At 71.4% G+C, this 113775-nt stretch carries 100 protein-coding genes, 2 pseudogenes and 1 riboswitch (2 of these 103 cut by a window edge); of the genes and pseudogenes, 28 read left to right on the top strand and 74 right to left on the bottom strand.

Translation table 11 applies throughout. The annotated features are described in order from the left end of the window. The 8 genes from ACFWWU_RS05920 to rimP form a co-directional block, all read right to left on the bottom strand. A protein-coding gene (locus tag ACFWWU_RS05920; RefSeq protein WP_384139476.1) for a serine protease crosses the window boundary here: on the bottom strand, window positions 1–2951 show its 5' portion. It extends 1432 nt beyond the left edge of the window; 2951 of the gene's 4383 nt are visible here — the first part of the coding sequence; the start codon lies at window positions 2949–2951; the stop codon falls past the left edge of the window. Between the two features lie 184 nt (window positions 2952–3135). Next, entirely contained in the window at window positions 3136–4035 is a 900-nt protein-coding gene (truB, locus tag ACFWWU_RS05915; protein ID WP_384139473.1) for a tRNA pseudouridine(55) synthase TruB, read from the bottom strand. Further along, window positions 4032–4472 (bottom strand): 30S ribosome-binding factor RbfA, encoded by a 441-nt coding sequence (gene rbfA, locus ACFWWU_RS05910; RefSeq protein ID WP_384139470.1) that lies wholly within the window; start codon window positions 4470–4472, stop codon window positions 4032–4034. The genes truB and rbfA overlap by 4 nt, the downstream gene beginning before the upstream one ends. A gap of 29 nt (window positions 4473–4501) precedes the next feature. After that, on the bottom strand, window positions 4502–4795 hold the full coding sequence (locus ACFWWU_RS05905) for a DUF503 domain-containing protein (RefSeq protein ID WP_019889861.1): 294 nt from the start codon (window positions 4793–4795) through the stop codon (window positions 4502–4504). 150 nt (window positions 4796–4945) lie between these two features. Then, on the bottom strand, window positions 4946–8062 hold the full coding sequence (gene infB, locus ACFWWU_RS05900; protein WP_384139466.1) for a translation initiation factor IF-2: 3117 nt from the start codon (window positions 8060–8062) through the stop codon (window positions 4946–4948). A 145-nt stretch (window positions 8063–8207) separates the two neighbouring features. Continuing rightward, complete coding sequence (locus ACFWWU_RS05895) at window positions 8208–8489, bottom strand: YlxR family protein (RefSeq protein WP_317599664.1); 282 nt, start codon at window positions 8487–8489, stop codon at window positions 8208–8210. 75 nt (window positions 8490–8564) lie between these two features. Next, complete coding sequence (nusA, locus tag ACFWWU_RS05890) at window positions 8565–9560, bottom strand: transcription termination factor NusA (protein ID WP_384139463.1); 996 nt, start codon at window positions 9558–9560, stop codon at window positions 8565–8567. Window positions 9561–9562: 2 nt separating this feature from the next. Then, window positions 9563–10060, bottom strand: a complete 498-nt coding sequence (gene rimP, locus ACFWWU_RS05885; RefSeq protein WP_384139460.1) for a ribosome maturation factor RimP — start codon at window positions 10058–10060, stop codon at window positions 9563–9565. Window positions 10061–10238: 178 nt separating this feature from the next. On the opposite strand from rimP, the gene ACFWWU_RS05880 reads away from it, so the two are divergent. The 4 genes from ACFWWU_RS05880 to ACFWWU_RS05865 all read left to right on the top strand — a co-directional run bounded on the left by ACFWWU_RS05880 (window position 10239) and on the right by ACFWWU_RS05865 (window position 13142). Then, window positions 10239–10796, top strand: a complete 558-nt coding sequence (locus tag ACFWWU_RS05880) for a hypothetical protein (protein ID WP_384139457.1) — start codon at window positions 10239–10241, stop codon at window positions 10794–10796. Then, window positions 10793–11209 carry a ferritin-like domain-containing protein gene (locus ACFWWU_RS05875; RefSeq protein WP_384139454.1) on the top strand — a complete coding sequence of 139 codons (417 nt, stop codon included), beginning with the start codon at window positions 10793–10795 and terminating at the stop codon, window positions 11207–11209. Before ACFWWU_RS05880 ends, ACFWWU_RS05875 begins: the two co-directional genes overlap by 4 nt. Window positions 11210–11255: 46 nt before the next feature. Further along, a complete protein-coding gene (locus tag ACFWWU_RS05870) occupies window positions 11256–12155 on the top strand; it encodes an aminoglycoside phosphotransferase family protein (RefSeq protein WP_384139451.1) in 900 nt (299 codons plus the stop codon). A 66-nt stretch (window positions 12156–12221) separates the two neighbouring features. After that, window positions 12222–13142 carry a slipin family protein gene (locus ACFWWU_RS05865; RefSeq protein ID WP_384139448.1) on the top strand — a complete coding sequence of 307 codons (921 nt, stop codon included), beginning with the start codon at window positions 12222–12224 and terminating at the stop codon, window positions 13140–13142. 68 nt (window positions 13143–13210) lie between these two features. Here the strand turns inward: ACFWWU_RS05865 and ACFWWU_RS05860 are convergent, their stop codons facing one another. The 8 genes from ACFWWU_RS05860 to ACFWWU_RS05825 form a co-directional block, all read right to left on the bottom strand. Continuing rightward, on the bottom strand, window positions 13211–14911 hold the full coding sequence (locus ACFWWU_RS05860; RefSeq protein WP_384139445.1) for a proline--tRNA ligase: 1701 nt from the start codon (window positions 14909–14911) through the stop codon (window positions 13211–13213). A 68-nt stretch (window positions 14912–14979) separates the two neighbouring features. Continuing rightward, window positions 14980–15525: a GNAT family N-acetyltransferase gene (locus ACFWWU_RS05855; protein ID WP_384139442.1), complete on the bottom strand. Its 546-nt coding sequence runs from the start codon at window positions 15523–15525 to the stop codon at window positions 14980–14982. A gap of 28 nt (window positions 15526–15553) precedes the next feature. Continuing rightward, complete coding sequence (locus tag ACFWWU_RS05850; protein ID WP_384139440.1) at window positions 15554–16399, bottom strand: GNAT family N-acetyltransferase; 846 nt, start codon at window positions 16397–16399, stop codon at window positions 15554–15556. Between the two features lie 698 nt (window positions 16400–17097). Beyond that, complete coding sequence (ispG, locus tag ACFWWU_RS05845; protein WP_384139437.1) at window positions 17098–18255, bottom strand: flavodoxin-dependent (E)-4-hydroxy-3-methylbut-2-enyl-diphosphate synthase; 1158 nt, start codon at window positions 18253–18255, stop codon at window positions 17098–17100. Window positions 18256–18358: 103 nt separating this feature from the next. Then, on the bottom strand, window positions 18359–19666 hold the full coding sequence (locus ACFWWU_RS05840; protein WP_384139434.1) for a M50 family metallopeptidase: 1308 nt from the start codon (window positions 19664–19666) through the stop codon (window positions 18359–18361). Beyond that, complete coding sequence (gene dxr / locus ACFWWU_RS05835; protein ID WP_384139431.1) at window positions 19663–20922, bottom strand: 1-deoxy-D-xylulose-5-phosphate reductoisomerase; 1260 nt, start codon at window positions 20920–20922, stop codon at window positions 19663–19665. The genes ACFWWU_RS05840 and dxr overlap by 4 nt, the downstream gene beginning before the upstream one ends. Before the next feature lie 34 nt (window positions 20923–20956). Beyond that, window positions 20957–22192 carry a 3-phosphoshikimate 1-carboxyvinyltransferase gene (aroA, locus tag ACFWWU_RS05830; protein ID WP_384139428.1) on the bottom strand — a complete coding sequence of 412 codons (1236 nt, stop codon included), beginning with the start codon at window positions 22190–22192 and terminating at the stop codon, window positions 20957–20959. Window positions 22193–22273: 81 nt separating this feature from the next. Continuing rightward, the gene (locus ACFWWU_RS05825; RefSeq protein ID WP_384139425.1) at window positions 22274–24220 is read right to left on the bottom strand and encodes an acyl-CoA dehydrogenase family protein; all 1947 of its coding nucleotides are present in this window, start codon (window positions 24218–24220) and stop codon (window positions 22274–22276) included. Between the two features lie 134 nt (window positions 24221–24354). Between ACFWWU_RS05825 and ACFWWU_RS05820 the strand changes: the two genes are divergently transcribed. Then, on the top strand, window positions 24355–24657 hold the full coding sequence (locus tag ACFWWU_RS05820) for a putative quinol monooxygenase (protein WP_384139422.1): 303 nt from the start codon (window positions 24355–24357) through the stop codon (window positions 24655–24657). A 117-nt stretch (window positions 24658–24774) separates the two neighbouring features. Here the strand turns inward: ACFWWU_RS05820 and ACFWWU_RS05815 are convergent, their stop codons facing one another. Then, a complete protein-coding gene (locus ACFWWU_RS05815; protein WP_384139420.1) occupies window positions 24775–26220 on the bottom strand; it encodes an aldehyde dehydrogenase family protein in 1446 nt (481 codons plus the stop codon). A 241-nt stretch (window positions 26221–26461) separates the two neighbouring features. Beyond that, entirely contained in the window at window positions 26462–27448 is a 987-nt protein-coding gene (locus ACFWWU_RS05810; protein WP_384139417.1) for an EamA family transporter, read from the bottom strand. A 142-nt stretch (window positions 27449–27590) separates the two neighbouring features. On the opposite strand from ACFWWU_RS05810, the gene ACFWWU_RS05805 reads away from it, so the two are divergent. Beyond that, entirely contained in the window at window positions 27591–27806 is a 216-nt protein-coding gene (locus tag ACFWWU_RS05805; RefSeq protein WP_384139414.1) for a hypothetical protein, read from the top strand. 22 nt (window positions 27807–27828) lie between these two features. Here the strand turns inward: ACFWWU_RS05805 and ACFWWU_RS05800 are convergent, their stop codons facing one another. Together ACFWWU_RS05800 and ACFWWU_RS05795 are read right to left on the bottom strand one after the other, a co-directional pair. Then, a complete protein-coding gene (locus ACFWWU_RS05800; RefSeq protein ID WP_384139411.1) occupies window positions 27829–29382 on the bottom strand; it encodes a PucR family transcriptional regulator in 1554 nt (517 codons plus the stop codon). Between the two features lie 84 nt (window positions 29383–29466). Continuing rightward, window positions 29467–32001: an ATP/GTP-binding protein gene (locus ACFWWU_RS05795; protein WP_384139408.1), complete on the bottom strand. Its 2535-nt coding sequence runs from the start codon at window positions 31999–32001 to the stop codon at window positions 29467–29469. Between the two features lie 278 nt (window positions 32002–32279). On the opposite strand from ACFWWU_RS05795, the gene gabT reads away from it, so the two are divergent. Further along, complete coding sequence (gabT, locus tag ACFWWU_RS05790) at window positions 32280–33614, top strand: 4-aminobutyrate--2-oxoglutarate transaminase (protein ID WP_384139406.1); 1335 nt, start codon at window positions 32280–32282, stop codon at window positions 33612–33614. Window positions 33615–33732: 118 nt separating this feature from the next. Continuing rightward, a complete protein-coding gene (locus ACFWWU_RS05785; protein WP_384139403.1) occupies window positions 33733–34497 on the top strand; it encodes a phosphatase PAP2 family protein in 765 nt (254 codons plus the stop codon). Here ACFWWU_RS05785 and ACFWWU_RS05780 read toward each other — a convergent pair. From ACFWWU_RS05780 to ACFWWU_RS05745, 8 genes are all read right to left on the bottom strand, one after another. Further along, window positions 34433–36178: a chitinase gene (locus ACFWWU_RS05780; RefSeq protein ID WP_384139594.1), complete on the bottom strand. Its 1746-nt coding sequence runs from the start codon at window positions 36176–36178 to the stop codon at window positions 34433–34435. The genes ACFWWU_RS05785 and ACFWWU_RS05780 overlap by 65 nt on opposite strands. Before the next feature lie 168 nt (window positions 36179–36346). After that, window positions 36347–36826, bottom strand: coding sequence for a hypothetical protein (locus ACFWWU_RS05775; protein WP_384139400.1), 480 nt, complete (start codon window positions 36824–36826; stop codon window positions 36347–36349). Between the two features lie 220 nt (window positions 36827–37046). Continuing rightward, a complete protein-coding gene (locus tag ACFWWU_RS05770) occupies window positions 37047–38465 on the bottom strand; it encodes an NAD(P)/FAD-dependent oxidoreductase (RefSeq protein ID WP_384139398.1) in 1419 nt (472 codons plus the stop codon). A 51-nt stretch (window positions 38466–38516) separates the two neighbouring features. Then, window positions 38517–39311 carry an ABC transporter permease gene (locus tag ACFWWU_RS05765; RefSeq protein ID WP_384139395.1) on the bottom strand — a complete coding sequence of 265 codons (795 nt, stop codon included), beginning with the start codon at window positions 39309–39311 and terminating at the stop codon, window positions 38517–38519. Continuing rightward, window positions 39311–40246 carry an ABC transporter permease gene (locus ACFWWU_RS05760; protein WP_384139393.1) on the bottom strand — a complete coding sequence of 312 codons (936 nt, stop codon included), beginning with the start codon at window positions 40244–40246 and terminating at the stop codon, window positions 39311–39313. The genes ACFWWU_RS05765 and ACFWWU_RS05760 overlap by 1 nt, the downstream gene beginning before the upstream one ends. Further along, entirely contained in the window at window positions 40243–41400 is a 1158-nt protein-coding gene (locus ACFWWU_RS05755) for an ABC transporter ATP-binding protein (protein WP_384139391.1), read from the bottom strand. Before ACFWWU_RS05755 ends, ACFWWU_RS05760 begins: the two co-directional genes overlap by 4 nt. A gap of 43 nt (window positions 41401–41443) precedes the next feature. Then, window positions 41444–42691: a PotD/PotF family extracellular solute-binding protein gene (locus tag ACFWWU_RS05750; RefSeq protein WP_384139388.1), complete on the bottom strand. Its 1248-nt coding sequence runs from the start codon at window positions 42689–42691 to the stop codon at window positions 41444–41446. Between the two features lie 49 nt (window positions 42692–42740). Continuing rightward, window positions 42741–44255: a gamma-aminobutyraldehyde dehydrogenase gene (locus ACFWWU_RS05745; protein WP_329620929.1), complete on the bottom strand. Its 1515-nt coding sequence runs from the start codon at window positions 44253–44255 to the stop codon at window positions 42741–42743. Window positions 44256–44430: 175 nt separating this feature from the next. Here ACFWWU_RS05745 and ACFWWU_RS05740 point away from each other — a divergent pair, with 175 nt between their 5' ends. Next, window positions 44431–44979 (top strand): NADAR family protein, encoded by a 549-nt coding sequence (locus ACFWWU_RS05740; protein ID WP_384139385.1) that lies wholly within the window; start codon window positions 44431–44433, stop codon window positions 44977–44979. An 87-nt stretch (window positions 44980–45066) separates the two neighbouring features. On the opposite strand, the gene ACFWWU_RS05735 is transcribed toward ACFWWU_RS05740, so the two are convergent. Further along, on the bottom strand, window positions 45067–45753 hold the full coding sequence (locus ACFWWU_RS05735; RefSeq protein ID WP_384139382.1) for a DUF4190 domain-containing protein: 687 nt from the start codon (window positions 45751–45753) through the stop codon (window positions 45067–45069). 75 nt (window positions 45754–45828) lie between these two features. On the opposite strand from ACFWWU_RS05735, the gene ACFWWU_RS05730 reads away from it, so the two are divergent. The 6 genes from ACFWWU_RS05730 (at window position 45829) to ACFWWU_RS05705 (ending at window position 51535) form a co-directional block, all read left to right on the top strand. Then, window positions 45829–46860, top strand: a complete 1032-nt coding sequence (locus ACFWWU_RS05730; protein ID WP_384139380.1) for an adenosine deaminase — start codon at window positions 45829–45831, stop codon at window positions 46858–46860. Window positions 46861–46879: 19 nt separating this feature from the next. Further along, entirely contained in the window at window positions 46880–47569 is a 690-nt protein-coding gene (locus tag ACFWWU_RS05725) for a glycerophosphodiester phosphodiesterase (protein WP_384139377.1), read from the top strand. Further along, entirely contained in the window at window positions 47566–48345 is a 780-nt protein-coding gene (locus ACFWWU_RS05720; protein ID WP_384139374.1) for an SAM-dependent methyltransferase, read from the top strand. The genes ACFWWU_RS05725 and ACFWWU_RS05720 overlap by 4 nt, the downstream gene beginning before the upstream one ends. Beyond that, window positions 48345–49520 (top strand): sensor histidine kinase, encoded by a 1176-nt coding sequence (locus ACFWWU_RS05715; protein WP_384139371.1) that lies wholly within the window; start codon window positions 48345–48347, stop codon window positions 49518–49520. The genes ACFWWU_RS05720 and ACFWWU_RS05715 overlap by 1 nt, the downstream gene beginning before the upstream one ends. After that, window positions 49517–50242 carry a response regulator gene (locus ACFWWU_RS05710; RefSeq protein WP_384139367.1) on the top strand — a complete coding sequence of 242 codons (726 nt, stop codon included), beginning with the start codon at window positions 49517–49519 and terminating at the stop codon, window positions 50240–50242. Before ACFWWU_RS05715 ends, ACFWWU_RS05710 begins: the two co-directional genes overlap by 4 nt. A gap of 87 nt (window positions 50243–50329) precedes the next feature. Then, window positions 50330–51535 (top strand): serine hydrolase domain-containing protein, encoded by a 1206-nt coding sequence (locus tag ACFWWU_RS05705; protein ID WP_384139364.1) that lies wholly within the window; start codon window positions 50330–50332, stop codon window positions 51533–51535. A 162-nt stretch (window positions 51536–51697) separates the two neighbouring features. On the opposite strand, the gene ACFWWU_RS05700 is transcribed toward ACFWWU_RS05705, so the two are convergent. Continuing rightward, window positions 51698–52861 carry a spermidine/putrescine ABC transporter substrate-binding protein gene (locus tag ACFWWU_RS05700; RefSeq protein ID WP_384139361.1) on the bottom strand — a complete coding sequence of 388 codons (1164 nt, stop codon included), beginning with the start codon at window positions 52859–52861 and terminating at the stop codon, window positions 51698–51700. A 145-nt stretch (window positions 52862–53006) separates the two neighbouring features. Further along, the gene (locus ACFWWU_RS05695) at window positions 53007–54443 is read right to left on the bottom strand and encodes a gamma-aminobutyraldehyde dehydrogenase (protein WP_384139358.1); all 1437 of its coding nucleotides are present in this window, start codon (window positions 54441–54443) and stop codon (window positions 53007–53009) included. Window positions 54444–54633: 190 nt separating this feature from the next. Here ACFWWU_RS05695 and ACFWWU_RS05690 point away from each other — a divergent pair, with 190 nt between their 5' ends. From ACFWWU_RS05690 to ACFWWU_RS05675, 4 genes are all read left to right on the top strand, one after another. Continuing rightward, entirely contained in the window at window positions 54634–55140 is a 507-nt protein-coding gene (locus tag ACFWWU_RS05690) for an Lrp/AsnC family transcriptional regulator (protein WP_055641097.1), read from the top strand. Continuing rightward, window positions 55125–56504 carry an aspartate aminotransferase family protein gene (locus tag ACFWWU_RS05685; protein ID WP_317599592.1) on the top strand — a complete coding sequence of 460 codons (1380 nt, stop codon included), beginning with the start codon at window positions 55125–55127 and terminating at the stop codon, window positions 56502–56504. Before ACFWWU_RS05690 ends, ACFWWU_RS05685 begins: the two co-directional genes overlap by 16 nt. A gap of 246 nt (window positions 56505–56750) precedes the next feature. Further along, window positions 56751–57479: an ABC transporter ATP-binding protein gene (locus tag ACFWWU_RS05680; RefSeq protein ID WP_384139355.1), complete on the top strand. Its 729-nt coding sequence runs from the start codon at window positions 56751–56753 to the stop codon at window positions 57477–57479. Continuing rightward, window positions 57461–58612, top strand: coding sequence for a hypothetical protein (locus ACFWWU_RS05675; protein WP_384139352.1), 1152 nt, complete (start codon window positions 57461–57463; stop codon window positions 58610–58612). The genes ACFWWU_RS05680 and ACFWWU_RS05675 overlap by 19 nt, the downstream gene beginning before the upstream one ends. Before the next feature lie 325 nt (window positions 58613–58937). Here ACFWWU_RS05675 and ACFWWU_RS05670 read toward each other — a convergent pair whose 3' ends face one another. The 9 genes from ACFWWU_RS05670 to rpsB all read right to left on the bottom strand — a co-directional run bounded on the left by ACFWWU_RS05670 (window position 58938) and on the right by rpsB (window position 68858). Beyond that, window positions 58938–59957: an ABC transporter ATP-binding protein gene (locus ACFWWU_RS05670; protein WP_384139349.1), complete on the bottom strand. Its 1020-nt coding sequence runs from the start codon at window positions 59955–59957 to the stop codon at window positions 58938–58940. Continuing rightward, on the bottom strand, window positions 59957–61606 hold the full coding sequence (locus ACFWWU_RS05665; protein ID WP_384139347.1) for an ABC transporter permease: 1650 nt from the start codon (window positions 61604–61606) through the stop codon (window positions 59957–59959). Before ACFWWU_RS05665 ends, ACFWWU_RS05670 begins: the two co-directional genes overlap by 1 nt. A gap of 38 nt (window positions 61607–61644) precedes the next feature. Beyond that, on the bottom strand, window positions 61645–62727 hold the full coding sequence (locus ACFWWU_RS05660) for a thiamine ABC transporter substrate binding subunit (RefSeq protein WP_384139591.1): 1083 nt from the start codon (window positions 62725–62727) through the stop codon (window positions 61645–61647). Between the two features lie 99 nt (window positions 62728–62826). Beyond that, window positions 62827–62937, bottom strand: a riboswitch (TPP riboswitch). A 29-nt stretch (window positions 62938–62966) separates the two neighbouring features. Further along, window positions 62967–64079, bottom strand: a complete 1113-nt coding sequence (rlmN, locus tag ACFWWU_RS05655) for a 23S rRNA (adenine(2503)-C(2))-methyltransferase RlmN (protein WP_384139345.1) — start codon at window positions 64077–64079, stop codon at window positions 62967–62969. A 209-nt stretch (window positions 64080–64288) separates the two neighbouring features. Further along, the gene (locus tag ACFWWU_RS05650; protein WP_384139342.1) at window positions 64289–65392 is read right to left on the bottom strand and encodes a phosphatidate cytidylyltransferase; all 1104 of its coding nucleotides are present in this window, start codon (window positions 65390–65392) and stop codon (window positions 64289–64291) included. Then, window positions 65392–65949, bottom strand: coding sequence for a ribosome recycling factor (gene frr / locus ACFWWU_RS05645; protein ID WP_384139339.1), 558 nt, complete (start codon window positions 65947–65949; stop codon window positions 65392–65394). The genes ACFWWU_RS05650 and frr overlap by 1 nt, the downstream gene beginning before the upstream one ends. 97 nt (window positions 65950–66046) lie before the next feature. After that, window positions 66047–66811, bottom strand: a complete 765-nt coding sequence (pyrH, locus tag ACFWWU_RS05640; RefSeq protein WP_384139336.1) for a UMP kinase — start codon at window positions 66809–66811, stop codon at window positions 66047–66049. 163 nt (window positions 66812–66974) lie between these two features. Next, window positions 66975–67811, bottom strand: a complete 837-nt coding sequence (tsf, locus tag ACFWWU_RS05635) for a translation elongation factor Ts (protein ID WP_384139333.1) — start codon at window positions 67809–67811, stop codon at window positions 66975–66977. Window positions 67812–67913: 102 nt separating this feature from the next. Continuing rightward, complete coding sequence (gene rpsB / locus ACFWWU_RS05630) at window positions 67914–68858, bottom strand: 30S ribosomal protein S2 (protein WP_384139330.1); 945 nt, start codon at window positions 68856–68858, stop codon at window positions 67914–67916. Between the two features lie 255 nt (window positions 68859–69113). Between rpsB and ACFWWU_RS05625 the strand changes: the two genes are divergently transcribed. Beyond that, a complete protein-coding gene (locus ACFWWU_RS05625; protein WP_384139327.1) occupies window positions 69114–69563 on the top strand; it encodes a murein hydrolase activator EnvC family protein in 450 nt (149 codons plus the stop codon). On the opposite strand, the gene ACFWWU_RS05620 is transcribed toward ACFWWU_RS05625, so the two are convergent. The 5 genes and pseudogenes from ACFWWU_RS05620 to ACFWWU_RS05600 all read right to left on the bottom strand — a co-directional run. Beyond that, window positions 69500–70111 (bottom strand): hypothetical protein, encoded by a 612-nt coding sequence (locus ACFWWU_RS05620; protein ID WP_384139325.1) that lies wholly within the window; start codon window positions 70109–70111, stop codon window positions 69500–69502. The two genes, ACFWWU_RS05625 and ACFWWU_RS05620, sit on opposite strands and share 64 nt — an antisense overlap. Before the next feature lie 52 nt (window positions 70112–70163). After that, entirely contained in the window at window positions 70164–70730 is a 567-nt protein-coding gene (locus ACFWWU_RS05615; protein ID WP_384139589.1) for a TetR/AcrR family transcriptional regulator, read from the bottom strand. 54 nt (window positions 70731–70784) lie between these two features. After that, window positions 70785–71621 (bottom strand): RNA polymerase sigma factor WhiG, encoded by an 837-nt coding sequence (whiG, locus tag ACFWWU_RS05610; RefSeq protein ID WP_384139322.1) that lies wholly within the window; start codon window positions 71619–71621, stop codon window positions 70785–70787. A gap of 251 nt (window positions 71622–71872) precedes the next feature. Further along, a complete protein-coding gene (gene dprA / locus ACFWWU_RS05605) occupies window positions 71873–73060 on the bottom strand; it encodes a DNA-processing protein DprA (RefSeq protein WP_384139319.1) in 1188 nt (395 codons plus the stop codon). After that, window positions 73057–73701: pseudogene (locus ACFWWU_RS05600) on the bottom strand (ATP-binding protein); the annotation flags it as partial. The pseudogene ACFWWU_RS05600 and the gene dprA, both read right to left, overlap by 4 nt. 69 nt (window positions 73702–73770) lie before the next feature. On the opposite strand from ACFWWU_RS05600, the gene ACFWWU_RS05595 reads away from it, so the two are divergent. Beyond that, complete coding sequence (locus ACFWWU_RS05595; RefSeq protein WP_384139316.1) at window positions 73771–75411, top strand: recombinase family protein; 1641 nt, start codon at window positions 73771–73773, stop codon at window positions 75409–75411. Window positions 75412–75465: 54 nt separating this feature from the next. Here ACFWWU_RS05595 and ACFWWU_RS05590 read toward each other — a convergent pair whose 3' ends face one another. After that, window positions 75466–76083, bottom strand: a complete 618-nt coding sequence (locus ACFWWU_RS05590) for a helix-turn-helix domain-containing protein (RefSeq protein ID WP_384139313.1) — start codon at window positions 76081–76083, stop codon at window positions 75466–75468. A 616-nt stretch (window positions 76084–76699) separates the two neighbouring features. On the opposite strand from ACFWWU_RS05590, the gene ACFWWU_RS05585 reads away from it, so the two are divergent. After that, on the top strand, window positions 76700–77533 hold the full coding sequence (locus ACFWWU_RS05585) for a recombinase family protein (RefSeq protein WP_384139310.1): 834 nt from the start codon (window positions 76700–76702) through the stop codon (window positions 77531–77533). A 779-nt stretch (window positions 77534–78312) separates the two neighbouring features. Here the strand turns inward: ACFWWU_RS05585 and ACFWWU_RS05580 are convergent. The 17 genes and pseudogenes from ACFWWU_RS05580 to ACFWWU_RS05500 form a co-directional block, all read right to left on the bottom strand. Then, window positions 78313–79143, bottom strand: coding sequence for a helix-turn-helix domain-containing protein (locus tag ACFWWU_RS05580; protein ID WP_384139307.1), 831 nt, complete (start codon window positions 79141–79143; stop codon window positions 78313–78315). Further along, a complete protein-coding gene (locus ACFWWU_RS05575; protein ID WP_384139304.1) occupies window positions 79140–79667 on the bottom strand; it encodes a DUF6879 family protein in 528 nt (175 codons plus the stop codon). Before ACFWWU_RS05575 ends, ACFWWU_RS05580 begins: the two co-directional genes overlap by 4 nt. Next, window positions 79651–79842 (bottom strand): hypothetical protein, encoded by a 192-nt coding sequence (locus ACFWWU_RS05570; protein ID WP_384139302.1) that lies wholly within the window; start codon window positions 79840–79842, stop codon window positions 79651–79653. Before ACFWWU_RS05570 ends, ACFWWU_RS05575 begins: the two co-directional genes overlap by 17 nt. A 280-nt stretch (window positions 79843–80122) precedes the next feature. After that, window positions 80123–81113, bottom strand: a pseudogene (locus ACFWWU_RS05565) (YifB family Mg chelatase-like AAA ATPase); the annotation flags it as partial. Continuing rightward, window positions 81113–81478: a YraN family protein gene (locus ACFWWU_RS05560; RefSeq protein ID WP_384139299.1), complete on the bottom strand. Its 366-nt coding sequence runs from the start codon at window positions 81476–81478 to the stop codon at window positions 81113–81115. The gene ACFWWU_RS05560 and the pseudogene ACFWWU_RS05565, both read right to left, overlap by 1 nt. A 161-nt stretch (window positions 81479–81639) precedes the next feature. Further along, window positions 81640–81948: a DUF2469 domain-containing protein gene (locus tag ACFWWU_RS05555; RefSeq protein WP_005311352.1), complete on the bottom strand. Its 309-nt coding sequence runs from the start codon at window positions 81946–81948 to the stop codon at window positions 81640–81642. A gap of 55 nt (window positions 81949–82003) precedes the next feature. Next, window positions 82004–82540, bottom strand: a complete 537-nt coding sequence (locus ACFWWU_RS05550) for an NUDIX hydrolase (protein WP_384139296.1) — start codon at window positions 82538–82540, stop codon at window positions 82004–82006. Beyond that, entirely contained in the window at window positions 82537–83337 is an 801-nt protein-coding gene (gene lepB / locus ACFWWU_RS05545; protein WP_384139294.1) for a signal peptidase I, read from the bottom strand. Before lepB (ACFWWU_RS05545) ends, ACFWWU_RS05550 begins: the two co-directional genes overlap by 4 nt. A gap of 53 nt (window positions 83338–83390) precedes the next feature. Continuing rightward, window positions 83391–84302, bottom strand: a complete 912-nt coding sequence (gene lepB / locus ACFWWU_RS05540; RefSeq protein ID WP_384139587.1) for a signal peptidase I — start codon at window positions 84300–84302, stop codon at window positions 83391–83393. A gap of 10 nt (window positions 84303–84312) precedes the next feature. Further along, a complete protein-coding gene (gene lepB, locus ACFWWU_RS05535; RefSeq protein ID WP_384139291.1) occupies window positions 84313–85275 on the bottom strand; it encodes a signal peptidase I in 963 nt (320 codons plus the stop codon). Continuing rightward, on the bottom strand, window positions 85268–86029 hold the full coding sequence (gene lepB / locus ACFWWU_RS05530; protein WP_384139289.1) for a signal peptidase I: 762 nt from the start codon (window positions 86027–86029) through the stop codon (window positions 85268–85270). The genes lepB (ACFWWU_RS05535) and lepB (ACFWWU_RS05530) overlap by 8 nt, the downstream gene beginning before the upstream one ends. Before the next feature lie 68 nt (window positions 86030–86097). After that, window positions 86098–86448: a 50S ribosomal protein L19 gene (gene rplS, locus ACFWWU_RS05525; protein WP_384139286.1), complete on the bottom strand. Its 351-nt coding sequence runs from the start codon at window positions 86446–86448 to the stop codon at window positions 86098–86100. A 127-nt stretch (window positions 86449–86575) separates the two neighbouring features. Then, window positions 86576–87397: a tRNA (guanosine(37)-N1)-methyltransferase TrmD gene (gene trmD / locus ACFWWU_RS05520; RefSeq protein ID WP_384139283.1), complete on the bottom strand. Its 822-nt coding sequence runs from the start codon at window positions 87395–87397 to the stop codon at window positions 86576–86578. After that, a complete protein-coding gene (gene rimM, locus ACFWWU_RS05515; RefSeq protein WP_384139281.1) occupies window positions 87394–87960 on the bottom strand; it encodes a ribosome maturation factor RimM in 567 nt (188 codons plus the stop codon). Before rimM ends, trmD begins: the two co-directional genes overlap by 4 nt. Window positions 87961–88076: 116 nt before the next feature. Further along, a complete protein-coding gene (locus ACFWWU_RS05510) occupies window positions 88077–88316 on the bottom strand; it encodes an RNA-binding protein (protein WP_030206382.1) in 240 nt (79 codons plus the stop codon). Between the two features lie 2 nt (window positions 88317–88318). Beyond that, window positions 88319–88762 carry a 30S ribosomal protein S16 gene (rpsP, locus tag ACFWWU_RS05505; protein ID WP_317602091.1) on the bottom strand — a complete coding sequence of 148 codons (444 nt, stop codon included), beginning with the start codon at window positions 88760–88762 and terminating at the stop codon, window positions 88319–88321. Between the two features lie 167 nt (window positions 88763–88929). Then, entirely contained in the window at window positions 88930–89523 is a 594-nt protein-coding gene (locus ACFWWU_RS05500; RefSeq protein WP_024755886.1) for a hypothetical protein, read from the bottom strand. Window positions 89524–89912: 389 nt separating this feature from the next. On the opposite strand from ACFWWU_RS05500, the gene ACFWWU_RS05495 reads away from it, so the two are divergent. Beyond that, on the top strand, window positions 89913–90650 hold the full coding sequence (locus ACFWWU_RS05495) for a methyltransferase domain-containing protein (protein ID WP_384139278.1): 738 nt from the start codon (window positions 89913–89915) through the stop codon (window positions 90648–90650). Between the two features lie 15 nt (window positions 90651–90665). On the opposite strand, the gene ftsH is transcribed toward ACFWWU_RS05495, so the two are convergent. The 6 genes from ftsH to ACFWWU_RS05465 all read right to left on the bottom strand — a co-directional run bounded on the left by ftsH (window position 90666) and on the right by ACFWWU_RS05465 (window position 100490). Then, complete coding sequence (gene ftsH / locus ACFWWU_RS05490) at window positions 90666–92630, bottom strand: ATP-dependent zinc metalloprotease FtsH (protein WP_384139276.1); 1965 nt, start codon at window positions 92628–92630, stop codon at window positions 90666–90668. A gap of 133 nt (window positions 92631–92763) precedes the next feature. Beyond that, window positions 92764–94317, bottom strand: coding sequence for a signal recognition particle protein (gene ffh, locus ACFWWU_RS05485; RefSeq protein WP_384139273.1), 1554 nt, complete (start codon window positions 94315–94317; stop codon window positions 92764–92766). Window positions 94318–94437: 120 nt separating this feature from the next. Then, entirely contained in the window at window positions 94438–96969 is a 2532-nt protein-coding gene (locus ACFWWU_RS05480) for a [protein-PII] uridylyltransferase (protein WP_384139271.1), read from the bottom strand. A gap of 20 nt (window positions 96970–96989) precedes the next feature. Continuing rightward, window positions 96990–97328: a P-II family nitrogen regulator gene (locus tag ACFWWU_RS05475; protein WP_015036464.1), complete on the bottom strand. Its 339-nt coding sequence runs from the start codon at window positions 97326–97328 to the stop codon at window positions 96990–96992. Next, window positions 97325–98671, bottom strand: a complete 1347-nt coding sequence (locus ACFWWU_RS05470; protein ID WP_317599546.1) for an ammonium transporter — start codon at window positions 98669–98671, stop codon at window positions 97325–97327. The genes ACFWWU_RS05475 and ACFWWU_RS05470 overlap by 4 nt, the downstream gene beginning before the upstream one ends. A gap of 343 nt (window positions 98672–99014) precedes the next feature. Beyond that, window positions 99015–100490, bottom strand: coding sequence for a hypothetical protein (locus ACFWWU_RS05465; protein ID WP_384139585.1), 1476 nt, complete (start codon window positions 100488–100490; stop codon window positions 99015–99017). Between the two features lie 428 nt (window positions 100491–100918). Between ACFWWU_RS05465 and ACFWWU_RS05460 the strand changes: the two genes are divergently transcribed. Continuing rightward, window positions 100919–101572 (top strand): bifunctional DNA primase/polymerase, encoded by a 654-nt coding sequence (locus ACFWWU_RS05460; protein WP_384139268.1) that lies wholly within the window; start codon window positions 100919–100921, stop codon window positions 101570–101572. Between the two features lie 94 nt (window positions 101573–101666). Here ACFWWU_RS05460 and ftsY read toward each other — a convergent pair whose 3' ends face one another. After that, on the bottom strand, window positions 101667–102893 hold the full coding sequence (ftsY, locus tag ACFWWU_RS05455; protein ID WP_384139265.1) for a signal recognition particle-docking protein FtsY: 1227 nt from the start codon (window positions 102891–102893) through the stop codon (window positions 101667–101669). An 84-nt stretch (window positions 102894–102977) separates the two neighbouring features. On the opposite strand from ftsY, the gene ACFWWU_RS05450 reads away from it, so the two are divergent. Together ACFWWU_RS05450 and ACFWWU_RS05445 are read left to right on the top strand one after the other, a co-directional pair. Next, window positions 102978–104435 carry a cytosine permease gene (locus tag ACFWWU_RS05450; RefSeq protein WP_384139262.1) on the top strand — a complete coding sequence of 486 codons (1458 nt, stop codon included), beginning with the start codon at window positions 102978–102980 and terminating at the stop codon, window positions 104433–104435. 57 nt (window positions 104436–104492) lie between these two features. After that, window positions 104493–105464, top strand: a complete 972-nt coding sequence (locus tag ACFWWU_RS05445; protein ID WP_384139260.1) for an LLM class flavin-dependent oxidoreductase — start codon at window positions 104493–104495, stop codon at window positions 105462–105464. A gap of 50 nt (window positions 105465–105514) precedes the next feature. Here ACFWWU_RS05445 and ACFWWU_RS05440 read toward each other — a convergent pair whose 3' ends face one another. The 4 genes from ACFWWU_RS05440 to ACFWWU_RS05425 form a co-directional block, all read right to left on the bottom strand. Further along, window positions 105515–106948, bottom strand: coding sequence for a sugar porter family MFS transporter (locus tag ACFWWU_RS05440; protein ID WP_384139257.1), 1434 nt, complete (start codon window positions 106946–106948; stop codon window positions 105515–105517). Window positions 106949–107129: 181 nt separating this feature from the next. Then, a complete protein-coding gene (gene smc / locus ACFWWU_RS05435) occupies window positions 107130–110690 on the bottom strand; it encodes a chromosome segregation protein SMC (protein ID WP_384139254.1) in 3561 nt (1186 codons plus the stop codon). Window positions 110691–110928: 238 nt separating this feature from the next. After that, the gene (locus ACFWWU_RS05430; protein WP_055641131.1) at window positions 110929–111147 is read right to left on the bottom strand and encodes a hypothetical protein; all 219 of its coding nucleotides are present in this window, start codon (window positions 111145–111147) and stop codon (window positions 110929–110931) included. A gap of 387 nt (window positions 111148–111534) precedes the next feature. Continuing rightward, window positions 111535–111816: an acylphosphatase gene (locus tag ACFWWU_RS05425; RefSeq protein WP_384139251.1), complete on the bottom strand. Its 282-nt coding sequence runs from the start codon at window positions 111814–111816 to the stop codon at window positions 111535–111537. A gap of 203 nt (window positions 111817–112019) precedes the next feature. Here ACFWWU_RS05425 and ACFWWU_RS05420 point away from each other — a divergent pair, with 203 nt between their 5' ends. Continuing rightward, on the top strand, window positions 112020–113027 hold the full coding sequence (locus ACFWWU_RS05420; protein WP_384139248.1) for a CAP domain-containing protein: 1008 nt from the start codon (window positions 112020–112022) through the stop codon (window positions 113025–113027). 183 nt (window positions 113028–113210) lie between these two features. After that, window positions 113211–113775, top strand: the 5' end (the start) of a protein-coding gene (locus ACFWWU_RS05415; protein ID WP_384139245.1) for an MFS transporter. The gene runs 1052 nt beyond the window's last position; only the first 565 of its 1617 coding nucleotides appear in the window; it begins with the start codon at window positions 113211–113213; its stop codon lies off the right edge, out of view.

Below are 113775 nucleotides of genomic sequence, written 5' to 3'. Positions count from 1 at the left end.
TACGGCCGGGGGTCGCCCACCCGGCGCACGGTCTCCCCGAACAGACGGACCGCCCACCAGGCGGCGTCGGCGTACGGGTGGGGGTCGGCGGCCCGGGCTCCCTCGTCCGCGAACCGGTCGAGCGACTCCAGGAGCGCGGCGAGGCGCGGGGCGAGGGCGCCCGGCCCGTGTTCGCGGTGGAGGCGCAGCAGCGCCTGGAGGACGGGGCCGATGCGGTGGCGGGGCACGGGAAGGTGATCCGCCGCGGGGGCGCTCCGCTGCCGGGGGACGTCGGCGTTCCGACCCGGCCCGGCCGCGGAGCCGGACGGGGACGCCGGAACGGCCGGGGCACTCCCCGGGGGAAGCACCGGGGCGGCCTCTTCCCGGCCGGCCGGACGAGGGGGAGAGACGGAGCCGGCCGAACCCGCCGGGGGGACGAGCACCCCGCCCCGCGCGCCCGGCGAGGACACGACCCAGGGGCCCGCCAAGGACGCCCAACCGGAACCGGTCGCGGAAGCGAAATCCCGCGCGAGCGCGACGCCGTGCCCCGGAGCGGGACCGGAACCGGAACCCGAGCCGAGAGCGAAGCCAGAGCCGGACGACCCGGACCCGAAGGCGGAGCCGGACCCGGAGCCGGACCCGGACCCGAAGGCGGAGCCGGACCCGGAGCCGGACCCGGACGCGGAGCCGGACACGGACGCGGAGCCGGACCCGGAGCCGGACCCGGACGCGGAAGCGAGACCCCGCGCGGGAGCGGCGCTGTGCCCAGGAGCCGGGCCGACACCGGGGTCGGACCCGGGACCGGGACCGGAACCCGAGGCGGAACCGCCCCCCGGGCCGGGACCGTGCCCCGTGGCAGCACCCGATCCCGTCACGGCATCGCGCCGCCCCTGAGCCGCTTCGGCCCCCGGAGCCGTACCCGGCCATGCAGCCGACTCCGGCCGCACGCCCCCTCCCGACCCCACGCCCCCTCCCGACCCCACGCCCCTTCCCAGGCCCGCACCCCCTCCTGAGCCCGCACCCCCTCCTGAGCCCGCACCCCCTCCTGAGCCCGCATCCCCTCCCTGGCCCGCTCCCCCTCCTGAGCGCGCAGCTCCTCCCAGGCCCACGCCCCCTCCCAGGCCCGCACCCCCTCCTGAGCCCGCAGCCCCTCCCAGGCCGGCGGCCTCTCCCGGCCCCGTGCCCCCTCCCGGGCGCGGCGGCGTCCCCCCGCCCCGGCTGTGGACCAGTGCGTGCAGGGCCGCGTCCAGGTCGAGGTGGGCGGACTGGAGCCAGTCGGCGAGCTCCTCGTGGGCGAAGCGGTAGCCGGAGCCCGCGGGGACGAGGAGGCCCTCGGTGAGGACGGCCGAGGCCCAGCCCTCCCGCCACGGGAACAGCTCCTCGAAGGAGGTCCGGTCGAGGACGCCGTGGCCCGGGCCGAGAGAGCGGCGGGCGGCCTCGTGGACCTGCCCGGCGACCCGGGCGGCGAGCAGCCGCACGGCGGTCCCCCGTACGAGGGGACGGGAGCCGGCTGCGACCCGGACGGCGACGCGCAGGCACATCAGGTCCAGATGGGCCGTGAAGATCTCCTCCCGGCCGGGGCGCCCCGGTACGTCGCCCGGGAGCGCCGCCCGTACCTCGGCGAGCAGCCGCAGGGCGAGCGGGTGGCGGGCGTCCGTCTCGGCGAGGTCGGTCTCCCCGATCCCGTACCCCTTTCGGACCGCCCGTGCCTCCGTCTCGGTGTACGGGCCGAGCACGAGGGCGGCGGGCAGCCCTTCCCCGTTGCCCGTCGCCGGCCGGTGCAGGGCTCCCGGGCCGTAGAGGGCGCCGGCCAGGTCCCAGTGCTCGGGGCGGCAGGCCGTGACCAGGCGTACCCCGTGGGCGCGCAGCCACTGCTCGGTGGCCGCCGTCCAGTCGGCGAGGCGGTGGGCGAGGAGCGGTGGCATCTCCTCGGGTCCGTCGAGGACGACGAGGAGGGGGCGGCCCGCGTCCCGGGCGAGGGCGGCGGCCCGCTCCGGGGTGGCGGTCGCGGTGTCGCCGAGCGCCCCGGAGGCGGCGACGATCCGGCCCGCCTGGAGCAGGGCACGGCCGACGGCGTCGGCGAGCGAGGGGTCCTCGGCCCGCAGGTCGGCGCCGCGCAGCCGGACCGTCGGGGCGGGCGCGACGCCCTGGGCGCGCCGGGCGCAGAGCGCGGCGAGGGCCGTGGTGCGGCCGGTGCCGGGGGCGCCGACCACCGCGAGGACGAGCGCCTCCCCGGCCGTGAAGCGGGCGAACTCCCGGACGCACTCGGGGCGTTCGACGGGCTCCGGCCACGGATCGGGTTCCCTCGCGGGGCCGGTGGAGGTGGCGGTGAGCTCCAGGATCCCGGCGAGGTTGAGGTCCGGTCCGTAGGCGGGGACGGTGGCCGCGTTGCGCCGCAGGAGGGCGGCGAGCGGGCCCTCGGGCCGGAGCGGCACCGCGTACCCGGCGGCCGGACGCTCGCCGTGCAGCGCGGTCCCGAGGACGGCGACGACGGTGCCGGTGGCGGTGTCGAGGACGGGGCCGCCCGCGGCCCGGCCACCGCGGCGGAGCGCCTCGGCGCCCTCGGTGCCGATGGCGAGTTCGAGGGCGTCGGCGAGGACGTGGTAGCGGTCGGCTGCGGTGTACGTGACGGCGGCGGGGCCGAGGACCCGTGCCTCGCGCCAGCCGTGGGCGGCGATCCGTACGTACGTGCCGGGTTCGATCTCGGGGCGGGTCGCGAGCGCGACGGGGCGGACGCCGAGCCCTTCGGTCCGTACGAGCGCGAGGCCGCGCTCCGGCAGGCGGGTGACGGCCTCGGCCTCGGCGAGCCAGGTCAGGTCGCCGGGGGCGTGCAGGATGACGCGCGCGAGCCCGTCGACTGCTTCGTGGCTGGTCACGACCGTGCCGTGATGATCGGCGAGGAATCCGGTACCGCGCGGCCGGCCCGCCGGATCACAGATTTCCACCAGCGTCGCCAGGTCCCCGCGTCCCATGGTGTCGACGGTAGGTCGACGGTGATCACCCGGAAAACCAAGTCGGGAAACGCGCCCCCCGGCGCTCCCCGTTTCACTCCGAGCGCCTCCCCGATGGGGTGAATGTCACGGAAGACGCTTGTGGGGCGGACACGCGTGCGTGCCCGCCCCACAAGCGACGATCCGTCGTCCCGGGGATGGGACCTCAGCCGAAGACGGCGAGGCTCTTGGCCTTCCCCCGCTGGTCCTCGACCAGCGCGAGCAGGGTCCCCTCCGGTCCGAAGACCGCGACCGCACCCGGCGGGTACGCCGGCATCTCCAGCCGGACACCGTTCAGGAGCAGCTTGGCCCGCTTCTCGTCGACGTCCCAGCGCGGGAACGCCGCCGCGGCCGCCTCGGCGACGGGCATGACCGTGAGCTCCTCCTGGAGCTGCTCCAGCGTCTTGGCCGCGTCCAGCTTGTACGGGCCGACGCGGGTGCGGCGCAGCGCGGTCAGATGGCCGCCCACACCGAGCCCGGCGCCGAGGTCCCGGGCGAGCGCCCGGATGTACGTACCGGAGGAGCAGACGACCGAGACGACGAGGTCGACGACGGGTGTCCCGTCCTCCGCCTCGGCCTCGCGGACGTCGTACACCTGGAAGGAGGAGACGGTCACCGGGCGGGCCGGGATCTCGAACTCCTCGCCGCCGCGCACCCGCGCGTACGACCGCTTGCCGTCGATCTTGATCGCGGAGACCTTCGACGGCACCTGCATGATGGCGCCGGTCAGCTCGGCCACGCCCGCGTCGATCTGCTCCCGGGTGACCTTCGAAGCGTCGACCGACGCCGTGATCTCGCCCTCGGCGTCGTCGGTGATCGTGGTCTGGCCCAGGCGGATGGTGCCCAGGTACTCCTTCTCGGTCAGCGCGAGGTGACCGAGGAGCTTCGTCGCCCGCTCCACACCGAGGACGAGGACGCCCGTGGCCATGGGGTCGAGCGTGCCCGCGTGGCCGACCCGGCGGGTCTTGGCGATCCCGCGCATCTTGGCCACGACGTCATGCGAAGTGAAGCCCGACGGCTTGTCGACGACGACAAGCCCGTCGGGCGTCTTTGCTGCGTTGCTCATTCGGCGGCTTCGTCCTCGCCCGGCTTCTTGTAGGGGTCGGGCTCACCGGCGAAGGCGGCGCCCGAGGACGCCTCCCGCACCTGGGCGTCCGAGGCCCGCGCCTTGTCGAGGAGGTCCTCGATCGTCTTGGCGGTCTCCGGGAGGGCGTCGGCGATGAACGTCAGCGTGGGGGTGAACTTGGTCCCCGCCGCCCGGCCAACGGCCGAACGGAGGACGCCCTTGGCGCTCTCCAGGCCGGCCGCGGCGCTCGCCCGCTCCTCGTCGTCGCCGTAGACCGTGTAGAAGACCGTGGCCTCCCGCAGATCGCCGGTGACGCGGGTGTCCGTGATGGTCACGTGCGTGCCCAGGCGGGGGTCCTTGACGCCGCGCTGCAGCTTCTCGGCGACCACCTCCCGGATGAGGTCTGCCAGCTTCTTCGCCCGCGCGTTGTCGGCCACTGGTCCTTCTCCTTCTTTGCCTTGCTCATTCAGTCTTCATCAGTGTGGAGCCTTCGGCGCACCGAAAGCAGCTCCACCTCGGGACGCGCGGCGACGAGCCGCTCACAGCGGTCGAGCACGTCCGATACGAACCCCGGGTCCCCGGACACCAGCGCGACGCCCAGCCGGGCCCTGCGGTGGAGGTCCTGGTCGCCTACCTCGGCCGCGCTCACAGAGAACTTGCGCTGGAGCTCGGCGACGATCGGGCGGACCACGGAGCGTTTCTCCTTGAGCGAGTGAACGTCGCCGAGGAGCAGATCGAAGGACAGAGTCCCCACGTACATGCGGTGCCGGATGTCCCGCCGGTTCGGGTTCGGTGGCCTGCCGGGCCGTCGCTCGGCAGGGACACCAGAACCGTACACGCAACGGCCGGGGCCGATCGACGGAATATCTTCCACCGACCGGCCCCGGCTCGCTACTGCGATCGGACGCGATCAGGCGCGGGGCTTCTCGCGCATCTCGTACGTCGCGATGACGTCGTCGATCTTGATGTCGTTGAAGTTTCCGAGGTTGATACCACCCTCGAAGCCTTCGCGGATCTCGGTGACGTCGTCCTTGAAGCGGCGCAGACCGTGGATCGTGAGGTCCTCGGCGATGACCTTGCCGTCGCGGACGAGGCGCGCCTTGGTGTTGCGCTTGACCTCGCCGGAGCGGATGAGGACACCGGCGATGTTGCCCAGCTTGGACGAGCGGAAGACCTCGCGGATCTCCGCCGTACCGAGCTCGACCTCTTCGTACTCCGGCTTGAGGAGACCCTTCAGGGCCGCCTCGATCTCCTCGATGGCCTGGTAGATCACCGAGTAGTACCGGACGTCGACGCCTTCGCGCTCCGCCATCTGCGCGGCACGGCCGGCCGCACGGACGTTGTAGCCGATGACGATGGCGTCGGAGCCCATGGCCAGGTCGATGTCCGACTCGGTGACCGCACCCACACCGCGGTGCAGGACACGGATGTCGACCTCTTCGCCGACGTCGAGCTGGAGCAGCGAAGCCTCGAGGGCCTCGACCGCACCGGACGCGTCGCCCTTGATGATGAGGTTGAGTTCCTGGACGAGACCGGCCTTGAGCACCTTGTCGAGGTCCTCGAGGGACACCCGGCGGACGCGCTTGGCGAAGGCGGCGTTGCGCTCACGCGCAGCGCGCTTCTCGGCGATCTGACGCGCCGTACGGTCCTCGTCGACCACCAGGAGGTTGTCGCCGGCACCCGGCACGTTGGTGAGACCGAGCACCAGGACGGGAGTCGACGGGGTCGCCTCCTCGACGTTGTTGCCCTTGTCGTCGAGCATCGCCCGGACGCGGCCGTACGCGTCGCCGACCACCACGGTGTCGCCGATGCGCAGCGTTCCGCGCTGGACCAGGACGGTCGAGACGGCACCGCGACCGCGGTCGAGGTGGGACTCGATCGCAATACCCTGCGCGTCCTGGTTCGGGTTGGCCCGCAGGTCGAGCGAGGCGTCGGCGGTGAGGACGACGGCCTCCAGCAGGGAGTCGATGTGCAGACCCTGCTTGGCGGAGATGTCGACGAACATCGTGTCGCCGCCGTACTCCTCGGCCACGAGACCGAACTCGGTCAGCTGACCGCGGACCTTGGTCGGGTCCGCACCCTCGACGTCGATCTTGTTGACCGCGACGACGATCGGGACGCCGGCGGCCTTGGCGTGGTTGAGCGCCTCGATCGTCTGCGGCATGACGCCGTCGTTGGCCGCGACCACGAGGATCGCGATGTCGGTCGACTTCGCACCACGGGCACGCATGGCGGTGAACGCCTCGTGGCCCGGGGTGTCGATGAAGGTGATGCGACGCTCTTCGCCGTTGACCTCGGTACCCACCTGGTAGGCACCGATGTGCTGGGTGATGCCACCGGCCTCGCCCGCGACGACGTTCGTCTTGCGGATCGCGTCGAGAAGTCGGGTCTTACCGTGGTCGACGTGACCCATGACGGTGACGACCGGCGGACGGGAGACCAGAGCCTCTTCGCCACCCTCGTCCTCGCCGAACTCGATGTCGAAGGACTCGAGCAGCTCGCGGTCCTCCTCCTCGGGGCTGACGATCTGAACGGTGTAGTTCATCTCCTCGCCGAGCATCGTCAGCGTGTCGTCGGAGACGGACTGCGTGGCCGTGACCATCTCACCGAGGTTCATCATCACCGCGACGAGCGACGCCGGGTTGGCGCCGATCTTCTCGGCGAAGTCGGTGAGGGACGCACCGCGCGACAGGCGAATGACCTCGCCGCCACCGCGGGGAAGCATCACGCCGCCCACGGACGGGGCCTGCATGGCCTCGTACTCCTGGCGCCTCTGACGCTTCGACTTGCGACCACGACGCGCGGGACCGCCGGGGCGACCGAAGGCGCCCTGCGTGCCACCACGTCCACCCGGACCACCGGGACGGCCGGCGAAGCCACCGGGACGACCGCCGAAGCCGCCGCCACCGCCGCCGGGACCACCCGGACGACCGCCGCCGCCACCACCGGGACCACCGGGACGACCGGCGAAGCCGCCGCCGCCACCGCCGGGACCGGCCGGACGACCGGCGAAGCCGGGACGAGCGCCGCCGCCACCGCCGGGACCACCCGGACGACCGCCGGGGCCACCGGGACCACGGCCGCCACCGCCAGGACCGGGGCGCGGGCCGGCAGCGGGACGCTGCGGCATCATGCCCGGGTTCGGACGGTTACCGCCGGGCGCGCCGCCCGGACGGGGAGACTGCGGACGCGGCATGCCACCGGGGGTGGGACGCGCGCCGCCACCGGCACCGGGGCCGCCGGAACGCTGTGCGCCACCGGGGCCACCCTGCGGACGCGGAGCGCCCGGAGCGCCACCGGGGCCGCCCTGCGGACGCGGGGCGCCGCCGCCGGGACGGGGCGCCTGCGGGCGCGCCATGCCGGTGGAGCCACCCGAGGTGAAGGGGTTGTTGCCCGGACGCGGACCGGCCGGACGGGCACCGCCCGGACGCGGGGCACCCTGGCCCTGCGGACGCGGGGCACCCTGACCCTGACCCTGCGGGCGCGGGGCCTGCTGGGCGGGGCGGGCAGCCGCCGGGCGGGGGCCCGGGGTCGCGCCGGAGGGACGCTGCGCGGCGGCCGGGGCCGCCGGAGGCGCGGTGAACTCCGGAGTCGTCGGAGCCGGGGAGGCCGGCGCCGGCTTGGGCGCGGCCGGGGGCTTCGGACCCGGGGTGGGACGCGAGCCCGAGGTGGGCGCCGCGGCGGGCTTCTCGGCGACCACGGGCTTGGGCGCCGCCGGGGCGGGCGCTCCAGGCTTCGGGGCCGAGGGACGTACAGCCTGCGCCGGGGACGGCGCGGCGGATGCCGCGGCCGGCTTCGGCGCGGCGGGGGAGGGCGCTGCCTTGCGGGGCGCGCCGGGCTTGGCAGCGGTCTTGCCGGCGTTGCCGCCGGGACCCTGCAAAGCGTCAGTCAACTTGCGCACGACCGGCGCCTCGATAGTCGAGGACGCCGAACGGACGAATTCACCGAGTTCTTGGAGCTTGGCCATGACGACCTTGCTCTCTACGCCGAACTCCTTGGCGAGTTCGTATACCCGGACCTTAGCCACATCGCTCCTTTTAGGTCCGGTTACCGCCGGACCGTCGCTACTTCATGGGCGTACTCATCGCGTACTCATCGAGTGCTCATCGCAATCTCGACCTACTTCCAACTCGCGAGGTACCTGACCGCACGGTGATCCGTGCCGTACTTCTTCACTGCGGTGCCGGCCTCTCGACGTGGTGACGGAGTTCCGCGGTGTCGAGTGGCCCCTGGACCTTGAAGGCCCTCGGGAACGCTCGGCGGCGGACCGCCAGGTCGAGACAGACCACGGCGGGGTGCAGGTACGCACCCCGGCCGGGCAGCGTACCGCGATGATCCGGAACGCACTCGTCCTTATTCACCACGATCCGCAGTAGATCGCTCTTGGCCGCTCGCTCCCGACATCCCACACAGGTTCGTTCAGGGCATACGCGGGCTTGCGTCCGGCCAGACACGATTAAGTCTACCTCCCCGTACCGACCTCACCCGTTCGGGGCAAGAATCGAACAGCTGTTGGCCAAAAAGCGGTCTCAGTCCTGCGGACCGGTCGGCTCCGTGTCCGGACGGATGTCGATCCGCCAGCCGGTGAGACGGGCGGCCAGGCGGGCGTTCTGGCCCTCCTTGCCGATCGCCAGCGACAGCTGGTAGTCGGGCACCGTCACCCGGGCGGACCGGGCGGCCAGGTCCACGACGTCGACCCTGGAGACCCGCGCCGGGGAGAGCGCGTTGGCCACCATCTCGGCCGGGTCGTCCGACCAGTCGACGATGTCGATCTTCTCGCCGAGCAGCTCCGCCATCACGTTGCGGACGCGGCTGCCCATCGGGCCGATGCAGGCGCCCTTGGCGTTCAGGCCCGAGCGGGTGGAACGGACGGCGATCTTGGTGCGGTGACCAGCCTCACGCGCGATGGCCGAGATCTCGACGGAACCGTCGGCGATCTCCGGCACCTCCAGGGCGAAGAGCTTCTTCACCAGATTGGGGTGCGTGCGCGAGAGGGTGACGGACGGACCGCGGACACCGCGGGCCACCCGGACGACGTACGTCCGCAGCCGCAGACCGTGCGAGTAGTCCTCGCCCGGCACCTGCTCCTGCACCGGGAGGATGGCCTCCAGCTTGTCGTCCAGACGGACGAGGACGTTCTTCGGGTCCTTGCCCTGCTGCACCACACCGGCGACGACGTCGCCCTCGCGGCGCGCGTATTCGCCGAACGTCACGTCGTTCTCGGCGTCCCGCAGACGCTGCTGGATCACCTGGCGAGCCGTGCTCGCCGCGATCCGGCCGAAGTCCGACGGGGTGTCGTCGAAGTCCTTGGGCTCCTGGCCCTCCTCCAGCTCGGAGGGGTCTTCCTTCGCCCACACCGTCACGTGACCGGTCTGCCGGTTCAGCTCCACACGCGCGTGGCGGCGGGCGTCGGGGGTGCGGTGGTAGGCGATGAGGAGGGCCGACTCGATCGCCTCGACCAGCAGGTCGAAGGAGATCTCCTTCTCATTCGCCAAGCCCTTGAGCAGCTTCACGTCGATGTCCACGGCTACGCCTCCTCTTCCTTCTTGTCCTTGCGGTTGAACTCGATCTCGACACGCGCCTTGGCGATGTCGGCGAACTCGACCCGGCGGGCGGTGGGCTTGCGCCCCTTCACGCCCGGCACTTCGAGGTCGAGGCCGTCCTCGTCCACGGCGAGGATCCGGGCGACGAGTTCGTCGCCCTCGACGAGCTGGAGCTTGGCCAGCCGACCCGTGGCCCGCACGTAGTGGCGGTGCTCGGTCAGGGGGCGGTCGGCGCCGGGGGAGCTGACTTCGAGGACGTACTCGCCCTCGCCCATCGCGTCGGTCTCGTCGAGCTTCTCGGAGATCTCACGGCTCAGCTCGGCGCAGACGTCCAGCTCCACGCCCTCTTCCGAATCGACGACCACCCGCAGCAGTCCGCGACGGCCGGCCCGGGACACCTCGATCTCTTCCAGATCCAGGTCCTTCGCGTGGACGAGCGGCTCAAGGAGTCCGCGCAGCCTGTCGCTCTGGGTGGTGCTCATCCGGGTGACTCCTCGGCCGCGTGTGCTGTTGTGGGTTCGTCGCGTGTCGTCGCGTGTCAGACCAAAGGGTATCCGGTCCCGGAGGGTGTTGCCGTCCACCGCCCCGGGGCCCGCGGGTACGCTCGCCTGCGGTGATCTCGACGATCTTCGACGACGGACGACGGACGAGGGAGAGAGCGTGACGACGACGGGCAGGCGCGCACTCCTCAGGGCGGGCGCGGCGGCGGGCGCGACGGCCCTCGTGGGCTGCACCTCCTCCGGTGACGGCGAGAGCGCGCGGCGGCCGAGCGCCGCCGAGCTGGAAGCCGAACGGGTGGCGCGCGCCGAGGCGGCGCTGCGGCTCCGCTCGGTGACCGCCGCGCGGAACCTGCTGGAACGTTACGACGCGGTGCTCGCCGCGCATCCCGCCCTCGCGCCCCGGCTCACCGCGCCGCGGCGCTCGGTGGTGGCGCACGCGAAGGCCCTGGGCGAGGGCGGGACGACGGTGAAGCCCGTGACCGCCTCCCCTTCGGCGTCGGCGTCGGTATCGCCATCGGCGGCGGCACCCGCGCCCGTACCGGTCCCGGCCGACCCCCGGGCGGCCCTCGAGGACCTGGCGGCGGCCGAGCGCAAGGCCTCCGACGGGCACCTGAACGCCCTGCTCACGGCCCCGCCCGAGTACGCCAGGCTGCTCGCCTCCGTGGCGGCGGCCGGCGCCGCGCACGCCTACCTGCTGACCGAAGGAGCACCGGCATGACCGCCCTCGACGCCGCCCAGGCGGCCCTGGCCGCCGAACACGCGGCGGTGTACGGGTACGGGGTCGTCGGCGGCCGGATCGGTACGGCACGCCGGGCGGAGGCCACCGCCGCGTACGAGGCCCACCGGGCCCGCCGGGACACGCTGCGCCGCACCGTGCGCGACCTCGGCGGCGCGCCGGTGGTCGCGGCAGCCGCGTACGAGCTGCCGTTCCGGGTCGCCGACGCGGCCGGCGCCGTGCGGCTGGCGACCGTCCTGGAGGACCGGGTAGCCGGGGTCTACTCCGACCTCGTCAGGGCCTCCGAGGGCTCGCTGCGGCGCGACGCGGCCGCCGCGCTGCGGGAGGCGGCCGTACGCGCCGTCCGCTGGCGCGGCAGCGGCGTAACCTTTCCTGGGCTCGCCGAGCGGGTGTGAGTCCAGCCCCCTACCGGGGACCGAACGTCAGAAGGACAACGCACGCATGGCTTTCGAACCGCCGCAGCGACTCGTACGGGCGCTCGGCGAGACGTACGGGGACACCGCGGCGAGCGAGTGGCTCGGGCCGCTGCCGGAGCACGCGCGGACCATGCTCGACCAGGCGTCCCTCGACGCCGAGCGGGTGATGGCCCCCGGCGGGCGGAGCAGCCTGGTCCTCCTCGTCCGGCGCTCCGACGACTCCCCCGCCGCCCTCAAGATCGCGCCGTCGTTCGCCCGGCCCGAGCTGGAGCGGGACGCGCTGGCGCACTGGAACGGCTGGGGCGCCGTCCGGCTGCTCGACGAGACCGCCGAGGGCGGCCTCGTCCTCGAACGGCTGCACCCCGACGTGTCGCTGCGCTCCCTGCCGGAGGCCAAGGCGCTCCTGGAGGCCGCGGGGGCCGTACGGAAGCTGTGGGTCGAGCCGCCGGCGGGGCACGGCTTCGAGTCGGTGGCCGAGCGGACGGCGCGGCAGGCCGCGGCGATGGAGCCGTACCGCGCGGACCCGGCGGCCGGTGAGCTGACCGCGGCGGCGCTCGCCGCCCGCGAGGAGCTGGTGGCCGCCCCGGACGAGTCGATGCTGCTGCACGGCTGTTTCCGCCAGGGCAAGGTGCTTGCCGGCGACCGGGCCCCCTGGCTCGCCGTCGGACCCGAGCCGCTCGTCGGCGAACGCGCCTACGACCTGGCGCGGCTCGTCCGCGACCGGGTCGAGGACCTGGTGGGCGCCTCGGCGGGCGCCTCGACCGCCCGGCGGCGGGTGAACAAGCTGGCGGACTCCCTGGACATGGACCGGGAGCGGCTGCGCGGCTGGACGCTGTTCCGCGCGGTCGAGTCGGGGACGCGGGCCTTCACGGCGGGGCGGCGCCAGGACGCCGAGCTGCTCATGGAGTTCGCGAGCTGGCTGTAGGGGAATACCCTTTTTGTAACGTTCGCCGGTTCCGGCGTACGGTCGGCTCGGCTCCAGGGGGCCGCGATGATCGAAGAGCTGCTGGTGGCGGTGGCCGGCACGGCCGCGGCGGTCGCGGTGTACGCGGGCGCGGCGGCGCGGGTGGTGAAGCAGTACGAGCGCGGGGTCGTCTTCCGCTTCGGCCGGCTGCGCGAGGAGGTGCGTTCGCCCGGCTTCACCATGATCGTGCCGGTCGTCGACCGCCTCCACAAGGTCAATATGCAGATCGTCACGATGCCGGTGCCCGCGCAGGAAGGCATCACCCGGGACAACGTCACGGTCCGGGTGGACGCGGTCGTGTACTTCAAGGTGGTCGACGCGGCGGACGCGCTGGTCCGGGTCGAGGACTACAAGTTCGCGGTCTCGCAGATGGCGCAGACCTCGCTGCGGTCGATCATCGGCAAGAGCGACCTGGACGATCTGCTGTCCAACCGGGAGAAGCTCAACCAGGGCCTTGAGCTGATGCTCGACAGCCCGGCGATGGGCTGGGGCGTCGCCATCGACCGGGTCGAGATCAAGGACGTCTCGCTGCCGGAGACGATGAAGCGCTCGATGGCACGGCAGGCGGAGGCGGACCGGGAGCGGCGGGCGCGGGTGATCAACGCGGACGCGGAGCTCCAGGCGTCGAAGAAGCTGGCCGAGGCGGCGGGGGTGATGTCGGCGCAGCCGGCGGCGCTCCAGCTGAGGCTGTTGCAGACGGTGATGGCGGTGTCGGCGGAGAAGAACTCGACGCTGGTCCTGCCGATCCCGGTGGAACTGCTGAGGTTCCTGGAACGCGCGGCGCCGACGGCCGCGGCGGGCGAGGTGGCGGCGGGCACGGAGCCGGTGACCGCGCCCCTGAGCGAGGCGTACCTGAAGGGGCGGGTGGACGCGTCGGAGGCGGTGGAGGACCTGACGGGCGCGCCGGTGGAGCCGTCCTCGCGGGAGGACAGCACCACCCGTGAGTGAGCCTCACGCGCACGGCAGAGGAGGGGCCGGGCCCGCGTGGCCCGGCCCCTCCTTCGCTAGTGCGGCCGTCAGGCCGTCAGGCGGGCGATCGCCTCGTCGACCGTGAGCTCCTCGCGCTCGCCCGTGCGGCGGTCCTTCAGCTCCACGACGCCCTCGCCGGAGCGGCGGCCCGCGACCAGGATCTTCGGGACGCCGATGAGCTCCGCGTCGGTGAACTTGACGCCCGGGGAGACGCCCGCGCGGTCGTCGACCAGGACGCGGAGGCCGGCGGCGGCCAGCTTGTCGGAGACCTCCAGGGCCAGCTCGGTCTGGAGGGCCTTGCCGGCGGCGACGACGTGGACGTCGGCCGGGGCGACCTCGGCGGACCAGCACAGGCCCTTCTCGTCGGCGGTCTGCTCGGCGAGCGCGGCCACGGCGCGCGTGACGCCGATGCCGTACGAGCCCATGGTCACGCGGACCGGCTTGCCGTTCTGGCCGAGGACGTCGAGCTTGAGGGCGTCGGCGTACTTGCGGCCCAGCTGGAAGATGTGGCCGATCTCGATGGCGCGGTCCAGCGTCAGGCCGGTGCCGCACTTCGGGCACGGGTCGCCCTCCTGGACGACCACGACGTCGACGTACTCGTCGACCTCGAAGTCACGGCCCGCGACGACGTTCTTCGCGTGCATGCCGTCCTTGTTGGCGCCGGTGATCCACGCCGTGCCCGGCGCCACGCGCGGGTCGGCGATGTACCGCACCTTCTCCAGGCCCTGCGGACCGACGTAGCCGCGCACGAGGTCCGCGCGCTCGGCGAAGTCGGTCTCGGTGACCATCTCGACGGTCGCCGGGGCGAAGTGCTCCTCGACCTTGCCCAGGTCGACCTCGCGGTCGCCGGGGACGCCCACGGCGACGACCTCGCCGTCGACCTTGACCAGGAGGTTCTTGAGCGTGGCGGAGGCCGGCACGCCGAGCGAGGCGGCGAGCGTCTCGATGGTCGGGGTGTCGGGGGTGGGGATCTCCTCGGCGGCCGGGACGGCGGAGCCGTCGACCGGCGCGAGCTCGTAGGAGACGGCCTCGGTGTTGGCCGCGAAGTCGCAGTTCGGGCAGTCGGCGAAGGTGTCCTCGCCGGCCTCGGCCGGGGCCAGGAACTCCTCGGACTTCGAGCCGCCCATCGCGCCGGCGGTCGCGGCGACGATGCGGTAGTCGAGGCCGAGGCGCTCGAAGACCCGCTGGTAGGCCTGGCGGTGCAGGGCGTAGGACTGGGCGAGGCCCTCGTCCTCGGTGTCGAAGGAGTACGAGTCCTTCATCAGGAACTCGCGGCCGCGCAGGATGCCGGCGCGGGGGCGGGCCTCGTCGCGGAACTTGTTCTGGATCTGGTACAGGATGACCGGCAGGTCCTTGTAGGACGAACACTGGTCCTTCACCAGGAGGGTGAAGATCTCCTCGTGGGTCGGGCCGAGGAGGTAGTCGGCGCCCTTGCGGTCCTGGAGCCGGAAGAGCTCGGCGCCGTACTCGTCCCAGCGGCCGGTCGCCTCGTAGGGCTCACGGGGCAGCAGCGCCGGCAGGGTGACCTCCTGCGCGCCGATGGCGTCCATCTCCTCGCGGACGATGCGCTCGACGTTGGTGAGGACCTTCTTGCCGAGGGGCAGCCAGCTCCAGATGCCGGCGGCGGTGCGGCGGACGTAGCCGGCGCGGACGAGGAGCTTGTGGCTGAGGACCTCGGCGTCCGCCGGGTCGTCGCGCAGCGTCTTCGCCATCAACTTCGACATGCGCTGGACCGGAACGTTGGCCATGGTTCTCGTACTCCTGCCGGGGGAAGGGTGATGCCCCGAGGTTAGCCGGGCCGCCCGCGTCGGAGAAATCAGTTCCCGCGCCGCAGCGGCAGCGGGGCGCCCATGACGGCGTACGGGCGGGCGGCGCTCGGGAAGTGCACCTGGCGGGCGAGGTCGTCGTACCCGAGGGCGCGGTAGAGACCGCGGGCCGGGGAATCGGTGTCGATGGCGGAGAGGATCGAGCGCGACTCGTCGGCCTTGTCGGTGATCGTGGTGATCAGCTCGCTGCCCACGCCCCGCCCCTGGAAGTCGGGGTGGACGTGGAGTTCGGTGATGACGAAGGAGCCGTCGAGCCAGTCGGCGGTGCCGGTGGCGCGCAGGTACGGCTCCACGACGGTGGACCACCAGTGCGTACGGTCGTTGGGCATGCCGTACACGAAGCCGACGAGCCGCCCGTCGGGGGTGGTGGCGCCGTAGGCGCACGCGCCGGGGCTCATGAGGTGGCGCAGGACGATGTGGCGGCGCACGGCGACCTCGTCCTGGTCCAGGCCGAAGGCGACCGCCTGCACGGCGAGGGCCTCGTCCACCCGGGCGGCGAGATTGACCGGTCCGATCACGACGTCTGCGTCATCCATGCGGCGCACCCTACAAGCGGCCGGGGTCTCAGAACAGCACGCTCATGAAGGCGCCGGTCTCCCGGAAGCCGACACGGCGGTACGAGGCCCTGGCGGGGGTGTTGTAGTCGTTGACGTACAGGCTGACCACGGGGGCGACATCGGCGAGGGCGTACTGGAGGACGGCGGCCATGCCCGTCTCCGACAGGCCCTTGCCGCGGTGCTCGGGGGCGACCCAGACGCCCTGGATCTGGCAGGCCTGGCGGGTCGCGGCGCCGATCTCCGCCTTGAAGACGACCTTGCCGTCCTCGATCCGGGCGAAGGAGCGGCCCGCGCCGACGAGCTCGGCGACCCGGGCCTGGTAGAGCAGTCCGCCGTCGTTCGCGAGCGGGGAGACGCCGACCTCCTCCGTGAACATGGCGACGCAGGCGGGCATGATCGCGTCCAGCTCGTTCTTCCGGACGCGGCGGACCAGCGGATCGGGGGCGACCGTGGTCGAGGGCTCCTCGGCGATCATCAGCGGCTGGCGGGCGCGGACGTCCCTCGCCGGGCCCCAGCTGGGCTCCAGGAGCCGCCACAGGTCGGTGGTGGGCTCGACGGGGCCGACGATCGAGGAGCAGCGGCGGCCGATCCTGCGGGCCCGGTCGGCGAAGGCGCGGACGGCCGCGGGCGTGGCGCAGATGGGGACGAGGTTGGCGCCGGAGTAGCAGAGCGAGCGCAGTCGTCCCTCGGTGTACCAGCCCCACATCTCGCCGCCCAGCCGCCAGGGATCGAGCCCGGCGACCTGGACGCGGGCGGTCACGAAGGCGTTCTCGACGGGGGCGCTCTCCAGGACGGCCAGGGCGGCGCCGAGGTCGGCGGGTTCGAGGACCCGGGTGGTGGTCTCTGTCAGCACGAGGGGGCCTCACGGTACGGATCTGCTGGTCTCCGCACTTTACCGTTCCAGCTGAGTGACCACGAGTGAGTCTTGTACCCACACCTGGTCGCTGCGGACATCCCGAACGGTTTTGGATGTCCGACTGGTTGCCCGCGTTCCGGTGTTTCCCGTTCGGCGGCGTGCATCGTGTGCACGTTCCGTGACGGGTGGGCGGGTTTCCTCGCGCTCTCGCGTCTCCGGTCCGGCCTGGGCGGTCCGATGCCCCGCAGCATCACTCCGGTGCTGCGGGGGCGGTGCCGTCCGTCGCCGGATCGGATATCCGAGGGCGCGTCGCCCGATCGCGACGCTCGCGGCGTCGTGACGGGACATCTCGCGTCGCGGGGTGGCCAGCGGCCTCTGCCAGTGCCGGCCACCCCACTGGGAGGTGTAAGCCGGATCGACCGCGACGATCGCTCCCGGACGTGAGCTGCTTGAGCCGGTCGCGGACCGCCACACCCGACGGACCGGGGGCGACGAACGGCGCATCGATCACACGCAGTCGTAGCTTCGAGTTCCCGTGCACCACTCACCCCCTCCGCGACCAACACCCCGAACCTACCCACCGCCACCGACAACCCGACCCCCACACCCCCCCTGTGGTCTGTGGCGGGGCCCGTGACGCACACGAAACCCCTCCACCCGGTGGGGTGGAGGGGTTTCGTGAAGAATCCGCGTGATCAGCCCGCGATGGCGACTGACGGCTCGCCGCTGGCGACCCCGTCCTTCTCCATCTGCTCGGCGATCTTGAGCGCCTCTTCGATGAGGGTCTCGACGATCTTCGACTCGGGGACGGTCTTGATGACCTCGCCCTTCACGAAGATCTGGCCCTTGCCGTTGCCGGAGGCGACGCCGAGGTCGGCCTCACGGGCCTCGCCGGGGCCGTTGACGACGCAGCCCATGACGGCGACGCGCAGCGGGACGGTCATGCCGTCGAGGCCGGCGGTGACCTCCTCCGCGAGCTTGTAGACGTCGACCTGGGCGCGGCCGCAGGACGGGCAGGAGACGATCTCCAGGCGGCGCTGGCGCAGGTTCAGCGACTCCAGGATCTGGATGCCGACCTTGATCTCCTCGACAGGGGGCGCGGAGAGCGAGACGCGGATGGTGTCGCCGATGCCCTGGGCGAGGAGCGCGCCGAAGGCGACGGCGGACTTGATGGTGCCCTGGAAGGCCGGGCCCGCCTCGGTGACGCCGAGGTGCAGCGGGTAGTCGGACTGGGCGGCGAGCTGGCGGTAGGCCTCGACCATGACCACCGGGTCGTTGTGCTTGACCGAGATCTTGATGTCGCGGAAGCCGTGCTCCTCGAAGAGGCCGGCCTCCCAGAGGGCGGACTCGACGAGCGCCTCGGGGGTGGCCTTGCCGTACTTCTTCAGGAGCCGCGCGTCGAGCGAACCGGCGTTGACGCCGATCCGGATCGGGGTGCCGGCGTCGCCGGCCGCCTTGGCGATCTCCTTGACCTTGTCGTCGAACTGCTTGATGTTGCCCGGGTTGACGCGGACGGCCGCGCAGCCCGCGTCGATCGCGGCGAAGACGTACTTCGGCTGGAAGTGGATGTCGGCGATGACCGGGATCGACGACTTCCGGGCGATCGTGGCGAGCGCGTCGGCGTCGTCCTGCGTCGGGCAGGCCACGCGCACGATCTGGCAGCCGGAGGCGGTCAGCTCGGCGATCTGCTGGAGCGTGGCGCCGATGTCGGAGGTGCGGGTCGTCGTCATCGACTGCACGGAGACGGGGGCGTCACCGCCGACGGCCACGCTTCCGACCTGGATCTGGCGGCTCTTGCGCCGCTCGGCGAGCCGGGTCGGGACGGTCGGGATACCGAGAGAAATCGCGGTCATCTTCTGTGCAACCTCAAGGTTGTGCGTCGGCGGTCTCAGGTCTCCGAGGTTACCGCCCCGGGGGCGGGGGGCCCGACACCGTGGTGTCCGGCCCCCCTGGGAGTTACGTGATCCTCACCGGGTTGACGATGTCGGCGGCGAGGACGAGCAGGGTGAAGCAGACGAAGACGCCGGCCACGACGTAGGCGGCGGGCATCAGCTTGGCCACGTCGAACGGACCCGGGTCGGGGCGCCGGAAGATCCGGGCCGTGTGGCGGCGTACGGACTCCCAGAGGGCGCCCGCGATGTGGCCGCCGTCGAGCGGCAGCAGCGGAAGCATGTTGAACAGGAACAACGAGACGTTGAACATGACCAGGAGGTCCATGAACATGACGAGGATCGTCGTCGGCGGCGCCTCGATGTTCATGAGTTCGCCGGTGATCCGGGCGGCGCCGAGCACGCCCACCGGCGAGTCGTCGGCGCGCTCCCCGTCGCCGAAGGTGGCGTCCCAGAGGCCGGGGATCTTGCCCGGGAGGGCGATGACCGAGTGGACGCTGCTCTCCAGGCGGTCGGTCATGCGTTCGGTGGTCTCGCCGAAGGTGAGGGGCGCGACCTCGGACTTGGAGGCGAAGCCGAGGTAGCCGGCGTCGATGTACGTCAGGGGCTGGACGACCTGGCCGTCCTCGTCCTTCTTCGGGACCTTGTTGGAGACGAGCGTGGGGTGCAGCTCGACGCGCTGTCCGGCCCGCTCGACGGTGATCGTCGCGGGGCCGATGGTCTCCCGGATGCGGTCGGAGAGGGCGTCCCAGTCGTTCACCGGCGTGCCGTTGAAGGCGACGATCTTGTCGCCGTCCTTCAGGCCGGCCTTGAAGGCCGGGGAGACGGGGTCGCCCGTCGCGCACTTCTCGCGCTTCTCGCTCTGCTTGATGACGCACTTCTGGACCCCGGCGACCTCGGTCGTCTGGCCCGCGATGCCCAGCGTCATCATCGAGCCGAAGAACAGCGCGAGGGCCAGGACCAGGTTCATGAACGGTCCGGCGAACATCACGATCACGCGCTTCCACGGCTTGCGCGTGTAGAAGAGCCGGGTCTCGTCGCCGTGCTGGAGTTCCTCGTACGAGGCCTCGCGGGCGTCCTCGATCATCGAGCGCCACGGCGAGGTCGAGCGGGCCTCGATCTTGCCGTCCTCGCCCGGCGGGAACATGCCGATCATGCGGATGTAGCCGCCGGCGGGGATGGCCTTGATGCCGTACTCGGTCTCGCCCCGCTTCTTCGACCAGATCGTGGGGCCGAAGCCGACCATGTACTGCGGCACGCGGATGCCGAAGAGCTTGGCGGTGGAGAGATGGCCCAGCTCGTGCCACGCGATCGAGACCAGCAGGCCGAGGGCGAACAGCACGATGCCCAGGGCGTACAGGAGTACTTCGGTCATGCGCGCGCCTCCGCCGTTGCCTTCGCCGCCAGCTCACGGGCCCGGGCCCGCGCCCAGGTCTCCGCTTCGAGGACGTCCGGGACGGTGAGGGAGGTTCCCGTACCGGGAACGCCGTGCTCCGCGACGACCGCTGTGACCGTATCCATGATTCCGTTGAACGGCAGCCGCCCGGCGAGAAACGCCTCGACGCACTCCTCGTTCGCCGCGTTGAAGACGGCGGGGGCCGTGCCGCCCAGTTCGCCGACGTGCCGGGCCAGGCCGACCGACGGGAAGGCCTCGGTGTCGAGCGGGAAGAACTCCCAGGTGGAGGCCTTGGTCCAGTCGAAGGCCGGGGCCGCGTCCGGGACGCGCTCGGGCCAGCCGATGCCGATGGCGATGGGGCCGCGCATGTCGGGCGGGGTCGCCTGGGCGAGCGTCGAGCCGTCCGTGAACTCCACCATCGAGTGGACGTACGACTGGGGGTGCACGACGACCTCGATGCGGTCGAAGGGGATGTCGTACAGCAGGTGCGCCTCGATGACCTCCAGGCCCTTGTTCACCAGGGTGGCGCTGTTCACCGTGATCACCGGGCCCATGGCCCAGGTCGGGTGGGCGAGCGCGTCCTCGCGGGTGACGTCGGCCAGCTGCTCGCGCGTACGGCCGCGGAAGGGGCCGCCGGAGGCCGTGACGACCAGCTTGCGGACGTCGGCGCGGGTGCCGGCGGCGAGCGCCTGGAAGAGGGCCGCGTGCTCCGAGTCGACCGGGATGATCTGACCCGGCTTCGCGAGCGCCTTGACCAGCGGGCCGCCGACGATCAGCGACTCCTTGTTGGCGAGGGCGAGGGTGCGGCCCGCTTCGAGGGCGGCGAGCGTGGGCGCGAGGCCGATGGAGCCGGTGATGCCGTTGAGCACGGTGTGGCACGGGGAGGCGGCCAGCTGGGTGGCCGCGTCCGGCCCGGCCAGGAGCTCGGGCAGGGGCTCGGAGCCGTACAGCGCCTTCAGCGCCTCGCGCAGCTCGGGCAGCACCTCCTCGCGGGCGACCGCGACCGCGGCGACCTTCAGCCGGTGCGCCTGCTCCGCGAGCAGTGCGACCCGGCCGCCGGAGGCGGCCAGGGCGGTGACCCGGAAGCGGTCGGGGTTGCGCAGCACCAGGTCGATGGCCTGGGTGCCGATGGACCCGGTCGAGCCGAGGACGACGATGTCCCGGCGTCCTGCGTCCACATCCACGGGGGAGAAGACGCTATGGGGATCGGCGAGAGGAGAGGGGCGGTCGCTCATGCCCCCCATTCTTGCCGCAAACGCTGTGCGGACTTCACGGGGTGTGGACAAACGCGTCGAAGACCCGGTGGAAGTCGGGGAACGTCTTCTTCACACAGCCGGGATCGTCGAAGGTGATCCCGGGCGCGCGCAGGGCGGTGACGGCGAAGGACATGACGATCCGGTGGTCGCCGTGGGTGGCGATCTCGACGGGTCCTGCGGGGGTGCCGGGGTGGATCTCGATCCAGTCGGGGCCGGTGCGGACGGTGATGCCGAGGCGGCGCAGGTTCTCGGCGCAGGCGTCGAGGCGGTCGCACTCCTTGACCCGGGTGTTGGCGACGTCCTCGATGCGGACGGGGCCGTCGGCGAAGGGCGCGAGCGCGGCGAGGGTCGGCATGGTGTCGGAGATGTCCCGCATGTTGACGGTGAGTCCGCGCAGGGTGCCGGTGGAGCGGACGGTCGTGCCGGTGTCGGTGATCTCGACGTCGGCGCCCATGCGGCGCAGGACGTCGACGAAGGCCAGGTCGCCCTGGAGGGCGCCGGTGCCGAGGCCGGGGACGGTGACGGAGCGGCCCGGTTCGAGGGCGGCCGCGGCGAAGAAGTAGCTTGCGGTGGAGGCGTCGGGCTCGATGCCGTACGTCCTCGCCCGGTAGCCGGTGGGGGCGACCCGGTACGTACGGCCGTCCTGGGCGACCTCGGCCCCGAAGGCCCGCATCATCGCGAGGGTGATCTCGACGTACGGCTCCGAGACCAGGTCGGTGACGGTGATGTCGAGGCCCTCGGCGGTGAGCGGGCCCAGCATGAGCAGGGCCGTCAGGTACTGGGAGGACTGCCCGGCGTCGAGGGTGAGCGCACCGCCCTTCACGCCGTGGGCGTGGACGGCGAGCGGGTGGTGGCCCTCCTTCTCGCCGTGCTGGAGGTCGACGCCGAGGGTCCGCAAGGCCTCCGTCAGGGGCGCGAGGGGGCGCCGCCGCATCTGGGCGGAGGCGTCGAAGCGGTACGTGCCGCGGCCCGCGGCGACGAGGGTGGGCAGGAAGCGGGCGGTCGTGGCGCCGTCGCGGCAGTAGACCTCGGCCGTGTCCGCGCCGGGGCCGTCGGGCCGGCCCTCGATGTGCCAGGCGCCGGGCTCGCGGCGGACCTCGTAGCCGAGGGCGGTGAGGCCTTCGGCGAAGCCCTCGGTGTCGTCGGAGACGAGCGGCCTGAGGAGGGTGGTGGTGCCCTCCGCGGCGGCGGCGAGGAAGAGCGCGCGGGCGGTGACGGACTTGGAGCCGGGGATGTCGATGACGGTCACGGGCGTCATCCTGCCGTGTGGGCGGGGCGGGCGGCCCCGCGTTCCGCATGGCGGAACGGGGGCGGTCACCGGGCGGTCGCCTCAGGGGATCCTGCGGTGGACGTTCTCCTCGGTCGACGGCCCCGGGGTGGCGTCCGCGATCCACGGACCGTCGTCGCCGGGGTCGACGATGCCGGCCTCCAGCCAGGTGTAGCGGCCGTCGAGGACGCCCTCGACGATCCGCCGGTCGAGGTCGTCGGTGTTGGACCAGAGGCGGCCGAAGAGCTCCTCGGTCCGTAGCCGGGACTGGCGGCAGAAGGTGTCCGCGAGCTCGTGCGCCTCCCGGCCGTGGTCGCCGGTGGTGCGGAGGAGTTCGGCCCGTACGCAGGCGGCGCTCATCGCGAAGAGTTCGGCGCCGATGTCGACGATCCGCCCGAGGAAGGCCTGCTTGAGCTCCATGCGGCCCTGCCAGCGGGACATCGCGTAGAAGGTCGAGCGGGCGAGCTTGCGGGAGGTCCGCTCGACGTACCGGAGGTGACCGGCGAGGTCGCCGAACTCCCCGTACGCCCGCGGCAGTTGCCCCGGGCCGGCGACGAGTCCTGGCAGCCAGCGGGCATAGAAGCCGCCGGCCCGGGCACCGGCCCGCGCCTTGTCGGCGAGCGACTTCCCGGGGTCGATGAGGTCGCCGGCGACGGAGAGGTGGGCGTCGACGGCCTCGCGCGCGATCAGCAGGTGCATGATCTCGGTCGAGCCCTCGAAGATCCGGTTGATCCGCAGGTCGCGCAGGACCTGTTCGGCGGGGACCGCGCGCTCGCCGCGGGCGGCGAGGGAGTCGGCGGTCTCGTAGCCGCGGCCGCCGCGGATCTGGACCAGTTCGTCGGCGATCAGCCAGGCCATCTCGGAGGCGTACAGCTTGGCGAGGGCGGCCTCGATGCGGATGTCGTTGCGGTCCTCGTCGGCCAGCTGCGAGGCGAGGTCGACGACGGCCTCCAGGGCGAAGGTGGTGGCCGCGATGAAGGAGATCTTGGTGCCGACGGCCTCGTGGCGGGCGACGGGGCCGCCCCACTGCTCGCGGACCCCCGACCATTCGCGGGCGATCTTCAGGCACCACTTGCCGGCGCCGGCGCACGCGGCGGGGAGCGAGAGGCGGCCGGTGTTGAGGGTGGTGAGGGCGATCTTGAGGCCGCTGCCCTCGGGGCCGATGCGGTTGCCGGCCGGGACGCGGACGCGGTGGAAGCGGGTGACGCCGTTCTCCAGGCCGCGCAGGCCCATGAAGGCGTTGCGGTGCTCGACGGTGATGCCGGGCGAGTCGGCCTCGACGACGAAGGCGGTGATGCCGCCGCGGTGGCCCTCGGAGGCGGGCACGCGGGCCATGACGACCAGCAGGTCGGCGACGACGCCGTTGGTGGTCCACAGCTTCACCCCGTCGAGGACGTACGTGCCGTCCCCGTCCCCGTCCCTCTCCCCGTCCTCCGGCACGGCGGTGGTGGCGAGGCGGGCCGGGTCGGAGCCGACGTCGGGCTCGGTGAGGAGGAAGGCGGAGAGGTCCGTACGGGCGAGGCGGGGCAGGAAGGCGTCCTTCTGTGCCTGCGTGCCGAAGAGCTTCAGCGGCTGCGGTACGCCGATCGACTGGTGCGCGGAGAGCAGGGCGCCGACGGCGGGGCTCGCGGAGCCGACGAGGGCCAGGGCGCGGTTGTAGTACAGCTGGGTGAGGCCGAGACCGCCGTACGCCGGGTCGATCTTCATCCCGAGCGCGCCGATCTCCTTGAGGCCGGTGATCGTCTCGTCCGGGATGCGGGCCTCGCGCTCGATGCGGGCGCCGTCGATCCGGGTCTCGCAGAACGTCCGGAGGGTCGCGAGGAAGGCCTCCCCGCGCCGGACGTCCTCGTCGGCGGGGAGCGGGTGGGGGTGGATGAGGTCCAGGCGGAACCGGCCGAGGAAGAGCTCCTTGGCGAAGCTCGGTTTGTGCCAGTGCTGCTCGCGCGCGGCCTCGGCGGTCTGCCGGGCCTCGTGTGCCGTGACCTTGGGCCGCTGGGTGGGAGCGGACATGGACACCTCCTCGGGCTGTCTGTCCGTCGTACCCGATTTCCGCGGGTTCGGAAAGACGAGCGGGCGCGTTCGAGCCGTGTCCTGCTGGCGAGACGCCCCGGCCGCCGGGGCGGGCGCCGCGTAGGGTCCCCGGCATGTCGCAGCCGATCAAGCTCATCATCCACATCAGCGCCCTGCCCGGGCGGGGCGCGGAGCAGGTCGCCGCCTTCGAGGCGCTGGCCCCTCTCGTACGGGCGGAGGAAGGCTGTCTGCGGTACGACCTCCACCGGGTGGCCGACGACCCCGACCGCTTCGTCCTGATCGAGCGCTGGGCCTCGGCCGAGGCGCTCGCCGCGCACGACGTCGCCCCGCACATGACGGCGGCGGACGCGACGAACAGGGCCTTCCGCGCGAAGCCCGCCGAGGTCGTCCGCCTCGTCGACGCGCCCGTGGCATGACGCAAGGGCACGACGAAAGGGCATGACGAAAGGGCATGACGAAAGACGGCCCGAGCCCCCGCACAGTGGGCTCGGGCCGCCTGGCCTCGTCGCGTACGGCCTACAGGGCTGTACGGCTCAGAGCGCGAGGCCCGTCAGGACCAGGACGCGCTCGTACGTGTAGTCGTCCATCGCGAACTTGACGCCCTCGCGGCCGACGCCGGAGCGCTTGGCGCCGCCGTACGGCATCTGGTCGGCGCGGTAGGAGGGGACGTCGCCGACGATCACGCCGCCGACCTCCAGCGCGCGGTGCGCGCGGAAGGCGGTCTGCAGGTCGCGCGTGAAGACGCCCGCCTGGAGGCCGAAGTCGGAGTCGTTGACCGCGGCGAAGGCCTCGGCCTCGCCGTCGACCTTGGCGATCGTGAGGACCGGGCCGAAGACCTCGGCGCGGGCGAGGGTGACGCCCCCGGGGAGCTCGGAGAGGACGGTCGGGGCGTAGGTGGCGCCCTCGCGCTTGCCGCCGGTGAGGAGCTTGGCGCCCGCGGCGACGGCCTCGTCCACCCAGGACTCGACGCGCTGCGCGGCGGCCTCGTCGACCAGCGGGCCGACGTCGGTGGCGGCGTCGGACGGGTCGCCGGTGACCTGGGCCTCGACGGCGGCGACGATCTTCGGCACCAGGCGGTCGTAGACCGAGGCGTCGGCGATCACGCGCTGCACGGAGATGCAGGACTGGCCGCCCTGGTAGTTGGAGAAGGTGGCGATTCGGCTCGCCGCCCAGTCCAGGTCGGCCTCGGAGGACCAGTCGGGCAGGACGACGGCGGCGGCGTTGCCGCCGAGCTCCAGGGTGCAGTGCTTGTGCGGCACCGACTCCTGGATGGCGTAGCCGACCTTGTCCGAGCCGGTGAAGGAGATGACCGGCAGGCGCTCGTCCTTGACGAGGGCGGGCATGCGGTCGTTCGGCACGGTCAGGATCGACCAGGAGCCGGCCGGCAGCTCGGTCTCGGCCAGGATCTCGCCCAGGATCAGGGAGGAGATCGGGGTCGACGGGGCCGGCTTGAGGATGATCGGGGCGCCGACGGCGATGGCCGGGGCGACCTTGTGGGCGCTGAGGTTCAGCGGGAAGTTGAACGGCGCGATGCCGAGGACGACGCCCTTGGGGATACGGCGGGTGAGGGCGAGGCGGCCCGCGCCGCCGGCCTCGGTGTCCAGGCGCTGGGCCTCGCCGGCGTTCCAGCGGCGGGCCTCCTCGGCGGCGAAACGGAAGACGGAGACGGCACGGCCGACCTCACCGCGGGCCCACTTGATGGGCTTGCCGTTCTCGGCGGAGATCAGCAGGGCGATCTCCTCGGTGCGCTCGGCGAGCCGCTTCGACACGTGGTCGAGGGCGGCGGCGCGGACGTGCGCCGGGGTCGCGGCGAACTCGTCGACGACGGCGTGCGCGGCGGCGACGGCCTCCTCGACCTGGGCCTCGGTGGGCACGCTGACCTTGCCGACCAGACGTCCGTCGAAGGAGTTCGTGACGTCGAAGGTGGCCTCGCCGGTGGCCTCGCGGCCGGCGAGCCAGAAGGCGTGGGTGGTCGTCATTGCGTCCCGGCCCTTTCCGTTTCGGTGGTGCGAGCGATCGCTCTCCTCACACGGTAGGGCCGGGGCGGCGGGGGCGGGCTTGTCCGGTATGGAGTAGTGGGGTGAAGGCTCTGTCCGCTTCGGCCGAAGAGCTTCCCCGCCCGCCCTTACCCGAGCGCTTCCTCAACCAGCCCGCCCTCACCCCGACCCTTGCTCACACCAGCCCGGCCTCACCCCGGCCTTCGCTCACCCCACCCCGCCCTCACCGGCGCCGTTCGGTCGAGACGATCAGCCAGACGCCGGCCACGACGATCGCGCCGCCGAGGAGGAGCGGCCAGGTGAGCGTCTCGTTCAGGACGAGGGCGCCGAGGGCGACGGCGACCACGGGATTGACGTACGCGTAGGTGGCGACCAGGGAGATCGGGGCGGCCTGGAGGAGCCAGGCGTACGCGGTGAAGGCGATCAGCGAGCCGAAGACGACCAGATAGGCGAGGGCGGCCCAGGAGCGGGTGGAGACCTCGGCGAGGTCGAAGCCGTGCTGCTCGCCGCGGATCAGGCCGACGGCGAGGCCCGCGAGACCGCCGGCGATCATCTCGTACGCGCTGGCGGTGAAGGGGTTGGCCGGCATCGGCAGGCGTGAGGAGGAGAAGGAGCCCACGGACCAGCAGAGGGTCGCGACGACGACGAGGAGGACGCCGCCGATCCGCACGTCGCCGCTGAGCCCGGGGAGGGTCAGGACGGCGAGGCCCGCGAGGCCGAGGAGCACGCCGGCGGTGCCGCCGAGGGTGGGCCGGTCGCCGGAGACGGCCTTGAGGACGACGACCCAGGCGGGGACGACGGCGATGAGGAGCGCGGCGAGGCCGGACGGTATGGAGGTCTCGGCGAGGACGACGAGGCCGTTGCCGCCGAGGATGAGGAGCAGGCCGACGAGGACGGCCGAGGCGAGCTGCCGGCGGGTCACCTTCAGGGCGGCGGGGCCCTGCCGCCAGGCGATGATCCCGGCCAGGAGCAGCCCGGCGGTGACGAAGCGGGCGCCGCCGGAGAGGAAGGGCGGCACCGTCTCCACGACGATCCGGATGCCGAGGTAGGTCGACCCCCAGACGACGTACACGATGCCGAGCGCGGCCCAGACGGCGCCGGTGATCCGGCGGGCCTGGGCGGTGGCGCCTACGCCGGCGGGGGTCGTACGGGGTTCGGGGGCGGTGGTCGGCTGCACCTCGGGGGCCGGATCGACGGCGGGGCTTGTCATGTGCAGGAGAGTAGGGAACTCAGGAGGTAAAGACCAAGAAATCTGCCCGCCTTCGGGCAGGAAACCCCGAATTTGGACGGATGGAACGGAGTAAGGGCCCCTCGGTACGGGGGTGACAGGATGGCCCCGACCGCGACAGCGAATGAGCGCATGGGGGAAGAACATGATCCTGATGGTCCTGATCGGCGTCCTGGTGCTCGCCGTCGGAGGGTGCGTCTGCGTCGTGTGGGCGTCCCGGGGCGGCCCGCCCTGGGTCCGCGCGGTGGCCAAGGTGACCCTGCTCGGCGGCGAGGTCGTCCGCGACCACCAGCGGCGGAGCCGTAAGCAGCAGGGCGACGGCGGCGCCACCGGCGAGTAGCGGGGCGTACGGGACACCGCCCTCAGGGCGTGTCCTCCCCCGTCGCCTTCAGCGCCAGCCACAGCTCCATCCGGACGTCCGCGTCGTCCAGCGAGCGGCCCAGGATCTCCTCCACGCGCCGCATCCGGTAGCGCAGGGTGTGTCGGTGGACGCCCAGGTCCGCCGCCGCCGCGTCCCACTGGCCGTGCCGGGAGAGCCACGCGCGCAGGGAGGCGACCAGATCGCCGCGGCCCGTCGCGTCGTGCTCCCGCAGCGCGCGGAGCATGCCGTCGGCGAAGGCCCGGACGGCGTCGTCGGCGAGGAGCGGCAGCACCGAACCGGCGGCCAGCTCCTCGTGCTCGACGAGCGCGCGGCCCCGCCGCCGGGCGACCGCGAGGGCCTGCTCCGCCTGCTTGTACGCGGCTGCCGCGGCGACCGGACCGGCGGGGGCGGAGAGCCCGACGACGACCCCGGCCTCCTCCGCCTCCCGCTCCGTGTACCCGTGGCACTCCGATACGACGGCTCCCCCGTCCCCGGCGAGGACGACGAGCCGCCCCTCGCTCTCCGGGACCGTGAGCACCGCCTCGCCGGCCCGGGCCGCGGCCGTCTCCAGGGTCTCGGCGAGGGCCGGCAGCGGGGCTTCCCCCGCCGGCTCGCCCCCGGCGGGCTCGGCGACGATCAGCCGGAAGGGGGCGTCGAGCAGCCCGCCGTACACGTCTCCCGCGACCGCGCGGGCGTGGTCCGGCTGCCCCGAGAGCAGCATCCGCAGGACGGCCGCGCCGAGCCGGTGTTCCGCGGCCTGGAGCGAGCGGGAACGTTCCGTCGTGAGGGTGAGCAGGGCGATCGCCGAGTGCACCGCATACCGCTCGGCCGTCCCGAGGGGCGCGCCCGTGCCGACCGCGAGCGCGCCCCGGACGCGCCGTCCGGTGCCGAGCGACTGGAGCTCGACGCGGTCGTCCGTACCGCCCACGACGGCGCTCGCGGGCGCGGGCCGGTCGCGCAGCCGTTCCACGTCGGGGGTGAGCCGGGCGGCCCGGCGGGCCGCCCACTCGGGCGAGACGGCGACGACCGTGCCGGAGGTGTCGTACAGCGCGGCCCAGCCGTCGACGTGCGCGGCGAGCCGGGCGACAACGGCTTCCGGGCCTTCGGCGAGCGCGGCGCGGGTCAGCTCGCGCTGGACCTCGAAACCGGCCGTGACGGCGCGGTACTGGTCGGCGGAGATGGCCGCCGAGACCGCCTTGCTGATCGCCAGGAACGGGGTCCTGCGCGGCACCTCCAGGAGGGGCAGGTGTTCCTCGCGCGCCGCGTCGAGCAGGGCCGACGGGATCTCGTCGTAGTTGACGCCGACGGCGAACCCCAGCCCGACGACACCCGCGCCGAGCAGCCGCCGCACGTAACGGCGCATCGCCTCCAGGTCCTCCGCGTCCAGCGTGAGCGCGGTGGTGAGCAGGAGCTCGCCGCCCTCCATGTACGGGACGGGGTCGGCCAGCTCGCTGACGTGGGCCCAGCGGACGGGGGTGTCGAGGCGGTCCTCACCCGCGCGGACGATCAGCTTGAGGGCGGAGTGCTGCACGAGCGAGGCGAGGGTGGGCGGCATTGGGGACCGTCGGACCTTTGGGCGAGGGGGGCGCCGCTCAGCCGAGCGGCGCCCCCGATTGTGCCAGGGCCTCAAGACCCCCGCTCAGCCGCGGAGCTCGACGAGGAGCGGTGGGGTGTGCTCGCCACGCACATGGGTGAGGGAGAGGACGGCGTGCCCGGGGGGCACGGCATGAGCGAGATCGGACGCGGACCACCGCTGCCGCTCGACCTCCCGGACGGTGACGGCCTCGGTGGTCACGGCCTTGCCCGTCGCCAGCTTGCGCAGGGCGTGGAACGCCCGGGTCATCGGCTGGTCGGCGAAGACGGTGTGGTGGGCCACCTCGGTCGTCTCCACCCGTTCGGTACCCCACGCCTCGGCGAAGGCGCGGCCGTCCCAGGTGGGGAGCCCGGCGAAGGCCATCCGGCAGCCGACGCCGGCGAGGAGCGGCCCGTGCAGCGCCTCGGGCACCTCCGCGAGGGTACGGAGGGCCAGGACGACGCCCGCGTTCTGCGGGCGCAGCCGCTGGAGGGCCCGCACGGTCCCCGGCGTGAGCGCGCCCGCCGCGTCGTCGAGCACCAGGCAGGCGAAGTGCCCGCTCCCGGCACGGTCCCGGGTCACCTGCTGGAACTGGGCGAGCAGCAGCCGGTTGAGCAGGCGCGCGGCTTCCTCGTGGCCGCCTTCCGGCAGGATGACCCGTACCCGCATCGGGTGCTGGGCGACGGCGCGGAGAGAGAACGGCCGCACGTCGCGGCCGCCGCCGAAGAACTCGGCGAAGGCGGGTCGGTCGAGGGCGGTGAGCCGGTCGGCGAGCACGGGGCCCACGTCGGTCGCGGTGCCGACCTGACGCATCCGGGATTCCAGCTCACGGCGCATCGCCTGCGCTCCGTCGGCCGGCAGCAGGTCGAGCAGCGCCCCCAGGACTTCGGGGCGGGCTTCGAGCAGTTCCCGCAGGACCGGGACGGTCGGGAAGCGCCCGTACGCGGCCCGGTAGGGGCCGATGAGCTGGGCGAGCACCGTGGCGGCGCGCCGGGTCTCCACGCCTTCCATGTCGCCGACGAGCCCTTCGGCGAGGAAACTGGCGGCCTCGTCCGGGTCGGTGGCCCCCGCGTACAGGTCCAGGTCGTACCGGGAAGAGGGGTCTCCGAGGCGGACCACGACGTCGTACGCCTCGTCGGGGCCGAGCGGCGCCCCGGCCGCACCGACGGCGACGACGGCGACGGCTCCGGTGAGCGCCTGGAGGGTGAGCGACTCGACGACGGGCGCGACGAGCGAGCGGGTCTTGCCCGCGCCTGAGGGGCCTACGGCGAGGAGGGAGGTGCCGAGGAGCCCGGGATCGAGCGCGAGACCGGCGCCGTGATAGGCGCGCGGGGTGCGCTCGGCGGCCGCCCAGCGGCCCACCCGGACCTGCCCCAGGAGCAGGTCGTGGGTAGCCGAACGGCTCGGCAGGTCACGGTCGCCCGACGGGTGTGCGACCGCGGCGGCGCCCTGGCGAAGGAGGGCGTCGACGAGGGCGGCGCGGCGTTTGGCGTCCTTGTCGCTGTTCTGCCACCCGCGGCGCACCCGTGCGCAGTCGACGTCGTTCATCCGCCCGGTGACCAGTTCGCCGGCGAGCAGGTCGGCGGCGCGGTGCTCGCCGGCGCCCCTGAGCTCGGGCCATTGGGAGCGGGGGGTTTCGGGGCCGGCCGGGGCGGTGGGGGCCGGGGCGCCGCCGGGAGCGGACCGGGCGCGCCATTGCCTGAAGAGACGCGGCCACTCGCCGACGCGGGCGAAAGGCCAGACGACCGCCACCGTGATCAGCGCGCGCATGGGGTAGACGAAGAGCGGCGACTTGGGTACGTCCCAGCCGCCCGTGACCAGGGCGGCGAGGCAGGCGAACGGGTCGACGACGGGCAGCGGGGGCCACCCGAGGCCGAGGGTCTCGGAAAAGACGAACGCCAGGACGATCAGGGCCCCCGTACCCGCGAGCGCGGCGCGCACGGGCGGGCGGCACCGGCTCAGGTAGTGGCGGGTGACATTGCCCCAGGAGCCGAGGGCGCCGATGCCCCATACCAGCGCGAGGAAGAGAGCGCCGTCGAAGACGCTGTGCGCCGCGACGCCCTCCCAGTCCTTCGGGGCGGTGGTGAGGGGATACCACCAGTCGTTCGGGGTGAGGGTCCGCAGCAGCACGTCCGCGTACGGGAGGGTGTTGCTCCGCCACGCCGACCAGATGACCAGTCCGACGGCCACCGGGATCAGCATCCCGATGAAGGTGACCGGTGCGAGCCGCGCGGGCGCCTCGGGCGGAGGTACGTGCCGGAAACGCCAGATGCCGAGTCCGGCCTTGGGGCGCGGGGCGTCGAGCCACTCGACAGCGGGCGAGGAGCCCGGCGCTCCTGTGGCCCCAGGAGCCTCGGACGGCGTGGGCGGGACGCTCGGCTGGGGCGGGACGCGGCCGGGGTCCGCCGTCCGGGCGGGGTCCGGCGGCGCGGCCGGATACGTGGGGGCGGCGGGACGCACCTCGTAGGCCGGGGGTGTCGGGGGGATCCGCGGGGCCGGCGAGGGCACCTGGTGGGCCGGGGCGCCCGGCGGTGGGCCCGCGGGGTGGGGTAGTGCGCCTTCCCTGGTGTCGCGTGACTCGTACGTGCCGTCGGTCTCCATGTACCCCTGCCCCCTGAACAGCCAGGTCGCCGCGTCTGTGCCTTCGTCAATCTAGTGGGCCGGGAGCGCCCCGGAGGGGTTTCGCCCACCCGTACGGGCGATCGCCGCCGAGCGGCGGGAACGGTCACCCTTGGAGGTGGAAGCGGAGCCGCCATGTCCATCCCGGACAACGGCACACCCGCGATCACTCCCGATCGGCGCATGCCGCACCCCCTCCCCCGCACCTAGCCTGCGGAGGAAACCCGCAAGTGCGTCCAGAACACCCCCAGGAGCCCCGCATGAACGCTGTCCCGCAGGAGCGGCGCGTCGTCACCGCCATCCCCGGTCCGAAGTCGCTGGAGCTTCAGGCCCGCCGTCTCGACACGGTCGCCGGTGGCGTCGGCTCGACGCTCCCCGTCTTCACCAAGCGGGCCGGTGGCGGCATCATCGAGGACGTCGACGGCAATCGCCTGATCGACTTCGGCTCCGGCATCGCCGTGACCTCCGTCGGCGCCTCCGCCGAGGCCGTCGTCCGCCGCGCCACCGCGCAGCTCCAGGACTTCACGCACACCTGCTTCATGGTGACGCCGTACGAGGGTTACGTGGAGGTCTGCGAGGCGCTCGCCGAGCTGACCCCGGGCGACCACGCCAAGAAGTCCGCGCTCTTCAACTCCGGCGCCGAGGCCGTCGAGAACGCGGTGAAGATCGCCCGCTCGTACACCAAGCGCCAGGCCGTCGTCGTCTTCGACCACGGCTACCACGGCCGTACGAACCTCACGATGGCGCTGACGTCGAAGAACATGCCGTACAAGCAGGGCTTCGGGCCGTTCGCCCCCGAGGTCTACCGCGTGCCGGTGGCCTACGGCTACCGCTGGCTCACCGGTGCCGAGAACTGCGGCCCCGAGGCCGCCGCCCAGGCGATCGACCAGATCAGCAAGCAGATCGGCGCCGACAACGTCGCCGCGATCATCATCGAGCCGGTCCTCGGCGAGGGCGGCTTCATCGAGCCGGCGAAGGGCTTCCTGCCGGCGATCGTGAAGTTCGCCAACGACAACGGCATCGTTTTCGTGGCCGATGAGATCCAGTCCGGCTTCTGCCGTACCGGCCAGTGGTTCGCGTGTGAGGACGAGGGCATCGTCCCGGACCTCATCACCACCGCCAAGGGCATCGCGGGCGGTCTGCCGCTCGCCGCCGTCACCGGTCGCGCCGAGATCATGGACTCCGTCCACGGCGGCGGTCTGGGCGGCACCTACGGTGGCAACCCGGTCGCCTGCGCCGGTGCGCTCGGCTCCATCGAGACGATGAAGGAGCTCGACCTCAACGGCAAGGCGAAGCACATCGAGGAGGTCATGAAGGCCCGCCTCACCGCCATGCAGGAGAAGTTCCCGATCATCGGCGACATCCGCGGCCGCGGCGCCATGATCGCCATCGAGCTCGTCAAGGACCCGGCGACCAAGGAGCCGTTCGCGGAGGCCGCGGGCGCCCTGGCGAAGGCCTGCCACGCCGAGGGCGTGCTGGTCCTGACCTGTGGCACCTACGGCAACGTGCTGCGCTTCCTGCCGCCGCTGGTCATCGGCGAGGACCTCCTGAACGAGGGCCTCGACATCATCGAGAACGCGTTCGCACAGATCTGAGCGGAGCGGGCCCGGCGGGCCCGGTTCTCACACACGGTGTGAAGACTCTGTGGGGGGCCGATGGCGGGATGCCCTTCCCGCTGTCGGCCCCCTCTTCTCTGGCGTACGGTTTCTGCAGATGAGAGAAACACCCCGGGCGGAGCCTCCCCAGCCCCGCCCACACCGCGCTTCGGCGCACACCGCTGGAGCCTCGTGCTCCGGGACTCCTCACCGATCGGATGGCCGCCCGCCCCACACCCCCCGGGGCGCGCGGCAGCCCGATCCCCTCGGCCGCCCTGGAACCACCCCCCCTGTTCCAGGGCGGCCGGCTCTCTTCTCGGCGCTCGTCGCCCTCGCCGTCGTGACCTGGCAGGTGCTCGTCCACGGCCCCTTGGCCAGGCTCGACGAGCGGGTGTCCCGCTCGCTGGTGGACTCGGTCCCCCGCTCCCTGAGCGAACTCGCCTCCGACCTCGGCAATATGACGGTCGCCCTGCCGGTCCTCGTCTGCGCGATGGCGTACGCGGTGTGGCGCGGCCGCCGGATCGCCGCCCTGTACGCGGGGCTCGCGATGGCCCTCGTACCGCTCCTGGTGATTCCGCTGAAGGAGTGGACGGCCCGGCCCGGTCCCCTGGAGCCGTGGGCTCAGGGCTACTACCCCTCCGGCCACACGGCCACCGCGTTGGTCGCCTACTTCGGCGCGGCCTTCCTCGTCTCGAACCGGCTGATCCCCGTCGCCGCCGTACTGACGGCGGTGACGGGGACCGGGCTGGTCCTGCGCGGCTACCACTGGCCCCTGGACGTGCTGGCCAGCCTGTGCCTGGGGGTGCTGATCCTGGCGGTCAGCTCCACGTGTACGCGTCGAAGTTCTTCGAGAACGCCCACTGGTTGTAGCGGTCCCAGTTGATCGACCAGGTCATCAGGCCGCGCAGCGTCGGCCAGGTGCCGTGGGTCTGGTAGGTGCCGCAGTCGGTCTTCCTCGTCAGGCAGTTGAGGGCCTTGTTCACCTCGGCCGGTGCCGTGTGGCCGTTGCCCGCCTGGGTGGAGGCCGGGAGGCCGATGGCGACCTGTTCGGGGCGGAGCGCCGGGAAGAAACGCTCGCTGTTGCCCGCGACCGGGAAGCCGGTGAGCAGCATGTCGGTCATGGCGATGTGGAAGTCGGCGCCGCCCATCGAGTGGTACTGGTTGTCCAGGCCCATGATGGAGCCCGAGTTGTAGTCCTGGACGTGGAGCAGCGTGAGGTCGTCGCGCAGGGCGTGGATGACCGGGAGGTAGGCGCCCGCGCGCGGGTCCTGGCCGCCCCAGGGGCCGGAGCCGTAGTACTGGTAGCCGAGCTGGACGAAGAAGGTCTCCGGGGCCATCGTCAGGACGAAGCCTGAGCCGTACTTGGCCTTGAGGGCCCTGACCGCCTGGATCAGGTTGACGATGACGGGGCTCGTCGGGTTCCGGAAGTCGGTGTCGCCGGTCTGGAGCGAGAGGGAGTGGCCCTCGAAGTCGATGTCGAGGCCGTCGAGGCCGTACTCGTCGATGATCTTCGAGACGGAGGAGACGAAGGTGTCGCGGGCGGCGGTGGTGGAGAGCTGGACCTGGCCGTTCTGGCCGCCGATGGAGATGAGCACCTTCTTGCCCGCGGCCTGCTTGGCCTTGATCGCCGTCTTGAAGTCCGCGACGGATTCGACGTTCGGGCATTCGGTGGCGGGGCAGAGGGAGAAGCGGATGTCGCCCGAGGTCACCGAGGTGGGTTCACCGAAGGCGAGGTTGATGACGTCCCAGGAGTCGGGGACGTCTGCCATGCGGGTGTAGCCGGAGCCGTTGGCGAAGCTGGCGTGCAGGTAGCCGACGAGGGCGTGCGCGGGCAGGCCGGGGTTGCCGCCCCCGCCGCCGCTGGTCGTCGTGGCGGTGACGGCGGCCGACTTCGGGGACTCGCCCGCGCTGTTCACCGCGGCGACCTGGAAGGTGTACGCGGTGGAGGCCGCGAGCCCGGTCGCGGTGGCCGAGGTCCCGGTGACCGTCTGGATCTTCGTGGTGCCCCGGTAGAGGTTGTACGAGGTGGCGCCGGAGACCGCGGTCCAGGTCAGCGGCACCGTGGTGGAGGTCGGGGAGCCCGCGGCGAGTCCGGTGGGGGCGGCCGGGAGCTGGACCGGGTCGCCGCCGGGGCCGAAGAGGGAGAGGTCGTCGGCCTGGTAGGCGGGGGTGCCGTACCAGCCGTGCGTGTAGAGCGTCACCGAGGTGGTCGAGGCGCCCGTCGTGAACCTGGTCGAGAGGCGCTGCCAGTCGGGGGCGGATCCCGTCCAGGTGGAGACGTCGGTGGTGCCGGTGCCGGAGGCGCCGAGGTAGACGTAACTGCCGCGGACCCAGCCGCTCAGCTCGTACGAGGAGTTGGGTTTGACGGTGACGGTCTGGGAGCACTTGGCGTTGTCGCTGCCGGCCGGGGTGGCCTGGAGCGCCTTCGTCCCGCCGTGTACGGGCGACGAGACGACAGCGCCGCTGCCTGCCGTGCAGTTCCAGCCGTCGAGGCCGGCCTCGAAGCCGCCGTTGCGGGCGAGTTCGGCGTCGGCGGCCAGCGCGGCCGCGGGGGTGAGTGCCATGAGTCCGCCGGCGGCGAGGACGCCCGCCAGCAGCAGGGTGAGGGGTCTGGTGCGGTCCACAACTGCCTCCGGGGGTGGGGGAATCGAGGTGGAGCGCGCCACAGCATGGTCCAGACCAATCAAGTGGTCAAGACCTCTGTCTCGTACGGGACTTGCCCGCGACTCGCGTCAGACGCCGGAAGCGCCCCCGTCACCCCTGGCCAGCCGGACCGCCGCCTCGTGCATCGCCAGCTCCAGGAGCGAGGTGTCGTTGAGGGTGCCCATCCCGTCCGGCGTCACCAGCCAGCGGACGCCACCGGTCGCCCGCCCCGGGTGCGGGACGACGATCCACGTGCCGGGGCCCGCGCTGCGCACCCCGGTGCCGAGCCAGCGGGCGGCGGTGCCCGGCGGGACGAAGAAGCCGACCCGGGCGTCGCCGAAGTCGGCGAGCACCGGTCCCGGCCGGTCCACCAGGCGACTCAGCACGTCGAGGGTGGGGTAGCCGAGGTCCCCCGGCAGGATCAGGACGTCCCAGCGCCTTCCGGCGGGCAGCAGCGCGACCCCGTGGGGGTTGCGCTCCCACTCCCACCGGCAGACGTCGGGATCCGGCGCCACCGATGCCAGCCACTCCACGGCACTCCTGGCGCCTGTGGCCCCCGTACCAGTCATCGCAACGGTCTCCTTCCGTGTGGACACGGTGTCCACCCGGAGAGAGCGGGGTCGACGTCTTCTCTTACGCGACTTCGGGGCATCAATAGGCAGTGATCTGGGTCACATGACGCGGGCCCGGTCGGGTGGACGGCGCCGGGACCGGGCGGCCGGCGGGAACGGCGAGGCGGGGCCACGGCGGACACCGTGACCCCGCCCCCGTACCGCGGCGAATGGGCGACTAGCTGTCGAAGCCGAGACCCAGCTTGTCCATCGTCTTCAGCCACAGGTTGCGCCGGCCGCCGTTCTCGTCGGCGCGGGCCATCGACCACTTGGTGATGCCGATGCCGGCCCAGGCGATCGGCTCGGGCGGGAAGGGCAGCGGCTTCGAGCGGACCATGTCCAGCTCGGTGCGCTCGGTGCGCTCCCCGGAGAGCAGGTCGAGCATGACGTCCCCGCCGAAGCGGGTCGCGCCGACACCGAGGCCGGTGAACCCGGCCGCGTACGCGACCTTGCCCTGGTACGCCGTACCGAAGAAGGCCGAGAAGCGCGAGCAGGTGTCGATCGCGCCGCCCCAGGCGTGGCTGAAGCGCAGGCCCTCCAGCTGCGGGAAGCAGCGGAAGAAGTGCTCGGCGAGCTTGAGGTAGGTCTCCGGGCGGTGGTCCATCTCGGCGTCGAGCTTGCCGCCGTAGGGGTAGATCGCGTCGTAGCCGCCCCACAGGATCCGGTTGTCGGCCGTGATCCGGAAGTAGTGGAACTGGTTGGCGGAGTCGCCCAGGCCCTGCCGGTTCCTCCAGCCGACGGAGGCGAGCTGCTCGGGGCTGAGCGGCTCGGTCATGAGGGCGTAGTCGTACACCGGGACGGTGTACGGCCGGACCCGCTTGACCAGCGACGGGAAGACGTTGGTGCCGAGCGCGACCCGGCGGGCGACGACCTTGCCGTACGGGGTGCGCACGCCCATGCCGGCGCCGACGGAGACCAGTTCGAGACCGGGGGTGTTCTCGAAGATCCGGACGCCCAGGTCGAGACAGGCCCGCTTCAGGCCCCAGGCCAGCTTGGCCGGGTTGAGCATGGCCACACCGCGGCGGTCCCAGAGGCCGCCGAGGAAGGTCGGCGAGTCGACCTCGGCCCGGACGGCGTCCCGGTCGAGGAGTTCGAGGCCGTCGGCGAGACCGAGCCGCTCGGTCTCCTCGTACATCTCGGTCAGTTCCTCGACCTGGTACGGCTCGGTGGCCACGTCGATCTCGCCGGTGCGCTCGAAGTCGCAGTCCAGGGAGTAGCGGGCGACCGCCTCCTCGATGCCGTCGAGGTTGCGCTCGCCGAGCTCCTCCAGCTTCGGCAGCTCGCCCGGCCAGCGGGCGAGTCCGTTGCCGAAGCCGTGGGTGAGGGAGGCGGCGCAGAAGCCTCCGTTGCGGCCCGAGGCGGCCCAGCCCACCTCGCGCCCTTCGATCAGTACGACGTCCCTGGAGGGTTCGCGCTCCTTGGCGAGGAGCGCGGTCCACAGTCCGCTGTAGCCGCCGCCGACGACGAGGAGATCGCACTTCTCGGTGCCGGTGAGGGCGGGCAGGGCTCCGGGCTTGCCCGGGTCTTCCAGCCAGAAGGGGACGGGCTGGGCGTCGGAGAGAGATTGTGCAGCGAGACGCATGGCAGCTGGGGCCATGGTTTCCAACTCCTTCGGTGCCTGAGCTGCCTGGTGCTCAGGCTGTCGTGCTCAGGCTGTTGCTGATTTCTTGCGCCGGTTCGTAATGATTTGCCCGGCCACCACCATCAGTACCGCGAGGACGAACATCGCGGTGCCGATGACGTTGATCTGAACGGGGGTTCCACGCTGCGCCGAGCCCCAGACGAACATGGGGAAGGTGACGGTGGAGCCCGCGTTGAAGTTGGTGATGATGAAGTCGTCGAACGAGAGCGCGAAGGCGAGCAGCGCGCCGGCGGCGATGCCGGGTGCGGCGATCGGGAGCGTCACGCGCAGGAAGGTCTGCACGGGGCCCGCGTAGAGGTCGCGGGCGGCCTCCTCAAGGCGCGGGTCCATGGACATGACCCGGGCCTTGACCGCCGTCACGACGAACGACAGACAGAACATGATGTGGGCGATCAGGACCGTCCAGAAGCCCAGCTCGATCCCCATGTTGAGGAAGAGCGTGAGCAGCGAGGCGGCCATGACGACCTCGGGCATCGCCATCGGCAGGAAGATGAGCGAGTTGATCGCGCCGCGCGCCCGGAAGCGGTAGCGGACGAGCGCGAAGGCGATCATCGTGCCGAGGACGAGGGCGCCGACGGTGGACCAGGCGGCGAGCTGGAGCGAGAGGGAGAGCGACTCGCACATGTCGGCGACGCCGCAGGGATCCTTCCAGGCGTCCAGGGAGAAGCGCTGCCAGGAGTAGTTGAAGCGCCCGTTCGGCTTGTTGAACGAGAACACCATCACGACGATGTTCGGCAGGATCATGTACGCGAGCGTGAGCAGGCCCGCGATGACGACAAGGTTCCGACGGATCCAACGCATCAGACCAGATCCTCCGTTCCCGCTCGGCGGATGTAGACGGTGACCATGACCAGCACGATCGCCATGAGGATGAAGGAGAGCGCGGCCGCCGTCGGGTAGTCGAGGACCCGCAGGAACTGCGACTGGATGACGTTGCCGACCATCTTGGTGTCCGTCGAGCCGAGCAGTTCGGCGTTGACGTAGTCGCCGCTGGCCGGGATGAACGTGAGCAGGGTGCCGGAGACGACGCCGGGCATCGACAGCGGGAAGGTCACCTTGCGGAAGGTCGTCGCCGGGGAGGCGTACAGGTCCTGCGCGGCCTCGTGCAGCCGGCCGTCGATCCGTTCCAGGGAGGTGTAGAGGGGCAGGATCATGAACGGCAGGAAGTTGTACGTGAGACCGCAGACCACCGCCATCGGCGTGGCGAGCACGCGCTCGCCCTCGGTCCAGCCGAGCCAGCTGGTCACGTCGAGGACGTGCAGCGCGTTCAGCACGTCGACGACGACACTGTCGTCCGCCAGGATCGTCTTCCACGCGAGCGTCCGGATGAGGAAGCTGGTGAAGAACGGGGCGATGACGAGGACGAGGAGCAGGTTGCGCCAGCGACCGGCCTTGAAGGCGATCAGGTACGCCAGCGGGTAGCCGAGCAGCAGGCACAGCAGGGTCGCGGTCCCGGCGTACAGCAGGGAGCGGACGAACTGCGGCCAGTACTCGGTGAAGGCGTCCCAGTACGTCTGGAAGTGCCAGGTGACCTGGAAGCCCTGCTCCAGGGAGCCGGTCTGGATCGAGGTCGACGCCTGGTAGACCAGTGGCAGCGCGAAGAAGACGAGCAGCCAGATGATGCCGGGCAGCAGCAGCCAGTACGGGACGAGCCGCTTGCGGGTGGAGGGCTTGCGCGGAACCGGTGCCTCGACCGGCCGCGGTGCCTCCTCCTTCACGAGGGTGGAAGTGCTCATCCGGCGTCCTCCACCGTCTCCACACCCGCGTCGATGTCCTGGGCCGCGTCGAGCCCGAAGGTGTGCGCCGGGTTCCAGTGCAGGACGACCTCGGCGCCGGGGCGGAGTCGCGCGTCCCTTTCGATGTTCTGCTCGTACACCTGGAGCTCCGCCCCCGCCGGGCTGTTCACCACGTACTGCGTGGAGACGCCGATGAAGGAGGAGTCGACGATCCGGCCGGTGACCCGGTTGCGGCCGTCGGCGATCGAGCCCGCGTCGTCGGCGTGCGCGAGCGAGATCTTCTCGGGGCGGACGCCGACGAGCACCTTGCCGCCCTGGCGGACGGCGGAGGTACAGCGGTCGCCGGGGACCCGGAGCTTGCCGCCGCCGGCGGTGACGAGGACGTCGGCGCCGGAGGAGCCGGTCTCCAGGACCTCGGCCTCGATGAGGTTCGAGGTGCCGAGGAAGTTGGCGACGAAGGTGGTCTGCGGGTTCTCGTACAGGTCGGCGGGGGCGCCGAGCTGCTCGACCCGGCCGCCGTTCATCACCGCGACCTGGTCGGCCATGGTCATGGCCTCCTCCTGGTCGTGGGTGACGTGGACGAAGGTGATGCCGACCTCGGTCTGGATCCGCTTGAGCTCCAGCTGCATCTGGCGGCGCAGCTTGAGGTCGAGCGCGCCGAGCGGCTCGTCGAGGAGGAGGACCTGCGGGTGGTTGATGAGCGCGCGGGCCACGGCGACGCGCTGCTGCTGGCCGCCGGAGAGCTGGTGCGGCTTGTGGCGGGCCTTGTCGCCGAGCTGGACGAGCTCCAGCATGTCGTCGACCTGCTTCTTCACCGACTTGATGCCGCGCCGGCGCAGACCGAAGGCGATGTTCTCGGTGATGTCCATGTGCGGGAAGAGCGCGTAGGACTGGAAGACGGTGTTGACCGGCCGCTTGTACGGCGGGAGGTCCGTGACGTCCTTGTCGCCGAGGAAGATGGTGCCGGTGCTCGGGTCCTCCAGGCCGGCGATCATGCGCAGCGTGGTGGTCTTGCCGCAGCCGGAGGCGCCGAGCAGGGCGAAGAAGGAGCCCTGCGGGACGGTCAGGTCGAGCGGGTGGACGGCGGTGAAGGAGCCGTACTCCTTGCTGATCCCGGTGAGACGGACGTCGCCGCCGGTGTTCTTGTCAGTCATGGGTTGCTGTCCCAGGGAGTGAGAGAGGTGGACGACGTCGGGCTCAGGCGCCGATGAGCTTGGCGAACTTCTCCTCGTACGCCGTCTCCTCCGCGCTGGTGAGCGAACGGAAGGCGCGCGACTTCTTGGCCATGGCCTTGTCCGGGAGGATCAGCGTGTTGTTCGCGAGCTCGGGGTCGATCTTGGCGAGCTCGTCCTTCACCCCGTCGACGGGGCAGACGTAGTTGATGTACGCGGCGAGCTGCGCGGCGACGGGAAGCTCGTAGTAGTAGTCGATGAGCTTCTCGGCGTTGGTCTTGTGCGTGGCCTGGGCGGGGACCATCAGGTTGTCGCTGGAGGTGATGTATCCGGCGGACGGGATGGCGAACTTGATGTCCGGGTTGTCCGCCTGGAGCTGGATGACGTCACCGGCCCAGGCGAGGCAGGCCGCCAGGTCGCCCTTGTCCAGGTCCGAGGTGTAGTCGTTGCCGGTGAAGCGGCGGATCTGCTTCTTGTCGACGCCCTTCTGGAGCCGGCCTATCGCCTCGTCGTACTCGGCGTCGGTGAACTTCCCCGGGTCCTTGCCCAGGTCGAGCAGGGTCATGCCGACGGTGTCGCGCATCTCGGTGAGGAAGCCGACCCGGCCCTTGAGGGAGGGGTCGTCCAGGAGCTGGGTGACCGAGTCGACCTTCTTGCCGCCGGTCGCCTTGGAGTTGTAGGCGATGACGGTGGAGATGCCCGTCCACGGGTACGAGTAGGCGCGGCCCGGGTCCCAGTCGGGGCGCCGGAACTGCGCGGAGAGGTTCGCGTACGCGTTGGGCAGGTTCGCCGGGTCGAGCTTCTGCGCCCAGCCGAGCCGGATCATCCGGGCGGCTAGCCAGTCGGTGACGCAGATCAGGTCGCGGCCGGTGTTCTGACCGGCCGCGAGCTGCGGCTTGATCTTGCCGAAGAACTCGACGTTGTCGTTGATGTCCTCGGTGTACTTGACCTTGATCCCGGTGCGTTTCGTGAACGCCTCCAGCGTGGGACGCGACTTCTCGTCCTCGCTGATGTCCATGTACTCGGTCCAGTTGGAGAAGGCGAGGCTCTTCTCCTTGGCCGAGACGTCGGTGGAGGCGGGCCCCTGGCCCTCCCGCTTGGCCGGCGGGATGCCGCAGGCGCTCAGGCCGGCGAGACCGCCGACCGTGAGCGCGCCGACGCCGCCCGCGCGCAGCATCGAACGGCGGCTGAGGGCACCCCGGCCGCTCGTCAGACTGCGCTGTACCGCCGCCAGCTGCGCGGCGGACAGGTGTTCGGGCTCGTACTGCTCCATGCGCTGTGCCCTTTCGGGAGGGTTTCGCCGCTGGTCGGGCGGCAGTGGGCTATCGGTCCCCGAAGATCGTGCGGTGCCAGTCCTTCGCGGCCACCGCGGTGTTGTCGAACATCACGTGCTTGACCTGCGTGTACTCCTCGAAGGAGTACACCGACATGTCCTTTCCGTATCCCGACGCCTTGGTGCCGCCGTGCGGCATCTCGCTGATGATCGGGATGTGGTCGTTGACCCAGACGCACCCTGCCCGGAGCTCCCGCGTGGCGCGGTTCGCCCGGAAGACGTCACGGCTCCAGGCGGAGGCGGCGAGGCCGTACGGGGTGTCGTTGGCGAGCCGGATGCCCTCGTCGTCGCTGTCGAAGGGCAGGGCCACCAGGACCGGGCCGAAGATCTCCGACTGCACGACCTCGCTGTCCTGCGCGGCACCGGTGATCAGAGTCGGACGATAGTACGCGCCGTCCTTCAGGTCACCCCCCGGAATCTCGCCGCCCGCCACGACGGTGGCGTAGCCGCGGGCGCGCTCGACGAAGCCGGCGACGCTGTCGCGCTGGGCGTGGCTGACCAGCGGGCCGAGGTCGGTGGCGGCGTCGAAGGGGTCGCCGACGCGGACCGTCTCCATCAGCTCGGCGACACGGGCGACGAAGGCGTCGAAGAGCGGGCGCTGCACGTAGGCGCGGGTGGCGGCGGTGCAGTCCTGGCCGGTGTTGATGAGGGAGGCGGCGACGGCGCCGTTCGCGGCGGCCTCCAGGTCGGCGTCGTCGAAGACGACGAAGGGGGCCTTGCCGCCCAGTTCGAGGTGGAGCCGCTTCACGGTGGCGGTGGCGACCTCGGCGACGCGCTTGCCGACCGGGGTGGAGCCGGTGAAGGAGGTCATGACGACGTCGGGGTGGCCGACGAGGTGCTCGCCGACGACCCGCCCGGAGCCGCTGACGATGTTGATGACGCCGTCGGGGATGCCGGCCTCGGTCGCCGCCTGCGCGAACATCAGCGAGGTCAGCGGGGTGATCTCGGCGGGCTTCAGGACGATCGTGTTGCCGGCGGCGATCGCCGGGAGGATCTTCCACGCCGCCATCTGGAGCGGGTAGTTCCAGGGGGCGATGGAACCGATGACGCCGATCGCCTCGCGCCGGATGTACGAGGTGTGGTCGCCGCTGTACTCGGCGGCCGCCTGGCCCTGGAGGTGGCGGGCGGCGCCCGCGAAGAAGGCGGTGTTGTCGATGGTGCCCGGTACGTCGAACTCGGTGGTGAGCCGGAGCGGCTTGCCCGCCTGGAGCGACTCGACCCGCGCGATGTCCTCGGCCCAGTCGGCGAGGACTCCCGCGAAGCGGTGGAGGGCGTCGGAGCGCTCGCCCGGGGTGGCGCCCGACCAGCCGGGGAAGGCGGCCTTCGCCGCGGCGACCGCCTCGTCCACGTCGGCGACGGAGGCGAGCCGATAGGTGTAGATGCCCTCGCCGGTCGCGGGGTTGATGATCGTGTGTTCTCGATCGGAGGTTCCGGCCCGGAGCCGTCCGCCGATGTACTGTGCGCCGTCCGCGAAGCGGTCCGTCACCTGGAAGCGGTTGCCCATGACGCTCTCCGTTGTCCCAGCTCGAATTGAGTGCCGATCCTGACATGAGGATGCCACCCCAACAAGTGATTCCGTTGTTGCCTTTTGGTTACGCAACGGAATCGGTCGACCATGTGTCGAGGTGGCCGGAAAATCTCCGTACGGAGTGTCCGTGGTGGATGCCACACTCGCGTGCATGAACACGGTCGACGAGCTGACGCAGCAGGTCAACGCGGGTGAGAGGGTCAAGTGGCTGCTCTTCTGGGGCCACCGCCCGCACCCCGACGGGCGGCTCTCGGCGAGCTGCCTGAGCCAGTGGTGGCCCGCACCCTTCGTGGTCGACGGCGTGCCGTACGCGACCGCCGAGCACTGGATGATGGCGGCCAAGGCCCGCCTCTTCGGTGACGCGGAGGCCGAGCGCGCCGCCCTGGCCGCCCGGACCCCGGCGGAGGCGAAGAAGGCCGGCCGGCTGGTGCGGGGCTTCGACGAGACGGTGTGGGCGCGGGAGCGCCTGGGGATCGTCGTCGAGGGCAGCGTCCACAAGTTCTCCTCGAACGAAGGCCTGCGCGCGTACCTCCTCGGCACAGGCACGCGTGTCCTCGTGGAGGCCAGCCCCGTGGACCGCGTCTGGGGGATCGGCCTCGCGGCCGACGACCCCCGCGCCCACGACCCGGCCCGCTGGCTCGGCCTCAACCTCCTGGGCTTCGCCCTGATGGAGGCCCGGGACCGGCTGCGCGGCGGCTGAGCGGCTTGCTGAACACGCCACAGGGCCCCGCACCTCGTGAGGTGCGGGGCCCTGTGGCGTCGGCAGCGCCGCGGTGGCGCGCGTCGCTCAGCGGGGAGCGCTGAGGAAGGTCCCGGTCGACGACCAGGGGTCGTCGCCGGACTCGCTCCACTCGTCCGCGTGCGTCGCGAGGTAGACGATGAGTCCGATGCCCGCGAGGCCGAGGACGATGCCGATGGAACCGAGCGCGATGCCGGCGATGGCCTGCCCCTTGTTGCCCGCCTCGCCCCGCAGGAACCTCTTGCGCGCGACGATGCCGAGGGGCAGCGCGACTCCGCCCAGGATCAGGCCGAGGATGCCGTACGAGCAGAAGGAGAGCACGACGGCGCAGATGCCCAGCACCATCGAGGCGATGGCCATCCCGTTGTTCTGCGGCGGCTGCCAGCCGGGCTGGCCGTATCCCGGGTATCCGTACCCGGAGGCGGCCGGCGGTGTCGGGGCCGCCGGGTAGCCGTACGCGCCGCCGGAGGTGTTCGCCGCCGGGTAGCCGTACGCGCCGGCCGGCGGGGTGGCCGCCGGATAGCCGTAGCCGGGCGTGGCCGCCGGGCCGCCCGGGGCGACCGGCGGCGGCGGGACGTCGCTCGCGGCCGGCATGGACGTGACCGTCATCTGGTCGTGCACGGGCGGGGTCGACGGCGTCACGGGCGTGCTCAGTTCCACGCCGTCGCGGTTCGGCGGAGCCCACGGGTCCGCCGGGTTGTACCCGCCCTGCGGCTGGTCTCGGTTGTCAGACATGGGCCTCCCCCATCGTGGTCACGCCATGTTACGACCTCACCCGTGAGGGGGAACCGCCCGGCCTACGATGACCCGATGAGCGATCTCCATCCCTTCATCGCGGGTCTACCCAAGGCCGAGCTCCACGTCCACCACGTCGGCTCCGCCTCGCCCCGCATCGTCGCCGAGCTCGCGGCCCGGCACCCGGACTCCAAGGTCCCCACCGACCCCGAGGCCCTCACCGACTACTTCACGTTCACGGACTTCGCGCACTTCATCGACGTCTACCTGTCGGTGGTCGACCTGGTCCGCACCCCCGAGGACGTCCGGCTGCTGACCTTCGAGGTCGCCCGGGACATGGCCCGGCAGAACATCCGGTACGCCGAGCTGACCATCACCCCGTACTCCTCCACCCGCCGCGGCATCGACGAGCGCGCCTTCATGGCGGCGATCGAGGACGCCCGCAAGGCGGCCGAGGCCGAGTTCGGCACGATCCTGCGCTGGTGCTTCGACATTCCCGGCGAGGCCGGCCTCGTCTCCGCCGAGGAGACCGCGCGGCTCGCCACGACCGACGGGATCCGCCCCGAGGGCCTGGTCTCCTTCGGTCTCGGCGGCCCCGAGGTCGGGGTCCCGCGCCCGCAGTTCAAGCCGTACTTCGACCTGGCGCGCGCCGCCGGTCTGCGCTCCGTCCCGCACGCGGGCGAGACGACGGGGCCGCAGACGGTCTGGGACGCGATCCACGACCTGGGCGCCGAGCGCATCGGCCACGGCACCAGCTCGGTCCAGGACCCGGCGCTCCTCGCCCACCTGGCCGAGCACCGCATCGCCCTGGAGGTCTGCCCCACCTCCAACATCGCCACGCGGGCCGTCGCCACGCTCGACGAGCACCCGATCCGGCAGATGGTGGACGCCGGGGTCCTCGTCACGGTCAACAGCGACGACCCGCCGATGTTCGGCACGGACCTCAACAACGAGTACGCGGTGGCCGCCCGGCTCCTCGGCCTCGACGAGCGCGGTGTCGCCGCCCTCGCGAAGAACGCGGTGGAGGCCTCCTTCCTGGACGCCGCCGGCAAGGCGCGGATCGCCGCGGAGATCGACACGTACACGGACGGCTGGCTGGCTCGCTGACGCCGGTGAGAATGGGGCCATGCGCCCTGTCACTGTCGTAGGTCATCGCGGCGACCCGTACCGCGTCCGTGAGAACACGCTCCCCTCGATCACCTCGGCGATCGAGCGGGGGGCGGACGCGGTCGAGGTCGACGTCCGGCTCACGAGGGACGGCGTGCCCGTCCTCCTCCACGACGACACCCTGAAGCGGCTGTGGGGCCACGACCGGCCGCTGTCCCGGCTCTCATACGAGCAACTGCGCGAGCTGACGTACGGCGACGTGCCGACCCTGCGCGAGGCGCTGATCACCGTGGGGGCGCACCGGCTGATGCTGGACCTGCCCGGCGGGAACGAGGACTCGGTCCGCACGATCGTCGGTACGGTGCGGGAGTGCGGCGCCGGGGAGCGCGTCTACTACTGCGCGGGGGCCGTGGCCATGCTCCAGGTGCGGGCCGCCGACCCGGCCGCCGAGATCGCCCTGACCTGGACCTCGCTCGCCCCGCCCCGGCGGGTGCTGCTCGACGCGGTGCGGCCGAAGTGGCTCAACTACCGCTTCGGGCTGGTGAGTCGGCAGCTGACCGAGCGGGTGCACCGGGACGGCCTGCTCGTCTCGGCCTGGACGGCGGACACCACCCGCACCATGCGTAAGCTGATCTTCGACGGGGTCGACTCGATCACCACGAACCGGGTCGACGCATTCGCCGCCGCTCTGCGAAAGGCTCGCGCATGAACGACCGGATCCGCACCGACATCGCCCACAACGCCCGGGTGTGGAACTACTGGCTGGGCGGCAAGGACAACTACCCGGTGGACCGCGCGGTCGGCGACCAGGTGACCGCCTTCTACCCGAGCATCGGCGAAGTCGCCCGCGCGGACCGGGCGTTCCTCGGCCGGGCGGTGACCCATCTGGCCGCCGACGCGGGCGTGCGCCAGTTCCTGGACATCGGTACGGGCCTGCCGACCGCCGACAACACCCACGAGGTGGCGCAGCGGGTCGCCGCCGACGCGCGGATCGTCTACGTCGACAACGACCCGATCGTCCTCACCCACGCCCGCGCGCTCCTGACGAGCGCGCCGGAGGGGGTCACCGAGTACGTGGACGCGGACGCGCAGGACCCGGAGAAGATCCTGGCGGCCGCCGGCACGACGCTCGATCTGTCCCGTCCGGTCGCGGTGCTGATGCTCGGCATCCTCAACTTCGTCCTGGACACCGGCGAGGCCCGGTCGATCGTGAAGACCCTGATGGACGCCGTCCTCTCCGGCAGCTATCTGGTCCTGACCCACCCGACCCTGGAGCCGGAGCTCGGCGGCGAGGGCAACAAGGCCGCCATGGCGTTCTGGAACGAGAACGCGACCCCGCCGATCACCGCCCGCAGCCGGGCCGAGTTCGCCTCCTTCCTCGACGGTCTCGACCTGCTGGAGCCGGGCATCGTGTCCTGCGCGCGCTGGCGCTCCGAAGGGGCGTCCGAGGTCGCGCAGTTCGGCGCGGTGGGCCGCAAGCCGTAATGACCGCACGGGGGGACATACCGGGGGCCGTACGCGGCGGGTGGCAGCGGGCGCGGAGCTGGGGCGCGGCGAACCCGTGGGGCGTGGACATCGGGATCGCGCTCCTCGTGCAGGCGGCGATGACGATGCCGTTCGTGGTGCCGCGCCCGCCCGAGCTGGAGCCGGCGAGCTGGCCCGCGTACGGCCTGACGACCCTCATGGTGCTGCCGCTGGTCTGGCGGCGGCGCGCGCCGCTCGCCGTCCTGCTCGCGGTCCTGGCGGCGAGCGCGCTGTACAGGCTGGCCGTGGAGGGGCCGGGGCAGCCGCTGCCGTACACCGGGCTCGTCGTCGTCTACACGATCGCCGCGCTCTCGCCGCCGTGGAAGCGGCTGGCGACGGCGGCGCTGCTGGTGGTCGCGGTGCCGGTCTCGGTCTGGCTCAACACCCGGTCGGCGCGGGAACTGACCTTCTCCCTCTTCGTGTTCGGCGCCGCGTACGTCTTCGGCCGGCTCCAGGACGCGCGGCAGCGGGAGCACCGGATCGAGGCCGAGCGGGCCGCCGCCCGTGAACGGGCCCGGATCGCACGGGAGATGCACGACATCCTGTCGCACGCGGTGAGCCTGATGGTCGTGCAGGCGGAGGCGGGACCGGTGGCGGTACGGGCGGCCCCGGAGCGGGCCGAGGCCGCCTTCGAGGCGATCTCGGCGACGGGCCGCGACGCGATGGCCCAGCTGCGGCAGATGCTGGGGGTGTTGCGCGAGGGCTCCGAGAGCGGGGCCGCCCCGCGGGAGCCGCAGCCCGACCTCGGAGGCATCCCCGAGCTGGTCGAGCGGGTCCGGGCCGGCGGCGGCGTGGCCGTCACGTACACCACCGAGGGCGGGGTGCGGTCCCTCCCCCCGGCGACCGGCGCGAGCGCCTACCGGATCGTCCAGGAGGCCCTGACGAACGTGGTCAAGCACGCGCGCGCCCGGACGGCCGAGGTCCGGCTGACGCATGAGGAGGGGGTGTTGCGCGTGACGGTGACGGACGACGGGCGCGGCCCGCAGGCGGGATCCGGCGGCCACGGCCTCGTCGGCATCCGGGAGCGGGCGGCCGCGCACGGCGGCACGGCGGCGATGGGCCCGGGCCCCGGTGGCCGGGGCTTCGAGGTGCGGGTGCTGCTCCCCGTACCTTCCGGTACGGAGGTGAGGACATGACGATCCGCGTGGTGGTCGCCGACGACCAGGAGCTGGTCCGCAGCGGCTTCGCGATGATCCTGGACGCGCAGCCGGACATCGAGGTGGTGGCGGAGGCCGGCGACGGCGCGGAGGCCGTGGACGCGGTGCGCCGCCACCGCCCCGACGTGGCACTGCTCGACATCCGGATGCCCCGGACGGACGGCATCGAGGCCTGCCGGACGATCAGCGCGGAGTCGGACTGCCGGACGGTGATCCTGACGACCTTCGACACCGACGCGTACGTGTACGAGGCGCTGCACGCGGGGGCGAGCGGATTCCTCCTCAAGGACGTGCGCAGGGACGACCTGGTGCACGCGGTCCGGGTGGTGGCGGCGGGCGACTCGCTGCTGGCCCCGTCGGTGGCGCGACGCCTCGTGGAGCAGTACACCGCGGGCGGTCCGCGCCGGACCGCCGCCGGCCCGGACCCCCGGCTCGACGTGCTGACGGGCCGCGAGCGGGAGACGCTGCTGCTGCTCGCGCGCGGTCTGTCGAACGCGGAGATCGCGGCGGAGCTGGTGGTGAGCGACCACACGGTGAAGACCCATGTGGGGAACGTGCTGGCCAAGCTGGGTCTGCGGGACCGGATCCAGGCGGTGATCTGCGCGTACGAGACGGGCCTGGTCGCGGCGGGGTCTCCCCCGCCCGGGGGAGGCGCGGGACCCGGCCCCTCCCCCGCGTCGGCGAGGAACTGCCCCCCGTAAGACCGCCGGTGCGGGCGATCCGCTCATCTCCCCTGGTCAGCAGGATGGAGCCATCGAGAACAGCGGCTCACACCACGGGAGTTGACCATGAAGAAGTCCACCCGCACCCTGCTCGCCGCCGCCCTGGTCCTGGGGGTGGCCGCGGGACCGGCGATCGTCCCGGCCACGGCCGCGGCCCCGTCGGCCGCCGCGCAGGAGGCTTCGACACAGGGAGTTCCGGCACAGGAGGCTTCGGCTGCCTCCCTGGAGGCGGCGATGTCGGCCGCGATCGCCGGTCTTCCCCGCGCCGACGCGACGGCCGCGCTGGTCAGGGTGGGTGGCACGGAGGGTTCCTGGCAGGGCGGTTCGGGCGTCCACGACCTGGAGAGCGGCGCCCCGGCCGACCCGGCCGCCCGCTTCCGCGCCGGGTCGGTGACGAAGGTCTTCACGGCGGCGACCGTCCTCCAGCTCGCCGCCGAGGGCCGGATCGACCTGGACCGGTCGGCCCGCTCGTACCTGCCCGAGCTGATCCCCGGCCGGTACGCCAGGGTGACCGTCCGTCAGCTCCTGAACCACACGCACGGCATTCCGGCCCCGGACTTCGCGGGCACGACCGTGGAGGAGTGGTACGCGAACCGCTTCCAGGTCCACACCCCCGAGGCGATGGTCCGTTCGGCGACGGCGAAGCCGCGCGAGTTCCGGCCCGGCACGAAGCAGCACTACCTCAACATCGGCTACACGATCGCCGGTCTGATCGTGGAGCGGGTCACGGGCGACACGTACGAGCGGCAGGTGGAGCGCCGGATCCTGCGCCCGCTCGGCCTCCGTGACACGTACTTCCCCGGCAAGGACCCCAGGATCGCCGGTCCGCACAACCACGGCTACCAGACGATGCGGCTCGACGACGGGACGACCGGGCTGCGGGACGTCTCCGTGTGGGGGACGACGGACGGCTGGGCGGCCGGCGACCTCGTCTCGACCACCGCCGACCTGGAGCGGTTCACCCGGGAGCTGTTCGCGGGCCGGGTGGTGCGCGGGCCGCTCCTGGAGGAGATGTTCACCCTGCCGAAGGTCCCCGACCTGCGGTCGGGCGACCCTGCCGCGTACGCCGCCGGCCTGGCGATGAAGCGGCTCGGCGGGCGCGAGGTGTGGGGCAAGACGGGCGGCCGCTGGGGCTACAACGCGGCCATCGCGTCGACCCGCGACGGCGCCCGCACGCTCGTCTACTGCGTCAACTCCACGGACGCCAAGGGTCAGGACATGAACCGGACGGCGCTGACCGTCATGGTGACGGCGTACGGCCTCCCCGACTGACCGCCCGGCGCACGGCTCACCACGCGTCCCCCGGATCGGTGACGATCACGACGTGCCGGCGCCGCCGGTTGCGGCCGGCGGGTGCCAGGACGGGCGGTCACGCGGACGTGGCGGCCCTGTCCGGCTCCGGCGACGGGGGGAGGAAAAGGAGGTCGCCCCTCCTCACAGCCCCACGATCGCGTTCCACCTCTTCGCGAACTCCTGCCGCTCGTCGGCGCGGATGTCGCGGGCGATGGCGAGCCGGCTCCGCATGTCGGCGTCCGGGAAGATCAGCGGGTCCTCGGCGAGGGCGACCAGTTCCTCGTCGCCGGAGTCCGCGAGGACGCCCTGCGCGGCCGGCACGGGGCAGACGTAGTTGACCCAGGCGGCCAGTTCGGCGGCGACCTCGGGCTCGTAGTAGTAGTCGATCAGCTTCTCGGCGTTGGTCTTGTGCTGGGCCCGGTTGGGGATCAGCAGGGACTCGGCCCACAGTTCGCCGCCCTCCTCGGGGACGACGAACTCGATGTCGGGATTGTCCGCCTGGAGCTGGATGACGTCGCCGGAGTACGCCTGACAGGCGAGCACGTCGCCGGTGGACAGGTCCTTGATGTAGTCGTTGCCGGTGAAGCGGCGGATGTGCTTCTTCCGGACGAGCCCCTCGATCTGCTCGCACAGGGCGAGGAAGTCGTCGCGCGTCCACCGGGTCACGTCGACGCCGTTGCCCTGGAGGAGCAGGGACATGGACTCGTCGAGCCCGGAGAGCAGGGTGACCTTGCCGCGCAGGTCGTCGGCCCACAGCTCCTTCGTGGAGCGGAGTTCCCGGCCGAGCTTCTTCCGGTTGTACGCGATGCCGGTGATCCCGGACTGCCAGGGCACGCTGTGGAGCCGGCCCGCGTCGAAGGCGGGCGAGCGCAGCTGCGGGTTGAGGTGCTTCGCGACGTGGGGCTGGGCGGCGCGGTCCATCTCCTGGACCCAGCCGAGGCGGACGAAGCGGGCGGCCATCCAGTCGCTGACGACGATCAGGTCGCGGCCGGTCTCCTGGTGGTTCATCAGGGACGGGCCGATCTTGCCGAAGAACTCGTCGTTGTCGTTGATCTCCTCCGTGTAGCGGACGGAGATCCCGGTGCGCTCGCGGAAGGCGTCCAGGGTCGGTCGCTTCGACGTGTCGTCGTCATCGGTGTCGATGTAGAGCGGCCAGTTGGCGAAGTCGAGCGTCCGGTCGCGCGCGGACAGGTCGCGGCCGGCCCGGTCGCGCTCGTCGACGTAGGCGGCGGGCACCCCGCACCCGGCGAGCGCCGCGGCCGCCCCGACACCGCCGATCCCGCGCAGCAGGGACCGGCGGGACATCGTGTTCCTGGCTATCGCTCTCACCGCCCCAGCATCCCCACCGGCGGCCACCTGCGGCAATGGACGCTCCGTCGAGCGACGGAGCGCGGCCCCGACACCCTGTCGACCAGGGTGCCGGGGCCGCGTGTCACGCGCCGGGGTGCGATCAGCTCAGGGAGGTCATCACGTGCTTGATGCGCGTGTAGTCCTCGAAGCCGTACGCGGAGAGGTCCTTGCCGTAGCCGGACTTCTTGTAGCCGCCGTGGGGCATCTCGGCGACCAGCGGGATGTGGGTGTTGATCCACACGCAGCCGAAGTCGAGGGCCTTGGACATGCGCATCGCGCGCGCGTGGTCCTTGGTCCAGACGGAGGAGGCGAGGGCGTACTCGACGTCGTTGGCGAACTCCAGCGCCTGGGCCTCGTCCGTGAACGACTGGACGGTGATGACCGGGCCGAAGACCTCGTTCTGGACGATCTCGTCGTCCTGCTTGAGGCCGGAGACGACGGTCGGGGCGTAGAAGTACCCCTTGTCGCCGACGCGGTGACCGCCGGCCTGGACCTTGGCGTGGGCCGGGAGGCGCTCGATGAAGCCGGAGACCTGCTTCAGCTGGTTGGCGTTGTTGAGCGGGCCGTAGAGCACGTCCTCGTCGTCCGGCTGGCCGGTCTTCGTCTCGGCGGCGGCCTTGGCGAGGGCGGCGACGAACTCGTCGTGGATGGACTCGTGGACGAGCACGCGGGTGGCGGCCGTACAGTCCTGGCCGGCGTTGAAGAAGCCCGCGACCGAGATGTCGCCGACGGCCGCGTCGATGTCGGTGTCCTCGAAGACGACGACCGGGGCCTTGCCGCCCAGCTCCAGGTGGACGCGCTTGACGTCCTTGGCCGCCGACTCGGCGACCTGCATGCCGGCGCGGACCGAGCCGGTGATGGAGGCCATCGCCGGGGTCGGGTGCTCGACCATGGCCTTGCCCGTCTCGCGGTCACCGCAGATGACGTTGAAGACGCCCTTGGGGACGATCTGCCCGATGATCTCGGCCATCAGGACGGTAGACGCGGGGGTCGTGTCCGAGGGCTTGAGGACGACGGTGTTGCCCGCGGCGAGGGCCGGGGCGAACTTCCACACGGCCATCATCATCGGGTAGTTCCACGGCGCGACCTGCGCGCAGACGCCCACGGGCTCGCGGCGGATGATGGAGGTCATGCCCTCCATGTACTCGCCGGCCGAACGGCCCTCGAGCATGCGGGCGGCACCGGCGAAGAAGCGGATCTGGTCCACCATCGGCGGTACCTCCTCGCTCCCGACGAGGGCGGTCGGCTTGCCGGTGTTCAGCACCTCGGCGGCGATGAGGTCCTCGGCGCGCTCCTCGAAGGCGTCGGCGATCTTGAGGAGCACCTTCTGGCGCTCGGCCGGGGTGCTGTCGCGCCACGCGGGGAAGGCGGCCGCGGCGGCCTCCATGGCGGCGTCGACGTCGGCCTGGCCGGAGAGCGGGGAGGTGGCGTACACCTCGCCGGTGGCCGGGTTGACCACCTCGATGGTGCGGCCGTCGGCCGCATCCCGGAACTCCCCGTTGATGTAGTTACGCAGCCGGCGCAGCTCGGTGGTCACTTGCCACCCCTCCTGTCACGTTCTGACATCGCACGTCCTTGTGCGGCGTCCCGATGGGCGAGACACCCCAGCCTAGTCGCTCGACTGACGCTTTCAACAGCCCCGACCCCCCGCAACTTCGGATTCAGTGAGATCCAGAGCCTCTCACAACGAATTTCATCACTCCGGGCTTGCACGACTGCCCATCTCGGTGCACAGTGAAGTCGTGGCCAGTCGAAGCACAGACTCCAGAACCGGAACCGGTTCGTCCCCGACGATCGATGCCGTCTCCCTGGCAATCATCGAACAGCTCCAGCAGGACGGTCGCCGTCCCTACGCGGCGATAGGCAAGGCCGTCGGCCTCTCCGAAGCCGCGGTGCGCCAACGCGTGCAGAAGCTGCTCGACCAGGGCGTCATGCAGATCGTCGCCGTCACCGACCCGCTCACCGTGGGATTCCGGCGCCAGGCGATGGTCGGCATCAACGTCGAGGGTGACCTCGATCCGGTTGCGGAGGCGCTGACGGCCATGGCCGAATGCGAGTACGTGGTGATGACCGCGGGCTCGTTCGACCTGATGGTGGAAGTCGTCTGCGAGGACGACGACCACCTGCTGGATGTGATCAACAAGCGCATCCGCACCCTCCCCGGCGTGCGCTCCACCGAGAGCTTCGTCTACCTCAAGCTCAAGAAGCAGACCTATATGTGGGGAACTCGATAATCGTGACCCAGGACCTGTCCAAGACCGCGTACGACCACCTGTGGATGCACTTCACCCGCATGTCGTCGTACGAGAACTCGCCCGTTCCCACCATCGTGCGTGGTGAGGGCACCTACATCTTCGACGACAAGGGCAAGCGCTACCTCGACGGTCTCGCGGGTCTGTTCGTCGTCAACGCCGGACACGGCCGCGAGGAACTGGCCGAGGTCGCGTACAAGCAGGCCAAGGAACTCGCGTTCTTCCCCGTGTGGTCGTACGCGCACCCCAAGGCCGTCGAGCTCGCCGAGCGTCTCGCGGACTACGCCCCGGGCGACCTGAACAAGGTGTTCTTCACCACCGGTGGCGGCGAGGCCGTCGAGACCGCGTGGAAGCTCGCCAAGCAGTACTTCAAGCTGCAGGGCAAGCACACCAAGTACAAGGTCATCTCGCGTGCGGTCGCCTACCACGGCACCCCGCAGGGCGCCCTGTCCATCACGGGTCTGCCGGCCCTGAAGGCCCCCTTCGAGCCGCTGGTCCCCGGCGCGCACAAGGTGCCGAACACCAACATCTACCGCGCCCCGATCCACGGCGACGACCCGGAGGCCTTCGGCCGCTGGGCCGCCGACCAGATCGAGCAGGAGATCCTCTTCGAGGGCGCCGACACCGTCGCGGCCGTCTTCCTGGAGCCCGTGCAGAACGCCGGCGGCTGCTTCCCGCCGCCGCCCGGCTACTTCCAGCGCGTCCGCGAGATCTGCGACCAGTACGACGTGCTCCTCGTCTCCGACGAGACGATCTGCGCCTTCGGCCGCCTCGGCACGATGTTCGCCTGTGACAAGTTCGGCTACGTGCCGGACATGATCACCTGCGCCAAGGGCATGACCTCGGGCTACTCCCCGATCGGCGCCTGCATCGTCTCGGACCGCATCGCGGAGCCGTTCTACAAGGGCGACAACACCTTCCTCCACGGCTACACCTTCGGTGGCCACCCGGTGTCGTCGGCGGTCGCGATCGCCAACCTCGACATCTTCGACAAGGAAGGCCTGAACCAGCACGTCCTCGACCAGGAGGGCAACTTCTTCAACACCCTGAAGAAGCTGCACGACCTCCCGATCGTCGGCGACGTCCGCGGCAACGGCTTCTTCTACGGCATCGAGCTCGTCAAGGACAAGGCCACCAAGGAGTCCTTCACGGACGAGGAGACGGAGCGCGTGCTCTACGGCTTCCTCTCCAAGGCGCTCTTCGAGAACGGCCTGTACTGCCGGGCCGACGACCGTGGCGACCCGGTCATCCAGCTGGCCCCGCCGCTCATCGCCGACCAGGGCACCTTCGACGAGATCGAAGGCATCCTGCGCTCGGTGCTGACGGAGGCGTGGACCAAGCTCTGATCCTCCCCTCCCCGCGAGGCACAGGACCTCACGCCGCCCTCACGGCGTGACAACGGCCCGGGCATGCCGCCATCCGAGTGGATGGTGGCATGCCCGGGCCGCGTGCTGTCCGTACAAACCGATCTGAATCCTTACGGTGCATCCCTGGCCGCTCCCTGATTCCGTACGGCGCCAGTGACCGAAAGGCCCGTCTCTTCGTTCCCCCGGACGGGGGAACACAGATCGGACGACATCGAGGTGTACGCGATGGCCCCACCGGACAACGACGTGCTCTGGGCGCGTTCCCTGCACTGCGCCCTGGGCGGTTCGGACGCCCTCAGCGGCGTCTCCCTCGGCGTCCGCGAAGGCGAGATCCTCGCCCTCGTCGGCCCGCGCGGCAGCGGCAAGACCACCCTCATGCGCTGCCTGTCCGGGCAGCTCGTCGCCCAGCAGGGCGAGGTCTGGTTCAACAGCAGCCCCGTGCACACCCTCGGCCAGGCCCAGCGCGAACGGCTCCGCCGCGACCGCTTCGGCTGGATCGACCCCGAGCCGGGCCTCGTCCCCGAACTCACCGGCTGGGAGAACGTCGCCCTCCCCCTGCTGCTCCGCGGCGCCTCCCACCGGGCCGCGAAGACCGCCGCCGTCGAATGGCTGGAGCGCCTCGACATCGGCGTCTGCGCCCGCAAGCGCCCGCACGCGCTCACCCACTCCCAGCGCCAGCGGATCGCGATCGCCCGTGCCCTCGTCACCACCCCGTCGGTGCTCTTCGCCGACGAACCCACCGCCGCGCTGCACCGGGCCGACGGGGCGCAGGTCCTGCGCACGCTGACCGCCGCGGCCCGCTCGCACGACATCACGGTGCTCCTCGCCACCCACGACAGCGAGGTGGCGGCGCTCGCCGACCGTACGGTCGCCCTCCTCGACGGACGCCGGGTCGGCACCGTCCCCCCGGCGTCAGGGGCGGAGGGCGTCACCGCGTGCTCGCTCTCCGTCTAGCCCGCGGGACCCACCCCCTCGTCCTGACGCGGCGGCTCCTCGTCGCCGCCGCGTCCGCGGGGGTGGGCTTCCTGCTGCTCTGCACCCTCGGATACGCCGTCGGGCACCCGGCCCAGTCGTCGGTCTCCGTGCTGCGCCTGCTGTGGTGCGCCCTGCCGCTCGCCGCCACGGTCCAGTTCGCCGTGGCCGTGGCCCGCACCGACCCCAGCACCCGGCCGCGCCCCGGACTCTCGGCGGTCGGGCTCGGCCCCGTCCGGCTCACCGCCGTCGCGGCCGCGTCGACGGCCGTCGCCTGCGCGCTCGGCTCGATGGTCGCGCTCCTGTTCTACCTGCACCTGCGCGGCGACATCACGGGCCTGCCCTTCGACGGGGCGGCGGCCGAGCTACTCGCCGCCGACCAGCCGATGCCGCTCGCCGCCGCCCTCACCCTGCTCGCGATCCTGCCGGTCGTCGCCGCCACGGCGGCGGGCCTCGCGCTGCGCCCGCGCTCCGAACCCGCCGAGCCGGAGGGCGTCGAGAAGCAGCTGCCGTCCGGCCTGCCGTGGGGCGTCGCCCTGGTCGCGGTCGGCCTCGCCATCGAGACGTACGCGGGCCGCAGCGGCGCCGGCGACGACCTCCCCCTGCCCGGCCGGTTCGACGGCAGCCCGGCGGGCGTCCTCGCCGGGTGGGTGCTCACCGCGTGCGGGCTCGCGCTCGCGGGCCCGGGGCTCACGTACGGCTGCGGCCGGCTCCTCCAGGCCGTCCGGCCGGGCGCCACCCGGCTGCTCGCCGGCCGTGTCCTCATGGACGAGTCCCGCCGTATCGGCCGCCCGCTCGGGGTGGTCTCCGCGGTGCTGTCCGGGACGCTCGCGGCGGCCGCGCTGTACGCGTCGGGCACGGGCCCCACCGCCTTCGGACCGCTCACCGGGCTCGGCGCGGCGCTGGTCATGGCCTGCACCACGGCCACGCTCCTCACGGCGGCGCTTGAGTCCAAGCAGTGCCGCGCCCACACCACCGAGGCGCTCCTCCGCCTCGGCGCCCCGCCCACGGTCCTGCGCACGGCGGCCCTCATGCGGGCGGGCGCCCTCGTCGCCGTCTTCCTGCCGCTCACCTGGATCGTGGCGGAGCTGGCGGCCCTCCCCCTGACGGTCTGACGGTCCGCCGGGCGGCCCGTCGGGCCCGATCGGCAGGCGCCCCTGGCGTGGGCCCACGGCGACGCCTCCTCCTGCACACCGGCCGCCCGGTCCGCGCGCGAGATCCACACGCTCGACGGGTTCGACGCGGCGCTCGCCCGGCCCGGCGCGCCGGCCGGGCTCCGCGTGCGGTCCGTCGACCCGACCGACCGGACGTTCGCCCTGCTCCCCGCATCCACGGCGGCCGCCGTCTTCCTCGGCCGCCCCGTGGAGCCCGAGGCCGCCGCCAAGCTGCGTGCCGACGGAGCGCTCGTCTTCCCGCCCGTCCCCGACCTGGGCGCGCCCTTCAGGAGTCGCCGAGCACCACGACGTCCTCCACCGCGAACCGCACGTCCACCCCGGCCCCCTCCGCCGGCGCCTCGCTCAGGGGGAACTCCGCCTCCAGCGACGGCCCGTCCGCCGGCCGGAGCCGTACGACGACACGGTCGCCGCGGAAGGTCCGCGACTCGACGGTCCACTCCGACGACTCCGTCGGGGCGAGGCGCACCCCGCCCGGCCGGACGAGGAGCCGCCGCTCCCCCTGCGGCGAACCCTCCGGTACCGGGATCCTCCCCCACACCGTCTCCGCGACCGTCCCGGCGACCAGCGCCGCCACCACGTTGTCGAAGCCGAGGAAGCGGGCCACGAACTCCGAGGCCGGCCGCGACCACACCTCGACGGGGGCACCCGACTGCGCGATCCGCCCGTCCCGCATCACCACGACCCGGTCGGCGAGCGCGAAGGCCTCGCCCTGGTCGTGGGTGACGGCGAGGACCGTCGTCCCGAGCCGCCCGAAGAGCTGCCGCAGCTCGACGACGAGCCGCTCCCGCAGCCCCCGGTCGAGCTGTCCCAGGGGCTCGTCCAGCATGAGCAGCCGGGGCCGCGGCGCCAGCGCCCGCGCCAGCGCCACCCGCTGCTGCTCGCCGCCGGAGAGCGCGTCGACGGAACGCCGCTCGGCCCCCGGCAGCCCGACGAGTTCCAGCAGCTCCCGTACGCGCTCCGCCTGCTCGGCCTTCGCGGCCCCCCGCATCCGCGGCCCGAAGGCGATGTTGCCGCCGACGTCCCGCTGCGGGAACAGCTGGTGGTCCTGGAACATCAGCCCGACGCCCCGCCGGTGCACCGGCACGCCCGCCTGGTCGGCGCCCGCCAGCAGCACCCGGCCGCCGTCGAGCGCCTGGAGTCCGGCGACGACCCGGAGCAGCGTGGACTTGCCGCTGCCGCTGGGACCGAGCACGCACACGATCTCGTGCTCGGCGACCTCCAGGTCCACGGCGTCGAGCGCGGCCCGCTCCCCGAACCGTACGGTCGCGTCCAGGATCGAAAGCATCAGAACTCCCCGGAGGTCCGCTCGGTGCGCAGCCGTTCGAGCAGGAGCAGGGACACCGCGCACACCACCATCAGAATCGTCGAGAGGGCCATCGCCTGGCCGTAGTTGAGCTCGCCGGGCCGCCCGAGCAGCCGGGCCACCGCCACCGGCAGCGTCGGGCTGTCCGGCCGGGCGATGAAGACGGTCGCGCCGAACTCCCCGAGCGAGACGGCGAAGGCGAACCCGGCGGCGATGAGGAGCGCCCGCCGCACGAGCGGCAGGTCCACCTCCCGCCAGGCCCGCCACGGTGACGCGCCGAGCACGGCCGCCGCCTCCCGCAGCCGCTCGTCCACCGCCCGCAGCACCGGCAGCATCGTCCGTACGACGAAGGGGACGCCGACCAGGGCCTGCGCGAGCGGTACGAGGATCCAGCTGGCCCGCAGGTCGAACGGCGGCTCGTCGAGCGTGATGAGGAACCCGAAGCCGACGGTGACCGCCGAGACCCCGAGCGGCAGCATGAGCAGCGCGTCGAAGCCCCGCACGAACCGCCCGGCCATGGGGGTCCCCCCGCGCGAGCGAAGCCGAGAGTGGGGGATCGTGAGCGCCGCCGCCGCGAGACCCCCGATCAGCACCGCGATGCCCGTGGCGGCCACCGCGTACCGCAGCGAGTTCCCGATCGCCTCCAGCGGCGGCACCAGGAAGGTACCGCCGTCGTCGAGCGATCCCAGCGCCCGGTAGTAGCCGAGCCCGTACCCCTGCGGCCCGGCGAAGGAGCGCTCCACGAGCACGCCCAGCGGCAGCAGGATCAGCAGCGCCACCGAGACGAGGACGCCCGCGAGCAGCGCCCACTGTCCGCATCCGCGCGGCCGGCGCGCGGTCCGCTCCGGCGGGACGAGCCGTAGGGCGGTCTCCCGCCGCCGTACCGTCCGGGCGTGCACGGCCAGGATCGCCCCGACCGCGGCGAACTGGACGAGGGTGAGGACGGCGGCCGTCGGCAGGTCGAGCAGCCGGGCGGTCTGCCGGTAAATCTCGGCCTCCAGGGTGGAGTACCCGTCCCCGCCGAGGATCTGTACGACACCGAAGGAGGTGAACGTGAAGAGAAAGACCATCAGGGCGGCCGCCGACACCGCGGGCACGAGCGCGGGCAGGGTCACCGTCCGCCAGGCCGTCCAGCGCGAGGCGCCGAGGACCCGGGCGGCCTCCTCCTGGCGCGGGTCGAGCTGGGACCAGAGGCCGCCGACGGTCCGTACGACCACCGCGTAGTTGAAGAAGACGTGCGCGAGGAGGATCGCCCAGACGCTGGTGTCGAGCCGCAGCCCCCACAGCTCGTCCGTCAGCCCGCCCCGGCCGACGAGCGCCAGGAAGGCCGTGCCGACGAGGACGGTCGGCAGCACGAACGGGACCGTGACCACGGCCCGCAGCAGGCTCTTCCCGGGGAAGTCGAAGCGTGCGAAGACGTACGCGCCGGGCAGCGCCACGAGCAGCGTCAGACCGGTGGAGGCGGCCGCCTGCCACACGGTGAAGCCGAGCACGTCGAGGATGTCCGGCCGGCTCAGCGTCTCGCCGATCCGGCCGAACCGCCAGACGCCGTCGGGCCGCAGCCCCCGGTCGACGATCGACAGGACGGGCCAGGCGAAGAAGACCCCGAAGAACGCGACGGGCAGGGCCATCAGCCCCAGCCTCGTCGCGCTCCCCCGGAGGTCGCGCCTTACTTCAGTACGAGCGACGACCACTGCTGGATCCACGGGTCACGCTTCTCGGCGATCTTCTCGGGCGCCATGGTCTCCGGCTCGTCGACGACCACACCGTGCTTCGTGAACAGCTCCGGCAGCGTCGCGTCCTTCGCGACCGGGTTGACGAACATCTGGAGCGGCATGTCGTCCTGGAACGTCTTCGAGATCAGGAAGTCGATCAGCGCCTTGCCGCCCTCGGGGTTCTTCGCGCCGTTCAGCAGGCCCACGAACTCGATCTGCCGGAAGCAGGTGCCGGTGGAGACCCCGGTCGGAGCCACCTTCGGCTGCGGCTCGCCGTACAGCACCTCGACCGGCGGGCTGGAGGCGTACGACACGACGAGCGGCCGGTCGCCCTTGGCCTGCTTGCCGCCGGCCGAACCGGAGAACTCCTGGTTGTAGGCGAGCTCCCAGCTGTCGACGGTCTTCACACCGTTGTCCTTCAGCTTCTTCCAGTAGTCCTGCCAGCCCTCGTCGCCGTACTTCGCGGCCGTACCGAGGAGGAAGCCGAGGCCCGGGGAGGACCGCTCGGGGTTCTCGACGACGAGCAGGTCCTTGTACGCCGGCTTCGCCAGGTCGTCGAAGGTCTGCGGCGGCGCCAGCTTCTTGTCGGCGAAGTACTTCTTGTCGTAGTTGACGCAGATGTCGCCGGAGTCGACCGGGGTGACCCGCTGCTCCTTGTCGAGGCGGTACGCGGCCGGGATCCGGTCCACGCCCTTCGCCTCGTACGGGACGAAGATCCCGTTGTCGAGGGCGCGGGAGAGCAAGGTGTTGTCGACGCCGAAGAAGACGTCGCCCTGCGGGGAGCCCTTGGTCAGGATCTCCTTGTTGACGGCCTCGCCCGCGTCGCCGGCCTTGAGGACCTTGGCCGTGTATCCGGTCTCCTTCGTGAACGCCGCCAGCGCCTCCTTGGAGGCGTTGAAGGAGTCGTGGCTCACGAGGGTCACGGTCTTCGGCGCGGGCTTGCCGGACGTGCCCGCCTCATCCTTGGCGCCGGACTCGGTGCCGCAGGCGGCGAGGGTGGTGACGCCCAGCGCCGCGACAAGCGCGACGGCAGCCATCTTCTTGGTGCTCACTGAGATTCCTCCTGGGTATGACCAGGAAGAGACGCGGCCCTGCCCACGTCCGGCGGAAACCGGACGCGGGCAGGGCGCAACAGCTTGAGTTAACGACCGAACTTCCTACCCAGAATGACCTGGGCAAGGTTCAGAGGGTCTGCGGTCCTACGGTGACCGCACTCTCAGCGCTGTGGCGCTCCCCTGTCGGAATATGGAGATGTGTTCGAGCTCAGAGTACAAGGTCAGCGCTCGGAGGCCGCCAGCTGTCCACAGGCACCGTCGATCTCCTGGCCCCGGGTGTCCCGGACGGTCACCGGAACGCCGTGGCGGGCGATGGCGTCGACGAAGGCCCGCTCGTCCTCCGGACGGGACGCCGTCCACTTCGAACCGGGCGTCGGGTTCAGCGGGATCAGGTTGACGTGCACCCGCTTGTTCTTGAGCAGCTTGCCGAGGAGGTCACCGCGCCACGCCTGGTCGTTGATGTCGCGGATGAGCGCGTACTCGATGGAGACCCGGCGTCCCGACTTCTCCGCGTACTCCCAGGCGGCGTCTAGGACCTCGCGGACCTTCCAGCGGGTGTTCACCGGCACCAGGGTGTCGCGCAGCTCGTCGTCGGGGGCGTGCAGCGAGACCGCGAGGCGGCACTTGAAGCCCTCGTCGGCGAAGCGCTGCATCGCCGGCACGAGACCGACCGTGGACACGGTGATCCCGCGCTGCGAGAGCCCCAGACCGTCCGGCTCGGGGTCGGTGAGCCGCCGGATCGCGCCGACGACCCGGTTGTAGTTGGCTAGGGGCTCGCCCATGCCCATGAACACGATGTTCGAGAGGCGCGCCGGGCCGCCGGGCACCTCGCCGTCCCGCAGGGACCGCATGCCGTCCACGATCTGGTGCACGATCTCGGCGGTCGACAGGTTCCGGTCGAGCCCCGCCTGCCCGGTCGCGCAGAACGGGCAGTTCATGCCGCAGCCCGCCTGCGAGGAGATGCACATGGTCACCCGCTCCGGGTAGCGCATGAGCACCGACTCCACGAGCGTGCCGTCGTGCAGCCGCCACAGGGTCTTACGGGTGGTGTCGTCGTCGCACGAGATGTGCCGCACGACGGACATCAGGTCGGGCAGCAGCTCCCCGGCCAGCTTCTCCCGCGAGGCCGCCGGGATGTCGGTCCACTGCGCGGGGTCGTGCGCGTACCGAGCGAAGTAGTGCTGCGACAGCTGCTTGGCTCGGAACGGCTTCTCGCCGATCGCGGCGACGGCTTCCTTCCGCTCGGCGGGCGTGAGGTCGGCCAGGTGCCGCGGCGGCTTCTTGGCTCCCTTGGGGGCGATGAAAGTGAGTTCTCCGGGCACTGGACGGGCCACGATCGGGTGTCTCCTCAGACGGCACGAGGTCCGGACAGCCCCGCGTCGGCGGGAAGCGCGGCATGACGATGCCGAAGCCAGGAAACCTCACTGGAGCGCCCTCGCGGTGGCGAGGACGGCGGAAGGGCCCGCGGCGCACGCGCCACGAGCCCTTCCAGAGTACCCGCTGTCCGTCAACCATCTCCGACGGACGGAAATCGACCGGCCGCTCAGCCCGTCCCCACGAACAGCGCGAGCAGCAACCACACCACCGGCGCCGTCGGCAGCAACGAGTCCAGCCGGTCCATGATGCCCCCGTGGCCCGGGAGCAGCGTGCCCATGTCCTTGATGCCGAGATCGCGCTTGATCATCGACTCGCCGAGGTCACCGAGCGTCGCGCTCGCCGCCACCGCCAGACCGATGATCAGGCCCTGCCACCAGGCCCCGTCGTCGATCATGAACTCCATGCACAGCGCGCCCGCCGCCATCGCGAAGGCCACCGCGCCGACGAGACCCTCGCGGGTCTTGCCGGGGCTGATTCTCGGAGCCAGCTTGTGCTTGCCGAAGCGCCAGCCGACCGCGTACGCCCCGGTGTCGCTGACCACCGTCAGGATCAGGAAGGTCAGCACGCGCTGCGGACCGTCGTCCGCGGTGAGCAGCATCGCCACGAACGTCGCCAGGAACGGCACGTAGAACGCGGCGAAGACACCCGCCGTGACGTCCTTCAGGTAGCCCTCGGGGGGCTCCGTCATCCGCCAGACGAGTACCGCGAGCGCCGTCAGCGCCATCGCCACCCAGGCGCCCTCGGGGCCCCGGACGTAGCCGGCGACGACCATCGCCGCACCGCCGACCGCGAGCGGCACCAGCGGAGCCTTGATGGCCTTGCGCTCCTGGAGGCGGGACGTGAGCTCCCACAGCCCGACGACCACGGCGACCGCGATCACCCCGACGAACGCCGGCTTCCAGATGAACAGCGACGCGACGATGACCGCGCCGAGACCGACCCCGACCCCTATGGCCGCGCCCAGGTCGCGCCCCGCGCTCTTCTTCTGCCGGGGCGCCGTCGGCGCGGGCGGCGGAGGCGGGGTGGGGCTGGACATGGGCTCCTGCGGGTGCTCGTGCGGCGTCTCGTCACGGAACAGGGGACCGCTCTGGTGAGCGGCCCCCCGGCCGTGACCGTCCTGGAATCCGCCGGCGGGAACGTCGGGCACGATGGGCATGGGCCGAGTCTGCGCCGCCTGATGCCGATCGTATGCGGGACCCGCCGGGGCAGGCCCCTGGTCGGGTCCCCGGCGGCCGGTGCCGCCCGGGGCCCCCCAGGAAGAGTCGTTCATCAGACCTCGAGCAGCTCGGCTTCCTTGTGCTTGAGCAGCTCGTCCACCTGCGTGACGTACTTCGCGGTGGTGTCGTCGAGCTCCTTCTCCGCGCGACGGCCGTCGTCCTCGCCGACCTCGCCGTCCTTGACGAGCTTGTCGATGGACTCCTTGGCCTTGCGGCGCACGGCGCGGATCGAGATCTTCGAGTCCTCGGCCTTGCTCTTGGCCACCTTGATGTACTCCCGGCGGCGCTCCTCGGTCAGCTCGGGGAACACCACCCGGATGATGTTGCCGTCGTTGCTCGGGTTGACACCGAGGTCCGAGTCACGGATCGCCTGCTCGATGTTGCGCAGCGCGCTCTTGTCGAACGGGGTCACCACGGCCATGCGCGGCTCCGGAACGGAGAACGACGCAAGCTGGTTGATGGGGGTGATGGCACCGTAGTAGTCCGCCACGATCTTGTTGAACATCGCCGGGTGCGCACGGCCGGTGCGAATCGCGGCGAAGTCCTCCTTGGCGACCACGACGGCCTTCTCCATCTTCTCCTCGGCCTCGAGGAGGGTCTCTTCGATCACCACATGCTCCTGCGTGTCGTCGCGTTGTGTCCTGCACGGTGGGTACGACCGGCAGGGCTCTGTCCATCCCCTTGCGGGGCGGTTCCCGGTTCGGGTGTCAGGCCCGGGTGCCCTGGTCGCTCACGAGCGTGCCGATCTTCTCACCCTTCACCGCGCGAGCGATATTGCCCTCGGTGAGCAGTTCGAAGACGAGGATCGGGAGCTTGTTGTCCCGGCACAGGGTGATGGCGGTGGCGTCGGCGACCTTGAGGTCGCGGGAGAGCACCTCGCCGTACTCCAGCGCGTCGAACCTGACCGCGCCGGGGTTGGCCTTGGGGTCGGAGTCGTAGACGCCGTCCACGCCGTTCTTGCCCATGAGCAGGGCCTCGGCGTCGATCTCCAGGGCACGCTGGGCCGCGGTGGTGTCGGTGGAGAAGTACGGCATGCCCATGCCCGCGCCGAAGATGACCACGCGGCCCTTCTCCAGGTGGCGCACGGCGCGCAGCGGAATGTACGGCTCGGCGACCTGGCCCATGGTGATGGCGGTCTGGACGCGCGAGTCGATGCCCTCCTTCTCCAGGAAGTCCTGGAGGGCGAGGCAGTTCATCACGGTGCCGAGCATGCCCATGTAGTCGGAGCGGGCCCGGTCCATGCCGCGCTGCTGGAGTTCGGCGCCGCGGAAGAAGTTGCCGCCGCCGATCACCACCGCGATCTCCGCGCCGTCGCGTACGACCGCCGCGATCTCACGCGCGATGGCGTGCACGACATTGGGGTCGACGCCCAGGCCCGTACCGCCGGAGAAGGCTTCTCCGGACAGCTTCAGCATGTAGCGGCCGGCCTTTTTGCCGTTGTTGTCGTCGCCCTGTACGGCGCCCTGGTTCATGGAGATCTCCTCGTGCACATACGAAGGAGGCCATTGCCTTGGGTCCTCGCGGTATCCCGTACGGCAATGGCCTCCTCGTCAGATCTGCGGTCGTCCTGCGCGGGGGCGGACGACTGCTTCAGACCCTACCGGGGTCCGGTGTCCGTCGCGTTCGCGGACGGACTCAGATGCCGACCTTGATGCGGGTGAAGCGCTTCAGGGTGACACCGGCCTCGTCCAGGACCTGCTGGACGGACTTCTTGTTGTCAAGGGCGTACGGCTGACCGAGCAGCGTCGCGTCCTTGAAGAAGCCGTTCACGCGACCCTCGACGATCTTCGGGAGCGCGGCCTCGGGCTTGCCCTCGGCGCGGGTGGTCTCCTCGGCGACTCGACGCTCGGTCTCGACGACCTCGGCCGGGACGTCCTCACGGGTGAGGTACTTCGGCGCGAAGGCGGCGATGTGCTGGGCGACGCCCTTGGCGACGGCGGCGTCGGCCTTGTCGAACTCGACGAGGACACCGATCTGCGGCGGGAGGTCCGGCATCGTGCGGTGCATGTACGCGAAGACGAAGCCGTCGGCGTACTGCGCGAAGCGGTCCAGGACGATCTTCTCGCCGAGGTTGGCGTTGGCCTCGTCGACGAACGCCTGCACGGTCTTGCCGGCCTCGATCTCGGAGGCGAGCAGCGCCTCCAGGTCGGCCGGGGCGGTCTTCGCGACGTGCTCGGCGAGCTCGGCGGCGACGGCCTGGAACTTGTCACCCTTGGCGACGAAGTCCGTCTCGCACTTCAGCTCGACGAGGACACCGGAGGTGTTGTCGTCGGCGATGAGGGAGACCACGGCGCCGTTCTCGGCGGAGCGGCCCTCGCGCTTGGCGACACCCTTCTGGCCCTTGATGCGCAGGGCCTCGACGGCCTTGTCGACGTTGCCGTCGGCCTCGTCCAGGGCCTTCTTGCAGTCCATCATGCCGGCGCCGGTGAGCTCGCGGAGCTTCTTGACGTCAGCGGCGGTGTAGTTCGCCATGAGTCTGTTTCTCTCTCGAAGTCTGAAAGATCGGGCGGGTCCATGGGTGGACGGCGGGGGCTTCGTGAGCCCCCGCCGTCATCACCCGAAGGTCCTGAAGGGTCAGGCCTGCTCGGCGTCCGCGGCCGGAGCCTCGGCGACGACCTCGGCGGCAACCTCGGCCTCGGCCTCGGCGGTGACCTCGGCGGCCTCGGCCGGGGCGTCGGCGGCCTCGGCGTCGGCGACCTTCTCGGTCTCGGCGGAGGTCTGGACCTCGGCGTCGTCCTTCTTCTCACCCTCGAGCAGGTCGCGCTCCCACTCGGCGAGGGGCTCGCCGGCGGCCTTCTCGCCCGGCTTCGAGTCGCCGGTCGCGGCGCCGGAGCGGGCGATGAGGCCCTCGGCGACGGCGTCGGCGATCACGCGGGTGAGCAGGGTGACGGAGCGGATCGCGTCGTCGTTGCCCGGGATCTTGTAGTCGACCTCGTCGGGGTCGCAGTTGGTGTCGAGGATCGCGACGACCGGGATCTTGAGCTTGCGAGCCTCGCCGACGGCGATGTGCTCCTTCTTGGTGTCCACGATCCAGACGGCGCTGGGCACCTTGGACATCTCGCGGATACCACCGAGGGTCTTCTCCAGCTTGGTCTTCTCACGCGAGAGGACCAGGAGCTCCTTCTTGGTGAGACCCGAGGCCGCGACGTCCTCGAAGTCGATCTGCTCAAGCTCCTTGAGGCGCTGCAGACGCTTGTAGACGGTGGAGAAGTTGGTGAGCATGCCACCGAGCCAACGCTGGTTGACGTACGGCATGCCGACACGCGTCGCCTGCTCGGCGATGGCCTCCTGGGCCTGCTTCTTCGTACCGACGAACATGATGGAGCCGCCGTGCGCGACGGTCTCCTTGACGAACTCGAAGGCGCGGTCGATGTACGACAGCGACTGGAGCAGGTCGATGATGTAGATGCCGTTGCGCTCCGTGAAGATGAAGCGACGCATCTTCGGGTTCCAACGACGGGTCTGGTGACCGAAGTGGACGCCGCTTTCCAGCAGCTCCCGCATCGTGACGACGGCCATGGCCGTATCTCCTTGGGTTTCTCGGTTGTATTCCTGACGCCCCGACGCGCCATGCCCACAAGGGACCGAAAGGCGCTGCCACGACCGGTGAGAGCTATGGCGGGGCGTGCGAAGTCGACCCGGTGACCCGAGTCGCCATAGGAAGTGTACGGGACCCCGGGAGCGGCGGGTGACGAAGCTGTCCACAACCGGCAGGTAGTCCACAGGAACCGTCCCGGACCCCCGTGAACCGGTCAGGCGGGGCAGCCTTCCCCCATGCGTCTCATGACCTTGCTCCTGGCCCTCGGCCTGCTGTGGCCGGTTGGCCCGCCCCCGCCCGAGATCCTCCGCGGCTGGCAGCCCCCGGCGGGCCCGTACGGCCCCGGCCACCGGGGCGTCGACCTGGCGGCCCCGTCCGGCACCCCGGTCCTCGCCCCGACGGCGGGCACGGTCTCCTTCGCGGGGCCGGTCGGGGGCCGCGGGGTCATCACCCTCACCCTCCCGGGCACGGGCACTCCCCCACTGCGCACGACCTTCTCCCCGGTGACCCCCCTGGTGGAAGCGGGCACCCGGGTCACCGCCGGCGCCCCCGTCGCCCGCGTCACACCGAGCACCCACTGCCCACGAGCCTGCCTCCACTGGGGCCTGCTCCGCGGCGACACCTACCTGAACCCGCTGCTGCTGATCGGGAGAGCCCCCTCACGGCTGTTGCCGACGGGCGGTTGATCGGGCAGGGACGCGCGGGCCGACAGGAGTGCGCGGATCCGGTCGGCGGACCCCGCTTGGGATGCGCGCACCGTCAGCCAGGAGCCGTCCGCGCAGACGATGTCCACCCGTCGCCGCAGCCTTCGCGGCCATGGGATGGCCCGCACGCCCGCGTGCGGGCACGACACCGCCTCCGACGGCTCCTGCCAGGAGGCCCGCAAAGACACCCTCTCGTCCGCCACGACGAGCAGCCCGTCGGCATCCTCGGCGCGCCTGGCGTCCCTCAGCCAGTACGCCGTGTGGACCGCGAGGACGAGCCGTCCCGCGTCGCTGTCCCAGCCGCCCCGCATGCCCGGCCCGGCCCACAGCCGCGTCAGGAGCCTGGAGGCCTTCCGCACCGGCTCGAACAGCGCGCCGAACGCCTCGAAGGGGTTCTCCGGCAGCGAGGACAGAAAACGGAAGAGGAAGAGGGAACACAGGGAGCGCCATCTCGTCCGGCGCGGGTGGGCCGGCAAGCGCCGTACCGCCGGCCGTCGCCCGTATCTCGGCAGTTCCACCCCGAACTCCATGTCCCCCACCCCCCGGGGAACTGTAGAGCGCTGCGGCGCGGCCCGCGAAGGTTCAGGCCGAGGAGCCGTTGACGCCGTGGAGGGCCATCGTGACCGCAGCCTCCGCGATGGCCGTGGGTTCCTCGGCCGCGCCGAGTTCGATGCGGCGGACGGCCGCGTCGACGACGCCCTGGAGGAGCATGGCGCCCAGGCGGGGCTCGGGCTGGCCCAGGGCGGCGAGGGCTTCGACGATCAGGGTGACGAGGCCGCCGTGGGCCGCGCGGATCTTCTCGCGGGCCCCGTCGTCCAGCTCGCTCGCCGAGATCGCGACGACCGCCCGGTGGCGCCGGTCCCCGACCAGGGCCAGCTGCGTGCGGACGTACGCCTCGACCTTGCCCTCGGGCGTATCGGCGCCGGCCATGGCGGTCTCGACCTCGGCGGCCCAGACCGGGAAGTCGACGGCGCACAGCTCTTCGACCACGGCCGCGCGCGAGCGGAAGTACTCGTACACCGAGGACCGGGCCAGGCCCGTGCGCTCGGCGAGTGCGGGGAAGGTCAACGCCTCCGTACCGCCCTCGGACAGCAGGGAACGCGCGGCGTCCAACAGGGCGCCTCGCTGCATCGTCCGGTGCTCGGCCACGGAGGCCGCTCGAATCCTGGGCACGGCTCCACTGTACGACCGGCCCCGGGTGGCTCAGCGTCCGACGTCGGCCAGTTTGGCGCGGAGCTGGAGGACCGACTTGGTGTGGATCTGGCTGACGCGGCTCTCGGTGACACCGAGGACGTGGCCGATCTCGGCCAGCGTGAGGCCCTCGTAGTAGTACAGCGTGACGACGGTCTTCTCACGCTCGGGGAGCGTGTTGATCGCCCGGGCGAGCAGTCGGCGCAGCTCGCGGTCCTCGGCGACCGCGACGGGGTTGTCCGCCGCGGTGTCCTCCAGCGTGTCCATCAGGGAGAGGCGGTCGCCGCCCTCGCCGCCGACGTGCAGCAGCTCCTCCAGGGCGACCACGTTCGCCAGGGACAACTGGCTGAAAACCGAGTGCAGTTCCTCCAGCGTGACGCCCATCTCCGCGGCGACCTCGCTCTCGGAGGGGGTGCGCCTGAGCTGTGCTTCGAGGGTCGCGTAGGCGCGCTCGACGTTGCGCGCCTTCTGGCGGACGGAGCGGGGGATCCAGTCCAGGGCGCGGAGTTCGTCGATCATGGCGCCGCGGATGCGGGTGATCGCGTACGTCTCGAACTTGATGGCGCGCTCGACGTCGAACTTCTCGATGGCGTCGATGAGGCCGAAGACCCCGGAGGAGACGAAGTCGGCCTGTTCCACGTTGGACGGCAGCCCCACGCTGACGCGTCCGGCGACGTACTTGACGAGCGGCGAGTAGTGCAGGATCAGCTGCTCCCGCAGCCGCTCGTCGCCCGAGTCCTTGTACGAGCGCCACAGCTCGTCGAGCGAGGTCGGTGCGGGTGGTCGCACGGCGCCCCGGGCTGCTGGGGGCACCGCAGCGCGGTCAGACCCGGAGGTGTGCTGGGGCATGCGTTGCCTTGAGCCGTTCTGCTGTCGGGTACGTCGGTGGGGGTGTCCTGAGGGGTGTCCTGTGGGGAATCCTGGTGAGCGTAGCGTGAGTGCGCCGTCGCGGTGCGCGAACATCGGCGGATCGCGCCGGTCCGGGTGGACACCGTCGGCCACATCTTCGAACCCGGGCCGTGGCGCGTGTCGACCCCTCGGTTCCGGCCGAGAGAACTCGATTGCTCATCGGCTTCACCCTGTCACCCGAATGCCCCAGGTCAAGTACCGCCTCGCCGCGCGTTCGACTCGCGAGTGACCGTGTTCGTCAACTGCCAGCCCTCTCCGTACCGTTCGACGAAGCCGAGGGCGTGCAGTTCGTACAGCTTCGCGAGGGTGTCGTCAGGGGTGGTTCCGGCACGGCGGGCGATGACGGTCGTCGGGGTGGGGCCGCGGGCGGGGACGGCTTCGAGGATGTGCGCGGTGGCGGGCGCGAGCAGGTCGCGCGGCAGGACGGGGCCGCGGCGGGCGGGGGCCAGTTCGCCCATGTCGCCGACGAGTTCGACGATCTCCTGGGCGTCGGTGACGAGGGTGGCGTCGCCCCGGAGGAGCTCGTGGACTCCGGCGGAGAGAGCGCTGGTGACGGGCCCGGGGACGCCCATGGTGTGCCGCCCGAGACGGGCGGCGGCACGGGCGGTGACGAGGGAGCCGCTGCGGTGCTGGGCCTCGACGACGACGGTGCCGCGGGTGAGGGCGGCGATCACGCGGTTCCGGAGGATGAAGCGGCTGGGTGTGGGGTGACTGTCGGGCGGCAGTTCCCCGACGACGAGTCCTTGTTCGGCGATGCGGCCGATGAGCCCGCCGTGGCCTCGGGGGTACGGGGTGTCGACGCCACAGGCGAGGACGGCGACGGTGGCTCCGCCGGCGGCGAGGGCACCGCGGTGGGCCGCGCCGTCGATGCCGTAGGCGGCGCCGGAGACGACGACCCAGCCCTGTCGGGCGAGGCCGGTGGCGAGGTCGGCCGCGATGTGGGCGCCGTACGGGGTGCAGGCGCGGGCACCGACGAGGGCGACGGAGCGCAGGGCCCAGGTCCGCAGGTCGGCGGGCCCGCGGAGCCAGAGGCCGAGCGGGCGGGCGTGGCCGAGGTCGTCGAGTTGACGGGGCCATTCCGTGTCGCCGGGAACGAGGAAGCGTCCGCCGAGACGGTGCACGGTGTCGAGGTCGCGGGCGGGTTCGGCGGCGGTGGCGCGTCGTCGCCAGCTGTCGACGCGTTTGGCTCCGGTGCCGGGGAAGGGGTCGTCGCCGGGGTGGAGGAGTCGGTCGAGAAAGCCGATGGCTCCGTGGTGGCGGAGCCAGCGGCCGGCGTGTTCGTCGCCGGGTTCGACGGCCCGGGTGAGGGTGGCGCGGGCGAGTCGCTCGTCCGTGGCCTCCGTGGCCTCCGTGGCGCCAGGGATCTGGGGGCCGGTCATGTGCGCTCCCCCGCTCCGACGGGCACGCCGCGGGCGATGCCGGTGCGCATTTCGAGGGCGAGGGCGATGTCCTCGCTGTCGGGCCGGTCGTGTCCGGCGAGGTCGGCGACGGTCCAGGCGACGCGGAGGACGCGGTCGACACCGCGGGCGGTGAGGAGTCCGCGCTCGATGTCGCGTTCGGCCGCGGCGAGGGCGCCGGGTGCGGCGAGGTAGCGCGTACGGAGTTCGTGTCCGGGGATCTCGCTGTTGACGCTCCAGGGAGTGTCGGACAGGCGTGCGGTGGCGCGGGCTCTGGCCTCGTGGACGCGGGCGGCGACCACGGCGGTGGTCTCGCCGCGCCCGCCGTGTCCGAGGAGGTCGGAACGGGTGACGGGTTCGACTTCGACGCGCAGGTCGACGCGGTCGAGGAGGGGTCCGGAGAGGCGTGCCTGGTAGCGGCGGATGAGGGAGGCGGGGCATTCGCAGCCGGCGCCGAGGAGGGTGTGCCTCCCGCAGGGGCAGGGGTTGGCGGCGAGGGCGAGGAGGAAGCGGGCGGGGAGGCGGACGACGCCCGCGGCGCGGGCGATGACGACGTGTCCGGATTCGAGGGGCTGGCGGAGTGCGTCGAGGACCTTGCCGGAGAACTCGGGGGCTTCATCCAAGGAGGGGGACTTACTCCGCCCGATGTGCCAGCGCGTAAGGTGCTGGCCTGAGCAGGAGGAACACAGAACATGGCAAGGGTCCTGGGCGCGCTGCGCCTGTCGAGAGCGTCCGATGAGTCGACCTCAGTCGTTCGGCAGAAGGTAGCCATCCAGCGATGGGCGGACAGTCGAGGGCACACGATCGCCGGATGGGTCGAGGACGTAGACGTCTCCGGAGCCATCGCTCCCTGGGAGCGACCGGGTCTCGGTCAGTGGCTCCCGTCGACCATCGGCAAGGAAGTGAGCGCGGTAGAACAGCGCCTCGCATGGGAGCTCGCACGAGTCGATGAGTGGGACATCTTGTGCGGGATGAAGCTCGACCGGATCTCTCGGCGAGTCCTGCACATCGCTCAGCTTGTCGACTGGGCCGAGGCGCACGACAAGGAGATCGCGGCAGCAGAGGACGGCTTCGACCTCTCCTCGCCGATGGGCAAGATTCTGTTTCAGCTCATCGCAGCGTTCGCTGAGGGTGAGCTCGAAGCGATCAAGTACCGAGCCAAGTCCTCGTACGTGCACCTGATGAAGTCCGGTCGGTGGCGCGGCGGCTTCGTGCCGTACGGGTACCGAGCGGAGAAGGACGCCGAGGGCGATGGCTGGAAGCTGGTACCCGACGAGTACGGCACAGCTACTGCCGGAGTCGTGCGGGAGATCGTCCGCCGCATCGTCGAGGACGGGCACGCCATCAACGCCGTGTGCCGCTGGCTGAACGAGGAGAAGGTTCCGAGTTCGCTGGATGCTCAGCGCATCCGGGCAGGTAAGGAACCGAAGGCCGCTCTCTGGCGCGTCGGCAACCTGACCAAGATGCTCCGCTCTCACACGCTTCTGGGTCGAGTCGAGATGACCGAGGAGATCAGCCTCCCGGATGGCACGAAGGAGAAGAGGACTCGTCTCGTACGGGACGCCGAGGGGCTCCCGCTCCAGCGGGCGGAGCCGCTCCTCAGTAAGACGGAGTGGGACCAGCTTCAAGCGAAGCTTACGGAGAATGCTCGCCCGAACGCCGGGCACCGTCACGACAGGAGCCCGCTCCTGCGTGTGGCGTTCTGTGTCTGCGGTCGCCCCCTCTACCGGAACAACGGAAGAACGGCGATGTACTACCGGTGTAGCTCCCGGAACATCTCGGGCGCCGAGTGCGGGCAGAACGAAGCCATCCGGGCCAAGCACCTGGAGGAGGCCATCGAGGAGGCGTTCCTCCGAGCTGTCGGCCACGCTCAGATCATCCGCCGGACCTTCCGCCCCGGAGTCGACCACACACAACACGTGGCCGAGGTGACGCGCGCTCTGGCCGAACTCCGCGAGGACCGCGAGGCAGGGCTCTACTCCTCGGAACTCGGCAAGAAGGAGTACCGGGAGGAGTACCTCAGGCTCGAAGCGAAGCGGGAGGCACTCGCCTCCATGCCTGTAGTGCCGGACCAGTGGGAGGAAACTTCGACCGGCCAGACATACAGGGACAGGTGGGCAGAGCTCACGTCTCCGGCGGAGAAGAACAAAGAGCTCCGCGAGGCAGGCGTGAAGGCGATCGTCCACGGGGAGAAACTCCCGTACGCGCTTCCCTTGGCCGAGATCGGCGAGACCGAAGGAACGGTGCGACACACGCTTGGGAGGGTTGAGCTCCTGCTCCCAAGGGATCTCTACCACCGAGTGCGCGGCTTCGCCGCTGAGCACGTCGCGTAGCGCTTGCTCGACTGGCCCCGCTCTCACCAGAGGGCGGGGCTTCGTCATGCCCGATCAGAAAGGCGGCGGCTCTTGCCCTGCTTCTTCGATCCGGTCGGTCAAGCTGCCGTAGTCGAAGCCCACCGGCACGGGAGCTGCGTAAGCGTCTCCGAACCACTTCCGGCGGCGCTCCTCTTGCTTGACCGTGTCCAGGTCTACGAAGGACAAGGAGGGGGCCGAAGGCCCTTCAGGGGAGCCAGCGCTTTCGTCTTCCTGCTGAGAGCCGCTTTCGCGGCTCACCTTCGCAGACTGCTTGCGCTCTTCGTCTTCGCGTTGTCGGCCCCCTCCGGGGGGCCGCTCTTCGCTTCCCGGCTTGCTCTTCGCCGCTGGCTCTACAGTCTTTCCGCCGTCGCTCTTAAAGGTATGTAGGTTGTATGGCTTCTGAGCCATACCCCCCTGCTTCGGCAAGGTGAGCCGGTAGATCACGGGACCATCCGAAACCTTGCCAGTTCTCGCAAGCCAGCCGGCCTCGCGCAACCTCGCGATGATCTTGTTGACCGTCTGCTCTGGAGCCTTCCCGCCGTAGCCGAGCTCCCTGGCGATCGTCCCGTTCGACGGGCAGACGTTCTCGCCCGTCTCGTAGTCCGCGTACAACGCCATGGCGACGCCGACCAACTTCTCTGCGTGCTTCATGTTCGAGCGCACCAGCGCACGACGCCATACGTGCTCGTGAATGTCGGGCTTCCCTTCTCCGAAGACTCATACGGACTCCAAAAACTACAGCTCTCCAGTGACAAAGAAGCAGGTCACCCCGTGTGAGGCGCCTCTCAAACGGACCCCAGAACCGTGGCGGAATCTGAGCTGCTAAGACATGGCGGTCGACGTGGGCCCCCTTCGGGGGTCATACCCCCACCCCCTCGCCGTCGCCCTGGTCACGCCCTTGCCTCCGCCGTTGGCAGGCGTGCCCGTGCCACACAGCAGGCGAACGGCTGTGCGCCTCTCTGGGAGGCCGACAGGGCGCAGGCGCCACGAAGGACGAGAGCGAAGCGGCAGGCTGACAGGCAGGCGCACAGCCGCTCGACAGGGCAGCGGGAAGCCGCAGAGAGAGGGCGCATCAGCGCCCCATCGAGCGCGAGCCCCAGGGCCACGACTACCCCGCGACAGAGCGTCCCGTAAACCTTCGTTATCGGGACGGTCCAGGCAGGCTCGGGGCGTGTCCGATTCACCCCCGCTCGACAGTCCCGCAACCCGTCCCGAAAGATCACCCCTCGGGCTAGCTTTCGGGACACGTTTATGGGACTGTCTGCTCATGACCACGAACACCCCGGCCGTACAGGTCGAACGCCACGCCTGCCCGAAGTGCGATGCCCCTGCCGGTAGCCCCTGCCGTACGACCACGGGCAAGGTGGCAGCGAACTACCACACGGGACGCTTCGCCCTGGTGCCCGCGCTCAAGGCGGAACTGACCGTGAAGACTCCGGCCGACCGCAACCCCGGCAAGGCATGGACAGCAGGCACGCCCGTCCCGCAGGCACCCGACGCGATACCGGGCGCAGCGATCCGACTGGGCTACGCCCGTTGCTCCACGGTGGGGCAGGAACTCCAGTCCCAGTTGGACATGCTTGCCCGCGCCGACTGCACCCGCGTGTTCTCGGAGAAGATCAGTACCCGTGTGAAGGAACGGCCGGAGCTTGAGAAGGCGCTCGCCCTGGCACGGGAGATCAAGGCAGCCGCGCCGAATCAGCCGGTCATCCTGACCGTGGTCGAGATGAAGCGTCTTGCCCGCAGTGCGTCCGAGCTGATGACGCTGTCTTCCACCCTTCAGGCGGACGGCATCCAACTGGAACTCCTGTCCGGTCCCCTTCAGGGTGTGTACGACCCGAACGGGGCAGGTGCCATCGTGTTCGCCGTCCTCGCCGTGAGTGCAGAGGTTGAGCGGGAAGGCATCCGGGAGAAGACGTTGGAAGGGCTGGACGCTGCGGCCCGTAAGGGCAACGTCGGTGGGCGTCCGTCCGTCGTAGACGACGACAAGCTAGCCGTAGCCCGTGCCAGGCACGCCAAGGGAGACAGCGTCACGTCCATCGCTAAGGCCCTGGGAATCGGCCGTGCCACGTTGTACCGCCACCTGGGAGAGAGCGCCTGAGGCAGGCGCACAGGGACACAGACAGGCCCCCGGCATCACGTCGGGGGCATTGTCATGCCCGACAGTGAGGAAGCCCCTGCCAGCCACGGGGCAGCTGACAGGGGCCGTGTGTTCCTCACCGTGCGTCGGGCAGTTGCACGGCACCCCGCGTACGAGGGCGGACCGGGTCGTGACTCGGAGCGCGTCCGCTCCTGCGCGGGAACGTCTCCCGCTGTCTGGCGTTGCCCGATCGGGGAACCTCAGGCCCGCCCCTACCGTGTCGCACCGCCGCGATTACGGGAGGGACGGGAGCTTTCGTCATCGGCACGCACGACGATCGCGAACGAGGTGCACAGTCGACGGAAGGACTTGTGCCCGCTCAGCCCCGTGTGGCTCATGCACTCCACATCCACAGCCGCGCCGTCCGCCGAAGCCGTCGCCTTCCACTTGCAGGACAGGCACTCTGCTTCGAACGTCACATCGGTATCCGGATGCCGCGTTATCCGATGTGTCACGAACCGCAAGGCCGCACGAGTCATCGCGCCGAGCGCCCGCCGTGCGGGTGGTTCCGGATCTCCACATCGGCATCCGTCGCAGCCGACAAGTCCCCCTCCGCAACCGCCGCCGCCTTCTGCTTTCGCAAGGAGTCGCAGACACCGCAGCCCTTGACCGGCTTAGGAGGGACAGAGGGAAGCGAGAGGTGAACAGGTCCATCCATGGTCGTCAGCATTTTCACGGCTTACGCCTCCCCGGCTTCGGTGATCCGCTGGAAGCAGCCAACTCCACATACGCCGGCTCGCCTAGCCGGTTTCCTGTTCACGCAAAAGCTCGTCTCGGATGCCTTCGATCAGGGCCCTCATGTCGTCATCGACAAGAGCAGTCCCGCCGAATCCTTCGAACTTGGATACATACAGGGCAACGTCTCGGGGGTCAGTCACTACCGTCTCCGCATGAACCGTCTCAATGGTTACCGTCCGGTCGTCCTTAATAGAGAACGAGTGACCCGGAAAATCCACCTGCGGGGTGCACAGTGCGACGATTCGGATATCCACATTGGGCAGCCGTGATGCGGAAATCAATCGATCGAGCTGCCCCACCATTACCAAGGGTGGAAGAATCCGCCATCGGAGAACTGATTCCGTAATGATGAAGCGGAACTTCTTACCTTCCGAGTACAAGACGCTTTGTCTCGCCAGTCTCGCACCGATGGTCCGCTCCAGCTGCGCTTCCGCCAAGTTCTTTCGAGCGAAAACCGCCCGCACGTACTCGGGAGTCTGGAGCAGACCGGGAATTAGCGAGGGTTGGAACAGGCGCAACAGGGTCATCTGCGATTCGATCGCCTGTACCTGTTGCTGTTTCCTGCTGTACCCCAGACGTCGAATAAGGCGCCACGCCGTGACCTCAGTGGCCGCCTCTCTGGCGGCAGCCATGTACTCGGCCTTAACCCCATCGGATACGCCTATAGCCGTGAGGATGCAGTCGACGTCCGTAACGCTCGGAGCTGCGTTCCCGTTCTCAATCTTGGAAAGCTTGGAACGAGACATGGCAGCGCCACGGGCAACCGCTTTCGCTTCCAGTCCGGAAGACTCCCGCAGTTCCCGCAGCGCTGACCCAAGGCTGGACTTGTTCACTCGCCGTACTTCGCCCACCATTCAGAGAACGGCACGGCCTGAGTCATTGCCGTGTCCCTGTACGCCAAGAACCTAGACAGCTGGTCTTCTCCGAAGAACTCGACGCCCAGGTACTTTCCCTCTCCGTCATAATTCATGGCTCCGACAACCCGGTCATCGAAGAGCCAGAAGTCCGGGGCATCCTGAATCGGGTTCTCCTGGCTGGTCGTATCCAGGATGAAAAACTCTTCCCCGGCCGCCATGTTTCGACGGTAACCCCAGGAGAGTTCGAACCGCAGGTAATCCGTCAGGGGACGGGCGAGGATGTGGACGCGGTAGATGCGCTTTCCCGATTGGACTGCGTCCCCGACCGTCGTCATCCATCCAGCCGTCTTGTAATCCTCCGGCTGCGGTTCGCCGGCGAGGAATGCGTGGTAGGCATCAACACCACCCGACTTGCTGTAATCGTCCAGCGTCTCCAGCCGGAACGCTTCCCGACCGAAGTCCTTGAACCAATCCCCCAGCGTCTTAGATGAGGTTGTCACGAATGGCCTTTCGGATGAGCTCGATGGGGATTTCCACCAGGGTTTCGTGAGCTGGAATCTCCAGCCCGTGGTCAGCCACCTTGTCCCCCTGGATGGCCAGCGTTCCCCGGTCCGTTGCGTAGATGGTCGGACACTCGCCCTCGTCGCACTCGCCTACCAGTCGTGTCAGCTTCACAGCCTGCCCCCTCGTCATCGGGTGTCGCGTCCGATGCTCGCGGCCCCCACCGGGAGGCACAAGGGGTTCGAGTTTCCGTTACTGGAAACCGGACGGCAGTGCTGACGGGCACCGCCCGCAGGAGCACGGGTGAACGGGCCCGTGCTGGCCGATCTCCCGCCGAGCGTGGCGGAAGGCCTAGCGCACAGAGATGGGCCGCTGTGCGGCCTCTGAGCCGCGCTGTGGGGCTCTGGCCCTACGCCTCCCCCGCCGATGGGGTACTGTCCGGCACGGCGTAAGTCCGCCTCCCTCGCTTCGTCCAGAAAGAGAATGCCGCGGTGTGCCAGGGAGACGGCGCCTGGCCTGGGGAGGCCGTTGCCGCCGCCGACGAGGGACTGCATGGTGGCGGAGTGGTGGGGCGCGCAGTAGGGGGCGCGGCGGACGAGGGGTTCGCCGGGCGGGAGGATGCCGGCCACGGAGTGGACGGCGGTGACTTCGAGGGATTCCTGCCGGGTGAGGGGCGGGAGGATGCCGGGGAGTCGCTCGGCGAGCATGGTCTTCCCCGCGCCCGGAGGGCCGGAGAGCAGGAGGTGGTGGCTGCCGGCGGCGGCGATCTCCAGGGCGTGGCGGGCCCGGTGCTGGCCGGCGACGTCGGCGAGGTCGGGTCCTTCGGTGGGGTCGGCGGCGAGTCCGGTGCCGATGCCGGCGCCGGGGACGAGGAGCCCGGCGAGCATGGCGTCGGGTCGTCCTTCCTCGGTGGGTTCCTCGTCGGGGACGGGTTCGTCGGTGAGGACGGCGATCAGCTGGCGGAGGGTCCGGACGCCGAGGACGGAGACGCCGGGGACGAGTGCGGCTTCGCCGGCGGTCTGTTCGGGGACGACGACCTGGCGGTATCCGGCGTCGGCTGCGGCGAGGACGGCGGGCAGGACGCCTCGGACGGGGCGGACGCGTCCGTCGAGTCCGAGTTCGCCGATGAGGACGAGGTCGGCGATGGTGCGGGGGTCGATCCGCTCGGCGGCGCCGAGTACGGCGGCCGCGACGGCCAGGTCGAAGCCGCTGCCGCTCTTGGGGACGGACGCGGGGCTGAGTCCGACGGTGAGTTTCTTCTGGGGCCATTCGGCGCCGGAGTTGACGACGGCGGCGCGAACGCGGTCGCGGCTCTCACTGAGGCTCTTGTCGGGGAGGCCGACGAGGGTGAAGGCGGCGACGCCGGGTTCGAGGTCGGCCTGGACCTCGACGACGACGCCTTCGACGCCGACGAGGGCGACGGAGCAGGTGCGGGCGAATCCCATCAGGCCACCCCCTGGGCGTGGGTGAGGACGGGGGCGCCCTTGCGGGGGAGGACGATGCCGACGAGGTCGATGCGGACGCCGCCCGTGGGGGCGGGGGTGCCGCTGCGGTCGAGCCAGCAGGCGGCGAGGCGGCGGAGACGCTCGACCTTGGTCGGGGTCACGGCGGCCATCGGATGTTCGTAGGCACCGTGGCGGCGGGTCTTGACCTCGCAGATGACGAGGGTGTCGCCGTCTCGGGCGACGATGTCGATCTCTCCGGCCCGGCCGCAGCGCCAATTGCGGGCGAGGATGTGCATGCCGGTCGCGGTGAGCCGGCGGGTAGCCAGCTCTTCTCCGTACCGTCCGAGGGCTTGGGTCCTGTTCATGCGGTACCACCTCCGTCACCGACTGTGACGGAGTGGACCGGACCGCGTGCGGGCCTGTGGAGGGCCGGGGCACTGTGGAGAACTCGCTCACCCCTGAGGGTGATTCAGGAGCGGTGGCTCAGGGGTGGCTCAGGGGTCGTTCAGGATGGTGCAGGAGAGCGTCAGCTGCCGGGGAGTTCGAGGTCGCTCTTGTTGAGCTCCTCGATGTTCACGTCCTTGAAGGTGAGGACGCGGACCTGCTTGACGAACCTGGCCGGCCTGTACATGTCCCAGACCCAGGCGTCAGCCATGCTGACCTCGAAGAAAACCTCACCTTGCACCGAGTGCACCTGCATCTCGTAGTCGTTGGTGAGATAGAAACGTCGCTCGGTCTCGATCACATATTTGAACAGCCCGACGACGTCGCGGTACTCCCGGTAGAGCTTCAGCTCCATCTCGGTCTCGTACTTCTCGAGGTCCTCGGCGCTCATGGCATGTTCCCCTTCAGCCGTGCGTCCACCTATTGTGCGCCAGCGGGCCGCACCCCTAGACGATTTCCGGGGCGAGGACCACCGGTGCACTCGGAGGTCCCTCGTCGAGCAGCGTGCGCAGCAGCTCGGCGAGTCTGGTCGGGTACACCGTCTCACGGGCCGCCGACAGTTCGGCGGAGGTCCACCATCTGAGGCCCGCGAGGCTGCGGGTCTCCAGCTCCGTGAGGGCCTGGGGACGGGGTTCGGTACCGGACCGGGGGACGCGGGCCAGGTAGTACCACTCGTCCTGGTCCCAGCGGCGCCCGTCGAAGGGGAAGGAGCAGTACCGCTGCCACAGGACCGGTCCGAGCTCGGCGTCGGTGATGCCGGTCTCCTCGGCGAGTTCGCGCAGCGCGGCCTCCGCCCGGGTCTCGTCGCCTTCCAGGCCTCCGCCGGGGGTGAACCACCAGGTGTCGGCCGGGTCGTCCGGTTCGTACCCGTGCATGAGCAAGATGCGGTCGTCGGGGTCGAGGAGAACCACCCTCGCCACCTGTCGCACGGCGGGCCTCGGCTCGGCGGGCCTCGGCTCGGCGGAGGGAGCAGGATCCGTCATGACCCCACCTTCTCTCCCGCCCCGGGCCGCGCACCGGAACCCGCCCCGGTTCGTGTCCCGGAGCCCGTCCCGCCCGGCCGCCGCGTCAGGAGTCGCGCCACCGGCCCGTACGCGGCCCCCGCCAGGATCAGTACGCACCCGGCCGCGATCGCGGCGAAGAGGGCCGTGAAGGGCCCCGGTGTCGAGATCCCGCCGGGCAGGGCGGCGAAGCCCGTCGCGGGCGTCAGGAGGCCCTCGGCGGGCCAGGCGACGGCGTCGACCCTGGCGACGATCGAGGAGCGGGGTACGGACCCCTGTCCGGCCTCCTCCATGTGCGAGCGGGAGTCGAGCGAGGTGTGGCGGTCGTCGCCGAGGAGGAAGAGGTTCCCTTCGGGAACGGTCACGGAGAACTCCTGGCCCGACGCGACGACCTCGCCGCCCGGCCCGGGGCGCAGATAGGGCTCGTCGACGGCCTGGCCGTTGACGGTGAGCCTGCCGTCCCGGTCGCAGCAGGCGACGGTGTCGCCGCCGACGGCGACGACCCGCTTGACCATCGGGGAGGAGCCCCACAGCGCGTCGGCGAAGACGACGACGTCACCGCGCCGCACCTCGTCGCCGTCGATGCGCTCGGCGAGGACCCGCGAGCCGACGGCGATGGTGGGGGTCATGGAGTCGGTGGGGACGGTGTACGGCCGGTAGACCAGCGCTCCCCAGACGAAGCCCCCGAGGAAGAGCACACAGCCGACGGCCACGGTCAGCCCCGACAGCACGCTGCCGAGGCGGCCGTGGCCGCCCACTGCTTTTCTGTTTCCGCTCATGCGCACCCCAGAGGTCTGTCGACGGTCCGGGACGGCAATCTACCCGCGGGTCACTACTCGGCGGTATGCCCTGCCGCGCGCTTCTTCCGGCGCCACAGCACCAGCGGGAGCGCTCCGGCCAGACCGGCCGCGCCCAGCGGGGCGGCGGCCACGGCCTGGTCGAGGCCGGGCTGGTCGAAGACGTCGGGCACCGGGAGGGTGGCCCAGCGGGTGACGGGCCAGGCGATCACGACGGCACGGCCCACGACCAGGTCGTTCGCGACGGTGCCGGCGCCGGGGAGCTGCTGGTGGAAGCGGGAGTCCAGCGAGTTCTGCCGGTTGTCGCCCATGACCCAGATACGGCCCTCGGGGACCTTGACCGGGCCGAAGGAGTCCTGGCAGGGCACGGAGCCGGGGTAGAGGTACGCGCTCTCGTCCAGGGTCTTGCCGTTGAGGACGACCTTGCCGCCCTCCTTGCAGGAGACCGTGTCGCCGCCGACCGCGATGACCCGCTTGATGAGGTCCTTCTCCTCGGCGGACGGCATGAGGCCGATGAAGCTGAGGAACTTCTGGACGACGTTCGGTTCGGGTGTGGTCTGGCCTTCCAGCCAGCCGCCCGGGTCGTGGAAGACGACGACCTCGCCCCGCTCCGGCTCGGAACCGAACCACGGGGTGAGCTTGTCGACGAGGACGCGGTCACCGCGCTGGAGGGTGTTCATCATCGATTCCGAGGGAATCGAGAACGCCTGCACCAGGAAGGTCTTGATCAGGAGCGCGAGCACCAGGGCGATGCCGATGAGGAGGGGCAGTTCCTTCCAGAAGGAACGGGGCTTCTTCGGGCTCCTGCCCGACCTTCCCGACGCCTCGCCGTCGTCGTCGTGCGCCCGCTCGTCATCCGTCACATCGTCACCCGTCACGTCGCCGCCGATGGCCTCGTCGGCCCTCTTCTCGGGCTCATCGTGTCCGGATCGTGCGCCGACGGCCAAATCCCCCACATCAACTCCTCACTCCGTGCGATCGCCTGCCCCGGAACAGGGACAGGCCCACCACTCCCATAACGAGCAGAAGTTCCGCAGGGGTCGGGAGCCCGGGCAATCCGTTCAGATTGCGCGGGGACACACTATGCGACAGACCGAGCGCGGGCTCGGAACTCGCACGCCCGTCCGGTACGGCGGCGAAGGTCTCCCGCTCCTCCAGGCTCCGCCAGTTCCCGACCGGCCAGGCGATCACGACGGCGCGCCCCACGACCTGCTCCTCGGAGACGGTGCCGTGGTCCTTCTCGTCGAGGTGGTAGCGGGAGTCCGCCGAGTTGGAGCGGTGGTCGCCGAGGACGAAGATCCGGCCTTCCGGGACCTTCACCTCGAAGGGGATCGTGGACGGCTTGTTCCCGGGGTGCAGGTACGGCTCGTCCAGGGGGACGCCGTTGACGGTGAGCCGCCCGTCCTTGTCGCAGCAGCGGACGGTGTCGCCTCCGACGGCGACGACCCTCTTGATGAGGTCGCGGTCGTCGGCCGAGGGCAGCAGTCCGATGAAGGTCAGGGCCTGCTTGACCTGCTTGATGCCGATCGGGTCCTCGGAGGCCGGCGCGGCCTCCTTCTGGAGCCAGTTGCCGGGATCCTTGAAGACGACGACGTCGCCGCGCTGGGGCCGGGAGCCGAACCAGGGGGTGAGCTTGTCGACGAGGACCCGGTCGTCGATGCGGATCGTCTGTTCCATGGAGCCGGAGGGGATGACGAACGCCTGGACCAGGAACGTCTTGAGGACGAGCGCGATGAGCACGGCGACGGTGACGAGGATCGGGATCTCGCGGATCGCGGAGCGCTGTCGGCGGCGCTTGACCTTGCGGGCGAGTCTGCGCCGCTCGGCCCGTCCCGGCAGTGGCGCGGGGCCGGGGGCGTGGGCGGGTCCGTGTGCGGTGCCCCGGGCGGGCCCGCCCGGCGGTCGGCCGCGGCTACCCATGGGGGCGGCCCGTGCCGTGCCCGCCGGCCGCCGCGGTGGGAGCCGGTACGGCGTCGAAGGCGCCCGTCCCGGGCACGGTGGACCAGCGGTCGAAGGGCCAGGCGATCCAGTCGGCGCGTCCGACGACCTTGTCGACGGGGACCATGCCGCCGCCAGGGCTGCCGAGGTGGTCGCGGGAGTCGCTGGACTGGCTCCGGTGGTCCCCCATCACCCAGAGCTTGCCCTCGGGGACGACGATGTCGAAGGGGACCCTGGACGGCTGGTCGCCGAGCATCACGTACCGCTCCTCGACGGGGACGCCGTTGACGGTGAGCCGCCCGTCCTTGTCGCAGCAGACCACCCGGTCGCCGCCGACGCCGACGACCCGCTTCACGAAGTCGGTCTCGTCGGGTTCCGCGAACCCGAGGGCGGCCGCGGCGTCGTGCAGGAGCCCGCTGACCGGATTGCCGTCGAGATCCTCCCGTACGAAGGAGCCGGTGCCGTCGAAGACGACGACGTCGCCCCGGCGCGGCTCGCTGCCGAAACGGTACGCCAGCTTGTTCACGAGGATCCGGTCGCCGATCCGGAGCGTCGGCTCCATGGAGCTGCTGGGGATCAGGAACGGCTGGATCACGAAGTGGCTCAGGAGCAGCAGGAAGAGCACGCAGGCGACGCCGAGGAAGCCCGTACGCCGCCAGGAAACGCGCGCGGAGCGCGACCCGTCCTCCATGTCGGTGGAGGGGTCGCGCTCCGTGTGCTGTGCTTCGGTGTCCATCGGGGACAGAGCCTATCCGGCCCGTCTGTGCGAGGACCTCAAGCGTCGCGTGAGCGGTGAGCCGGGGCTCAGCGGTCGCGCTTCTCCTTGATCTTGGCAGCCTTGCCGCGCAGCTCACGCAGGTAGTAGAGCTTGGCGCGACGGACGTCACCGCGGGAGACGAGCTCGATCTTCTCGAAGATCGGGCTGTTCACCGGGAAGGTGCGCTCGACGCCGACGGAGAACGAGACCTTGCGGACCGTGAAGGACTCGCTGACGCCCGCGCCCTGGCGGCGGATGACGACGCCCTTGAACTGCTGGATACGGGAGCGGTTGCCTTCGATGACGCGCACGTGGACGTTCACGGTGTCACCGGCGCGGAAGGCGGGGAGGTCGGAGCGGATGGAACCCGCGTTGACCTGGTCGAGCAGGGAGGCCATGGAGGTCTCTTTCCTCGCTGATGCCACAGGTCATCAGCGGTACGTTCGGATGTCTGGGGTGCCGTGCGTCCCAGGCGGGCGTCGTTCCCCCTGTGGCAGGGGCGCGCGCCGGACGGACGACAGCGGCCTATTCTTCCACGTCGGGGAGCCTGCGCCAAAATCGGCCACCGGGCTCGGGCGCCCACCCCATCATCGAGAGGATCTCGCGGTCCTTCTTGTCGAAGGCGGTCGGATCACAGCGCTCGATGAGGTCGGGCCGGTTCGCGACGGTACGCCGGAAGGCCTCGTCCCGCCGCCAGCGCGCGATCTTCCCGTGGTGCCCGCTGAGCAGGACGTCGGGGATGCCCCGGCCGCGCCACTCTGGGGGCTTCGTGTAGACGGGCCCCTCCAGGAGGTTGGCCATGGCGCCGGGGGCGAAGGAGTCGTCGCGGTGGGACTCGGCGTTGCCGAGGACGCCGGGCAGCAGACGGGCCACGGCCTCGGTGACGACGAGGACGGCGGCCTCTCCGCCGGCGAGGACGTAGTCGCCGATGGAGACCTCGTAGACGGGCATCCGGGTCGCGTACTCGTCCATGACGCGGCGGTCGATGCCCTCGTAACGGGCCGGCGTGAAGATCAGCCAGGGCCGCTCGGAGAGCTCGACGGCCAGTTCCTGGGTGAAGGGCCGGCCGCTGGGGGTCGGGACGACGAGGACCGGGCCGTGGGCGCCGGCCTCGTAGCCGTCGGCGAGCGTCTCGTCGAGCGCGTCGCCCCAGGGCTCGGTCTTCATGACCATGCCGGGGCCGCCGCCGTACGGGGTGTCGTCGACCGTGTTGTGCCGGTCGTAGGTCCAGTCGCGCAGGTGGTGGACGTGGACGTCGAGCTGGCCCCGCGCGCGCGCCTTGCCCACGAGGGAGACGTTCAGCGGTTCGAGGTACTCGGGGAAGATCGTGACGACGTCGAGCCTCATTCCCCTTCCTCCTCGGACTCCTCGGACTCATCGCGGGAGGAGACGATCACGGCGCGGTCGTCGATCAGGCCGGGCGGCGGGTCGATGACGGCCCGCTGCTCCTCCAGGTCGATCTCGGTGACGATCGACGACACGAAGGGGATCATCAGCTCGGTGCCGTCGGGCCGCTCGACGATGAAGAGGTCCTGGGACGGCAGGTGGGAGATCTCGGTGATCCGGCCGATCTCGGTGCCGTCGGCGAGGACGACGTCGAGGTCCATGAGCTGGTGGTCGTAGTACTCGTCCTCCTCCTCCGGCATCTCCTCGGGGTCGATCTCGGCGATGAGGAGGGTGTTGCGCAGGGCCTCGGCGGCGTTGCGGTCGCGGACGCCCTCGAAGCGCAGCAACAGCTTGCCGCTGTGGACCTTGCCGGACTCGATGGTCAGCGGCCCGGCGGCGGCCGGGTCGGTCAGCAGGACGGCTCCGGGGCCGAGCCTGAGCTCGGGCTCGTCGGTCCGCACCTCGACGGTGACCTCGCCCTTGATGCCGTGGGCGCGGCCGATCCGCGCGACTACCAACTGCACTGCTCCACACTCTCCTGTCACACAGCTCGTACGACACAAACGACAACGGGCCGGGGTGGGCGTAAGCCCTCCCCGGCCCGTGCCGGCACATCATTCAACCGATGCGGCCGACTTGTTCAGCGGACCTGGTCCACGTCGACGAGGTCGACTCGGATCCCACGGCCGCCGATGGCGCCCACGACGGTACGCAGCGCACGCGCGGTGCGGCCGTTGCGGCCGATCACCTTGCCGAGGTCTTCGGGGTGTACCCGGACCTCCAGCACGCGGCCACGGCGCAGGTTGCGCGAGGCGACCTGCACATCGTCGGGGTTGTCGACGATGCCCTTCACGAGGTGCTCGAGAGCCTCCTCGAGCATGCTCAGGCCTCGGTCGACTCGGTCGACGCGGCCTCGGCCTCGTCAGCCTTCTTGTCGGCCTTCTTGGCCTTCTGGGTGATGGCCTCACCCTTGTCGTCGCCGGACTCGAGGGTCTTCGCGAACTCGTCGAACGAGGCGCGCTTCGCCTCCTTCGTCGCGGGGACGAGCAGGGCCTTCTCGGGGGCCGGGAGGCCCTTGGCCTTCTGCCAGTCGCCCGTGAGCTTCAGGATGGCGAGGACGGGCTCGGTCGGCTGGGCGCCGACGGACAGCCAGTACTGCGCACGCTCGGAGTCGACCTCGATACGCGACGGGTTGTACGTCGGGTGGTAGAGGCCGATCTCCTCGATCGCACGACCGTCGCGGCGGGTGCGCGAGTCGGCGACGACGATGCGGTAGTGCGGCTGGCGGATCTTACCGAGGCGCTTGAGCTTGATCTTGACTGCCACTGGAGTGGTGTCTCCTGGTCTTGACGTGGTTGGGCACTTTGAGATGCCACGTGGGGTTGCGGTACTCGGATGCCCGATGGACGCGTCAGCCGGAGGAGAGAGGGGTCCTATGCGACTGTCGAGTACAGCTGTCCATTGTGCCACACGCCGAGGGGGTGCCTCGTCGGTCAGCTGGCGGCGCCGACCGTCTCCGGGATGCGGAAGGGTTTGCCGCAGCCGCCGCAGACGATCGGGGCCTGGGCCAGCACGGACGGCACCACGCGGACGTTCCGCCCGCAGTCGCAGACGGCCTTGACGCGGACGCCGCCGCCTGAGGAGCCGTGCCGGGCGGCCGGTCCTCTGAAGGAGCGCTTCGTGTCGGCCGCGGTCGCGACGGTGTGGGCCTTGAGGGCCCGCTGGAGGCGCTCGATGGTGGGGCGGTAACGTCGCCGCGCCTCCGGGTTGAGCGTGACCAGGGAGAAGCCGCTGCTCGCGTGTGGCTCCTCGGGGTGGTCGAGCCCCATCTCCTCGGCGATCGCGAGGAATCTGCGGTTGTGGTAGCGGCCGGCGCGGGAGGTGTCGCGGACCCCCCGGGCGGCGGCGATGCCGTGGACTGCCTCGTGGAGCAGTCGCTCGAAGGAGAGCTCGGCGCCGCAGGCGGACGAGGACTCTCCGATCAGGGACTCGGGCGCGGCTAGATCGGGCAGCTCGGGGTGGTGCCGCTGAATGTCGGCCCACGCCTGTGCCAGCTCTGCGGCGAGAACAGGTGGTGTCGTGCTCACGTCGTGTACAACGAGCCGATGGGCCCCCGGGTTCCATTCCGGGGCATCCCAAATATTTTGCACTTACCCGTCAGTTGCCATTGATGCGTCCTGACGAGGGCCAGTGCGCCGATCTGCGGAGAAGCCGCGCAGGGAGCGTCAAGCCGGTGCGTAGTGACGCATACGCCCCGGCGCGTGGCCGTGGTGCGCGCGCCCCCGCGAGGGGCTCCCGAAGCGTCCTGGGACGGGGGCGGGAAGCGTTGCAGGGACATTACCGGGTCGGCGTGCGCGGGCGCGCACCGCCCCTCCCCCGAGTGAATCGGTGCGGCGCGAGCACTGGACGCGGCCGGTGTTGCGCAGTTCCCTGACTACGGGGGGCTGTCGTCCAGGAACGGATTGGGGCTCTTTCCATGACACCTACGCTCGTCCCGCACCACCCCGCGCGTGACTGGGCCGAGATCCAGGAACGCATGCTCGTCCCGCTCTACGAGGCGGTGTACGACCGCGTCGGCGTGGGTGCGCGGTCCCGGCTGCTCGGCCTCGGCTCGGGCACCGGCCTGGCCCTGCTGATGGCGGCGGCGCGGGGCGCGCGGGTGGCCGGCGTGGACCGGGACCACGCGCGCGTGGAGCTGGCCAGGGAGCGTCTCCCGGAGGACGTGACGGTCGCGGAGGAAGCGGCGGAGGTGCCGGCGGGCGACGGCCCGTACGACGTGATCACGGCCTTCCACGCGACGGCCGGGCTGCTCCCCGAGCTCACGGCGCTCACCCGTATGGCGCAATCGGACGCGGTGGTCGTCCTCGCGGGGTGGGGGCCTCCGGAGCGGTGCGCCACGGAGCCGGTGCTGCGGGTCGCGGACCGGCTCGCGGACCGGGCGCCGTCGGTGCGGGCCGACCTGGACGGTCTGGTGGCGGCGATGGGGCTCCGGCCGGCCGGTTCGGGGCGGGTCGCCTGCCCCTTCGGGTACGCGGACGGGGCCAGTGCCGTGCGCGGGCTGCTGTCGACGGGCGCGTTCGACGAGGCCGTGCGGGCGACCGAGCTCTCGCAGGTGGAGAAGGAGATCGAGGAGGCGCTGGCCCCGTACGTCCGGGCGGACGGGACGGTGTGGATGCCGAACGTCTTCCGGTACGTGCTCGCCCACGTGCGGTGAGGCCTCGCGGCGGAGTCAGGCCTCCTGCCCTGCGCCGGGCACGTCCTCCTGCCCGGCGCCGGACACGCTCTCCTTCCCGGCGCGGGTGACGCCGGCCGCGCGGTAGGCCGCGTCCTCCTCCAGGGTCTCGTTCGCGAGGAGGGCCGCGGCCAGGGCGTCCAGCTGGGGGCGGTGGTCACGGAGTTGCCGTACGGCGCGCTCGTAGCACTCGTCGACGATCCGGCGCATCTCGGCGTCGACGGTGTCGAGGGTCGCGGGGGCGGCGGAGAGGCCGTACGCCTGCTGGGCGTCGCTCGGGATGGCGGTGAGGCGGCCGACGCGCTCGCTCATGCCCCAGCGGCCGACCATGCCCCGGGCGATGTTGGTGACCTGCTCCAGGTCGCTCTCCGCGCCGGTCGTGACGACCCCGAAGACGACCTGCTCGGCCGCCATGCCGCCGAGGGCGCCGATGATCCGGCCGCGCAGGTACTCCTCCGTGTAGGCGTACCTGTCGGCGTCGGGGGTCGACAGGGTGACGCCGAGGGCCCGGCCGCGCGGCACGATGGTGATCTTGCGGACCGGGTCGGCGCCGGGCTGGAGCATGCCGAGCAGGGCGTGCCCGCTCTCGTGGTACGCGGTACGGCGCCGCTCCTCCTCCGGCATCACCAGGGGCCGTTCGGCGCCGAGCTGGACCTTCTCCAGGGCGTCGGAGAGGTCTGACCGGGTGACGGCCTTCTGGTCGCGCTTGACCGCGAGGAGGGCGGCCTCGTTGGCGAGGTTGGCGAGTTCGGCGCCGGTCATGCCCGGGGTCGTCTTGGCCACGTGCTCCAGGTCGACGTCCTTGGCGAGGGGGATCTCCCGGGTGTGGATCTTCAGGATGGCCTCGCGTCCGCCCCGGTCGGGCGGGTTGACGTGGACGATCCGGTCGAAGCGGCCCGGCCGGGTGAGGGCGGGGTCGAGGACGTCGGCGCGGTTGGTGGCGGCGAGGACGATGACGCCCTCGGAGCCGGTGAATCCGTCCATCTCGGTGAGGATCTGATTGAGCGTCTGCTCGCGCTCGTCGTGGCCGCCCATGCCCGAGCCGCCGCCCCGGGCGCGGCCGATGGTGTCGATCTCGTCGATGAAGATGATCGCCGGGGCGACCTTGCGGGCCTCGGCGAAGAGTTCCCGTACCCGGGAGGCGCCCACGCCCACGATCATCTCGATGAACTCGGAGGCGGAGGCGGAGAAGAAGGGCACTCCGGCCTCGCCGGCGACGGCCCGGGCGAGGAGGGTCTTGCCGGTGCCGGGAGGGCCGGCGAGGAGGACGCCGCGGGGCATCTTGGCGCCCATCTCGCGGTAGGCGTCGGGGTTCTTCAGGAAGTCGACGACGTCATTGAGCTCGCCCTCGACCTCGTCGATGCCGGCGACGTCCGCGAACGTGGTGCGCTTGCCGCCCTCCAGTTCGACGGGCTTGGGCGGGGTCTTGCGGCCGAGCATGCCGCCCGCGCCGCCCATGCCGCTCATCCGGCGGGCGATGAACACCCACAGCACGACGAGCAGCAGCATCGGGGCGAGCGAGATGAGGAGGTTGGCGAGGAAGCTGCGTTCCTTGACGACCGGTTCGGCGGTGACGGTGACGTTCTGCTTGGTCAGCTGCGCCCACAGGTCGTCGTCGGCGAAGGCGGGCCGCTGGGTCGTGAACTTGGTGTAGTCGCCCTCGCCGTCGGGGACGGGCTGCTCGGCCTTCAGCTGGCCCTGGATCGCGTCGCCCTTGGAGTAGATCTTCGTGACGTTCCCGGCGGCGACCTGCTTGTCGAACTCGGTGTACGAGATCGTCGGCCCGTCGCCCTCGTTGAAGAACGACAGGACGATGTTGGCGAGCAGGTACACGACGAGTGCGGTGAGGATGAGCCCGCCCCAGCCGCCCGGCATCTTCCTCTTCGCCGGCGGAGGCGGCGGGGCCCCTTCCGAGCGCCAGGGATGATCGGTCCGGTCGCGCGGGGGTACGGGGTCGGCCACGTGACTCTCCTCGGGGCGGCAGTGGCCCCAGTATCGAAGCGCAGGGCGAACCCGGCATCACGGGCGGGCCGGAGGAGTGAAAAAGGGGCCCCGGGCGGTTTCGTACCGCCCGAGGCCCCTCTCATGGCTTCGCTCAGCCCATGAACTTCTTGAACTCGTCCGGGAGCTCGAAGTCCTTCGGGCTCTGGCCCGCCGCCGGGAGGCCGAAGGCGCCGCCCTGCTGCGCCTGCTCGCGGCGCTCGGCCTCGGCCTGCTCCTCGGCCTTCCGCTTCATCGGGTTGCCGCTCTTGCGCTTGCCCTTGGCCTGCTTGATCTGCTTCTTCTGCCGGCCGGGGCCGCCACCCATGCCGGGCATGCCGGGCATCCCCGGCATGCCGCCGCCCTGGGCCATGCGGGACATCATCTTGCGGGCCTCGAAGAACCGCTCGACCAGCCCCTTCACCGCGCTGACCTCGACGCCCGAGCCCTTGGCGATACGGGCGCGGCGGGAGCCGTTGATGATGGTCGGGTCGTGGCGCTCGGCCGGGGTCATCGACTTGATGATGGCGGCCGTGCGGTCGACGTCCCGCTCGTCGATGTTGGCGATCTGCTCCTTCATCTGGCCCATGCCGGGCAGCATGCCGAGCAGCTTCGAGATGGAGCCCATCTTGCGGACCTGCTCCATCTGCGCCAGGAAGTCGTCGAGCGTGAAGTCCTGACCCTTCTTCGACGCGAGCTTCGAGGCCATCTTGGCGGCCTCGTCCTCGTCGAAGGTCTGCTGGGCCTTCTCGATGAGGGAGAGCATGTCGCCCATGCCGAGGATGCGCGACGCCATGCGGTCCGGGTGGAACGCGTCGAAGTCGTCGAGCTTCTCGCCGTTGGAGGCGAACATGATCTGCTTGCCGGTGACGTGCGCGATGGAGAGCGCGGCACCACCGCGGGCGTCGCCGTCGAGCTTGGAGAGCACCACGCCGTCGAAGCCGACGCCGTCACGGAAGGCCTCGGCGGTGTTGACCGCGTCCTGACCGATCATGGCGTCGACGACGAAGAGGACCTCGTCGGGCGAGACCGCGTCGCGGATGTCCGCGGCCTGCTGCATCAGCTCCTGGTCGATGCCGAGGCGGCCGGCGGTGTCGACGATGACGACGTCGTACATCTTGGTCCGCGCGAACTCGATGGAGTCCTTCGCCACCTGGACCGGGTCGCCGACGCCGTTGCCCGGCTGGGGGCCGTAGAAGGCCACGCCCGCACGCTCGGCGACGACGCCGAGCTGAGTGACGGCGTTGGGGCGCTGGAGGTCGCAGGCGACGAGCAGCGGGGAGTGGCCCTGGCTCTTGAGCCAGACGCCGAGCTTTCCGGCGAGGGTGGTCTTACCGGCACCCTGGAGACCGGCGAGCATGATCACGGTCGGCGCGGTCTTCGCGAACCGCAGGCGCCGGGTCTCGCCACCGAGGATGGCGATGAGCTCCTCGTTGACGATCTTGATGACCTGCTGGGCCGGGTTCAGGGCCTGCGAGACCTCGAGCCCGAGGGCGCGCTCCTTGACCTGCTTGATGAAGGACCGGACGACCGGCAGGGCGACATCCGCTTCGAGCAGCGCGATACGGATCTCGCGCGCGGTGGCGTCGATGTCCGCCTCGGACAGACGGCCCTTGCCGCGGAGGTTCTTGAAGGTCGCTGCAAGGCGGTCGGAGAGGGTATCGAACACGGCGGTCGCGGATCCTCAGGTGTCGGGGGCGGTCGGATTGCCCTCCAGGGTATCGGGCCGCTCGGAGGATGTGCCCCCGCCCACCGGATCCGGTGGGCGGCGGCGGGTCGGTCCAGGGGGTCAGCGCAGCGCCGACTCCAGTGCGCGGGCCAGGTCCACGGCCTCCTCGTCGGGGAGGAGGGAGCCGTCCGGGCGGGTCACGTACAGGGTGTCGACGGCGTTCGCGCCCAGGGTGGAGACGTGGGCGCTGCGGACGCGGACCTCGGCGCCCTCCAGGGCGCGGCCGATGCGGTGGAGGAGGCCGGGGGCGTCCTGGGCGCGGACCTCGATGACGGTGGCGAGCCGGGAGTGGGCGGCGGCGACGGTGACGCGGGGCGGCGGGGCGGTGAGGCCGCGCCGGCGCGGGTAGGCGGCCTCGCGTTCGGCGAGGCGGGCGGGGATGTCGAGGGAGCCGTCGAGGGCGCGGACGAGGTCGGCGCGGAGGCGGGCGGCCTCGGGCAGGGAGCCGTACTCGGCGGCGACGCGCCAGTCCAGTACGAGAACGGCTCCGGCGCCGGCGCCGGTCCCGGTGGGGAGTTCGACGGCGCGGAGGTCGGCGGCGCGGACGGTGAGCCGGTGGAGGGCGAGGACGCCGGCGACGGCGGGAAGGACGCCGGGCTGTTCGGGCAGGGCGATGAGGAGTTCGACGCCGACGGGTTCGGGGGTGCCGACGGCTTCGGCGGCTTCGGGCTCGACCGGCTGCTCGGTCCGGGCGTGGAGGGTGAGGACGGGTTCGCCGGTGCGCAGGGCCTCCATCGCGAGGCGTTCCTGTTCGGCGCTGGGCGCGGCGGCCTCGGGGTCGAGGAGGGGCTCGCCCGCGAGGACGCCGGCGACCCGTTTGACCAGGTCGGCGACGAGCGACGCGCGCCAGGAGGACCAGGCGGCGGGGCCGGTGGCGAGGGCGTCGGCCTCGGTGAGGGCGTGCAGCAGTTCCAGCGTGCCGAGGGTGCCGACGGCGTCGGCGACGGACCGGACGGTGGCGGGGTCGTCGAGGTCGCGCCGGGTGGCCGTCTCGACGAGCAGCAGGTGGTGGCGGACGGCGGTGGCGACGATGCCGGTGTCGGTGCGGTCGAAGCCGATGCGGGTGGCGAGGTCGCGGGCGATGGTCTCGCCGGCGACGGAGTGGTCGCCGGGCCATCCCTTGCCGATGTCGTGGAGGAGCGCGGCGACGAGGAGGAGGTCGGGGCGGCCGACGCGGCGGGTGAGGGAGGCGGCGCGGACGGCGGTCTCGACGAGGTGCCGGTCGACGGTCCAGGTGTGGACGGGGTTGCGCTGGGGGCGGCACCGCACGCGCTCCCAGTCGGGGAGCAGCCGGGTGATCAACCCTTCGGCCTCCAGGGCCTCCCAGACGGGCACGGTCGCCTCCCCCGCGCCGAGGAGCGTGACGAGCTCCTCGCGGGCCTCGGCGGGCCACGGCACGGGCAGGGGTCCGGCGGCGGACGCGAGGCGGCGTACGGCGTGCAGGGAGATCGGCAGGCCGGACTGGGCGGCGGCCGCGGCGGCCCGCAGCGGGAGGACGGGGTCGCGTTCGGGTTTGGCGGTGAGGGCGAGGACGACCTCGCCGTCCATCTCGACGACGCCCTCGGCGAGGGGCGTGCGCTCGATGGGCGCCTTCGCGCCGCCCACCCGCGCGCCGCCGGTCCTGCCGGCGGCGGTCCTGCCTCCGGCCTTCGCGCCGCCGACGCGTCCGCCGAGGAGGGCGCGCAGCCGGGGCCGTGCCGAGCGTGCCTTGAGGACACGGTTGACCTCGCGCCAGGTGACGTCGGTGGCGTACGAGATGATCCGCGCGGCCTCGTACACCTCGCGGAGCAGGGTGTCGGCGTCGAGGAGGCCGAGTTCCCGGGCGACGGCGTCCTGTTCCTGGAGGGCGAGCCGGTCGGTGGCCCGGCCGGTCGCGAGGTGCAGGGCGTCGCGGGCGTCGAGGAGGCGGCGGCGGGCGGCGTCGAGGCCTTCGCGGGGGGCGTCGGCGAGCCAGGAGGCGGCGACCGCGCGGAGCACCTGGGCGTCGCGCAGTCCGCCCCGCGCCTCCTTGAGGTCGGGTTCGAGGAGGAACTGGAGCTCCCCCATGCGGTCGGCGCGCTCGCGGCAGAGCGCGTCGAGTTCGGGGAGGCGTTTGGGTGCCTGGTTGCGCCAGTCGGCGAGGACGGTGGTGCGGAGGGCGGCGACGAGGCCGGCGTCCCCCGCGACGTGCCGGGCGTCGAGGAGGCCGAGCTGGACCTTGAGGTCCTCGCCGGCGGTGGTGCGGGCCTCGGCGGGGGTGCGGACGGAGTGGTCGAGGGCCATGCCCAGGTCCCAGACGGGGTACCAGATCCGGTCGGCGAGGGCGGCGACGGCGGCCTTGTCGGCGCTGCCGTCGTGGAGCAGGAGGAGGTCGAGGTCGCTGCGGGGGGAGAGTTCGGCGCGCCCGTAGCCGCCGACGGCGACGAGGGCGGTCCCGCGGGGTGGTGCGGCGGCGGCGAAGAGCGCGGCCAGCCAGTCGTCGGTGAGCCGGGCGAGGGCGGCACGGCGCGGCGGCCCGGACCGCTCCTTCTCGTGGAGGAGGAGCAGCCGGGCCGCCGCGTAACCGCCGGGTCCCGAATCTTCGTTCTGCGTACGCGCTTCGAGGCTCGTCACCCGGCGGCTCCTTCGTGTGCTTACAGTGCGTCCGGACCGCGTTCGCCGGTGCGGACCCGTACGGCGGTCTCGACCGGCACGCTCCACACCTTGCCGTCTCCGATCTTGCCGGTTCGGGCGGCCTTCACGACGACGTCGATGAGCTGTTCGGCGTCCTCGTCCTCGACGAGGACCTCGATGCGGATCTTGGGGACGAGGTCGACGGTGTACTCGGCGCCCCGGTAGACCTCGGTGTGGCCGCGCTGGCGTCCGTATCCGCTGGCCTCGGTGACGGTGAGGCCGTGGACGCCGAAGGCCTGGAGGGCCTCCTTGATCTCGTCGAGCCGGTGCGGCTTGACGACCGCGGTGATGAGCTTCATGCGTCCACCTTCTTGTTCTCCGTGACGGCCGGGGCGGGGGCGGCGGTGGAGCGCGAGGACGCGCCGCCGCCGGCTCCGCTGAAGTCGTACGCGGTCTCGGCGTGCTCGACCTGGTCGATGCCGGAGACCTCGTCGTCCTCGCTGACCCGCATCCCCATCGTCTTGTCGATGATCAGGGCGAGGACCGCGGAGGCGATCAGAGAGTAGGCGAGGACGGCGAAGACTCCGACGGCCTGCTTGCCGAGCTGGTCGAGGCCGCCGCCGTAGAAGAGGCCCTTGGCGTCGGACTGGACGCCGCCGGTGGCGAAGAAGCCGACGAGCAGGGAGCCGATGACGCCGCCGACGAGGTGGACGCCGATGACGTCGAGGGAGTCGTCGTAGCCGAACTTGTACTTGAGGCCGACGGCCATGGCGCAGAGGAGACCGGCGATGGCGCCGACGGCGATCGCGCCGAGCGGGCTGACGGCGCCGCCCGCCGGGGTGATGGCGACGAGGCCGGCGACGGCGCCCGAGGCGGCACCGAGGGTGGTGAAGGAGCCGTGGCGGATCTTCTCGTACGCGAGCCAGGCGAGCATGGCGGCGGCGGTGGCCACCTGGGTGTTGACGAACATCACGGCGCCGACGCCGTCGTCGTTGCCGAGCCAGGAGCCGGCGTTGAAGCCGAACCAGCCGAACCAGAGGAGACCGGCGCCCAGCATGACCAGCGGGAGGCTGTGCGGGCGCATCGGGTCCTTCTTGAAGCCGACGCGCTTGCCGATGACGAGGATCACGCCGAGGGCCGCGGCACCGGCGTTGATGTGGACGGCGGTGCCGCCCGCGAAGTCGATGACGCCCATCTCGAAGAGCCAGCCGCCGGAGCCCCAGACCCAGTGGGCGACGGGGAAGTAGACGACGGTGACCCAAAGGGTGATGAAGAGGGCCCAGGCGGTGAACTTGACGCGGTCGGCGAGGGCGCCGCTGATCAGGGCTGGCGTGAGGATCGCGAACATCAGCTGGAAGACGGCGAAGACGTACACCGGGATGGTGTAGCCGTCCCAGAGCTCGGTGACGCCGATGCCGCTGAGGCCGACGTACTCGGACGACCAGCCGATGATCGATCCGGAGTCGGTGCCGAAGGCGAGGCTGAAGCCGTAGAGCACCCAGAGGATCGTGACGATCCCGAGGCTGATGAAGCTCATCATCAGCATGTTGAGGGTGGACTTGACGCGGACCATGCCTCCGTAGAAGAAGGCGAGAGCCGGGGTCATCAGCATGACCAGGGCGGAGCAGATGAGCATGAACCCGGTGTTGGCGGCAGACAGCTCGGGGGCGTCTGCGGCCAGGGTCGTGATGGCTGGTGCCATCGGCGTCTCCTCGTCGTCGGTACGGCCTGTGCGGGGCGGGGCCGGAGAGAGCGGTCGGCCGCGAGGGGCGTGGCCGGTTATGCGCCAGAGATTCGCGCAGCGCGGTTTCCGCCGATGCCGCACGATGTTTCGCACCGGTGACGAAGGGGTCGGGCGTGTTACGCGGCCGTGAACGGCCGGGTCACGGGCATGTAACGAGCCGGCCGCGCCTGGCGTCCGTGTGACCTTGCGGCGGGGGAGCCGAGTCGGGCAGTACGGGACGTCCGGCGCGGCCGGGGTCTGGAGGGCCGCCTGGTGGCGGGAGCGGCCGTGGGAGGGGCCGCGGGAGCGGCCGTGGGAGGGGTCAGACCGCTTCGGCGGCCTCGGGCAGGAGCTGGGTGAGCCGGTCGGTGAGCTGGACGACGTCGGCGACGTCGCTGTAGTTGCGGGCGGCGTGGTCGACGGTCTTGCGGAGCCGGGTGTTGACGCGCTCGGAGCGGATGCTGCGGGCGACGCCGAGAGCCTTCTCGGCGAGGACGACGGACTGCTCGGGCTCGCGCTTGAGGAGGTGGACGGTGGCCATGCCGATCAGGTTGAGCGCGTACGACCGCTGGTGGTCGGGGTCCTTCTCGAAGAGCTCGACGGCCCGCTCCATGATGGGCTCGGCGAGGGACGCGTACGTCGGTGAGCGGCCCGCGACATAGGCGAGGTCGCGGTAGGAGTGGGAGTTCTCGCCGTTGAGTTCGGCCTCGGAGAAGAAGCCGATCCAGTCGGGCTCGGGCTCGCCGTCGAGACCGACGTCGGCGAAGGTGTCCTCGGCCATCCGGACGGCCCGCTTGCACTTGGAGGGCTGGCCCATGTTGGCGTAGGCGCGGGCCTCCATCGCATACAGCATGGCCTGGGTGCGGGCGGTGGCGCAGTCACGACTGCCGTACTGGGCGAGGTGGATGAGTTCGAGGGCGTCGTCGGGCCGGCCGAGGTGGATCATCTGGCGGCTCATGGAGGACAGGATGTACGAGCCGAGGGGCTTGTCCCCGGCCTCCTTGGCGGCGTGCAGCGCGAGCACGAAGTACTTCTGGGCGGTGGGCTGGAGGCCCACGTCGTAGCTCATCCAGCCGGCGAGCTCGGCGAGTTCGGCGGCGCAGGTGAAGAGGCGCTTGGCGGTCGCGGTGGGCTGGGGCTCCTGGAGGAGGTCGGTGACCTCGTGGAGCTGTCCGACGACGGCCTTGCGGCGCAGTCCCCCGCCGCACTGGGCGTCCCACTTGCGGAACATGGCGGTGGTGGATTCGAGGAGGTCGAGCTCGATGTCGGAGAGCCGGTTGGGGCGGCGGCCGTCGGCGAGGGACTCGGGGCGCTCGATCTCGGTGACCGGGGTCGGGACGAGCCAGCGCTGCATCGGCTCGATGAGGGCGGGTCCCGCGGCGAGCGAGAGCGAGGAGCCGAGGAAGCCGCGCCGGGCGAGCATGAGGTCGCTGCGGGAGAACTCGCTGAGCAGGGCGACCGTCTGGGGCCCCGCCCAGGGCAGGTCCACTCCGGAGACGGACGGGGACTGGTGGGCGGTGCGCAGGCCGAGGTCCTCGACGGCGACGACGGAGCCGAAGCGCTCGGAGAACAGCTCGGAGAGGATCCGCGGGATGGGCTCGCGGGGCTGCTCGCCGTCGAGCCAGCGGCGGACCCGCGAGGTGTCCGTGGAGATGTGGTGCGCGCCCATCTGGCGCGCCCTGCGGTTGACTTGCCGCGCCAGTTCGCCCTTGGACCAGCCGCTGCGCACGAACCACGAGCCCAGCTGCTCGTTCGGGCGCTTGCCGGCAGTCGTACCGTCTGCGCCGTTGCCGCCCACTGGAACGCCCCCATCCACCTGATCACCTGTCATGCGAACCCCTATCAGAATGCCGCCTCGCACGGCCGCTCGTCCGGGGTTCTCACTCCTTCGGACGGGAAACCGGGTTGCCTCCGGCATACCCGTGCGCGCAAGCGGCCCCGGGGTTCGAGTACCGAAAGTAATCCTACGATCACCCCTCCCGTGAGGGCGATTCAAGAAACGCCACCATTCGCCACCCCTTCGAATGAACTCGCCACGCGTCGGACGCGATTCACTTGACATGCGACGAACCCGGAGTCGGCGGACGGATGCGCGGAGAGGCGCGCGCGACGGACCGCACCACCCCGCCCACGACCGCACGCCACAAACGGCGACGGACCGTGACCAAAGGTGACGACGAAGCTCCGGGTCGTAACCACCGGCGCGTTCGACCCGTTGGAGGGGGCATGGGCTTCACGATCGGCGGCATTCGTGAGATGCGGTCCGGCTCGCGCCGCCGCGTGCGCACCACGGAGTGCACAGCGGTGGCCGAGTACACAGGACTGTGGGGCTGGGACGTGGTCCCCGGGGCACGCGCGGCCTCCGGCCGGTGCTCCTGCGGGGATCCGGCGTGTACGGCTCCGGGGGCGCATCCGCTCTCCTTCGCCGGACCCGTGCCGGCGGGCGCCGGTCTCGACGACGCGACGAAGGCGTGGGCGGAGTACCCGGGCGCGGCGCTGATGCTTCCCGTGGGCCGGGCCTTCGACGTCATCGAGGTCGCGGAGGCGGCGGGCCGCCGGGCGCTCGTCCGGCTGGAGCGCATGGGGCTGCCGCTGGGCCCGGTGTGCGCGACCCCGACCGGCCGGGCGCGGTTCTTCGTGGCGCCGGGCGCGGCGGCCGAGCTGCCGCGGCTGCTGTACCGGATGGGCTGGGACGACGCCGATCTGGACCTGCACTGTCTGGGGCCCGGCGCCCACATCACCGCTCCCCCGTCGGATCTGGGCGGGCTCGGGCCGGTGCGCTGGCTCCGGCCGCCGACGCTGGACACGGCGGGCGCGCCGCCGGAGGCGCGGCTGCTGCTCGGGACGCTGGCGTACATCTGTCACCGGACGCACTTCTAGCCGCCCGTAGAGCCGGCCGTAGAGCCGGCCGTACGCACGTGAGGGCCCCCGCCGGTTCGTGGCGGGGGCCCTCACGCGTGTTCTCGTACGGCGGTCAGTCGCCGATCAGGGCGTCGACGAAGGCGCCCGGCTCGAACGGGGCCAGGTCGTCCGGGCCCTCGCCCAGGCCGATCAGCTTGACCGGGACGCCCAGCTCGCGCTGGACGGCGACGACGATGCCGCCCTTGGCGGTGCCGTCGAGCTTGGTCAGGACGATGCCGGTGATGTCGACGACCTCGGCGAAGACGCGGGCCTGGATGAGGCCGTTCTGGCCGGTGGTGGCGTCGAGGACGAGGAGGATCTCGTCGAGCGGGCCGTGCTTCTCGACGACGCGCTTGACCTTGCCGAGCTCGTCCATGAGGCCGGTCTTGGTGTGGAGGCGGCCGGCGGTGTCGATGAGGACGACGTCGGCGCCCTCGGCGATGCCCTCCTTGACCGCGTCGAAGGCGATCGACGCCGGGTCGCCGCCCTCGGGCCCGCGCACGGTGCGGGCGCCGACGCGCTCGCCCCAGGTCTGGAGCTGGTCGGCGGCGGCGGCACGGAAGGTGTCGGCGGCGCCGAGGACGACGGTCTTGCCGTCGGCGACCAGGACGCGGGCCAGCTTGCCGGTGGTGGTGGTCTTGCCGGTGCCGTTGACGCCGACGACCATGACCACGCCCGGCACGTCGGCGGGGCTCTCGGTGTGCACCGTGCGGTCGAGGTCGGGGCCGAGGAGGGCGATCAGCTCCTCGCGGAGCAGGCCGCGCAGCTCGTCGGGCGTGCGGGTGCCGAGCACCCTGACCCGCTCGCGCAGCCGCTCGACGAGCTCCTGCGTCGGGGCGACACCGACGTCGGCCGTGAGGAGGGTCTCCTCGATCTCCTCCCAGGTGTCCTCGTCGAGGTGCTCGCGGGACAGGAGCGTCAGGAGCCCCTTGCCGAGCGAGTTCTGGGAGCGGGCGAGCCGGGCACGGAGCCGTACGAGGCGGCCGGCGGTCGGCTCGGGCACCTCGATCGCGGGCGCCGGGGGCGCGCTGACGAGGGGGTCCTCGAGGGCGGCGGGCGTCTCGACGGCCTCATCGGCCGTCGGGAGCTCGACCTCCTCGACCGTGCGGCGTGGTTCCTCCCGCGGCGTCTCCGCCTCCTCGCCGACGTGCGGTTCGGCGGGCGGAGCGGTGATGGTCGGCGTGGTGGACGGCGGCTCGGCCGGCGGCAGCTGCTTCTTCTTGCGGCCACTGATCACGAGCCCGCTCGTCACGGCGACCGCGACGACCAGAGCGATGACTACAGCAAGGATGAGTTCCATAACCCACTCAGTATCGGCCACGAGGGGCACAAAGGCGGAGCACGTACCCTGGATGGCTCCCCCACCTCTTTACGGAGTACCCCCATGTCCCACGACGCCTCCGAAGGCGCAGGCGCGACGCACGACGGCGCGATGGAGACCCGCGGTCTCGAGCCCGTCCCCGACGCCGAGCGGACCGGTCGGGTCCGCGAGCTGTTCCCGACCTGGGTCGCGGCCAACATCAGTGTGCTTCTGCTCACGATGGGCGCCGGTCTGATCGTCTTCAACGGCCTGAACTTCTGGCAGGTCCTGACCGTGGCGATCGCCGCGCCCGTCCTCTCGTACGGGATCGTCGGCCTGATCTCGATCGCGGGCAAGCGTGGCGGTGCGCCGGGCATGGCGCTGTCGCGGGCCGTGTTCGGCCAGCGCGGAAACCTTTTTCCCGGTGCGCTGATCTGGGTCGCCCGCTGGGGCTGGGAGACCATCAACGCGGTGACCGGCGCCTACGCGGTGCTGACCGTGCTCGACCTGCTCTTCGGCGTGAAGTCGAACACGCTGCTCATCGTCGTGACGCTGCTGCTCTTCGTCACCTGCACCTTCCTGGTCTCGGGCCTGGGCATCAACGCGCTGCGGGTGTGCAGCAAGTGGTCCACGTACCTCTTCGGCGCCTTCTCGGTCCTCGTCCTGGTCTATCTGGTGGCGAACACCGACTGGTCCGCGGTCTTCGACAAGCCGGCCGGTTCGACGGCGATGATGGTCGCGGGCATCGGCACGATCGCGGCCGGCGGCATCAGCTGGGTCCCGTCGGGGCCGGACTTCACCCGCTACCTGCCCCGTACGGCCTCCTCCAAGGCCATGGTCGGCTCGACGGTCGGCGGCGCCGGGATCGTGGTCCTGCCGATGGTGCTGATGGGCGCGGTGATGGCGGTGTCGACGCCGGACCTGGCCTCGGCGCAGGACCCGGTCTCCTTCATCGGCGAACTGCTCCCGATGTGGATCTCCGTGCCGTACCTGGTGATCGCGCTGCTCGGGATGCTGCTGATCAACTCGATGTCGATGTACTCGGCCGGCTTCACGGCGCAGACCCTGGGCATCAAGGTGTCGCGCGCGGCGGCGGTCAGCGTGAACGCCGTGATCAGCCTGGTCTTCGGCTTCCTGCTGATGGTGGTGGCGACGAGCTTCATCGGTTCGTTCATCTCCTTCCTCACCCTGCTCGCGGTGGCGTTCTCGGCGTGGATCGGCGTCTTCGGCGTGGACATGCTGCGCCGGAGGACGTACGACGCGGTGGCACTGATGGACACGACCCGGACCAGTGCCTACTGGTACCGGGGCGGCTTCGCCTGGCAGGCGATGACGGCGTGGGCCGTGGCGCTGCTCGTGGGCCTGCTGTTCACGAAGGTCGACTGGTTCTCGGGCCCGCTCGCCTCGTCGTGGATCGGTGAGAACGGCCTGGGCTGGGCGGCGACGATCGTGGTGGCGGGCGTGCTGTACGCCGTGCTGCCGCGTACTCCCGAGCAGGCTTCGGCTGAGCCCGCCGAGGTGCGCGAGACCGTTTCCATCTGACGCCACGTCAGATAGCGTCCCCCTTCGCCGGATCCCACGAGCGGAGGGGGACTTCCCATGCCCTTCACAGTCGTACGGTTCAACCTCGTCGACCCGCGGGCGACCCCCGTCTCCCTCTCGGCCCGCTACCGGGCCGCCGTCGAGATGGCCGCCCACGCCGACGCGCACGGGGTCGACACGGTCCAGACCGAGGAGCACCACGGCGTCGCGAACAACTGGCTGCCCTCCCCCTTCGCCTTCGCGGGCGCGGTCTTCGGGGCGACGAAGAGGATCGCGGTGACCGTCTCGGCGATCATCGGGCCACTGCACGACCCGCTGCGTCTCGCGGAGGACATCGCGGTCCTGGACCTGCTGAGCGGCGGCCGGCTGGTGACGGTGGCGGGGATTGGCTACCGGCCGGAGGAGTACGAGGAGCGCGGGGTCGACTGGGGCCGGCGCGGGAAGCTCCAGGACCTGCTCCTGGAGACGCTGCTGACGGCGTGGAGCGGTGAGCCGTTCACGTATCAGGGCCGTACGGTACGGGTCACCCCGCGGCCGCTCACCCAGCCGCACCCGATGCTGCTGGTCGGGGGCTCGTCGCGGGCGGCGGCGCGGCGGGCGGCCCGGCTCGGACTGCCGTTCTTCCCGAGCGCGCACCTGCCGGAGCTCGAGGCGTACTACCGGGAGCGGTGCGCCGAGTACGGCACGGAGGGCTGGACGATGATGCCGGCCGAGGAGACGCCGCTGCTGCACCTGTCGGAGGACCCGGACCGGACCTGGGCGGAGTACGGGGAGCACTTCCTGCACGAGGCGCGGACGTACGCCTCCTGGCAGTCGAAGGACATCCGCTCGGCGGTGCGGTCGACGGCGACGACGGTGGAGGAGCTGCGCGCGGAGGGCGTGTACCGGGTGGTGACCCCGGACGCGTGCGTGGCGCTCGGTCTGGAGAGCCTGGTGCTGCATCCGCTGTGCGGCGGGATGCCGGTCGAGGAGGGGTGGCGGAGCCTGCGGCTGTTCTGCGACGGCGTACTGCCCCGGCTCAAGGCATAGGGGCCTCGGGCCGGGGCAGTTCCGTGGGTGAGGAGAGGGGCAGCGGGGGGTTAGCCCATCTCCTCCAACGCCTTGCCCTTGGTCTCCTTGACGTACCTGAGCACGAAGGGGATCGAGAGCACGGCGAAGATCGTGTAGATCACGTAGGTGCCGGAGAGGTTCCAGTCGGCGAGGGACGGGAAGCTCGCGGTGATGGCCCAGTTGGCGATCCACTGGGCGGAGGCGGCGACGCCGAGGGCGGCGGCGCGGATCCGGTTGGGGAACATCTCGCCGAGGAAGACCCAGACCACGACGCCCCAGGAGAGGGCGAAGAAGAGGACGAAGACGTGGGCGGCGACGAGCGCCACGACGCCCTGGGTCTCGGGGAGCTTGCCGTCGACGAGGTCGGCGGAGAAGGCCCAGGCCTCGACGGCGAGGGCGATCGCCATGCCGACGGAGCCGACGAGGGCGAGCGGCTTGCGGCCGACCCGGTCGACCAGGACCATCGCGATCACGGTGCCGACGATGTTGATGATCGACGTGGTGAACGAGTAGAAGAACGAGCTGGACGGGTCGATGCCGACGGACTGCCAGAGCGTCGAGGAGTAGTAGAAGGCGACGTTGATGCCGACGAGCTGCTGGAAGACGGAGAGTCCGATGCCGACCCAGACGATGGGCAGCAGCTTGAAGCGTCCGCCGGCGACGAGCAGGTCCTTGAAGGTGGACTTGTGCTCGCTGCGCATGGCCCGGTCGATCTCCTGGACGCGCGCGTCCAGGTCGACGCCGTGGCCCTCGACCTCGGCGAGCACCTCCTTGGCCCGGTCGGTCTTCCCCACGGAGATGAGGAAGCGCGGGGACTCGGGGATGGCGAAGGAGAGCATGCCGTAGAGGAACGCGGGGACGACCATCACGCCGAGCATCCACTGCCAGGCCTCAAGGCCGCCGATCTCGCCGCGCTGGTCGCCGTCGGCGAGCTGGAGGATGCCGTAGTTGACCAGCTGGGAGATGGCGATGCCGATGACGATCGCGGCCTGCTGGAAGGAGCCGAGGCGGCCGCGGTAGGCGGCGGGGGCGACCTCGGCGATGTACGCGGGGCCGATGACCGAGGCCATGCCGATGGCGAAGCCTCCGACGACCCGCCAGAGGGCCAGGTCCCAGAGGGCGAAGGGGAGCGCGGAGCCCACGGCGCTGACGGCGAAGAGGACCGCGGAGATCTGCATGCAGCGGATGCGGCCGATGCGGTCGGCGATCCGGCCGGCGGTCGCGGCGCCGATGGCGCAGCCGATCAGGGCGATGGCGATGACCTGGGCGAGGGTGCCGGAGCCGATGTCGTAGCGGTCGCGGATCGCCTCGACCGCGCCATTGATCACGGAGCTGTCGTAGCCGAAGAGGAAGCCGCCCATAGCGGCGGACGCCGTGATGAAGATGACGTGGCCGAGGTGGTCAGGATGGGCCGCTCGGCCTTCGGACGGCGGCGGCGTGGGCGCCTGCGCGGTGCTGGTCACATGGACTCCTGGGTGGGGGGCAAGCCCTTCCAGTGGCGCACAACTTCACGCCGCTCACCACGTGAAGGTAAAAGCAACGTTGCAGAGACTATGCCTTCAAGTTTCGAAGTCAATAGTTGATGTCGTATGACTTTAAGAACGTCTGGGGTACCTATGGGTTCAACACTTGAAGGGATGTACGTCAGCGCAGCCGCTGGCTGATCACCTTCGAGACGCCGTCGCCCTGCATGGAGACCCCGTACAACGCGTCCGCGACCTCCATCGTCCGCTTCTGGTGCGTGATCACGATCAGCTGCGAGGACTCCTGGAGCTCCTCCATGATCCGGATCAGCCGCTGGAGGTTGGTGTCGTCGAGCGCCGCCTCGACCTCGTCCATCACGTAGAACGGGCTGGGCCGGGCCTTGAAGATCGAGACGAGCAGCGCCACGGCGGTCAGCGAACGCTCGCCGCCGGAGAGCAGCGAGAGCCGCTTGACCTTCTTGCCCGGCGGACGGGCCTCCACGTCGACGCCGGTGGTGAGCATGTCGTCCGGGTCGGTGAGGATCAGCCGGCCCTCGCCGCCGGGGAAGAGCCGCGAGAAGACGCCCTCGAACTCCCGGGCCGTGTCCCGGTACGCCTCCGTGAAGACCTGCTCGACCCGCACGTCGACCTCCTTCACGACCTGAAGGAGGTCGGTCCGGGTCTTCTTCAGGTCCTCCAGCTGCTCGGAGAGGAACCGGTGCCGCTCCTCCAGGGCCGCGAACTCCTCCAGGGCCAGCGGATTGACCTTGCCGAGCTGGTGGTACGCCCGTTCGGCGGCCTTCAGCCGCTTCTCCTGCTCCGAACGGACGAACGGCCGCGGCCCGGTCTCCGGGTTCTCGTGGTCCTCTTCGGCGGCCGGCTCGCCGTCCATGGACGGCGACGGGGGTACGGGCTGGTCGGGGCCGTACTCGGCGACCAGCGCGGCCGCCTCCACCCCGAACTCCTCCAGGGCCTTCGCCTCCAGTTGTTCGATCCGCAGCCGCTTCTCCGCGCCGAGCACCTCGCCGCGGTGGACCGAGTCGGTCAGCTTGTCGAGCTCGGCCTTGAGGTCCCGGGCGCGGGCGCGGGCCACCGTGAGCCCCTGTTCACGATCGGCCCTCGCCGCCTGGGCCGCCACCCGCTCCCGCTCGGCGCGGACGAGCGAGACCTCCACATGGGCCAGGAGCCCGCGGGCACCGGCGGCGACCGCGCCCGCGACCTGCCGCTCGTGCCGGAGCCGGGCGCGGCGCCGCTCGGCACGCGCGCGTGCCTCGCGTTCGGCGCGGGCGGCCCGGTCGAGGGAGTCGGCGCGCCCGGCGAGCCCCTTGACCCGTTCCTCGTGGGTACGGACCTGGAGCCGCGCCTCCATCTCGGTCTGGCGCGCGTTGGAGCCGTCGATCGAGAGCCGGTCACGGACGGAGGTGTCGGGCTCGTCGTCACCGCCCCCGGAGTAGGTGGCCTCCTGGGCCACGAGGAGCCGTTCCGCCAGCTCCTCCGCCTCGGCGACGGCGTTCTCCAGGGCGTCCTGGGCGCGGGCGACGGCCGCCGTGGTCCGCTCGGCCTCCCCCGCCGCTCCCCTGGCCTGCCCGGCGAGCCGCCCCAGTTCCTTGGCGACGGCCGACTTCTCCCGCTCGGCGGCCCGGCGGGTCGCGTCCAGCTCCTCGACGCGCGCTCCGGCGGTCCGGCGGCGCTCGTCGGCCTCGCGCTGCGCGGTGGTCAACCGCTCGCAGCGTACGGTCAGTTCGTCGAGCTCGGCGGCGGCTTCGGCCACCGAGGCCTGGACTTCGAGCAGGCTGGGCGCACCGGCGGAGCCGCCGTGCGCGAAGTGCCCGCCGAGCAGGTCCCCTTCGGCGGTCACCGCGGTCAGTCCCGGCCGTGACCGGACCAGCCGCTCGGCCTCGTCGAGGCCGTCGACGACGACCACCCCGGCGAGCAAGCGGCGGACGGCGGGCAGGAGTTCGGCGGGGCCGCGCACCAGGTCGGCGGCGCTCGGGCAACCCTCGGCCCCCGAGTCGGGGGACGGCTCCGGAGCGCCGGTCAGGAGGAAGGAGGCGCGGCCCGCGTCCTGCTTGCGGAGCAGGCGGAGTGCTTCGGCCGCGGCGGCCGGTCCGGTGGCGGCGACCGCGTCGGCGACGGCGCCGAGGGCCGCGGCCACGGGGATCTCGTATCCCGGGGTGACGGTGAGGAGTTCGGCGGCCGGGCCGAGGAGTCCGGTGACGCCGGCGGAGAGCAGTGCGCCCGTGCCGTCCTTGCGGCGCAGGCCGAGGGCGAGCGTGTCGTGCCGGGCCCGGGTCGCGGCCCGGCTGCGTTCGGCGGTCCCGAGCGCGTCGCGGGCGGCGCTCAGCGCGCCCTCCGCCTCGGCCAGTTCGCGGCGGGCCGCCTCGTACCGTTCGCCGTGTGCGCCGTCGGCGGCATCGAGGCCCTCGACCTCCGCGGTGAGCTGCTCGTACTCCTCCTGGGCGGCGACCGCCCGCTCCCCCGCCTCGTCGCGGGCGGCGGCCAGCCGGTCGATCTCGGCCTGGGCGGCGCCGGCGCGCGAACGGGCCGCGTTGACCTGGCCGTTGAGGCGGGCGAGGCCTTCGCGCCGGTCGGCGATGGCCCGGGCCGCGTCCTTGAGGCGGCGCTCCTCCACCGTCAGCGCGCGTTCGAGCTCGGCGCGGTGGGCGACGGTGTCCTCCAGGGCACGTTCGGCCGCCTCCAGGGCGGCTTCCAGCTCGGCCTCCTGCTCACGGACGCGAGCGGCCTCCCGCTCCAGGTCCTCGGGGTCGCGGCCGCGCCGCTCCTCGGCGGGGGCGTCGTCGGCGCTCTTCACGCGCGCGTCGGCGAGGGAGATCGTGCCGCGGACGCGTTCGGCGAGCTGCGAGAGGGCGTACCAGCTCTGCTGGGCGCGTTCGAGCCGGGGTGCGAGGGCGCCGGCCTCCGCGTCGAGTTCCGCCTCGCGGGCGAGGGCGGCGCGCAGCTCGGTCTCGGTGGCCTCCTTGCGGGCGAGGAGCGCCTCCTCGTCGGCGACCTCGGCGGTGAGCGCCCGCTGGAGCCGGACCAGGTCGTCGGCGAGGAGCCGGAGGCGGGCGTCGCGGAGGTCGGCCTGGATGACGACGGCGCGGCGGGCGACGGCGGCCTGCCGGCCGAGGGGCTTGAGCTGGCGGCGGAGTTCGTCGGCGAGGTCCTGCACGCGCGCGAGGTTGGCCTGCATCGCGTCCAGCTTCCGCAGCGCCTTCTCTTTCCGCTTGCGGTGCTTGAGGACGCCGGAGGCCTCCTCGATGAAGGCGCGGCGACCCATCGGATCGGCGTGCAGGACGGAGTCGAGCTGCCCCTGTCCGACGATGACGTGCATCTCGCGCCCGATGCCGGAATCGGAGAGCAGGTCCTGGATGTCGAGGAGCCGGCAGGTGTCGCCGTTGATCTGGTACTCGCTGCTGCCGCCCCGGAACATGATCCGGGTGAGGGTGACCTCGGCGTACTCGATGGGCAGCGCGCCGTCGGAGTTGTCGATGGTCAGCGAGACCTCGGCGCGGCCGAGCGGAGGGCGCCCGGTCGTGCCGGCGAAGATGACGTCCTCCATCTTGCCGCCGCGCAGCGACTTGGCACCCTGCTCGCCCATGACCCAGGACAGGGCGTCCACGACATTGGACTTGCCCGATCCGTTGGGGCCCACGACACAGGTGATGCCGGGTTCGAACCGCAGGGTCGTGGCCGAGGCGAACGACTTGAATCCGCGGAGGGTCAGGGCCTTGAGGTGCACCCCGGGGACTCTACCGGGGCCCGCGCGTTTCACTCGCGAACGTGCAGGGCAGATCATCGGGTGAGGAGGGGTGGGCCAGGGGTGGGCCGTGGGGGAAACGGCGGGTGAAAGAAAGAAGGGACGCCGAAGCGCCCCTTGCATATCCAGTTGTGCCGTATCCGGCTACGCCGGGGTGAGTTTCCCGGTCGTCGATGCCGGACGGAGTGTTTCCCACCTGTGGCCCCTAGGGGCTGGGTTGTCAGGTGAGCGCAGGCTCCGCCTGGGGTACGTCGAGATCGATGCTGTCGAGCAGCGACTCTCCCTGGTGCTGAGCGGCGGCAGCCGCAAGCGTGTCGTTCTCGGACTGGATCCGTACCAGCTCGGATTCCAGGTCCTGAACACGCTGCTGAAGCCGTCGCATCTCGGCGAGGAGTCGCGGGTCGGAGCCGCCGACGTAACCGAGAAGCGCCTTTGCCATGATGGATGGTCCTCCACACTGAGTGACCGACCGATTGCGGTGTGGGTCGTGAGGGATTCGCACCCGCGGTGCTCGGCAGTGCATCGTGCCGGTTCTTCACTGCCAAACAGCTAAGGTGCGCGGGGATTCCAGCGTCTCACCAAAAAGTTTGACGGTCAACACGATCACGCCCCGTTTGAAGGGGCGACCGGGGAGTGGGCGGCCGCTCAGCACGCGGCGGCACCTCTCGACCCGGGACCTCGGGGCGTTGCGATCATCCTTAACGGGCAGCCTTCCACGGCGCGCACTTCTTGGCAACCACCAGGCAGTTCTCCCGCCGGACCCTCGTCACCGCGCGTCCCCGCAGCGCCCCTCCCGGTCACCGTCGAGGGGCCGCCGCCGCGAACGTCAGCGGATCGCGAAGCCGTCATAGCCTCCGCGCGGGGTGCCCCATATCTCTGTCACGCCGTCCACGCGGCCGGGCGTGTCGCCCGTGCGGAGCCAGTCGAGAAGACGGTGGCAATTCTCACTCGGCCCCTCGGCCACCACCTGGACCCGGCCGTCGTCGAGGTTCAGGGCGAAGCCCACGAGGCCGCCGATCTCCAGTGCGTTTGCCCTGGTGAACCAGCGGAAGCCCACTCCCTGTACCCGGCCGCGCACCCAGGCGGTCATCCGTACGTCGTCACTCATGGCTGCACGCTAACCGGCGAATTGCACGATGAGCACGTCACCCCGGCTTCTCATCGCGTACAGTCCCGACGGAATGCGCCTCACCCGTTCGGGCGCGCGCCATTCGGCGGTCGGCCCGAATCACGCCGACAGCAAAGATCAGCAAACGCCAGCAAAGATCCGCAGCGAACGGCGGAGCTCCGTAGAGGAAGGCAGGGCAGCAGATGGGACGCCACCGTCGCTCCGGCGCCGCACCCGCCGCAGAAGACTACGCGGCCGGTACGGACCGCCGGCACCGGGGTGACCGCCGGAGGCGGCTGAGCACCCCCGTGCGCACCGGACTCCTCGGCGCCTCCGCGGCGGTCGCGGTGGGAGCCGTGGCCGTCGCTTCGGGTCTGCTGCCCGGCGGTGACACCTTCACCATGGGCACAGCCGGTACGGGCGAGCGCCAGGTCCAGTCCCGACAGGCCCCGGAGCTGACGACGCAGGGCGGGGCGACCCAGACCCCGGCCGACGGCGAGGCGGGCGGCACGGGCAGCGGCACGGCGACCAAGGCGCCCTCCGGGTCGGGTACGAGCCCGAGTGCGAGCAAGAGCGCGAGCGCCGGCAAGACGGCGTCGCCCTCGGCCGCCCCGTCCACCTCCGCGAAGCCGAGCACGAAGCCGAGCACGAGGCCGAGCGCGAAGCCCAGCGCGAAGCCGACCCCGTCGACGTCGCCGAGCAGCGCCAAGCCCGTGACTCCGAAGGCCGCGCCCACGACGAAGCCGGCCACGACGAAGCCCGCCGTCCCGCGGCCTGCCCCGACCACCGAGGCGCCGGTCGAGACCTCGGCCGCGCCCTCCACGGCCGACCGCGACGAGGCGGCCGAGGCGGAGGTCCTCCGGCTGGTCAACGTCGAGCGCGCCGCGGTGGGCTGCACCCCCGTCCGTGCGGACGCTCAGCTCGCGGCGCTGGCCGGGGCGTTCAGCGCGGACATGGCGGAGCGCGGCTTCTTCGACCACACGGACCCGGACGGGGCCACGCCGTGGGTGCGCGCGGAGCAGGCGGGCGTCTCGGGCCTGGGCGGCGAGAACATCGCCCGCGGCCAGGCGGACGCCGCGGCCGTGATGGACTCCTGGATGAACAGCGACGGCCACCGCGCCAACATACTGAACTGCGACTTCACGACGCTGGGCGTCGGCGTCCAGTTCGGCGACGGCGGCCCGTGGTGGACCCAGGACTTCGGCCGCTGAGCTCTCCCCGGGTCGTGATCCGTCCGTAGGTCGCGACCCGTCGGCTCCCCCCGGGCCGTCTCGGCGCCCGCATCGGCCGCCGAGGCGGCCCGTCCCTCTTTCGCGCCGGCCTCGATACGCCGACCGGCCCAAATCCGGGGCGGTCCGCCGCCCGTTCTCCGGGGCGGCTGGGACGATCCCCTCATGAAGCCGGGGGCAGGTACCACCAAGAGTTCGGCATCGACGCGACTCGTGCTGCTGACACTCGCGGCCGGTCAGTTCCTCATGGCGCTCGACAGCTCCGTCATGAACGTCTCGATCGCGACCGTCGCCGACGACGTGGGTACGACGGTGACGGGCATCCAGGGGGCGATCACCGCCTACACCCTGGTGATGGCGATGTTCATGATCCCCGGAGGCAAGGTCGGGGGGCTGATCGGCCGCAAGCGCGCGTTCCTGATCGGCTGCTGCGTCTACGGCTGCGGCTCCCTCGTCACGGCACTCGCAACGAACCTGCCCGTGCTGCTGTTCGGCTGGTCGTTCCTCGAAGGCATCGGAGCGGCCCTCATCCTGCCGGCGATCGTGGCGCTCGTGGCCGGCAACTTCCCCGTGGAGCGCCGTCCGGCCGCCTACGGACTCGTCGCGGCCGCCGGGGCCGTGGCGATCGCGCTCGGGCCCCTCATCGGGGGCATCGCGACGACGTACTTCTCCTGGCGCTGGGTCTTCGCCGGTGAGGTCCTGGTGGTGCTCGGCATCCTGGTCCTCGCTC

Origin of the sequence: Streptomyces sp. NPDC058650, assembly GCF_042717315.1 — a bacterium.
Taxonomy (GTDB): Bacteria; Actinomycetota; Actinomycetes; order Streptomycetales; family Streptomycetaceae; genus Streptomyces.
Note: the sequence above shows the minus strand (reverse complement) of the source record. Positions and strands in the feature narration are given on the sequence as shown.

Bases quoted from the DNA above. Each gene is read 5' to 3' on its own strand.
- ACFWWU_RS05460 (WP_384139268.1), top strand. From the start codon at position 100,919: ATGGGCTTCACGATCGGCGGCATTCGTGAGATGCGGTCCGGCTCGCGC.
- ACFWWU_RS05760 (WP_384139393.1), bottom strand. From the start codon at position 40,246: ATGAGCACTTCCACCCTCGTGAAGGAGGAGGCACCGCGGCCGGTCGAG.
- gabT (WP_384139406.1), top strand. From the start codon at position 32,280: ATGAACGCTGTCCCGCAGGAGCGGCGCGTCGTCACCGCCATCCCCGGT.
- ACFWWU_RS05765 (WP_384139395.1), bottom strand. From the start codon at position 39,311: ATGCGTTGGATCCGTCGGAACCTTGTCGTCATCGCGGGCCTGCTCACG.
- ACFWWU_RS05585 (WP_384139310.1), top strand. From the start codon at position 76,700: ATGACCACGAACACCCCGGCCGTACAGGTCGAACGCCACGCCTGCCCG.
- ACFWWU_RS05840 (WP_384139434.1), bottom strand. From the start codon at position 19,666: ATGACCGAAGTACTCCTGTACGCCCTGGGCATCGTGCTGTTCGCCCTC.
- ACFWWU_RS05550 (WP_384139296.1), bottom strand. From the start codon at position 82,540: ATGACGGATCCTGCTCCCTCCGCCGAGCCGAGGCCCGCCGAGCCGAGG.
- ACFWWU_RS05670 (WP_384139349.1), bottom strand. From the start codon at position 59,957: ATGCTTTCGATCCTGGACGCGACCGTACGGTTCGGGGAGCGGGCCGCG.
- ACFWWU_RS05815 (WP_384139420.1), bottom strand. From the start codon at position 26,220: ATGACGACCACCCACGCCTTCTGGCTCGCCGGCCGCGAGGCCACCGGC.
- ACFWWU_RS05510 (WP_030206382.1), bottom strand. From the start codon at position 88,316: ATGCTCGAGGAGGCTCTCGAGCACCTCGTGAAGGGCATCGTCGACAAC.
- ACFWWU_RS05870 (WP_384139451.1), top strand. From the start codon at position 11,256: ATGGCTTTCGAACCGCCGCAGCGACTCGTACGGGCGCTCGGCGAGACG.
- ACFWWU_RS05660 (WP_384139591.1), bottom strand. From the start codon at position 62,727: ATGGCTGCCGTCGCGCTTGTCGCGGCGCTGGGCGTCACCACCCTCGCC.
- ACFWWU_RS05810 (WP_384139417.1), bottom strand. From the start codon at position 27,448: ATGACAAGCCCCGCCGTCGATCCGGCCCCCGAGGTGCAGCCGACCACC.
- ACFWWU_RS05650 (WP_384139342.1), bottom strand. From the start codon at position 65,392: ATGAACGACTCTTCCTGGGGGGCCCCGGGCGGCACCGGCCGCCGGGGA.
- ACFWWU_RS05855 (WP_384139442.1), bottom strand. From the start codon at position 15,525: ATGGATGACGCAGACGTCGTGATCGGACCGGTCAATCTCGCCGCCCGG.
- lepB (WP_384139291.1), bottom strand. From the start codon at position 85,275: ATGGGTAGCCGCGGCCGACCGCCGGGCGGGCCCGCCCGGGGCACCGCA.
- rimP (WP_384139460.1), bottom strand. From the start codon at position 10,060: ATGAGCACCACCCAGAGCGACAGGCTGCGCGGACTCCTTGAGCCGCTC.
- ACFWWU_RS05775 (WP_384139400.1), bottom strand. From the start codon at position 36,826: ATGACTGGTACGGGGGCCACAGGCGCCAGGAGTGCCGTGGAGTGGCTG.
- ACFWWU_RS05725 (WP_384139377.1), top strand. From the start codon at position 46,880: ATGCGCCCTGTCACTGTCGTAGGTCATCGCGGCGACCCGTACCGCGTC.
- ACFWWU_RS05785 (WP_384139403.1), top strand. From the start codon at position 33,733: ATGAGAGAAACACCCCGGGCGGAGCCTCCCCAGCCCCGCCCACACCGC.
- ACFWWU_RS05860 (WP_384139445.1), bottom strand. From the start codon at position 14,911: ATGGCCAACGTTCCGGTCCAGCGCATGTCGAAGTTGATGGCGAAGACG.
- ACFWWU_RS05805 (WP_384139414.1), top strand. From the start codon at position 27,591: ATGAGCGCATGGGGGAAGAACATGATCCTGATGGTCCTGATCGGCGTC.
- ACFWWU_RS05425 (WP_384139251.1), bottom strand. From the start codon at position 111,816: ATGAGTGACGACGTACGGATGACCGCCTGGGTGCGCGGCCGGGTACAG.
- lepB (WP_384139289.1), bottom strand. From the start codon at position 86,029: ATGGACACCGAAGCACAGCACACGGAGCGCGACCCCTCCACCGACATG.
- ACFWWU_RS05620 (WP_384139325.1), bottom strand. From the start codon at position 70,111: ATGGAGTTCGGGGTGGAACTGCCGAGATACGGGCGACGGCCGGCGGTA.
- ACFWWU_RS05770 (WP_384139398.1), bottom strand. From the start codon at position 38,465: ATGGCCCCAGCTGCCATGCGTCTCGCTGCACAATCTCTCTCCGACGCC.
- ACFWWU_RS05800 (WP_384139411.1), bottom strand. From the start codon at position 29,382: ATGCCGCCCACCCTCGCCTCGCTCGTGCAGCACTCCGCCCTCAAGCTG.
- ACFWWU_RS05905 (WP_019889861.1), bottom strand. From the start codon at position 4,795: ATGTACGTGGGGACTCTGTCCTTCGATCTGCTCCTCGGCGACGTTCAC.
- ACFWWU_RS05700 (WP_384139361.1), bottom strand. From the start codon at position 52,861: ATGTCCCGCCGGTCCCTGCTGCGCGGGATCGGCGGTGTCGGGGCGGCC.
- ACFWWU_RS05745 (WP_329620929.1), bottom strand. From the start codon at position 44,255: ATGGGCAACCGCTTCCAGGTGACGGACCGCTTCGCGGACGGCGCACAG.
- ACFWWU_RS05560 (WP_384139299.1), bottom strand. From the start codon at position 81,478: ATGAACAGGACCCAAGCCCTCGGACGGTACGGAGAAGAGCTGGCTACC.
- tsf (WP_384139333.1), bottom strand. From the start codon at position 67,811: ATGGCGAACTACACCGCCGCTGACGTCAAGAAGCTCCGCGAGCTCACC.
- ftsY (WP_384139265.1), bottom strand. From the start codon at position 102,893: ATGGAACTCATCCTTGCTGTAGTCATCGCTCTGGTCGTCGCGGTCGCC.
- ACFWWU_RS05495 (WP_384139278.1), top strand. From the start codon at position 89,913: ATGACACCTACGCTCGTCCCGCACCACCCCGCGCGTGACTGGGCCGAG.
- ACFWWU_RS05420 (WP_384139248.1), top strand. From the start codon at position 112,020: ATGGGACGCCACCGTCGCTCCGGCGCCGCACCCGCCGCAGAAGACTAC.
- ACFWWU_RS05730 (WP_384139380.1), top strand. From the start codon at position 45,829: ATGAGCGATCTCCATCCCTTCATCGCGGGTCTACCCAAGGCCGAGCTC.
- pyrH (WP_384139336.1), bottom strand. From the start codon at position 66,811: ATGAACCAGGGCGCCGTACAGGGCGACGACAACAACGGCAAAAAGGCC.
- rpsB (WP_384139330.1), bottom strand. From the start codon at position 68,858: ATGGCCGTCGTCACGATGCGGGAGCTGCTGGAAAGCGGCGTCCACTTC.
- ACFWWU_RS05625 (WP_384139327.1), top strand. From the start codon at position 69,114: ATGCGTCTCATGACCTTGCTCCTGGCCCTCGGCCTGCTGTGGCCGGTT.
- ACFWWU_RS05555 (WP_005311352.1), bottom strand. From the start codon at position 81,948: ATGAGCGCCGAGGACCTCGAGAAGTACGAGACCGAGATGGAGCTGAAG.
- ACFWWU_RS05825 (WP_384139425.1), bottom strand. From the start codon at position 24,220: ATGTCCGCTCCCACCCAGCGGCCCAAGGTCACGGCACACGAGGCCCGG.
- ACFWWU_RS05875 (WP_384139454.1), top strand. From the start codon at position 10,793: ATGACCGCCCTCGACGCCGCCCAGGCGGCCCTGGCCGCCGAACACGCG.
- truB (WP_384139473.1), bottom strand. From the start codon at position 4,035: ATGAGCAACGCAGCAAAGACGCCCGACGGGCTTGTCGTCGTCGACAAG.
- ACFWWU_RS05820 (WP_384139422.1), top strand. From the start codon at position 24,355: ATGTCGCAGCCGATCAAGCTCATCATCCACATCAGCGCCCTGCCCGGG.
- ACFWWU_RS05755 (WP_384139391.1), bottom strand. From the start codon at position 41,400: ATGACTGACAAGAACACCGGCGGCGACGTCCGTCTCACCGGGATCAGC.
- ACFWWU_RS05710 (WP_384139367.1), top strand. From the start codon at position 49,517: ATGACGATCCGCGTGGTGGTCGCCGACGACCAGGAGCTGGTCCGCAGC.
- ACFWWU_RS05475 (WP_015036464.1), bottom strand. From the start codon at position 97,328: ATGAAGCTCATCACCGCGGTCGTCAAGCCGCACCGGCTCGACGAGATC.
- ACFWWU_RS05750 (WP_384139388.1), bottom strand. From the start codon at position 42,691: ATGGAGCAGTACGAGCCCGAACACCTGTCCGCCGCGCAGCTGGCGGCG.
- whiG (WP_384139322.1), bottom strand. From the start codon at position 71,621: ATGCCCCAGCACACCTCCGGGTCTGACCGCGCTGCGGTGCCCCCAGCA.
- lepB (WP_384139294.1), bottom strand. From the start codon at position 83,337: ATGAGCGGAAACAGAAAAGCAGTGGGCGGCCACGGCCGCCTCGGCAGC.
- ACFWWU_RS05470 (WP_317599546.1), bottom strand. From the start codon at position 98,671: ATGGCACCAGCCATCACGACCCTGGCCGCAGACGCCCCCGAGCTGTCT.
- ACFWWU_RS05665 (WP_384139347.1), bottom strand. From the start codon at position 61,606: ATGGCCCTGCCCGTCGCGTTCTTCGGGGTCTTCTTCGCCTGGCCCGTC.
- ACFWWU_RS05450 (WP_384139262.1), top strand. From the start codon at position 102,978: ATGTCCCACGACGCCTCCGAAGGCGCAGGCGCGACGCACGACGGCGCG.
- ACFWWU_RS05795 (WP_384139408.1), bottom strand. From the start codon at position 32,001: ATGGAGACCGACGGCACGTACGAGTCACGCGACACCAGGGAAGGCGCA.
- ACFWWU_RS05740 (WP_384139385.1), top strand. From the start codon at position 44,431: ATGAACACGGTCGACGAGCTGACGCAGCAGGTCAACGCGGGTGAGAGG.
- ispG (WP_384139437.1), bottom strand. From the start codon at position 18,255: ATGACCGCGATTTCTCTCGGTATCCCGACCGTCCCGACCCGGCTCGCC.
- rplS (WP_384139286.1), bottom strand. From the start codon at position 86,448: ATGGCCTCCCTGCTCGACCAGGTCAACGCGGGTTCCATCCGCTCCGAC.
- dprA (WP_384139319.1), bottom strand. From the start codon at position 73,060: ATGACCGGCCCCCAGATCCCTGGCGCCACGGAGGCCACGGAGGCCACG.
- ACFWWU_RS05680 (WP_384139355.1), top strand. From the start codon at position 56,751: ATGGCCCCACCGGACAACGACGTGCTCTGGGCGCGTTCCCTGCACTGC.
- ACFWWU_RS05735 (WP_384139382.1), bottom strand. From the start codon at position 45,753: ATGTCTGACAACCGAGACCAGCCGCAGGGCGGGTACAACCCGGCGGAC.
- ACFWWU_RS05430 (WP_055641131.1), bottom strand. From the start codon at position 111,147: ATGGCAAAGGCGCTTCTCGGTTACGTCGGCGGCTCCGACCCGCGACTC.
- ACFWWU_RS05720 (WP_384139374.1), top strand. From the start codon at position 47,566: ATGAACGACCGGATCCGCACCGACATCGCCCACAACGCCCGGGTGTGG.
- ACFWWU_RS05705 (WP_384139364.1), top strand. From the start codon at position 50,330: ATGAAGAAGTCCACCCGCACCCTGCTCGCCGCCGCCCTGGTCCTGGGG.
- ACFWWU_RS05595 (WP_384139316.1), top strand. From the start codon at position 73,771: ATGGCAAGGGTCCTGGGCGCGCTGCGCCTGTCGAGAGCGTCCGATGAG.
- ACFWWU_RS05590 (WP_384139313.1), bottom strand. From the start codon at position 76,083: ATGAAGCACGCAGAGAAGTTGGTCGGCGTCGCCATGGCGTTGTACGCG.
- ACFWWU_RS05865 (WP_384139448.1), top strand. From the start codon at position 12,222: ATGATCGAAGAGCTGCTGGTGGCGGTGGCCGGCACGGCCGCGGCGGTC.
- trmD (WP_384139283.1), bottom strand. From the start codon at position 87,397: ATGAGGCTCGACGTCGTCACGATCTTCCCCGAGTACCTCGAACCGCTG.
- ACFWWU_RS05715 (WP_384139371.1), top strand. From the start codon at position 48,345: ATGACCGCACGGGGGGACATACCGGGGGCCGTACGCGGCGGGTGGCAG.
- ACFWWU_RS05780 (WP_384139594.1), bottom strand. From the start codon at position 36,178: ATGGCACTCACCCCCGCGGCCGCGCTGGCCGCCGACGCCGAACTCGCC.
- dxr (WP_384139431.1), bottom strand. From the start codon at position 20,922: ATGAGCGACCGCCCCTCTCCTCTCGCCGATCCCCATAGCGTCTTCTCC.
- ACFWWU_RS05445 (WP_384139260.1), top strand. From the start codon at position 104,493: ATGCCCTTCACAGTCGTACGGTTCAACCTCGTCGACCCGCGGGCGACC.